This is a genomic window from Velocimicrobium porci (assembly GCF_009696045.1).
Taxonomy (GTDB): Bacteria; Bacillota; Clostridia; order Lachnospirales; family Lachnospiraceae; genus Velocimicrobium; species Velocimicrobium porci.
This window is the reverse complement of the sequence record NZ_VUMT01000009.1, coordinates 1-115,343: the sequence shown is the minus strand read 5'-3', so window position 1 is coordinate 115,343 and position 115,343 is coordinate 1. Positions and strand designations below refer to the sequence as shown.

Genomic DNA, 115,343 nt, shown 5'->3' with positions numbered 1-115,343 from the left:
TAACACAATACAAGTAAACCAATCGAAAGATCTTAGTTCTAAAAAAGCTATCATAAGATAATAAAAAATAGCAAGACTGCAACTCAGTTTTCCAAGTTGAAAACATACTTTCTTTTTCATTTTATAAGTAACAAACGAAGCAATCATCAAAAAAGCATATACAAGTGTAAAACAGCAATAAAAAATTTGCTTGTAATCCATCAAATTTTTTTTATAAATTTCTTCACAAATATTAAGCAACGTAGATATTCCAAAATATAGTAAAAATCCAAATTGAATATTCATACCAATCTCCATTCTATTAATTTTGACCATTGCAAACAAAATTTACCTCATGGTCCAAAAATATAAATTCACTCACCATTCCACCTTAATAACATATTACAATAAGTTCCTATTCTTATCATCCATCTCGCCAATATTAACATAAATACACAAAAATCAACATAACTATACAATAAAGTTTTATATTTTCCTACAATTTCTCCAAATATGCAAAAACTGACCTGGTGATTCATCACAAAAATAAAATGATAAATTCTCAGGTCAGAATTCAAATTCAATATAATTATCTCTTTATTACATATTCTTTATTCTAAAATATCCAATTTTTTAGAAAAGAATGTTATTTATTTTCCGTTTTCTTTTTATTATATAAGTGACAGGCCACACAATGTCCCGGCTCATATTCCTGTAATGTAGGAACTTCTGTCTTACAGATATCCATACATTTAGAACATCTTGTATGGAATTTGCAACCACTTGGTGGATTTGATGGAGATGGAATATCGCCCTGTAATAAAATCCGATTCATTTTTACATCCGGATCTGCAATTGGAACCGCACTAAAGAGAGCTTGTGTATATGGATGAAGAGGATTCTTAAAAATACTCTCTTTTGGTCCATTTTCCATCATTGTTCCAAGATACATAACTCCGACTACATCTGAAATATGTTCTACAACAGATAAGTCATGGGAAATAAAGAGATAAGTCAATTTTCTTTTTTCCTGCAAATCTTTCATTAAGTTAATAATCTGTGCCTGAATGGATACATCAAGTGCAGAAACCGGTTCATCAGCGATAATAACATCCGGATTTAACGCAAGTGCTCTCGCAATGCAAATACGCTGACGCTGACCACCGGAAAACTCATGTGGATAACGGTCAATATAATAAGGACGAAGTCCACAATCTTTCATAATACTTAAAACATAATCTCTATATTCTGACTTTGGAACTAAGTTATGTTCTTTCACTGCCTCACCAATAATTTCCCCAACCGGCATACGTGGGTCAAGAGAAGAAAATGGATCTTGGAAAATCATCTGCATTTTTGGACGCAGTGGTCTTAAATCCTTTTTCTTGACTTTCATAATATCAACACCATTAATATTGATTTCACCGGATGTTGGCTCTGTAAGACGTAAAATGGAACGTCCAATTGTTGTTTTACCACAACCAGATTCTCCTACCAGACCAAATGTCTGTCCTTTTTTTATACTAAAACTCACTCCATCTACTGCACGAACATAACCTGTCGTACGCTGAAGAACTCCTGATTTAATCGGGAAGTATTTTTTCAGATTCTTTACTTCTACGATATTCTTTTCTTCCATTACTTGTTCCCTCCTGTTTTTCCAGAATTCCCGTTTTCATAAAGATGACAGCTTACTTTATGAGTAGGTGTAACCTCTATCAACTCAGGATATGCTCCTTCGCATTTCTCAACGCAGGATTCACAACGATTTTTAAAATAACAATGAGGAGGTAAATTAATTGGATTTGGTACATTTCCTGGAATGGAATATAAACGTTCTACTCTCTCATTAATCATTGGTTTTGATTTCATAAGACCAATTGTATATGGATGTTTTGGATCATGGAAAATCTCATCTGCAGTTCCCTGTTCTACAACTCTTCCCGCATACATTACAACAACATAATCTGCCATTTCTGCAACTACACCTAAATCATGAGTAATTAACATAATAGAAGCATTAATTTTCTCTTTTAAATCCCTTAATAAATCAAGAATTTGTGCCTGAATTGTTACATCTAATGCAGTTGTAGGTTCATCGGCAATAATAAGCTGTGGGTCACAAGCAAGTGACATTGCAATAACAACCCTCTGACGCATACCACCGGATAATTCATGTGGATAGTTATCATAAATACCCTCACGAACAATACCTACTAATTTAAGTACTTCTAACGCCCTGTTTTTTACATCTTCCTCAGCCATATTAGGGTTATGTAATTTAATACATTCACTTAGCTGGGCACCAATTGTAAATACAGGATTCAGTGTTGTCATAGGTTCTTGGAAAATCATAGAAATTTCATTTCCACGGATATGTTCCATTTCTTTTACCGGAATCTTAGTTAAATCAATAGCACGATTTTTCGACTCTTGGTTATAGCGAATTGCTCCTCCTGCAATCTGTCCTTGTGGTCCTTGTAATAACCGCATTACGGAAAGACTTGTAACAGATTTACCACAACCGGATTCACCAACAACTCCTATTGTTTTTCCTCTTGGAATTTCAAATGTAACACCGTCTACTGATTTAACTGTACCGGTATCTGTATAAAAATAAGTTCTTAAATTATCAAATTCAAGAATGTTATCTGGGTTTTTCATCGTAGTAAGATACTCTGACTCAGGTACATTCTTTTGCTTCATCATTTTATTGTATTCTTTATACTTTTTATTATTAAATTTTTTAATTTCTCTTAATTTTGCACGTTGCTCTTTCTTTTCTTCTCTACTCATCTTTGCCAAAGTTCTCACCTACCGTTTCATTCTTGGGTCGAACGCATCTCTAAGACCGTCGCCAATAAAGTTAAATGCCAATACTGTAAGTAAAATACAGATTCCTGGTGGCATCCAGATATTTAAATAGTTTTTCATAATAACAGATTTGTTTACCGCATCTACCATATTACCCCAGGATGCATAAGGCCATGCAATACCTACACCCAAAAAGCTTAAAACGGATTCTGTTAAAATTACACTACCAATATCCATAGTAGCAATTAAAATAATCATTGGCATAACATTTGGTACTAAATGTTTAAAGATTTTTCTGCTTGTTCGAATACCGGTTGCCTCTGCAGCCTGCATATATTCCATTTCACGAAGAGATAGAATCTGACCACGAACAATTCGTGCAACGCCTGCCCAATATAAAACACCCATGACAACCATAATAAAGTAAATTTTATATTTTGGAGAAATTCCATAACCAAACATAATTGCAGAAGTAATTAGCATAAGTGGTATAAACGGAATACAGTAAAAGATTTCCACCAGTCGCATGATAATCATATCAACAATACCGCCATAGTAACCGGCAATACCACCTAATGTAATACCAACTAACAACTCAATAATAACTACAACAAAACCTACTGTAAGAGAAATTCTTCCTCCATACATAAGACGTGTAAACACATCACGTCCGTCTGCATCGGTTCCTAACCAATGCTTCGAAGAAATTGGCGCCTTTACGTTGACACCCATATAGCTGGCACCTACGTCCGCCTGCTGCATACGCACCTCTTCTTTTGTTTCGTTATTGATATAAAAGATTTCATATTCACCATAAGGACTAAAAAATGGACCGATTGCACAGAATAAAACCATAAAAACTATGATTCCAATTCCGACGCAGGCCAATTTATTACGGAAAAACCGTTTCATAACTAATTGTCCCGGTGTCATAATTACTTGATTTTGTTCAAATTCATCTTGTTCTTGTTGATTTCTTGCTTGTAAGTCTTCCATGCAGCTCACCTCCTAATTATATCGTACACGTGGGTCTACAACTGCATAAAGTATGTCTGAAACCAACGTACCAACTAAAGTCATTAAAGCTATAAACATATTAAATCCCATAAGATATGGAATATCACCTTGATATACAGCTTGTAATGCTACATTTCCTAAACCTTCTAAACCAAAAAGTCCTTCTGTAATAACTGCTCCGGAAAATAAATTTGGAATCATACCGCCAACCATTGTTACAACTGGAATCAATGTGTTGCGAAATGCATGTTTTCCAATTACTTTTCGTTCTGGAAGACCTTTTGCTCTCGCAGTACGAACATAATCTGCACTTAATACTTCTAACATATTTGTACGCACATAACGAAGAAGCCCACCAACACCAGTAACTACAAATACAATAATTGGAAGAACAAAATGTTTTCCTAAATCTAAAAAATGAGCAAATCCCACATAATCAGCACGGGCAGTTACCATACCTGAAACCGGAAGTACACCAAGACCAATAGCAAACACTCTCTTTAAAACTGCTGCAAAGAAGAATGATGGCAGTGAAATACCAATAATTGCAATTGCGACAATTGTATAATCTGTTCTTGAATATTGCTTTCTTGCAGCAATAATTCCAAGTGGAATCGCAAGTAAAATTTCAAGTAACATAGAAATACCTGCTAATGATACTGTTGGACCTATGTATTTTGCTATAACACTTACAACTGACTCCTGATAAATAAAAGAAGTACCAAAATCACCACGTAATGCATCTTTTAACCATGATACATAACCTTCTACAACTCCTTTATCAAGACCATAAACTTCTCTCATTCTCTGTTCCATCTCTGGCGTAATATTCTGATTTCCCGCCGTCATATTTGCTACATAATCCCCTGGAACCATACGGCAAATTCCATATAACAGCATTGATACACCTAAAAGAACCAAAACGCTAATACCTATACGTTTTAAAATATACTGTTTCATTTGTTCTCCTCTTCATTTTATTTCGTTAATAAATAGAACAGTATAAACCACCCATCATAAAAACTAAAATGGGTGGAATACACAAATCATATAATTTATACAATATAAAACTTAATTCATTTCAACTTTTTCAATATCTGTTGAATACTGAAGAATATTTGTATATGTAGTAATATTTTTTGGAAGCGTGTCAATATTTATATTCATTGCATTATAAACTTCCAAATTCTTACGTTGATATACCGGCATACAAATAGCTGCATCCATAATCATATCTAACTCTTTCGCAACTAATTTACTTCTTTCTTTTAAGTCCAATGTCTTCAAAATTTCAGCCTGGATATCATCAATCTTACTATCATAATATTTACTATAATTACTTCCACCCTTGCTTCCATAAATCTGAGTAAGGTCACAATCTGTTGAATTACCCCATGCCTGAACCCACATATCAAGTTCTCCACCTTGTACTTTGTTAAATAATACGTTAGGTTCTAAATCATTTACAGCAAGTTCTCCACCTAAAGATTTCAAATCATTTGCCATCTGAGTTAAAATTGGTGTGGATGGATGGCTGGAAGCTTCACCAATACCAACTGTAATTTTTAATTGTTTTCCATCTTTTACAAGTTTTCCGTCTACTTTTTTGTAACCAGCTTTTTCAAAATATTCTTTTGCTTTTTCTTTGTCATAGCCATAGTATTCTTTAGCATCTTTTGGATATTCAGCTAAAGTAGGAGTCATTGGTCGTTCAATTACCTCTGCCAATTCTCCATAATAAGACTGAACGGCAGGTGCTCTGTTCATTAAATGCATTAAACCTTTACGCACATTTTTATCTGGAATTCTTTCTGCACTAAGACCTATATATCCATAGCCAGGATTGTCTACTAAACTGTCAGTAAGATTATCATCATCTTTAATTTGTTCCACAATTTCTAAAGATGCCGATGGGTCTGTAATATCCACATCACCTGCTGCAAGTAAATCCAATTTATCTTCATCATTTACAACTTGGAATTTAAGATGTGCTATTTTAGGTTCACCTTCAAAATAATATGGATTTGCATCTAAAGACACTAAGTTATTATCATATTTTTTAAATGTAAAAGGACCAGATCCTAAAGGTTTTCCATTTAAAGCTTTTATACTGGATAAATCACCTTTTTTAAAGTCTTTTCCATAATAGTGAACAGGAGTAATCGGAATCCACGATACCTCACGGTCTCCCTTAATACTTACAGAATCAAATAACACTGTACAAGTATAATCATCTACTTTTTCTATACCTGCAATTTTTTCTACTTTTGTTCCCTTACCTAAGTTTTTCTTTATAACTTTTTGTTTATAATAAGATAATGGATCATAATTTTCTGCATATTTTTCATATTCACATTTTGCTAATAATTCAAGCATTTCTTCTGGTTTTTTAATCGAAGAAGCATCATACCCTTCATCTTTTAAATATTCTGCCCAAGATCTTCCATCTCCAACATCTCCCGGAAGAGTATCATCAAACCAATCTGCACATTTTGTATCAATTAAGTATTTGATGAAGTCTTCTTCAGAAATATTTTCAGGTGAATATTTATCTTCAATCTCTTTAACTAACTTTTTATAATCTTTTGTGTCATAATAATATTCTTTCATACCAACGATGTCTGCCTGTGAAAGAGTTGAATTACCATCATATGTAGGATCTGCACAAACATAGTAATAAAATATAACATCATCAATTGTCACAGGTTCACCATCAGAAAATTTCATATCTTTCTTAATTGAAACTGTATATTTTACCTGTTCATGTCCATCTTCCGCCTTGATTTCCTCTGTTTCAACATGTCCTGCATTATCAACTAATTTTCCATCTTTATCCAATTGACATACATTTGAAAAAATCTTATCACTAATTTGATCATCAAATGCAGAGGTCGAAAACATCTGGTTAAAAACTCCATTTAACTTGTTCACCCCTAATACCATCGTATCAATGGAGCTACCAGAACCTCCTCCATTTTCTGCCCCGCCTGAAGAGCCGCCACAACCGGTCATAGAACATACGACCATAGCAGTTGCCAGCAATAGCGCTAATCGTTTTCTCATATTACTTATATCCTCCTTTTTTCTTCCGACAAAAAACATTTGTCTTTCTCGTCTGTTGAAATTATATCCTAATTATTTCAAACTAGCAATGATTTTTTATATTTTTATTAAATTTTTTATAAAAAACTTTATATTTTCTATTTTTTCCCTTTTATTTACTTTCTTTTCATGTTTCAATATTTCTTCCAAGAAAAAGAAATTGCACCTGCAAATATCAACTGCTCTTGTCTGATACTTGAGGTGCATTCCATTTTTTATTGAAATAAATTACTCTATTATGATAATAAACGGTCATAAAGTTCTTCATACTTTCCTGCCGAATGATTCCATGAGAAATCTGCTGCCATTCCACGGTCAATTAGCTTATTCCATTCTCTCTTTCGTTCAAAGAAAATATGTTTCGCATATCGAACTGCATTTAACATTTCGTGTGCATTATAATTGCGAAATGAAAATCCGGTTCCTGTGCCTTCATACTCATTATATGGTACAACGGTATCCTTTAATCCGCCTGTTTCACGAACAATTGGAACAGTTCCATATCTAAGACTCATAAGCTGGCTTAAACCGCAAGGCTCAAATAAGGATGGCATAAGAAACGCATCACATGCTGCATAAATTTGATGTGACCTTTCATTCGAATAATAAATATTAGCAGATACTCTGTTGCTATACTTCCAATCGTAATGCCGAAAAAGATTTTCATATTTTTCTTCCCCGGTACCTAATACTACTAATTGAGTATCTTCTGCACAAAGCTCTTCTATTACATAATCTACCAAATCCAAACCTTTTTGATCGGTCAATCGTGAAACAATTCCAATCATAAATTTTTTATCATTCACATCTAACCCTAGTTCTTTTTGTAATGCCCGTTTATTTTTAATCTTCTCTTTTCTAAAGTTTCTAGCGTTATAATTTTTATAAATATAAGGGTCTGTTTCAGGATTAAATTCTTCATAATCAATTCCATTAACAATTCCTACCAAAGAACCCTCTCTTGCCCGAATCAATCCATCCAATCCTTCTCCATAAAATGCTGTCTTAATTTCCTCTGCATAAGTTTTGCTAACAGTTGTTATCATATCGGAATAAACGATTCCGCCTTTAAGATAGTTTGCATCCCCATAAGCCTCCAGTTTATCCGGTGCAAAATAATAAGCATTTAATCCGGTAATATCCTTTACTGTCTTCATATCCCAGATTCCCTGAAATTTTAAATTATGTATTGTCATTATTGTCTTAATTCCATGATAAAATGGATTTTCCATAAATGTATCTTTGATATAAACCGGCACTAATCCGGTCTGCCAATCATGGCAGTGTATAATATCAGGTCTGAAATCAATCAATGGGAGAGCTGACAATACCGCTTTTGAGAAAAAAGAAAATTTTTCAATATCCTGATAGATTTCTCCATAAGGTTTTGCTCCCGTAAAATAAAATTCATTATCGATGAAATAAAAAGTTACTCCATTATATACCATCTCAAGTACACCAACATATTGTTGACGCCATGCCAGATCCATATAAAAATGTGTTTTATATTTCATTTCATTACGATATTTCTCAGGTATTGCAAGATATTTGGGAAGTATCACTCGTACATCATATTCTTTTTTATTAAAATACTTTGGCAAAGTTCCTGCTACATCTGCCAAGCCTCCCGTTTTTATAAAAGGTACAGCCTCTGATGCGACAAACAGTATCTTCTTCATAAAATGCCTCCTTTTATTTTAATCACTAATGGTTTTATACTATAATAACCTATTCCTGTCCAAATGAAAATACTATTTTTTTTAAAAATTTTTTTGTCGCATTTTATTATTTTTTTTAAGCATGCATCTTATATTCTAGTCTGATTTTATCAGCAATAAGGGCAACAAACTCAGAATTTGTCGGCTTTCCTTTTCCATTATTTACTGTATAGCCAAATAATTCGTCAATCGTATCCATTTTCCCTCTACTCCATGCTACTTCAATGGCATGTCGAATTGCTCTTTCTACTCTGCTAGGAGTAGTTTTATGTCGTTTTGCAATCGACGGGTACAATAATTTTGTAATTGAATTTAACATTTCACCATCATTAACTGACATCATAATTGCATCTCTTAGATATTGATAGCCTTTTATATGAGCCGGCACACCTATTTCATGAATAATGTTTGTAACATCAGATTCTAAATTTCTTTCAATATAGCTCTCCTTATCCTCGCATACTGTTTGACGGGAACTTTCTACAAGCTTTACTTTTCTATCCGTTTTGAGTTGTTTTACCCTTGATAAAACCATATTATTGTCAAATGGTTTCATAATGTAATAATCTGCTCCTAATTCAAATGCGTTTTCCGTTACTCCTTCTTGCCCTATTGCAGTTATGACAATAAAAGATGGACATTTTTTTAACGATTTATTCTTTCTTACACGCTCCATTACACCTAAACCATCCAATTCCGGCATAATGATGTCTAATAATACTACGTCAGGTTCTGCTTCATTAATTAATGATAAAGCTTCAATACCATTTTTCGCTGTTCCTACAACTTCAATCTCCCCATCACTATTCATGATATCGGTAAGAAGATTTACCATTCTTTCATTATCGTCTACAACTGCTACACTAATTTTTGACATAATTTTTTCCTCCCATTTTCATCACTCATTTGCCTCTTTGTTCTCGCCTATTGTTTCTTTTTGGTTTCCACAAATTTCAACTTAAATTTTGAATTTACCTATCCCTCTTGACTAAATTTTCAAAATTATTGACTACCCTACACTTTTTTTATTCATTTTATTTCTCACCCCTTTTCGCTTTAACTCATTTTTACAACGTAATATGATATATTATGATTTGTAAATTATTGCCATGCTCGCATTATATCTAATTTTACTAACTTTTTCAATCGTTTTTTGTCGCAAGAAACGACAATTTTTCTAATGTGTTAACTTTTTGACGAGGTATTTAGCATATTTTCTATAAAAGTACCGTAGCCTTTTGTCGAGTCTTTTACAAAGACATGTGTCACCGCCCCAACCAATTTATTATTTTGAATGATTGGACTTCCACTCATTCCCTGAACGATTCCATTTGTTATTTTCAAAAGTTCAGGATCAGTAATCCGAATTACCATTCCCTTGTTCTGATTTCCTGAATTAACTTGTATTTTTTCAATTTCAATATCATATAATTTTGCTTTATCCTCAACTTGACACAAAATCTTCGCATTTCCTAATTGGATATCTTGTTTTAGCCCTACTTCAATCGGCTCTTTATAATATAAATTACTAGGCTTCTGCTCAATAATTCCAAATATGCCCTGTTTCGAATTTTTCTTTATGGTTCCAAGCTTTTCCTGTTTCGAGCCATGAATGAGTCCTACCAATTCCCCCGGCTCTCCTGTCTTTCCCTTTACAATATCCAAAACATCCGCTTTATAAATCTCTCCAGAAGCGATATTCATAATAACGCCAGTATCCGTATCTGTTATTCCATGCCCCAACGCTCCAAAGTTCAAATTATCGTCAATATAAGTTAACGTCCCAATTCCCTGCGTGTCATCTCTTGTCCAGATACCTAACCTTAAAACTCCATCCATCCCTCTCACCGGTGTCACAGAAATTTGCTGTTTTTCACCTTCCCGAATAATCTTTAAGACAATATGGTCTCCTTTCGCTCGTTGTACCTCTTGTGTTAATTCTTCTATCGTACTTACGTTTTTCCCGTCAACTTCTGTAATGTAATCTCCAGACTTAATCAAATTTAGTGCCGGTTCATAATTCAAACCATCCACCCCCTGAATTGCTCCGGTTCCTAAAACCATAACACCATCCGTAGCAATATAAATCCCGATAGGTCTTCCAACCGGCATCGCTTTCATTTTATCGACAACATGTAAATTCATTTCTTTTAGCTGAATAATGCCAAATAGTTTCAACGCTATTTTATAATTCCCCTGTTCTTTTACTTGAAAGGAACAAGGTTTGCTAAAATCAAAATGTATTTTATCTGCTTCTATCTTCGTATCAGTGTGAAATACACTAATATTTTCATCTTCCACCATGCCATCAACAGGCAAATTATAATCAAATTCACCCGTTTGATTTACAAAAAGTGTCAAATGATTTGGTATTTTATTTCCAATATCAATATAATAATATACCGCAATCGCAGCAATATCAAGTATCAAAAAACCAATTAACAATCTTCGATATATTTTTAAACGTTTCATTTCTTTTTTCCCATATTACAATTTTTCCCTCGTAATACGACCACACACAGGTATTTGCTAAAAGAAAAAGTATGTGGTTTCCTTTCCTTTCTTGTATTTTTTCCATTTTTCAACAGAATTTCAACTTAATCTTAACAGGTTCTTAGCTTTTGATTTTTTTCGATTTTAACAGTTTTTTAACATATAAACTTGTTTTATCTTAACAACATCTTAACACTTTAAGCTTATTTTATTTTAACGCTTTCTTAACCTTTTCCATTTATTTTATCTTAACGTTTTCTTAGCTTTTAGCTTTACTCTGCTTTTTTACTTGTTAAAATCTTGTTAAAATTGAAAAAAGAAGGTGCATCTGCACCTTCTTATTATACCTATTTCTTACTATTTTAATCATTTCACACAATATTCTCTTAACTCTATAAGATTGTCTGGCGAGCTAACTGTTTCATTTCTGTTGCACTTGCAATTACTGCATCTGTTATCTTTACACCGCCTAACATTCTAGCAAGTTCCAAAATAGAATCTTGTTCCGATAATGGTCTTATTTTTGTAGCGGTTCTCAACCCATCGCTACTTTTTTCAATAATAAAATGTTCATCTGCCATAGAAGCAATCTGAGGCAAATGCGTAATTGATATTACTTGATGAGTTTGTGCAATTTTAGCTAATTTTTCTGAAACCTTTTGAGCAGTCCGTCCACTGATTCCCGTATCTATTTCATCAAAAATCAATGTATCTACCGAATCCTTCTCAGCTAAAACAGACTTAATTGCCAGCATAATACGTGACAGTTCACCACCAGAAGCAACTTTTGATAATGGTTTTATTGCTTCGCCTGGATTCGTAGATATCATAAATTCAATATCATCAATTCCATTTATTGTATATTGCTCAAGCTTGCGATTTTTTATTTCAAATTGAACTTCTATAAAATTCAAATCTACCAATGCTGAAATAATATCCTGCTCAAGTTCCTTTGCTGCCTGTTCTCGATATAGAGATAATTGCTCCGAAGTTTTTTCTAAATTTTCTTCTGCTTTTGCTAAATTAGATTTCAATTTACTGATGTATTGTTCATAATCCTCATAACGGCACAACTTTTCTTCTAGCTCTTTATAATACTGTTCAATTTCTTCAATTGAATTTCCATATTTTGCTTTCAAATTTTGAATAAGGCTTAAACGTTCTTCAACCTGTTGATACTCTTCCGGATCAAATTGAAGTTCTTCAATATAATCACTGAGTTCCCGATTAAAATCGCTTAATAATCCTTCAATTTCCTCCAGCTGGGCGTTAACTCCTTCTAATTCTTCATCAAACTCACACAATCTGCTAAGCTGTCTTGTTGCCCTTCCAATTAAATCGACAGCTGAAACCTCTTCACTACTCGTCATTGTATAAATATTAGAAAGTCCTTCTGTAATAATATTCGCATTCGACAATTTTTTATGTCGCATTACCAATTCTTCCTCTTCGCCTCGCCTTAGTCTTGCTGCCTCAATTTCTTTCATCTCATATTCGATAAATGACAATTCTCTTAGGCGTTCCTCTTCAGGAATTACCGCACTATCGAGTTTCTTCCTATATAATGTATATTCTTTATAATTCATAGCAACTAATTCTTTCTGTCTTGCTATGTTTTCTTTTCCATAATGATCCACAATCTCTAAATGCTTCCGTTTATACAAAAGAGATTGATGTTCATGCTGACCATGAATATCTATAACAATCCCTGCAATCTCTCTCAATGTATTATGAGTAATTGATTCCCCATTCGCTTTGCATATACTTCTTCCATTCTTTATTTTTCTTGAAAGAATTAACTGACCATCTTCCATTGGAATGTCTAATGCTTTTAACTTTTCAATTGAACTTCCCTCTTCTAATTGAAATGTCAGTTCAACAAGGGCGTATTCAGCCCCCTTTCTTACAATGTCCGCTGAAACTTTCCCACCTAATGCTATATTAATCGAACCTATAATGATTGATTTTCCTGCACCAGTTTCTCCTGATAAAATATTAAGATGCTCCGAAAAATCTACATCTACTTCATCAATAATTGCCAAATTCTTCACATGTAAATTAACTAACATGTAAGCTGCCTCCTTACTACGCTCTAAACTTATAAAGATAATAAACATATGTTCGCATAATATTGTAACACACTTTTTTGAATAAGGCAAACATTTTTTCGATTTTATTCTTTTGAATGAAATTCTATTGTATAAGAATCTTCTTTGTTTTCTAATAAAAAGACTTCAAATATAGTTTTTAATGTTGTTTTTGCATTTTTTTCCGCTTCTTCTAAAATTCCGTTTTTTTCTGCTTTTTCTTCCATAATTTCATTCTGACTCTGCTCAAAGTCTGTAACATCGGAAATGCTAAGTCCATTAAAAATGCTATTTTTCTCATCATAAACAACAACACTATCTTTTATAACTTCGTGCGAAAGTATTTTCGCCTTTGGAAGTGTAATATTAATTTTCTTTTTTTCCAGTTTAATTGTTACATCCTGTAGGTCAACTCCAGCTTTTATAATTCCATCATAAGCAATAATAAATGACTTATTTGTAAATGGAATTGCAACTCCATTAATTGCTTTTGCATTTTCATACTTTCCCATATTCGTATAATAATATTTTGCAGTTCCCAGTTCTCCTACCCGTTCCATTTGTTGCCGCAATAATGTTTCTGTAATCTTATTGGATGATTTGACAATTCCAGCTTCACCATTGCTGCTTTTTCCGTAATTTTTTCCGACCAAAAATACTACAATCATTAAAATAACAACTAATATTCCGCCTAAAATAGCAAATTTAAATTTCAATCGTTCCCAAAATAATTCTTTTCCTATATTCTCATTATGACCCATTATATCCTCCATATTACTTTTTCTTTTTGTATAATACACGCAATAGTATACCATTCCATTTCCAACTATACAATGCCTTAATTTTGGTATCATAATCTCTTATAATTTTTTAATCATCAACCGTTCATTACTATAGGTTCCATCTTTGTATCTTAACGAATGGTCACGCAATCCATAACAGACAAAACCACATTTTTCATATAATTTTATCGCATGTTCATTTTCTTCTGCTACTTCTAATTCAAGCTGTTCATAATCTGAGCCTTTTGCATAAGCAATCGCTTCCAAAAGCAAATTTTTCCCAATTCCCAAATTCCAAAACTCTTTTTTTACTACAATTCCAAGTTCTCCCCGATGCCTTAATTTAAAACAATTCGCAACAGCTGTCACCTCTACTGTTCCAACCAGCTCATTTTCTATAAAGGCTGCAATCAAAATACGGTCTTTATCGTTTCTCTCTTCTTCGAGATAAATGGCTTCTTCTTCAACGGAGAAATTGATTTCCTCCGGATATTGCAATATATAAGAAGATTCTTCTAATGTTTGCTTTAGAAACTTTATCATATCTTCCGCATGTTTGCCTCGTAAATTTTTAAAAATACAGCACGTTCCATTTTTTAACAAAATTTTCTTTTCATTATATTTCATATAAATCTCCCGTTTTAGCAATGAAACAGAAACAGCATAGCCTGCTAAGACTATGCTATTTTCCATCCATTTTAAATTCGCACTATTTTATCTTCGTTACTGTTACACGGCAGGCAAGTGATATACCATTTATCTTTGCATAAATGTAAGCAGTTCCAGGTTTTCTTGCAACAACTGTTCCATTTACAACAGTTGCTACACTTGGTGCAGAAGAGAACCATGTAACTCCTGTTGTCGCACCATCTACATATAATGTTTCCGTATCATATTGCTCCATTGTCATGCTTGTCTTATTTAGACCAATTACTGTTATTTTTACAGTTGCCTGCTTTCCACTCGAAGTAATAATTGTAACGTTAGCAATGCCTGCTCTCTTTGCAGTTACTTTACCACTAGAAGATACAGTTGCAACTGCTTTATTGTCACTATCAAATTTTATTTTATCGGTATGATTGGAAGGAACAAGGCTATACGTTAATTTTTGAGTTTGTCCTTTCACCATAGTCAAATCAGATGCTGATAGAACAATTGAACTTATTGGTACTTCTTCAATTACTGTAACATAACATACTGCTGATTTTTTACTATTATCTTTTGCTTTTGCCCGAATAGTTGCTGTTCCTGCGTTCATTCCAGTTATTTTACCGCCAAATACAACTGCAACATTTTTATCACTTGAACTCCAAGATACTGATTTTGTTGTTGCATTACTTGGTTTTACAGTTGCTTTTACAGTTGTAGAATGACCCTTAACAATTGTTATAACTCTCTTATTTAAAGAAATTTTTGTTACAGGATGTATAACCTTAATTTTACAGGTTGCTGTCTTCTTACTTCCATCCGTTGTAGTAACTTTAATTGTACAACTTCCGACTTTCTTACCCTTTACAGTACCACTTGAACTAACAGTTGCAACCTTTTTATTGGATGTCGTCCATCTAAGTTTTGGATTGGTCGCAGACGTTGTTTTTAAGGTTGCCTTTAATTTTACCGTCTTACCAACACCAATTGTGGCACTCGTTTTATTTAGCTTTAATGATGTTATCGGCTCTACAACCTTAATTAAGCAGGTTGCTACGTAACCACCATCTTCACTCACACAAGTAATAATTGCAGCTCCGCCTTTGATTCCTTTTACCTTTCCCGTTTTACTAATAGTCGCTACCTTAGAATCCGATGATGTCCATGTTACATTTTTATTTGTTGCATTCGCTGGAGTAAATACCGGTTTCAATGTTATTGTATTACCTTTTGTTACTGTTCTTGTTGTATAATTCAATGTCATACCTTTTACCTGGTCTTGAACCGTCACATACAGATATTCGACCGAACCACCTTTTGTCTTTACTAAAATAATTGTTTGTCCCGCCGAAACACCGGTTACTACTCCATCATTTGTAACAGAAGCAATACTTGCATCTTTTGATGTCCATGTAAATTTTGTTTCTGTACTTGTTGTTGGGTTCGGTGTTGCTGTTACTGTAACAGACGACCCAACTGAAACAAGCAGGTTATATGTACTTAATTTAATTCCGCTGGCTTTTTGCGTTACAGTAACTGTACATTTTGCTATTAATCCCTCTTCTGTCGTTACAATAATATATGTCGTTCCAGCACCAACTCCAGTTACCACACCACTATTAGATACAGTTGCAACGGATGTATTCATAGAAGTCCATGTAACTTTGGACTGTGCAATTGTAGGATCCAGTTTTAACTCCAAAGTTTCTTTTGCACCTGCTTCTAATGTTAACGTAGACTTATTTAACGAGATGCTTGTAGCTGACGCAATCACAGTTAATTCACATTGAGCCTGTAGCAAATTAGGGTTATATTTAGGTTTTACTGAAATTAACGTAAAGCCTGCACTTTTTAAAGTTACTAACCCATTTTCATCTACAGTTGCCACAGATTCATTTGATGACTGCCATATTAAATCTGTACTTGTTGCATCGGAAGGCTCATAATTTGCTTTTAACCTCATTACCTCATTGTTAAGCTTTATCGTTGCACTTTCTTTTGACAAGGTAAGGGACGTAATTGGAGATACTACTGTAATCGTACAAGAGGCTGCTATGAAGTTATCCTTATTTACTGCCATCAATACGACTTTACCAGCCTTTTTACCTGTAATCGTCACACTCTTATTATCCGCTGTTGGGTTGATTTCAACAATATCCGAATCACTAATCAGCCATTCAACAGGTGCAGTACTAACGTTTGGAGTTATCTTTGCTTCTATTGTTTTCTTTTCATTTAAAGCAATTGTAACTTCTTTATCTTCTAACTCAATTTTTGAAATCGTTGCCTCTACTTTTACAATACAAGTAGCTTTTTTTACAGTACCATCCGACATAATTAAAGAAGCAGTAACGATTACATCTTGATCCGTTTTCTTTACACCTTTAATCAAACCATTTTCTGAAACCGTAACATAATTTTTATTATTACTTTCCCATTTTAAAGTTCCATCATAAGATGTGGTAGAAGCAATTAATTGGAGAGTAGCCCCTTCCGCAATCGTAACAGCTGTATAATTTAGAGATATTCCATCTAAAATTTCGAATTTAAATTTTAATTCTGGAGGATTGCCTAATGAATCAAAACTAAATCCATCTATTGCCAGCTCTTTTACTTCCGCCAAATAAGAACTCTTAGCTTTAACTGAAACATCCACTGTTCCTTTTTTCAAAGCATCAAGAACTCCATTAAGATAAGTTGCATAGTTCGTCGCAACACTTCCGGTAATCGAAATTGTTACATCAAAGTATTTCAAGAAATCTTCTGTTTTCATATTAAAAGCTTTTGCTATGTCGTAAGAATCTCCTACCTGTACAGTCTTAATAAAATCTGTTGCATAGTTCGCACAAATTATCATATTTGTTGCTTTTGAAACGAAATCAGAACCATTTCCAGTTACCTTTGTAATATTTTTTTCTTCGCTTTCATAAGTTCCTTTCGCATAAAATTCAACATAATAGTGTCCTGCTTTTCCTTCTACACGCAATGCATTCTTTTCTGTTGAAACTGGAACAAGTGAAACATCTTCTGACGTTTTTCCTAATGAATCCGCTAATACTTCTGTTTGGTTTTCATTTTTAATTACCCAAACTATCTTATTATTTATATTTTCCGTACTTTCAGAAAAATCTGCATCAATATAAATAAAATCATTGTTACTTACCATTTTCGCATCTTTTAATTGATGCGTAAAATCTGTATCAGTAGGATCGTCTGTAATAGAAGGCATTACATATACATTCAACGTATCTGAATAATCCATCGTATCAATTGTATAATGTGCTGTAATTACTGCATTACCAGCTCCAACAGCTTGTGCATAAACCTTTCCACCTTCTTTAACAATTTTCACAACTTCTGATTTACTTGACTTCCAATCTGCCTTTGAAGCATCACCAAGCGACAAGTTCAATCCACTTTTCACTTTTTGTATATCTGTGTCATGAGCAAATAAAATTAACGAACGAAGTTTATCCTCTTGTGATACCTTCATATAATTTGATGAAGTTGAACGATCAATAGAAAACTTAACTTTAATTTTACATGTAGCTGCTGCTATAACTGCTGTTTGGCTACTCACCGCATCTTTGATTGTAACTGTAATAACAGTTTCTCCAGGTGTTTTCGCCTTTAACATAACCTTAGAAGTTCCTTGCCCTTCATCAATATCAGCAATGTCTTTTTCTGAACTAGACCATTCGATTTTAAATTTATTAGGATCGTCATAAACTTCACCAGAAGAAATAAATCTAAGTTGCATTCTATTCGTAGTCATTTCATAATCACTACCTGTAATAGAAGTAGTCGATTCTTCTGGCAAAATATCAAGCGTTGCTGCTGCTTCAGAATCATTTCCCATCTTTGCAATAAATCCTACTGACATAAAAAGAACAAATACACCTAGCAGAATATATTTATAAGCACCTATTCCTTTCCACTTTTTCGTTTTCTTTTGTTTCATAAACTATCGTCCTCCTGACTTTCTATTCTCGCAGAATTCACATTCACCTATAATTTAGTCTAACACATAGTATATCGGATAAATTATAGATTATCTTACTTTTTGTTTCTTTTTCAATTATCAAAATTTTACCACTTTTTTTTGACAATTTTATGGCATTTTCTTTACACATATTCCTTTACAATTGTACTACAATATAATATTCAAAAAAAATAGGACAAGGTTACTATATATAACTCTGTTTCACACACTTGTCCCATTTATATCATACTTTAATAAAATTTCTGCATTGCAATAATTTCATCAATCAAATTTGCAAAACTTTATGAAACAACAACCTTCATTTTTTTACTTGTGTCAGATCCATCATTTGCACGCACTGTAATATAACATGTTCCCTTACCTTTTGCCTTTACTTTCCCTGTCCGACCAACCGTTGCAATTGAAGAATTGCTTGTAGAATAGGACAACAGTTTTTTGGAAAGAGTACTTGGTGAAATGGAAGGCTTTATCTGATAAGTAGCCCCTACCGTTAATTTTTTGCTGGACGGTATTGTAATCTTTGTCACATACTTTTTCGTACCCACTCCAACTTTGCAAGTTAATATCGTTCCATCTGGTGCTGTAACGTATATTTTTGCCTTTCCGTTTTTATTTCCTGTAATAATTCCTTTATCAGACACAGAAACAATCTTAGTATTACTGCTTCGATAAGAAACCTCTAAATATTGATCTAACGATGGAATATAAACAGCATTTGTTTCATTCACCTTTACATTAACAACTGGTGCATTTAATTTATAAGTAACTGTTGTAACTTCTTCTTCCTCTTTTTTCCATTTTGCATACACAACCATATTGCTATTAATCTTTGTTAATGAAGTAAATTCTGTTACATAAGCAGTTGACGTATACCATCCTTGAAATTCATATCCATCTCTAGTAGGTTCTGCCGGAAGTGCAATCATCCCGTCTGGTCTTATGTCAGTAACCGGTTTTATTGAATTTCCACCTTTGGAATCGAAATAGACGGTATACCTGGGTTCCGGCACCCCATAAACCGTAAACATTGCACTTGTCCCGCGATATGTAATATAAAAATAATTCGCCCCTTTATTCTTTACAAGAGAATCAGCCAGTTCATAATCGGTAACAACTTCTGATGTATTATCCCAATATTTCGCAACAACAACTAAATCTGATTTTTTAATATAAGAATCTACGATTGCTGTTTGATTTTTATAGGTGACCGTAAGCGAAACCACATATTTTTGCTCCCATTTTGCATATAATGTAATATTATTCGTTATCTTCGTAGAATTCGTAAATGGAATTGTAAAGGAAGAATCCTGATACCAACCTTTAAATGTATATCCATCTTTTGTTGGTGTCGGCAGACTAATCGTTGCATCATGCTGTACATTTGGAATATACTCAACACTACATTTTCCACCATTTAACTCAAATATTACAACATAGGTGTTCGCTGCTTCTGCGACCTTTCGTCCATTTATACCAATCAAAATAACGCCCAGTAAAATGCAAATAACCCACTTTAAAGCTTTTCTTTTGTCTTTCATTTTCTTACCGTTACTGAAAACTTATAAAAAGTGATAAACTCTTATGTTTCATTCCTACTTCAATGTGTATGCTTTTGTACTGAATAAATCCAGATACTACTCACAAGTTCTTGTACACTCCATAGGCGTAAATTCCTGACTAACGTACCAGTACATATCTGCATTAACTTGAAAATGTTATGCTACAGATTGTTTCAAACCATTTTCTCCATATCTTTTCAGATTTAAAGAAGCTTGGTAATCTCTATCTATCACGTTTCCACATTCACATTTGTAAATACGGTCTGATAACTTTAAATCTTTCTTGATATTTCCGCAACAACTACATAGTTTAGAACTTGGAAAGAATCTATCTGCAAGAATTATCGGAATATTCTTCCATGCAGATTTGTATTCCATCTGTCGTCTAAATTCTCCAAAACATTGTTGTTGAACTGCCTTCGATAAATGTCTATTCTTCATTATTCCTTTTACATTCAAATCTTCCATACATATAAAACTTGGTTTTCGTTTTATGATTTCAGAGGTTGTCTGATGTAAATAGTTCTGACGAAGATTCGTTAATCTATGATTTAATTTTAAAAGTTCTTGCTCGCTTTTTATAATGTTACTTGTTTTACCGTAACTTACTCCTTTCTTATTTTTCTCATATCTTCTTGAAATCGAACGCTGTAACCTGCGTTTTCTTTTCTCTAATTTCTTTACTTTTTGAGTTTTATTTATATTCTGATATTTATATCCATCCGAACAGATTGCTAGATCTTTCATTCCTAAATCAATTCCAATGCCTTCATTCGATGGAAGAGCAGTTGAATCTTCATATTCGATACCAACTGTGATATACCAGTTAAGTCCGTCATATTTTATACGAGGATTCATGTACTTTACGTTTGCAATAGGAATACGACCATGTTCTGCAAGCCTGATCCAATTTAATTTTTGTTTGTTTTTCTTTTTCGAAGCAGCAAATCCTTCTACCTTTACATGCGTATCCGTAAATTGAATTTTTACATTGTCCTGATAAAATTTAGGAACAGAACGTTTTCTGCTTTTAAATCGTGGGAACTTCGTATCTCCTTTAAAGAAAGCTTTATACGCTTCGCAAGCATCTTTTATTGCCTGCTTTGTAACATTATTTGAAATATTGTTCAACCAAGCAGATTCTTCTGTCTTCTTTAATTTCGTAAATTCTTTTCGTAAATCTCCATCCGATATAAACTTTCCACCATTCTTATAATTCTCTTGTTCTCTGCCTAATGCCCAGTTATAAGCAAAACGAGCAGTATTGGCATACTGGAATAATTTCGTCTTCTGTTTGTTGTTTGGGACTAACATCACTCGAATTGTTTTTATCACTATCTTCACCACCTTCTTCTATTAATTCCTTTACAAGTTTTCTTGCTTGGTTAGCACGTTTGCCGTTCCAAATCATCTTTTTGTTCATTACTTGATTTAATCGTTCATGTGAATAATATCTATATCCGTTGCTAGAAGTATGATGTGAATGAAGTTTTCATTATTATCCCAATTTCGTAATGTTTATATTTTATTCTATTAATAAAACTTATAAAAGCCAACACATGCTTATAACATTTTATAATTTATTTTTAACTGTTTTCTTACCTCCTAACAGCAGACACAATACCGTTCCTTAAGTGTGTTTACCATCCCCTTATATAACATAAAACAAGCTTCATAATCGCCTGTTTCAATTAGTCTAAGACAAGGCTGTAAATAATTGCTCCATATTAATGGATAAACTTCATCTTCATTTCTTATGAATTCAATCTGTTTTATAATCTGAGGAGCAAATTCATAGTATTCTTCAATCAGAGCCTCTCCGTTTTCCTGCTCTCTCAAATAGGTATCCCGAAATCTTCGAAACATAGTCAATTCATAGCAATCATCATCTTTATTTTGATATTCGCATACTGCGGTTGTAATATAACAAAATTGTTTCTTCCGAAAACCTTCTTTTAATTCACTATAAGTTCCAATCTGAAAAGGGAATTCAGGGTTGCTATCACCCCAAAACTCATGCACCTTTTTCACAAAATCTTCACTTATGTCAAGTCTCAATTCCTGAATCATTGGAACCGTATAAAGTGCCAAAATAATTTTATACTGCTCTAGCTTACCTTTCTTTCGTTTTCCTTTTGAATCCACTGAAAGTTGATAAACAAATTGTTTTGCCATTTCTTCTATATAGTCATCCCGATGTTTCGCGTCAAGAACAACTCTATGCTCTAAGCTCTCCAAAATTGGTCTGCATGCTTCCAGATATCTGCCAAACGCATCTTCATAGGTTTTCGCTTTAAAATATTTCATTAAGTCCATATGAGCCGTTATCATTTCTCCTACATGCTCCAATGAATCTTGATATTCTTCTATCCATTTCTTCTCTTTTTCATTATAATCCACAGTTTTCTACCTCACTCATATCCTTTGTATCAGTTTAGCACACTTATCTTTTTAATTCAATCGTTGACTTTATATATAGAACAGATATACTATAAATAGCTATTAAAATAGGAAAGGTGTTATTCATGCAAAAAGAAGACTATAAAAAGTTAAAACGGCTCGGTATTGTTGGTGTATTATTTACGATTTTATTTGCAGTAACACTCACCAACTATATAAGAGAACAACAAAAGGAAAAATTAGAAACAGAAATTAGAGAAGACACAAAACAGCTAAACGAAATAAAAAAACAGTTTCATGAATATCGAATTTTAAAAAATTCAAAAGAAAAAAAACGCTACAATACGCTACTTACAAACTACCAAACAGGTATCCTAAATCAGGATACTGCCTTAATTGATGCTTGTCAAAAAGAACTAAAGGAACTTAAGAAAGAAGTGATTCAAAAAAACACTTCCTATTATAAAGCACAAGTTGAAAAACTTGAAAAAGGTAACCTTGACAATGCTTATGATAATGAATTAGAGCGGATTGAAGAAATTAAAATGGACATCAAACACCATATAAATCAGAATACCTTTCGTCAAATAGACCCTTTGTTAAAAGAATGGAAAAAACTATTAAAGGATATGACCTCAATTGCAGACAATTTAACAATTCACGTACGTCAAACAGATACGAAAGCCTATCCAACAACGCAGATGTATCTTTCGGTCCATAACATTAGTACCGATCAAGTACCAGATAACTTAGAAAAGCGATATTTTTATTTAACAAAACAAATCGGCTCAAATCCCGTCGAAAAATTATCAATTGATTCAATCAAAAAAGTAAATGATTCCGGACAACATATGATTAATTTTGTTACTTCAATTAAAAATTCGACAAAACAACATACGCTGGAAGCCATTATAAAATCAGCAAACCAACTATTTGAAAAATCGAATTTTGAATCTGGAAGCCAAATCGAATTATTAAATTCTTATAATGGAATTCAGCTTTTACAGCCCTTTACCAGCGATAAAAAAAATCTTCGCTCTAAAATAAAGACTCTCCAAAGTTCGAAGGCCAATAACCTTTATGATTTGCTTTATACCGCAGTCAAACATACTGCAAATAAATCCGGTGCAAAGTATATTATTGCATTTACAGATGGAGAAGATAATTCCAGTAGGATTGATTACCCAAAAGTAGTAGAAACTGCAAATCATTATCAGATTCCAATTTATCTAATTGGAATTGGTGACCAAATCAGCACCTATACATTGGAACGAATTGCAACACAGACAGGCGGATTTTATCGAAACATCAACGATAATACTCTAATTAAAGATATTATAGATAACATTTTAGCCGAGCAAAACGATTTGTACCAGCTGACATATACGGAAAAGGATATAAAAAATGATATTTCAGATTTGGTTCATAGCTATAAAATGGTTATTGCATATCAAAACAGAGCAATTGGAGGAACAGAAGAAGCTATCGTTTCCCCTGTCATTCTTTTATCTAATTCATCTCACTCTTCCTCGTTCAAATCGTTTGAACAAATCAGTACAACGATCAGAGGAATACTAAAAAAACAAATAAAAACCGAAAAACTTGGAACCTTACTTTCCTTCGAATTTAAAACAATAAAAAAACTAAAACAAAATTTATATAAAGCAGAAGTTATATCTACAGCCCAAAAGATAAATTCGAATAAAAAATGCCAACTTACAACACAAGAATCCTCTTTTTTATTAAAGAAAAAGAAAAACAGCTATAAGTTCCAAAAACAACTAAATGACATGACTACTTCTGTTTCCTTATCTTAACAGATTAAAACCGCTGTCAAGATTAATGCAATCCCTGACAGCGGTTTCTCTTAGGAAAGCCAATGGAAAATTAGCAAAAAATAATTTTATTCGTCCCAGTTATGATATACTTGCTGTACGTCATCATCACCGTCTAGCAAATCAAGAATACGATTGATATTTTTAATATCCTGCTCATCACTTAATTCTACATAAGTCTGAGGAATCATTGTAACTTCAGCCTGAGCCATTTTAATGTTTTGTGCTTCTAATCCTTCTCTTACTTCACTAAAATTATCCGGATCCGTTAAAATTTCAAAGCTGTCATCCTCTTCCGCAAAGTCCTCGGCTCCTGCATCTAATGCGAGCATCATAAGATCATCTGCTTCCATATCGCACTCTTCTTTGTCAATAATAATCTGACCTTTTTTATCAAACATAAATGATACACAGCCCGGTGTTCCGATACTTCCACTTCCTTTTGTAAATGCACTTCTTACATTTGCTGCAGTACGGTTTTTATTATCAGTAAGAGCTACAACAATAATGGCGGTACCATTTGGTCCATATCCCTCGTATGTAACATTTTCATAATTAACAGAGTTCATATCGCCGGCAGCTTTTTTGATTCCTCTGTCAATTGTATCATTTGGCATATTATTTGCTTTTGCCTTTGCAATTACATCGCGAAGTCTGCTATTGTTAGCTGGATCTGGTCCTCCTTCTTTTACTGCAACAGCTAATTCTCTACCGATAATTGTAAAAATCTTTCCTTTTGCTGCATCATTTTTTTCTTTTTTATGTTTAATATTTGCAAACTTTGAATGTCCTGACATCTTTCATTCTCCTTTTTCTATAAATCTCAATCTTATTAATCATAACATTATTTCTATAATCAGACAAGTGCTATTTTTATGATGAATACACAAAACATCATACTTCTCGGCTTAATTTATCCCTAAGTCTACGATAAAAACTACATTCTGTTAATTTAAGAATCTTTGTTTCTCCTTCGGCTTCTTTTACAATTATCCTGTCTTTTGTTGTAAGTTCCATTGAAATTGTCCCATCCGTTATAAGAACAGCTTCATCATCTGAATTTTCTTTACTTTTTCCAATGACAATTTCTAAAACATCATGATGGGATACAACCAGACTTCTCTTGTTTAATGAGTGAGGACAAATTGGAGTAACAATCATTGCCTTTACCTCCGGTGCAAGAACCGGACCACCTGCTGACAAATTATAGCCGGTAGAACCAGTTGGAGTTGACACAATAATTCCATCTGCAATATATGTATCCAGCAGTTCACCATTTACATATACTTGCAGCGTTATAAGACGACACGCACCATCTTTGCTAATAACGAAATCATTTAATGCAAGCCCTCGATATTCTCCAACTTTTTGATTCTTTGCTTCACCAAACAGCATCATTCGTCTTTCAACCTTATATTTATCATCATATAAACGCTGTAACGCCTCTTCAATATTCTGTTTCTCGACTTCCGTCAAAAAACCTAAAGTTCCAAGATTTACTCCCAATAAAGGGATTCCAAGGTCAGACAAATCATTGGCGGCCTGAATCATCGTTCCATCCCCGCCTAAAATAATAATACACTCTGTATCTACCGGTATTTCCGTTACCTCATAAAACCCTTCCACATCATTATCTTCTACAAAACGATCTTTTACAATAATACAGTTTCGATGATTGGATTCAATCAAATCTCTTATGTATTTCGCCACTTCATACTCTTTATCTTTTTCTATATTTGCAAGTACACAAAAATTGTTCATCGTTTACACCCATTCCTCCCTCATTTTTTTATTTATTATTTGTCTAACTCTGAATGTGCCTTTTTTACCAGTTCTTTTATTTCTTTTGAGAGTTCGTCCGATAACCCGGAATTACCTTCCCCTTTTTTAATTTGCATTAAATATTCGATATTTCCTTCCGGTCCTTTTATTGGCGAATAATCTAAGTGAAGCACTGTAAACCCAATACTTTTTGCATAACTAACTACCGCTTCAATTACTTCCTCATGAACACTTGGTTCTCTTACAACACCTTTTTTTCCAACCTTTTCTCTTCCGGCTTCAAATTGGGGTTTAATAAGACAAACTACCTCCCCATGAGGTGTCAATAATTCTCTGACCGGCTCTAATACTTTTGTAAGGGAAATAAACGCCACATCAATCGAGGCAAATTCAATATCGTCTTCCATCTGTTCTCTTGTCAGATACCGGATATTCGTCTGCTCCATTGAAATAACACGTTCATCTTGACGAAGCCGCCATAAAAGCTGGTTCGTCCCAACATCAACTGCATATACTTTCCTTGCACCATTTTGCAACATACAGTCTGTAAATCCACCTGTAGAAGATCCGACATCCATACACACCTTATCATCTAATTGAATTCCAAATGACTCAATTGCCTTCTCTAACTTATATCCGCCCCGACTTGCATATTTTAGTGTATTTCCCTTTACAAGAATCTCTACTTTCTCATCAAACGTTGTACCCGCTTTATCTTCCCTTTGCTCATTTACAAAAACATTTCCTGCCATAATAATCGCTTTTGCTTTTTCTCTTGACTCTGCAAGTCCTCTTTTTACTAATAGTACATCTAATCTTTCTTTCATAAGTTTAAAAGAATCCTTTCTGTAATACTGTCTGCATCTAAGCCCAATGTTTTCTTTAATATTTCAACGTTTCCATGCTGGATAAACTGGTCACGAATGGAACAATTCACTAACGCAATGTCATTTCGTTTTATCGTTTGCAGATAGTCTGCTACTTTTTGACCAAAGCCACCCTGTTCTACATTCTCTTCCATTGTAACAAAAACAGAATGGGATTTTGTAAGTTCTTCTAACCTCTCTGTATCCATTGGCTTTACAAAACGCATATTAACAACCGTTGCATGGATTCCATGGCTCTTTAATTTTTCTCTCACATCACATGCCGTTTCCACCATTGAACCAACCGCAATTAATGCAATTTTTTCGCCAGAGTAGAGTGTTTCGCTTTTTCCATATTCAATCGGTTTCGCAAATGCTTCCAGCCGGTTGTTTATTTTTCCTCTTGGATAACGGATTGCAATTGGCATGTCCTGTTTTACACTAAATGAAAGCATCTCTTCTAATTCTGTACCATTCTTTGGAGCCATTACCGTCATATTCGGCATACTGCATAAATAGGATAAATCAAACACACCCTGATGGGTTTCCCCATCACTTCCTACAATTCCCGCACGGTCAATCGCAAATGTAACCGGTAAGCTTTCAATACAGACATCATGCAGAATCTGGTCATATGCTCTTTGTAAAAATGTAGAGTAAATTGCTACAACCGGGTGCATACCACCTGCTGCCATCCCGGCTGCAAACGTAACTGCATGTTCTTCCGCAATTCCAACATCATAATATCGTTCTGGAAATAGTTTCCGGTACTGCATTAAACCGGTTCCGGAAGGCATGGCTGCACAGACCGCTGCAATACTTTCCTGTTCCTTTGCCAACTCAATTAATTTTTTTCCAAACACCTGTGTGTAAGTAATTGCTTTTTCTTTCGTCTTATTTTCACCTGTTCGAACATAAAATGGTTCTACACCATGATAAACAGACGGTTTTTTCTCTGCAAAAGAATAGCCTTTTCCTTTTTTTGTCACAACATGGACAATCACAGCTTCATTTGCCCGAAACGCACTTAAAAATGCTCTTCTCATCTGTTCTATATTATGTCCATCAATTGGTCCGATATAAGTAAGTCCCATGTCCTCAAACAACATTCCGGGAATAAATAATCTTTTTAAGGAATCTTTGGATCGTTTTACTTTATCGGCCACACGGTTTCCAACACATGGTACACTTCGGATTACATTTTCAACTCCATCCTTTAAGTTTCGGTACTTACTTCCTGTTCGGATTTTTCCAAGATAATTCGCCATTCCACCGACATTTTCTGTAATCGACATATTGTTATCATTTAGCACAATAACCATATTAGAGTCCAGTCTTGCTGCATTATTTAATGCCTCATAGGCCATACCGCCAGACAAGGCTCCATCTCCAATCACAGCCACAACTTTATTGTCATTGCCTTTGATATCTCTAGCCCTTGCTAATCCTAAAGCAGCCGAAATAGAAGTAGAACTGTGTCCTACATCAAATGCATCACACTCACTTTCCTTCCTTTTAGGGAATCCGCTCATTCCCTGATATTGACGAAGCGTATCAAAACCTTTCTTTCGCCCTGTCAATATTTTGTGCGTATACGCCTGATGCCCGACATCCCATACCAACTTATCATCTGGAAAATCTAAAACCAGATGTAATGCAATCGTAAGCTCCACTGTTCCCAGATTAGACGCCAAATGTCCTCCTGTCTTACTCACTTTTTCAATTAGGAACTTTCGGATTTCAACTGCCAATTGTTCCAATTCTTTCGGTTTAATTTTTTTTATATCATTTGGACCTTGAATCTGGTCTAATATCTTTGGCACTTTTTACACCTTCCTTATTTTTTGCGACTAATTAACTCTATAATCAGTCTTTCCAAAAATTCATTTTTTCTTCCTGATTTTTTTATAATATCCATCGCCTGTTTTGTATAATCAGCAACTTGCTCTTTCGCTTTCGAAAGCCCTATCAATGTCACATAAGTTGTCTTATTGTTTTTTTCGTCACTGTGAATCGGCTTTCCCAGTACTTCCATTGTACTTGTAACGTCTAATATATCATCCTGAATCTGAAATGCCAGACCAATCTGTCTTGCTGCAAATTCGATTTCTTTTATTTCTTCTTCGGAAGCACCTGCCAAAATAGCTCCAATCATCATAGAAGCCTCAATCAATGCACTTGTCTTTAATTTATGAATTATCTCAAGCTTTTCCATTGTGATTTCCTGATTGACAGATTCTACATCAATTACCTGCCCGCCAAGCATTCCATAAATTCCCGGTTTTCTTGTAAGAACCTGAAGTGCCTCCACTGTCGTATCCCCATCGGTATTATGAGAAAAGCTCCGGCATGCTGTTTCAAACGCAAAATTTAACAAACCATCACCTGCTAAAATTCCCATTGCCTCTCCGTATACAACATGGGTTGTCTTTTTTCCTCTTCGATACTCATCGTTATCCATGGCAGGCAAGTCATCATGAACCAATGAATAGGTATGAATCATCTCAATTGCCGCCATAAATGGTTCAATCGTTTCCCGAACAGTTCCGCCAAATAATTGGTAAGTCTCCCACATTAAAATTGGACGAAGACGCTTTCCTCCCGCCTTTACACTATAATTCATCGCTTCGATTACTTTTTTCTGATAGCCTTCTTCTTTTGGAAGATAGGAATAAATAACCTTTTCTGCATAAGCAACCCGCTTTTCCAGCTCTTCTTTAAAATCCATTGTCCGCTCCCTCTTCTATTCTTCCTCTAACACAATCAATTTCTTTTCTACTTTGTCAATTGCATCATTGCAGCTTTTTAATACTTTCATTCCATTATGATAAAGCTTAAATGCTTCTTCTAGTGCAAGATCTTCCCGCTCTAAGTCGTTCATTATTTTTTCCAGCTCTTCCATATAATCTTCCAGACTTTTTGCTTTTGCCATATATTATCTTCTCCTTGCTCTTTTTTGTTCCACAATTGCTTTCATATCTCCATCCGAAAGAGAAATTGTGATTTCATCTCCTATACTTATCTCTTTTACCGAACGCACAACTCCCCCTTTTGAATCAGTCACAAAACCATAACCACTCTGTAACTTCTCTAGTGGTGATAGCCCTCGCATTCGTTCCATATATACTGCCAATTGATGCTTTTTCCTTTGCAATTTCAACTTCATAAGTTCTCGCATACGCTCTTCACAATCGACTAAATACTGCTTTTTTTGCCTTAACTGGTAAGCAGGTGACAATAATTCTAATTTCAGCTTATACCGTTCTATTTGTTCTCGATTCTGCGTAATTTTTCGTTTTAATAAATATGCCATCTGAACCCGACTGATTTCTAATCCGGACTGCACTTCACGAATTTCACAAACTGCCAGCTCAGCTGCTGCCGATGGTGTCGGTGCACGAAGATCGGCTACATAATCTGCAATTGTTGTATCTGTTTCATGTCCTACAGCCGATATAACAGGAACTTTGCAGGAATAAATGGCTCTTGCCACAATTTCTTCATTAAATGCCCACAAATCTTCAATCGAACCACCACCCCGTCCGACAATAATAACATCAACATTTTCCTTTTGAAGACGGCAAATTCCCTCGACAATTGTTTCTGCAGCATGTTCTCCCTGCACTTTTGCCGGATATAAAATTAATTGAGCATATGGATTTCTTCTGGCACTGATTGTCTGAATATCGTGAATTGCTGCTCCGGTACTTGCTGTAACAATTCCAATTCGATTATTATAAAACGGGATAGGCTTTTTATGAGAAGAATCAAATAGCCCTTCTTTCTGTAGCTCTCGTTTTAATTGTTCATATCTCTCATAAAGAGCACCCAAACCGTCCAAAAAAATCTGTCTTGCATAAAGCTGATATTTTCCGTCCCTTTCATATACACTAATACTTCCTAACACAATAATGCTCTGTCCTTCGGACATACGAAAAGAAAGGCCACTTCTTTGACCTGCAAACATAACGCAAGCCATCTGCCCTTTCCCATCCTTCAATGTAAAATAGATATGTCCCGAACTATGATACTTACAATTAGACACTTCGCCTTTTATATAAATATTGTTTAACACATGTTCTCTTGTAAACATATTTTTAATATATAGATTTACTTGAGACACCGAATAAACCTGTTCGTTTTCCATTGTTTACCTTTCATTATTCTGCAATCTTGGCTAAGATTCCATTGACAAAGCTTCTTGCAGAATCCTCTCCATATTTCTTTGCTAATTCAACTGCTTCATTGATTGCAACTTTTGTAGGTACTTCTTCATCAAATTTCATCTCATAAACTGCCAGACGCATAATTGTCAACTCTTCTTTTCCAATACGATTTAACTTCCATCCGGTTGAAGCAGTTTCAATCATGGAATCAATTTCTTCTAAATGACAAATCACATCAAGAAAACGACTTTTTAAATAAATCTTATCATCTTCTGAAATCGAACACCCTTCTTCTTCAAAAAGTCCCTCTTCTTTTCTAAGTTCAACGGAATTAAGGTAAAGCTCTGCCTGTTCTTTTAACTCCTCTGCTTCATAAAAATCATTACAAAATAACATTAAGAACAAGTGCTCTCTTATTTCTCTTCTTTTCATCATCTTTGTATCTCCTTGTATTTCTTATTAAAAAAGAATAAGCGGCTGCCGCAACCTCTTTCTTTGCGGCAGCCTCTCTGTCATATCCTTTTATCCTTCTAGTTTAACGCTTGCAATCCGAACATTGACCTCTGAAACATGAAGTCCTGTCATACTTTCAATTGCCTGCTTTACTTTTTCCTGTACTAACTCAGAAGTCTTTGGAATACTATAACCATATTCCATATTTAAAGCCATGTCAACAGAAACTGCCTCCGGTGTCACCTCTACTTTAACACCCTTGGATAATTTCTTCATTCCAAGCTTGCTGACTAATTCATTCGTCACATTACCAGCCATGGAAGCAACGCCTTCCACCTCTGTTGCAGCTAAGCCGGCAATAATTGCTACTACTTCATCAGCAATCTGAACTTCTCCAATCTGACCGCCGTTTAGTACATTATAAGCATTTTTATATTCAGTTTCTTTACTCAAAACTAATACCTCCTGTGTTAATCTGACACTCTATCTTCTCTACTAGTATTCCAATATCTATATTCATTATATCAAACTTCTTAACTTTTGCAATTAATTTTTCATTTTCTACTCTTTTTCTTGCACACCAACCGGAGAAATTACAATATTTTCTGCGGAAATTTCTGTTTTTCTCTTTACGATATCCTCGATTTGAGCAATCTGCTGTTCTGTTAAGTCTTTTGCATTTACAATTACATCTGCACTGTTATCTACAATGCTTACAACAGCATTTTTAAAGCCTTTTGCTTCCAGCAGAATTTCTGTTGCACTTTCCATCTCAGCAATGGAAGTTAATTTTACAATTCCCTTTACTGCATCCTTTTTCTGCTGTTCAGTTACGTTTTTATTATCAACAATCTCCATCAGCATTTCTTTATTTTTTGCTCTTGTCTGCTCTCTTGTTAATCTTGCCGAAGAGAAAAAGTCACTTCCGATTGTGTTATTTACTAACACTGCTTCGCCTGCATCCGCACTTTTCTCCGAAGCATCTGCGATTAACTCTCCCGTATCAGATACTTCTACTTTATCTCCATTTGTTTCTTTTGCATCCTTTTTTTCATCACTTTCCTTTGAAGCCGTATCAATATCCTCCTCTGACAAATCCAGCGTACTATCATCTAAATCTCCATATGTAATCTCATCTTCTTTGGCTGCTGTATTTACGGCAACATTGGATTTATCCTGAGTAAAATTCAGATAACCGGCTACCGCAATCATAATCGCTAACGCAGTTATAATAACTTGGTTTTTACGAAATATGTGTTTCATAGTTTCATCCTTTCTCTTTTTATTGGCTTTCATTTTTATTTCTTACCCCTCCTTATTCTGTAACCTGCATTTTCATTACTTTAATTTTATGAGATGGTACATCAAATAATACCTGTACCGCATCAATTATTTCTTTTGTTATCCTTACATTCTCTCCATGTTCTGCTAAAACAAGCACGCCTTCCAACTTCGGCTCCATCTCTTTTAAAACATAAGGGGAAGCATCTCCATCCCGCTGATCAAGCATAACTGTTTTTTCCTCTGAACGATAATTTTTACTGCTTCTTCTTCCTCCTGCACGGTCAGACTCTGTTATATTCTCATCTGTATATGGATTATCTTTTAATGGGACTTTTTCTTTTGAAGTTTTTAGTGTAATCATAACTTCAACCTGCCCGATTCCATCCACTTTCTTTAGTATATTCTTAAGTCTTGCTTCCATACTACTAATATATGAATTTGTATCCATTTCTTGATTCTTTTCCGAATAATCGGAAGAATCTGTTTCTGTTTTTCTTTCCTCCATCCCTCCTCCCATAAAACTTGGAACCGATAATATCAGTAAAAAAATTCCACATAAAAAAATAATAATCAGTTTTTCAATTCCAATTTCTTTTAAAGAAAGCTTCTTTTTTTCCATTTTCTATCTCCTCTAATTTTCATATACTTTCACTTGCTTTTCTTTTAACTGATAAGTTTTCATCAGACTATTTTTTATATTCTCTTCTATCTGATTTATTTTTTCTTTCTCACTTTCTTTCTTCCCCTTCTCATCTCCCAATATAATTACCGGTTCAATTTTAATATCCTCTTCCATTTTCTTTTTTTCTGGGGAAACCCATACAATTAATTTTTCGATTACACCTTGTGAATCCTCTTTGTATCGTATATCAAGCTTTGTCAAATACCGCCCTTCTTCTTCTACTAATATCTCAATCTGGTCTTTTAATTGATTTGTATATTCCTTTTGCATTTTTTCTTTTTGTTTTTTTTCTGCTATTAATAGCCTGCTTTTATCCATTGACTCTATCTTATAATTACTCAAATTCCAGTTATAAAAAAAAGTTTCATCCAAAGAAAGCAATTTTGTAACTGGATTTAACAATATAATAATAAGAATCATTCCACATACCAGTTCCACATACTTTTTATAAGAAGAATCACCAATCAAATTCATAATAACGGTAACTAATATCAAATAAATTGCAATATTCTCGATTACTTCATAAATTGCCCCAATTTCATCCCTTCTCTCTTTTTATTAGCGATTTTTTCTAAGATAAACCGACATTGGTAGATGACATCACAATCGCAATTGTCAAAAGTAGCATAACGCCTCCCACAAATACCGTATACAGCAACAATCTCGCACCTTTCGATGCACCATTTAAACATTCTAAAATACGCTTGTCCGAGATAGGCTGTACCATCGCACTTCCAAGCTTATATAACAACGCATAACCTGCAATTTTTATAATTGGTGCGGCAATCATACAAAGAATTAAAATCATACCAAGCGTACCAACCGCATTTTTCACTAAAATTCCTGCACCCAATACGGTTTCTGTAACTCCTCCAATCGCATTTCCAACACCGGGAATAACTGAAGCTGCCCGCATAAATGTTGATTTTTTAAACTGGTCTGCAACCGGAACAATCATTCCCTGAATAAAATTATAGCCAATTACAATTCCAAGCATCGTTTTTAACGTCCAGCTCACTACAAGTTCAATTAATTCAACCATTTTTGATAAATAGTCTTCTTTTGCTATATAATTTGTTAAGGAAGCTACAAAATAAATATTTATCATAGGCAATATCACTTTTACTAATATCGTTTCAATTATGGTAATTAAAACAAGTGACGCCTGATAAAATACAATTGACGTTGTTGCTCCCGTAGAAAATGTAACCGCAATAAAATAAGATGGAACCAGTGCCTTCATAAAATCCAAAAGATTTACCAGTGTCGTCGAAGCTAATTTTGCAATAATATAAAAGGAAGCCGTCATAACAGAAAATAGTAATAAATAAGTAACGAAAAAGCCGACATCAGCTACCTGATTTTGCTTGAATACATTCGAGAAATTCGTAAATACTGCTCCAATTACTGCAATTGCCAAAAGCCGTATGATAATACTTTTTTCACCTGAAAACGCATGTTCTAAACTTGTCTGAACCGATTGCTTTAGCAATTCAAACGAAACTTCGGAATCACCTGTTACAACTTTTTCCACATACTCTTTCACGTCAAAGTGGTCGGTTTCCAGTATCTCATCCACTGATTTTTGTATCGTATCGTAATCAATGTCATCCATGTAATCCGTAATTTCTTCTGCACATACCAGCTTTACAGGTATAAAAGAAAGGATCATACAAATCAACCAAAAGAAAATATACTGTTTCATAACCGTTCCTCTCTATCAGGTAAGAAATTCGTCAATTGTCCGGAGCAAAGCCATAAGAACTGGCATACTAATCGTCAATATCGTCAATTTTCCTACCACTTCAATTTGATTTGAAATTGCTCCATATCCTGCATCCTTGCAAAGGCTTGATGCAAACTCAGCCACATAAGTAATTCCTACAATTTTAATCAATAACGTAATATAAGTTTCTTTGATATGTATGTAACCTTGAATTTCTTTAATACCGGCAATAATCATATCCATTTTATTAATTCCAAAACAAAATATCAGAATTGCCGCTGCCAATGTTATATAGATTCCATATTCACTTTTCCCACCTTTAAATTGAATTGCAATCAGCACTGCTGTAAGTCCAATTAAAGCAATTTGAATCATAATTCCTCCCTAATGTTATAACGCAAATAAGGTTTCTATTGTATGAAACAATTCAGAAATATAAGGAATAATCCAAAGCAAAACAAGTATTAATCCCGCAAGACTTGTCAAAAATGCCTGTTCCTCTCTTCCCGAATGCTTCAAAACCTGACTTAACACAGAAACCAATATTCCAACTGCTGCAATTTTAAATATAAGATTTATACTCATAGTACCTCCTGCTTTTCTCTAAAGCATAACAATCGTTATAAAAATACCGCCCAATACTCCAAGCAAATGATATAGTCTAACTTTTTCTTTCATTTCCTTTGTTCCTTCTTCAATACACTCTTCCAGATTATGAATATAAAGATTTATTGTAGCTAGTTGTGTTTTCTGGTCTAAAAATCCAAGATTATCTCCAAGCTTTTCCAATAATTGTTTATCCTCTCTTCTAAGGCAAGTAGTTTTAAGGGTTTCCTCCATCGCATACTTCCATATTTCAGAAAAACGATGTCCTTCCAGCTCCTTCGCCTTCTTCGCTGTCAATAAAAAAAACGGGGCAATATCACCTTTATTCCGAATCGCTGTCGTTTCTAATGCCTCGGGAAGCTCTGCAGCACCATATCGAATCTCTCCATATAAAACATTCATATGCCTTCGAAGTTCTCTTAATTGAATAATCCGCATTTTATGTTGTTCACTTAAAAATAGTCCCATACCGGTGCACGACAGCAAAACCATAATGGCTCCTGCTAATTTCATCAATTTAATCTTACTCCTTTTTCATTATAAATACCTTGTATCGTTCCAACCTGTTCTTTCTTTTCCAAAATAATAAATCGTTTAAAAATTCTTTTTTTCAATAATTCTTTTAAAACCGGCTTTTCTTCTAAATCACGCACGCTGCTTCCATGAACCGTTCCAATCAGCTTACAGCCACAATACATTGCCTGTTCTAACGCTTTAACATCTTCTTTGGAACCAATCTCATCAACCGCAATCACTTCTGGCGACATCGAACGAATCAGCATCATCATTCCTTTCGCTTTTGGACAGCAATCTAGTAAATCTGTCCGGATTCCCAAATCATTTTGTGGAATTCCCATATAACAGGCACCTAATTCAGATCGTTCATCAACAACGCCTACTTTTAAGCCCTTTCTTTTCCTTGTTCCATTTGATAATTGTCGGATTGTATCCCGCAATAACGTTGTTTTCCCACAGCCTGGTGGAGATATAAAAAGAGTATGATAAATTTCATGTTCTTTCTCCATGTTCCAAATATATGGTATCACCATATCTGCACATCCTTTTTTTTCATGAGCAAATCGTATATTTAAAAAAGAAATATATTTCATTGCTTTAATCTTCTCATCTTCTAAAATAATTCTTCCTGCAATTCCAACTCTATGCCCACCTTTCACCGTAATAAAACCCTGCCTTAATTCTTCTTCGAAAGCATACAAGGAATAATTACTAATGTATTCCATTGTTTCCCGAATCTCATTTTGCGTCATACAATAAGCTTCTTCCCCATCATTTAATAGCTGACCTTTTTCATTTATAAAATATTCACGATTTTGATATAAAAGAAGAAGTGGTTTTCCAACACGCAATCGAATCTCCTGTAATTTTTCATAATCGAGTTTTGCTTCTTTTAAAATTGTCCGAATCTTTATAGAAAATAACCGAAGAATTTCTTCCTTTCTTTCCATCTTATTTCCTCCCTGACCTGTCCTAACATAAATATATTGCTCCCTTGTACAAATTATTCTATTTTAAGAAACTTTTTTCATTAAAGTGAAATTTTGCTTTTTCAAAACAGGTATTATATAATAACAAAAACAGAAATTGGTTTGGAGGAAGATTTTTATGAACGGAATCGAGAAAGAATACCAGATTACAGGACACACGAAATTAACCGGACTGCTTGGCAGCCCCGTTTCTCACAGTATTTCACCACTTATGCACAATAAAGCCTTTCAAATGTTAGGTCTTAATTATGTCTATTTGTGCTTCGATATAAAAGAAAACCAGTTAAAAGAAACTTTAAACGGACTTTCTCATCTTCAAATTAGAGGATTTAATTGTACCATGCCTTTAAAAACAAAAATGTTTGAATTAGCAGACGAAGTGTCCAAATCCGCTTCTTTTATCGGTGCAGTAAATACAGTTGTTTTTGAAAATGGGAAATTTATCGGATATAATACCGATGGCATTGGCTATATGATGGCTGTAAAAGAGGCAGGACATTCAATTATAGGGAAAAAAATGACTTTACTTGGTGCCGGAGGTGCGGCAACTGCAATCTGTGCCCAGGCTGCTATTGATGGTGTAAAAGAAATTGATGTATTTAATCGAAAAGGACCTCGTTTTCACCAGACAGCACAATTCATTCAAAAATTAAATCGTGGTACTGATTGTACGGTTTCTCTTTATGATATAAATGATACAACACAATTAAAAAAGAGTATTCAATCCAGTGCCATTCTCACCAATGGAACAAGTGTAGGAATGGCTCCAAATACAGAAGCTTGTCCAATCCCAGACAGTTCCTTTTTACATCCCGAATTAATTATTTCCGATGCCATTTACAATCCAAAAGAAACCAGGCTGATGAAAATGGGAAAAAAAGTTGGCTGTCCCGTAATGAATGGTTTATATATGCTGCTTTTCCAAGGTTCAGAAGCATTTCGTCTTTGGACAGGCATGGATATGCCGGTAGAAATAATAAAACACGATGTAATTGATCAATAGAAATGGTTTTATCTGCATAAAAAGGACTGTCACAAAATGAATTATTAATCATTTTGTGGCAATCCCTTTACATTTTACTAACACAAAAGTGCTTCTGCATAATTAAGTGCTTCCACAATATCCGGTTGAAATTGTTCATTTCCAATTCGATCATAAAATCCATCTTTTTTCATAACAGATAACGGCTGCTCATTCACATGTGAAAATACAAGGCGAATTCCTTTTTTCTCAGCCCGGCTTGCCAAACTATGAAACGAATGCATTGCACTGGCATCAATAGCCGGAACGCTGCGCATACGAATAATAATGACTTTTGTATATTTTTTTGAATCAATAAAAGTCAGCCGGTCTGCAGCAGCAAAAAACATTGGTCCATTGATTTCAAACACTCGAATTTCTTTTGGAATTGATAAAAGTCTTTCCGATTCTCCATCCGTAACATCCGGATCTTCAATATACTTCCACGAAGTAACACCACTCACTTCTGCCATTCGTTTCATAAATAGAAGTGCTGAAATGACAACTCCTACTTCAATGGCTATTACCAGGTCAAAGAAAACCGTTAAGAAAAAAGTGCCAACTAATACAATTGTATCACTTTTTGGTGCTGTTTTAACAAGTCGAAAGAACGTTGACCAATCGCACATATTCCATGCTACCATAATTAACACTGCCGCTAAGGTCGACATTGGAATTAAAGCGGCCATTGGCATGAATATCAACAAAATTAACAACAATGTAATGCTATGTACAATGCCGGCAATAGGAGTCCGTCCTCCATTTTTCACATTAGCAGCTGTTCGGGCAATCGCTCCAGTCGCTGGAATTCCCCCAAATAGACCAGAAAATATATTTCCTATTCCCTGACCAATCAATTCAGCATTTGAATTATGTCTGTCACCAATCATCCCATCGGAAACTACGCAAGAAAGTAATGATTCAATACCTGCAAGCAATGCAATCGTAAATGCCGGTGAAATCAATTTTTGTATCATCTCAAAATCAACATATGGAAGATGAGGCAAAGGCAACTGAGAAGACAATTGTCCATAAACACTGCCAATCGTATTCACTGGCAAATCAGCTATTTTCACTATTAGCGTTGTAATAATGATAGCTATAAGAGAAGCCGGCAATTTATCTGTTAATTTAGGAAAAATAATTAAAATAGCAAGTGCAAATATTCCAATCAACACGGCTGCCATATTCATGGTACCGATATTATGTGCATAAGAACTGATTTTTTCAACAAATTCAGATGGAACCGCGCCCATAGATAATCCCAGAAAATCTTTAAGTTGTCCTACAAAAAGACTAACACCAATTCCACAGGTAAAACCAGTCGTAATTGTGTAGGGAATATATTTAATTAGAGAACCGAGCCTGCAAAGTCCCATAATGATCAAAAAGAAGCCTGACATAATAGTGGCAACAATAAGACCATCTAATCCGTATTCTTCTACTATACCATAAATGATAACAACAAATGCTGCAGTCGGTCCGCCAATCTGTACACGGCTGCCTCCAAAGCAGGAAATAAAAAATCCTGCAATAATCGCGGTATAAAGACCGCACTCCGGTTTAACACCCGAAGCAATTGCAAGGGCAATCGACAATGGAAGTGCAATAATTGCAACAATAATTCCTGATACAATGTCCCTTGCTAACTGTTTTCGAGAATAGTTGTGCATTACTTTAAACAACTTTGGTTTTAATGATTTCATGAATAGATTCTCCTCTTTCTCAAAATTACTCACGAAATAAAATTCTACCATTCATGGAACCAAGGGTCAAGTTGTTTTTTCCGGCACATGGTAAACTTCTTTCTATTTTTTTAAATTTTTATCGGCAATCTTATAAATTAAGTATGAATTTTTTCCTCATTAAAATAATTTAAACTTACTTACAAGTTCATGCAGATGCTCCGATTTGTCTGATAGACTAATACTAATCGCTGTATTTTCTTCAGAAGCTGCCGCTGTATTCTGTATTGTACCAGAAAGCTGTTCAATTCCCTGTCCGATCTGAGCCAGAGCATCTGCCTGTGTATTAGCATTTTCTGTTGTCCTTTGTGCCACTTGTGCAAAATTCTGCATATTTGTAATAATCTGATTAAACGATTCTGAAGTAGATACCGCAATCGTATTTCCTTTTTCAATTTCTGTCAAAGTCTTATTAATTAAATTTCTTGTATTTACTGCAGATTGTGCACTGTCCGATGCCAGCTTTCCAATCTGACCTGCAACTACAGCAAATCCCTTTCCAGCTTCTCCTGCACGTGCAGCTTCAATTGATGCATTTAAGGACAGTAAATTTGTCTGGGATGCAATATCTTCAATGTCTGTAATGATATTCTCAATTTCTTTGGAAATTTCTGTAATATGTTCCATTTCTGTAATCAGCTCTGCCATTTTTTTCTTCTCTACGTTTGCCATATCTGCTGCATTCCTAATCTCTTCATAAGCATTCTGTGTTGCTTTTGCGCTGTCCGATGCCAGACTAACTACAGTATCCACCGTTGCCGTCAGCTCTTCAATCACACCTGCCTGTTCAGTTGTTCCTTCTGCCAATGACTGCGAAGCCTTTGAAATTTCAACTGCATTCGATGCTACATGTTCGGAAGCATCCTGAATTTCTGTCAAAGTACTGTTAAAGTCTTTTAAAATATAGATAAGAGATTCTTTAATCTCCGAAAAATCACCCAAGAAATCTGTAATTTCATCACCACTTTTTGTCAAGTCACCTGCCGCCATTTTTCTTACTTCATCGCAAATCTCCGCAACATAAGCATAGAGAATATTCATTGATTCTTTTAACTTTCTTGTCACCGTCCCCAACTCATCTTCTGATTCATAGACAAGCACATCGGTTTTCGAAAGTTCTCCAATTCTCATGCTACCAACTGCTTTTTGAATCTGTACAACCGGTTCTATAATCATATCGCTGATTGTTTTTCCTAAAATACTTGAAATAATAACAGAAATACCTACAACAACTATTATCATAGCAAAAATAAAAATAAATACTATTTTCGCAATCTTTGTATTTTTTTCTAGTTGGTTACCCTCATGCTCTTCTAATTTTTTCAAGTTGTTCTCAAATTCTTTATAGTCGTCATACATCTCTCCAAGCATTAATTTTGCATCTTTCTCATCTTCATTGGAACGTCCCAGTGCAATTATTTCTTCTGATTCTTCCTCATAAAATGCCCATTTTTCTTTTGCATTATCAAATTCTTTCTGTTGAGTTTCTGTAGTTATCAGTTCAGAATAAGCGTTACTTATATCTGCAATTTTCTCCCCCAATGCTTCCATTTCCTCTTCACAGGTATCTAATGTTTTTTTATCTGAAGCTACCAGATATTGATATTGTTTTAAACGATAATCTGATGTAAGTGTATTTAATTTTTGCACATAGCTTAATGAAGGCGAGTTTTGTTCTGTCATTTCCCGAACTTTTGAATCAATCAACATAGTTAATGCAACAGAAACAACGCCCATAAAGGCAATTAGTACAATCATACATATACGATAAATTCTCAATTTTTCTGGTACTTTCAAATTTTTCATTCTTTTTTTTATAAACGCCATAATATAATACCTCTCTTTTTCTTTTGTATTTTTCGTAGATGCAACTTTATTGTGACCTATAAAAACATTAAGTTGCTTTATATTATACCAAAATTATTTATTTCTTTTTTCTCAAAAAAAAGAAATAAATAATATAAAAATTGATAATTTAAAAATTCTAATGTTATCATTGACTAATGTATTTTCATATTTTAAAATGTACTTCTACATTTTAATGTTTTATATAAGGAGATACTTTTTATGCTACACGATTTCTTAGAAAAAAATATTCAAAATAAATTAAATATTCTCTATGTTATACATGCCCGCAAATTCACTACTAGGAAAGAATTAAATGAGTTACTCCATTTAAGTGTTTCAGGAATCAACTCACTAATCTCCGAAATAAATATCGAAATAAAAGAACTGGCAACAATATCAAAAAATTCATCTTATTTGTATATTACATTTCATAAGGATACTGATATATCAAGTTTAATTCATTTAATATGTCAAAATTCAGATATCTTACATTGTCTGAAATTTTTTATTACAAACGATGATAAACAGCCTTTCGTTTCTTTTTACGAACAGAATTTTCTTACACAGTCAAGTGCTTATCGTATCAGAAATGCCTGTCATAAGTACCTTCTCTCTGTTGGGCTGGATCTTAGTCAAAATAAAGTTTGTGGAGAAGAATACAGAATACGTTTCTTAATTTCTCTGTTATATTATAAATATGGAATTGATTGCTGTGGCTTCGATACAGATTCCATTTATATAACACGAAATTTTATTTTAAAGACAAACCAGACAATTAGTATAGAGTATCTTAACCGCGTATCTACAGAACTCGGCTATTTTGAATGCCTATTCATGTTATCATGGAAAAGGAAACAATATCCTGTAAAAATTCCCTACTTTAATTATTTTGATAAATTAAAAGAACTGTTTATTTATAAGGAAATGAAGACTATGTTAAAGTCATCTCTTGAACCTATATTAAATATCAACTTTTCAGAAGATGATTATGACTATTTATATCTTGTTTATTGCTGCACAAACAATTGCCTATTTGCCGACAAATGGACACAACAAGATATTGTTCAGACACATTCCACTGTATTTTCTGATAATATATTCAATGATTTAGTCCGAAAATTTCAAAACGTATTTTCAAAAGATATACATATTTCACACCCTTTTAAGGCTACTTTAATTTATTTTTACAAAAAATGTTTATTAGAACTCTCCTGCCTGATTCCAGATGAACATTTTTATGTATATTCGAAGCGAAATGAAACTACACAAGTTATATACAAGCTTTTGTCAAATGTTTTACAAGATTGGAGGAAATCGAATCACTTAAAATTTGAAATAGATAAAAGCCATATTTTCTATTTATCTTTACAATTCGAATTTATTTTATATCAAAGAACCATGCCCGTACCTATTTATATCTTGTCGGACTTAAATGCAGAACTTGAGGTAATGACACTATATCTTAATAACCACTTTTCTTCCAGAAGTGCGTTAGTTACTCCTCTTTTGATCAATGTACAAAATATAGAGTTTTTATATTTTCAAAAAAATTGCATTATAATTACTCCAAAAAAATTTGAATATTTTTTAGCATCAAAAATATCAACGGAACACAATACTTTTATACCAATCTCGATTGAAATAAATTCGCACGAATTAAATGACATCAACAATGCCTTTGAGCATTACAAAAAGATTTACTTTCTTGATTATATTAATTCTCTCTTATAAATAATAGAAAATATACAATTAGCTTTGAGAATCTCCAAAGCATCTACATTTTATTTATTGTTTCCGTCACAGAAATATTTCTAATACGTTTTGACGGAGCATAGCTCGCAAGGGCTACCGTACACAAAATAAATATTATAATCCCTAGTAACGGAATAAAAGGAACCGTCCATGTAGCATAGCTAAAATGAGAAGATATTAACGTAGTATAAAGCCATCTACTAATTAAAAGTCCTATAGTACACCCTACAATAGCGCCTATAATAGCATAGGTAAAAGCTTCGGCAACTATCATTTTAGTAATCTGGTGTTCGTTCATTCCAACAGCACGCATCGCTCCATATTGCTTAATTTTTGCTGATACACTCATAGAAATACTATTGATAATATTTAATACCGTAACTAAAATAATAATTGCTAAAAAACCATATACGCAGAAAATAAATGCAGTATAAATTCCTGTAGTCTGTTGATCACGTTTATCTTCAAAAGTACAATTTGTGCCTACCAAACCACTAATTAAACTTATTTCTTCGTCTGTTATATCATCTGCTACTTGCGCCATAATAATAGAATAATCCTCAATGTCTGTCAAACTGACAAATGTATCACTAGTGGTAATAAGCGTTATTTTACCATTTACAAGCCCATTTTCACTAAACGGATCATATTTTAACAAGCCAGCAATTTCAAATTCTTTATTATTAAGCAATATTTTTCTACTCTTAACGCTGTGTCATTCATGTTTTTTCCTCCTAATAGCTTTAACTTTTTGGGTTCTTTTAAGGATTCCAGTAATTTATGCAAGCTTCCTATGAATTAAAAAAAGCCCTGAAAACCTTATAAACACTCGGAAATAATGTGTTTACAAGGCTCTCAGAGCCTATGAAACTCTAATTAAATTTTAGATTGCAAACTTCGCTTACATACCCATCTGTTTTGCAACTTCAGCTGCGAAGTCTTCTTCTTTCTTTTCGATACCTTCGCCAGTTTCGAAACGAACGAATTTTTTAACTGTTAAGTTTGCACCATTTTCTTTTGCAACTTGCTCTAAATATTTACCTACAGACTGTTTTCCATCTTCTGCTTTAACATAAGCCTGCTCTAAAAGACAGATTTCTTTTAATTCTTTGTTAAGACGTCCGATAATCATCTTTTCAATGATTCCTTCTGGTTTGTCTGGATTTTCATTCTTCGCTTGTTCTAAAAGAATTGATTTTTCATGTTCTTTATATTCTTCACTGACATCTGCTTGAGACACATATTTTGGTGCAAGTGCAGCTACCTGCATTGCTACATTTGTTAATGCCTCTTTGATTGCATCATTTACAACGTCTGTATCAGCTTCAACAATAACACCAATTCTTCCGCCACCATGTGTATAAGATACAACACATCCGTTTTCAGCTACTACTTTTTCAAATCTTCTGATTGTTAAGTTTTCACCGATTACTGCAATTTTTTCAACTAATGCTTCTTTTACTGTCTTGCTTGCATCTGCATTCCAGTTTTCAGCTAAAAATGCATCCATATCTTTTGCTTCAGAATTAATTGCCTGTTCTGCTACTGCTGTAACAAAGTTCTGGAATTCTTCATTCTTTGCAACAAAGTCTGTTTCGGAATTAACTTCTACAACTGCTGCTGTCTTATCCTCTTTTACGATTACTTTACAAAGACCTTCTGCTGCAATTCTTCCAGCTTTCTTTTCAGCCTTTGCCTGACCATTTTTTCTTAAAAATTCAACTGCTGCTTCCATATCCCCATTTGTTTCATTTAGGGCTTTTTTACAATCCATCATTCCTGCACCAGTCATTTCTCTTAACTCTTTTACCATTGCTGCTGTAATAGCCATTCTTTCTACCTCCAAATTAGATATGTGTTTTTAATTAAGCTTCTTCTGTAGCTTCTGCTACTTCTTCTGCTTCGCTCATTTCCATTCCCTGATTTGCTTCAATAACAGCATCTGCCATTTTAGCTACGATTAATTTTACAGCTCTGATAGCATCATCGTTACCAGGAATTACATAATCTAATTCTTCTGGATCACAGTTTGTATCAGCAATACCGATAAGTGGAATTCCTAATGTATGTGCTTCTTGGATACAGATTCTTTCTTTCTTAGGGTCAACTACGAAGATAGCATCTGGAATCTTCTTCATGTTCTTGATTCCGCCAAGGTTTTTCTCTAATTTATCCCATTCTTTCTTTAATGCAATTACTTCTTTTTTAGGAAGAACGTCAAATGTTCCGTCTTCTGCCATTGTTTCAATCGCTTTTAATCTTGCAATACGGCTTTGGATAGTTTTGAAGTTTGTTAACATACCACCTAGCCATCTTTCATTTACATAGTACATTCCGCAACGTTCTGCTTCAGATTTGATAGAATCCTGTGCTTGTTTCTTTGTACCAACAAAAAGAATTGTACCACCATCAGCTACAACATCTTTGATTGCATTGTATGCTTCATCTACTTTTCCTACTGATTTCTGTAAGTCGATGATGTAGATACCATTTCTTTCTGTGTAGATGTACTCAGCCATCTTAGGATTCCATCTTCTTGTCTGGTGTCCAAAATGTACACCTGCTTCTAATAATTGTTTCATTGAAATAACGCTCATAATTTACCTCCATTTGGTTAGTATGAATCTTTGATTGAGATTCACTGCTTCCATATGCTTCATTTTCTTATAAGACTGTCCAAACTGATTTTATATAAAATCTAAAATCTATTTCAGCCTTAAGCCGATTATTCATCCGATTCTTTTTGACAGCACCATTATAAGAATCGACATATGTGTGTTTTTAACGTACTGATATAGTCTATCATAATTATTACTAAATTGCAAGTTCTTTTTGTAAATAAAAACAGACACGAATGTATTATTAATACACCATGCCTGTTATAAAAATTTTTTATGTTTTTATTTTATTTCATTTCAATGAAATGATAGCTATCTAATATTTGAAAAAATTTTGCCAACCGCTCATATAACGGAGATGCCTCATCGCCAAAATGAGCTTCAACTTTTTTCCCAAGCTCAATAATTGTTGTTTTGCCATCTAACAGCGGCCAGATGAAGCTTCCAAAAGCATCTAAATGAATATAACTCACTTTTGGCTTTCGAAATAATTTTTGAGCCAAACGGTTAAAAAATCCTTTATTTTCTATGTTAAGAGTTACAATTCCTTCTTCATCCACTGACCAATCAAGCCCTTCTTTCCAGCAAGGACATAATGCCAAATAATTTTTGGAAGATTCCTTCTTTTTTTTCATCATAGACTTTTATCCTTTCTTTTTTGCTTTTCCAAAAGAAAACTTAACAAGGCTTAATATAACCAAAGCAAATGCAACTAAACTTCCTATATTTGCCACGATCGGCGGAAGATTGATACGCGTTGACAAGTCAATGACTGTGTTCCATTTTAAAATTGCAAATACTGCAAGCAAAATGCCTACAAGTCCTTCTCCCGCAATCATTCCGGAACAATACAAGATACCATTGTTTATAATTGTTTCTTTTTCTTTTTTCTCTATTTTTTTCATTTTATCAAATGCAAGACGAACTAATCCTCCGACCATAATACAAGCATTTAATTGAACCGGAAGATAAACACCAATTGCAAATGGTAATACAGGAATCCCCAAAAGTTCAATTGCAACGGCTAAAAATACTCCAATGAATACAAGAGCCCATGGAAGATTATTTTCCATTACACCTTCTACAATCATTTTCATCAACATAGCCTGAGGTGCCCCAAGTTGTTCGGAGCCAAATCCCCATGCAGCATTTAGCAGATAGAGCACACCTCCAATTGCCAACGCAGCTGTTGTAACACCGATAAATTCTCCAATCTGTTGTTTCTTTGGTGTTGCTCCTAATAAATAACCGGTTTTTAAATCTTGAGAAGTGTCCCCCGCAATTGCAGCCACAATGCAAATAATCGAACCGATTGCAATTGCACCCTGCATTCCATGAATTCCATTATCTCCTGTTACTTTTAAGATAATTGTAGCAAATAATAAAGTTGCAATCGCCATACCGGATACTGGATTATTACTACTTCCAACTAATCCAACCATACGGGAAGAAACTGTTGCAAAGAAAAATCCAAAAACTACTATAATGATTGCGCCCGGTAACGTTACCGGAATCGCCGGAACAAGCCAAATTAAAATTGTAATAATTGCAATTCCGCCTAAAATAATATTGAAATTTATATCATTTCCGGTACGTGTATTATTTGTATTTGTTGTATGTCTTAATCCTTTCATTGCATCCTTAAACGTTCTTACAATCAAAGGAAGAGATTTTGCAAGACTAATCATACCACCGGCTGCCAATGCCCCTGCACCAATATAACGGATATAACTGCCCCAGATTGCATTTGCACCACCCTCTGCAAACATCTGACCAATTGGCACACTGCCCGGGTATAATACTAAATCAGCACCAAATAGTACAATAAGTGGTATAAGAACCATCCAGCTTACAATTCCACCCGCAAACATATATGCAGAAATTTTAGGACCACAAATATATCCCACGCTCATAACAGCCGGGTAAATTTGTGTTCCAATTTCACCTGCATAACCTTTTACTCTCAGGGAAACTTCGCTTGGAACTACTTTTAAACCATCAATAATAAATTTAAAAACCGCTGCAATTCCCATTCCTGCAAATACAGTTGAAGCACTAGAGCCACCCTCTTCTCCTGCTAAAAGTACTTCCGCACAAGCTGTTCCTTCCGGATAAGGAAGTACTCCATGTTCTTTTACAATTAAGGCATTACGCAAAGGTACCATAAATAATACACCTAACAATCCACCCAAAAGAGCAATCAGCGTAATTTCTAAAATTCCAGGTGTTTCCATCTTCCCCTCTTTTGCCCATAAAAATAAGGCAGGTAAAGTAAAAATTGTTCCTGCCGCCAACGATTCTCCCGCTGACCCAGTTGTTTGAACAATATTACTCTCTAAAATTGAATTTTTTTTCATGATAACACGGATAACTCCCATTGCAAGCACGGCAGCAGGGATTGACGCTGAGATTGTCATACCTACTCTCAATCCCAGGTAAGCATTTGCAGCTCCAAAAACAACAGCTAAAATAATCCCCATCAAAATAGATGTAATCGTTATTTCAGGGGTAATTCTGTCTGCCGGAATATACGGTTGAAATTCCTTATTCTCGTTCATGTCTAGTTCATTCTCCTTTGTCTTTTATTGAAAAATAAAATTACATTTTTCTTGACTATTATATACAAGTTGGCGAAAGATTTCAACACTTTAAATCAGAATAGTGCAAGTAAAGATTTGGAAACTTTACAGATGTTAATTTTTCTCTCAACATGATATACTAAATCAATAAAGAAAGGGCGGAATGTTACTATGGTTCAAAGTCCACCTCAACTCCCTGTATCCCTCACTCATGAGGGACTTGCTCCACTTTGCGTGCCAGATGCGTGTTGCATGCTTTTTGCAACAATACTCCTTTCGCATCTGTGCACATCCCCGCGGAGCGTTTTTGCTTTATAGGAGACGAAGTTTCCTATAAAGTAAAAAAGTTAAGTGGTATAACTTATAATAATCGCTATACCACTTAACTTTTTATATAAATTAATTATTTTTTAATCTTTAGCTGATTTCTTAAATTATGCTTCTGTTTTTCTTTCAACAGATGGAAGAATTGTTTCTACTTCTACATGTGGACGAGGAATTACATGTACGGAAACTAATTCCCCTACGCGCTCTGCTGCAGCTGCACCGGCATCTGTAGCTGCTTTTACTGCTCCTACATCTCCACGAACCATAACAGTAACAAGTCCGCCTCCAACATGTTCTTTACCGATTAAAAATACGTTTGCTGCTTTTACCATCGCATCTGCAGCTTCAATTGATCCTACTAATCCTTTTGTTTCAATCATTCCTAATGCATCATATTTCATTGTTTTTTCCTCCTAAACGATTCTATTTTATAATTTTTATTTTTGTATCTTTTTTTATTCCCATGGCATTTGCCTCTTCCATATCCAAATGACATTCTAATGAAGAATTCTGATCGGCACGTATTGCAACATTCTTGTATATTCCGCCACGCTCTCCATCTATTTCAATTGAAACAATCTGCCCATTGGATACTTTAAAATGCTCTGCATCTTGCAGGCTCATATGTATATGTCTTTTGGCTACCATTAGTCCCTCTTTAGCTACTACAGTCCCTGCAGGACCGATAATTGTAATACCCATTGTTCCGTCAAGCTCTCCTGATAAGCAAAGTTTTCCATTTACTCCTAATTTAAAACAATCCCCTGCCAATATCTCGACCTGAGTTTTATTTCTAACCGGACCAAGAACACGAACTTTTTCAATTGCTCCTTTTGCTCCACAGATCGTAACCATCTCTTTACAAGCATACTGACCTGGCTGAGATAATTCTTTCACAGGATTCAATTCGTATCCCGTTCCAAACAGGGCTTCCAAATCTTCCTTTGATAAATGGATATGACGATTCGAAATACCGACCGGAATACAATCATCGGATACCAGATTTTCTTTATCAGAAGCACTTCGGACAGCTTCCATAAAAAGATTTAAAACTTCCTCATAGGTTCCGTCCATTATGCTTCTCCTTTCATTGCTGTCACTAAAGATCGAATCAATTCTTCCAACTGGTCTTTGTCCAAGTTCTCAATTTCTTTTTTCATACAGCTGTCTGCTAATTGCACAAATTCAGAAGGACTTTTCTTTGTATCGCAAACAAAATCACTATCATTTGTTAAAGTTTCACAATTTTTCAATCCATATGCAACGCGTTTTAAATTAATTAAGTGCATTGGTGTAACATTTTCAGAGGTAGCACTTCCACCCCATGTTCCACAACCAAGCGTAAATGCTGGGAACAAGCCTGTTGAAGCACCGGTTCCTCCCTGGCTTCCACCTGTATTTACCAAAATACGAGAAGCTTTCTTTCTGGCAAATTTCATAACCATATCATAATCATTCGTGTGGATATTCATTGTATGACCAATTCCGTGATTTAAAAGACGAATACTTAATTCGCAAGCTTCTTCCCAATTTTGTACTGTATAAAAACCAAGTACCGTTGTTAATTTTTCATAGGAGAGTGGATATTCTTCTCCAACTCCATTCTGTTCTCCAATCAGTACCTTTGTTCCAGCTGGTATTTGAAAACCTGCCGCCGCTGCAATTACTTCTGCGGATCTTCCAACAAATTTGGCATTCATATTATGAGTACCTTTGCGGAAAAGGATTTGGCAGACTTTATTTGTTTCTTCTTCTGTCATAAAGTATCCACCCTGACGTCTAAATTCCTCAATCACTTCATTTCGATTACATTCTTCTACAATAATTGACTGCTCAGAAGCACAAATTGTTCCATTATCGAATGTTTTACTTGCAATCACATCTTTAACAGACTGTCTGATATCGGCTGTCCGCTCAATATAACATGGGGAATTACCTGCCCCTACTCCCAGTGCGGGTTTTCCTGCACTATAAGCAGCTTTTACCATGCCTGGTCCACCCGTAGCAATAATTAATGCCACTTCATCACACTTCATCAACTCATCTGTTGCTTTCATAGAAGGCTTTGACAGACATCCGATTACATGTTCTGGTGCACCTGCTTTCACTGCTGCTTCACACATTAATTCTGCTGCCTTTAATGTACATTGAAGTGCAGCCGGATGTGGAGAAAATACAATTGCATTTCTTGCCTTAATTGCAATCATTGCTTTGTAAATTACAGTTGACGTAGGATTTGTTGATGGAACAATTCCCATAACTAATCCAACCGGATCTGCAATCTCTATTATTTTATTTTCTTTATCTTCTCGAACCACACCTATTGTTTTCATCGACTTAATTGCGTCATAAACAATCGAAGAAGCCATATGATTTTTATAAGTTTTATCCTCTATTTTTCCAAATCCGGTTTCTTCCACTGCCATCTTAGCAAGGCATCCTGCATGCTCATTTGCTGCCTCTACCATACTTCTAAGTATACAGTCAATTTGTTCTTCCGTATAATCTGCTAATTTTTCTGACGCAACTTTTCCAAGTCTTGCAATATTTCTTGCCTCTTGAACCGATTGTAAATCAAAATCGATTGTTTCCATGTTGTGATTCCTCCTCTCTTCCTTTATTCTTTTTTATCCTTATAATATTCTTTAAATCTATAAATCAATTGTTTCTTATCTGCTTTCGAGATTTCTCTACCTGAAATGCCAAATTTCTCATATTCTCTAGCTAATTTTCTTAATTTGGCAACTGCGGCTTCTTTCAGTAATTCTATTGTCTTATCAAAACCTTCTGTTTCTATCCACGCATCCACATCTGCTTTTTGAATAACAGAAAGTTTTATTTCTGAATCATCTTCTTCTGAAGTTATATCTAAAATCTCATTTGTATTGTCGTTTTCTTCTATTTTTTCAAAAAGATCCTTTTCCGATTTTCTTTCCTCTATCTCTTTTCTTACGTGAAACAACGAATCCGTTTCTTCATGAGGTCGTGGAATTACATGTACCGACAACACAGATGTTTCGTCTAATAGCCTAGCAGATGCTTCTCCGGCTTCCACGGCTGCTTTTACTGCCCCGACATCTCCTGTAACAGAAATGGTAACTAAGCCTCCGCCTACATACGTTTTTTCAATCAGTTCTACGTCGGCCGCTTTTAACATAGCATCTGCACATTCGATTGCGGGAATTAAACCTTTTGTTTCGATTAAGCCAAGTGCCTGCATTTATGACACCTCCTTTTACTATGCAATTAAATCAGCCCAGTTTGCTGGATAAGTAGCATAAAATATTTTTGCTTTGTCCGGAGATTCCCATACTACTTTAGAACCGGCAGGAACAAATAAAACATCACCTTTATGTGCTGTATATTTTTTACCATTGATTGTAATACAAAGAGTTCCCTCGATTACATAATCAATTTCCTCATAAGTAAGTTCCCAATCAAAACTTGATTCTTCAATCATTAAAAACCCTGCACTCATCTTGGAATCTTCTTTGCTGACTAATTCTTGAAAATAAGCTTTCACACCGGAATCACCTGTATCAAAGTAATCGTACTTAACAGATTCTCCTCGGATTAATTTAAGACCACTTTCATCTTTTTCAACCTCATAAGGAGTACTAATTGTATCAAAAATTCCTTTTAACATTCCTTGCTCTGACAATGTTTTTAGCACTTGATAAATCATGTCAGCACTAATTGACTTTTCTTTTTCCTCTATAACTTTGGTATCCTTTGTTACAAATTCCATTCTATTAGAGGCTGCCATATCCTTTGCTGAAGGAGTAATAATTGCTCCTGCCTCGACAATGATTTCCTTCTTTCCTTCTTCAATCAGATGCTCCACATCTTTTGCACAAATCAGTTTTTTCATACTGCTCACCTCCCTTCTTCTATTCAATTTGACAAGTTTCATCGATAATTCCAACAACAACTGCATCAACCGGAACCGAATCATCACCAAGCATTCTTCTTGCTCCCGAGCCTGTGCTTATAATAACACGGTCTCCAATTCCTGCACTAATAATATCTACCACAACAAGACGTTCACCATCACTTCTTCCCCCTATGATTTCTGCAAGCATAAGCTTGAAGCCACTTAATGATTCTGCTTTTCTTGTTGCCCAAATGTTGTCTACTAATCTTGCAGTTAGCATATCCGGCTCCTTTCTTCTAACCTTTCTTTTATTTCACTGATTGCAGATTCCACAGAAGAGGTATCACCATAAATTGCAAGCAAAATCATGTTTTGAGGACAACTTCCCTTTATATCTTCTACCAATACTCCAACCGCCTTTTCCGCAATATCCGCAGCAAAAATCATATCAATCATTTTTCCCTGCAAAAGACCTACTGCATCAAATACCATATCTTGTTCCATTTTTCCGCCACTTCGACGTTTTAAAATGTCAATTGTACCATTGGAAGGTGATTTTATAATCCGATACTCCATCATTTTGCTCCTCTCCATTTTTATACTTACATGGCAGTTATTCCTCATTCGAAGTACAATTAAGTGCAATTCCAAGTGGTGTTACAAACATGGGATTTTGAGGTTTATAAGTAGGAATTTTTGTCTGTTTCTCGATGATTTTTTCTATTCCGTCCAGACAGCAGGTTCCTCCCGCCAGATAAATCGTTTCTACTAAATGCCCTTCAATATGTTTATTTATAATAGATGCAACTTTTTCAATAACCGGCTTCAAAACAGGTAACAATTCTTTATGTTTTCCCGGATTTCTTTTTAAGAGTTCCGCCTCTTCAAATGGCACCTTATAGGCTCCCGATACAACAAGTGAAAAATGAGTTCCACCGGTTGGCTCATCTGCCACATAAATTTCTTTTCCATCTTTCATAATTGTAATTCCTGTTGTACCGCCTCCAATATCCACAACCGCACCATTTTCTATTTTTAATAAAGAGTTGGCAGCTGTTGGTTCATCCAACAAACCTGTTAATTCAAATCCTGCACTTTCTACAACATTTTTGATTGCACCAGAATCTAACTCATTTGTTCCCGGCGGAATTGCAGCTGATGCATAAATAAGCTCACTCCCTATGGATGCTTCTAACTGCTCTTTTAATTTACGAACAATATGGATTGCTCCTATATAATCTACAACCATACCATCTCTGACTACATCCGCATATTCGTAAGCCCCTGCAACCGGTTTATAATTTTCATCAACAACAGCTAATACAACACATGCCGTTCCGAGGTCAACTCCTGTATAATAAATCGAAGATTTATTGTTTATCGGATGGCAGATTGCGTTCTCAAAATCCGCAACCATTTTATCGCAATATTCAAACATTACTCTGATACCCTTTCTTCTCTAACTGATTCGAAACCTTTTCTTTGGCATTTTGTTCCATCAACTGCCATGCAAAGCATCTGAGAAATCGCATGAATCAACCCATTCATTCTCTCTTTCATTTTTTTATATGGTAAATCAACGCTCGATTCCAGTTCCAATCTTAAAACAGCAATATATACTTCTTTAACTGCACATCTTAATTTATGTAACTGTACAATTTGTTTTCCATTCTTTAGTTGTACATGAAACTCTTCTATTGGAAAACAATCTTCATACAAAATTACTTGTTCGATTTGCTGTTTACTCATACCACTACATTTTTCAAAGCAAAAATTCCCTTCTATTTGTCTTGTTTTCAAACAATTTTTAATAACAGCAAACTGTTTCCTTAGTTCTACTACTTTCTGTGCCGTCAAAATATATTCATCAAGCAATTCCTGCTCTGTTATAAAAAATATACTTTCTACAAAATCCATTTTTGCTTTTAATTCTTCTATCTGAATGGTTTCTAGTTTTTTTTTCTTCTCGTTCAAACCACAATCCGATGTTTCCACCTGTTTTTCTACTTGTTTTCCTTCTATCGAACTGTACGCCTTAGAAATAATTTTAATTTTTTTATCTACTAAATACTGTCTTCCTCCTGGTGTAAGACGCATTCCATCAGGAATACAATAATCGGTAAAAGCTTCTTTTCGATATAAGGCACGCAGATTTTCTTCTGTAATAAATCTCATCCTTACCTCCTAAATTTACTTAAATGTTGTATTAAAGCTTCTAAACCACTTCCATCGGGAACACATACCTTAAAATAAGGTTCAGATACTCCTGCCATTTTAAGCTGACTGATACAAAATGTTTCATTTTCCGGTGCTTTATCAGACTTTGTAATAACTCCGGTTACCGGACACAAAAATACATTTGCAAATCCAGGCGAATACATTTCTCTTTTTGATGACTGATCAACAAGAAATAACACTTCACTTGCATCTTGCGCCGCAGCAATAATATGCTTATACATCCATGGACTTTCCAAATAAGAACCTGGAATATCAATTGTCCTTTTTCCATATATGATATCCTGTGTTCTTTTCACCGGACTTGTATCTTCATTCAGAGCATGTGCCAAAGTCGTTTTTCCAGACCGGTTTGCTCCGACTATCATAATTTTTTTCTTTCTCATGTTCTTGTAATAGGCGATACGATAAAATCCAATTTTTCTTTTAACACAGACACCACATTATTGAGCGCCGTTTCCACACTCTGCACATCTCCACCGATTACAACAGAACCTGTAAACCGGTCTAAAAACCCGATTTCTACATCAGCTGTCTTTGTTGCAATATCAGCTGCAATAATTGCCGTTTCAAATGGCGATAAAGTTAATATTCCAATTGCACCTTTTTCTTCCAGTCCAAGCCTTTCATACACTGCTTCTGTCGGAGAAGCAATCACATGTGCAATCGTAACCTGCTTACCTGGTACCGACTCCTCAATTACGCGTTCAATCTGCCGTTCCATCGCCTGCCTATTACCTTCCTTTCTGTTTATTTAAAAACAAATGGACTTTAGTTATCATCATAATTTTTTTATATTTTAGTGTCTTATAATTTTAACCGGGAAATCATATTTCTTAATGAATTGTTCCAATCGGTTTAAGTCTTCTTCACTTAAACTTGGATCACCATTTACAGGATATTCCTTATCCAATTGGTTATATTTGTTTACTCCAAGTTTATGATACGGAAGTAAGTCAATTCCTTCAAAATTTTTCAAATTCCGGTAAGGCATTAAAAATTCTAATGTTTTTTCTAATTCCTGTTCCCCGTCATTCACTCCCTTTAACAGAGGCATTCGAACCTTCACATGATATCTTCTTCTTAAAAGCTCACTCAGATTTTCAAGAATTCTTTCATTATGTACACCTGTAAGCTCAAAATGTTTTTCTGAATCAATGTGCTTTAAATCAAATAAGAATAAATCGGTAAATTCCGCAACTTTTAAAACATTTTCTAGTGACGCATATCCACAAGTTTCAATTGCTGTATGGATTCCTTCCATTTTACATGCCATTAAAAGACTTGCTGCCGCTTCCGGCTGCATTAATACCTCACCGCCGCCCAATGTAACTCCACCACCGGAAGTTTGATAAAACATTTTATCTTCTTTTATGATACTTAATAACTGGGAGATTGTTTTTTCTTCACCTACGATGGAGAGAGCGGACATCATACAGGCTTCTTCACAGGAATGACATCCAATACAATTTAATGTCCGGTTAATTTTATGTTTAAAATCAATATCTGATATACTGTGAATCCCTTCCGGGCAAACCAACGTACATTTGCCACAACTGGTACAAAGATTCTTTTTTAACATAACACGATATTTTTGTTCCATTCCCTCTGGATTGGCACACCATTTACACCGAAGCGGACACCCTTGGAAAAATACCAAAGTACGAATTCCAGGTCCATCATACACATTATATTTTTGTACATTAAAGATTCTTGCCTTCCGTTCTATCGCATCTGTATGATTCATATCCATTCCATACTCTCCAACTTTCTTTTTATTTTAATTGCCACATTTTTATTTACATTCTTATACTTCATCGTATCAGAACATTATTTTGCCCTTCGTCGGACTGTCTCCATAATGTTTCTAGAAATGTGTCAACATTGTTCTGCTTATAATTTCATCTTGAACATCTTTACACAATTCAACAAAGAATGCACTATAGCCGGCTACACGGACAATTAAATCTCTATATTGTTCCGGATGTTTTTGTGCTTCAATCAATGTCTTATTATCCAAATAGTTAAACTGCATTTCTCCATTTCCCATTATGCTTGCTGTACGAAGCAATGTAATAATTCCCTGTTCACCTTCCGGTGTATCTAAAAGACCTGCCATAATCTTAAAGTTCTGAACCATACCAATGTTCATATTGTCATTTGCAAGCTTGGATACTGATTTAATAATAGCAGTCGGTCCTTTTACATCGGAACCTTGTGTAGGACTAATTCCGTCTGATAATGGAAGCCACGCTTTACGACCATTTGCAGAAGCTCCTGTCATTTGTCCAAATGGTGTATTATTCGAAATGGATAAGGTACCATGACTTAATACAGAATATAATGTTTTATATTTGCGATGTTCCATTTCTGTAAAATTGATTAAATCAGCTGCAATTAAATCGGCGTAATCATCGTCATTACCATATTTAGGAGCAGAAACACAATCTTTATAAATCTGGTCATAGCCTTCAAAGTCTGCTTTTAATGCCTCATTTAACTCTTGTAATGTATATTTCTTTTCATCAAATACTAATTTCTTAATAGCTGCCATAGAATCTGTGTAAGTAGCTAAACCTGACCATACAACTCCAGGACCAAAGTTATACATTGCACCACCTGAAGAGACATCTTTTCCTTTTTCCATACAGCCTTCGTACATAATAGACATTAATGGCTTTGGTGCTAACTCTCTATGGACACGTTGAGAAATTACAGTTGCAACATTCGTCCATTTTGTAATATATTTGATTTCCTCTTTTACTGCATGTTCAAATTCCTCGTATGTATTAAATTTACTTAAATCTCCCATATCCGGGCATACTTGTTTTCCATACCATAATGGAACACCATGATTTAATACTAATTCAATACAAATTGGCCATTGGGTATAAGCAGTTGAAGTCCACTGGTACAAACGACCTGCTTTTTGTGGTTCTACACAACCCATAAGGCAGTAATCCCTTGCATCTTCGATTGATACACCTTTCGCCAACATCATTTTGATATGAGTATCATCAAAGTGACACGCCGGGAAGCCCATTCCTGCACGGACAACATCAACAATCTTCTTTAAATACTTTTCCGGTGATTTATTATGAATTCGGCAGGCAAGCGAAGGCTGATATATTTTCACATGACGTACGGCATCCATCAAAAGATAGGTAAGCTCATTTGTTGCATCTCTACCATCTCTTGTAACTCCGCCGACACACATATTAACAAATGGCTGGTAACCGGCAAAGAATTTGGAACCGCCTTCACTTGTAATCCACATCATTTCGGACATTTTGATTAACATACAGCCAGCTAATTCAAATGCTTCGTAATCGTTTAATCTTCCCGCTTCCATATCTGCTTTATAATATGGGTACATATATTGGTCAACACGTCCAATCGACATACCTGTCTGGTTTTCTTCCACTACAAGCAGCGATTCAATTGTCCATACTGCCTGAATTGCTTCCCAAAATGTTCTTGGCTTATGTGCCGGAACCCATGCATTAATTTCAGCAATTTTTTCTAGTTCTTTTTTACGCTTTGGATTCGTTTCTTTCTCGGCCAATTCTTTTGCGTAATTAGATAAACGTTTTGCGTAAATCATAACGCCTTCTGTTGTTTCAATTACACCTTTATAAAAATAAATTTTATCAATATCTTCCGGGTTTTCGTAATCCAATTGTGCCAGATGTTCTTTTGCTTCGTTCTGAATATCTAGCATACCTTTTTTCATAAGAATAACATCATATCCCGGATTGGAATCTCCACCACCGTTTAAAGCATGATAAGAGCAGTCTGATACAAAAGATTCTCCCGACAATTCCCACACGCCGGCTTCTCTGTATTGGTCTTCACAATATTCATCTACCGATTTGCCTTTCCAAAATGGGAATAATTCTTCCCTCATAATCTTTTTATCTTCTTCGGAAATGTAAAATGGGTCTTGAGGACGAGTACCGATTGTATCAATTTCGTCTTCCATCCATCTCCATGCAATATCCGGTGAAAAAGCACCCGCCCTTGGTGCTCCACATGGAGAACCAACAATTAATTCATCGTCCTGAATCACAAGTGGCGCTGTTTCACAGCAATAACGAAAGCTTTTTGCACGAAGTTCTATCTTAGGCATACCCGGATTTTCCTTTGCAATTTTTGTGATTGCTCTTGCACGGTATGTTGTAATAGAAGGAACCTGTTTCATATAGTTTTCTTTTAACCGTTTTAAACGCTCTGTCATACCATTTGGTATTTCCGTTTCACAACAGATGCTTTTTACTCCATTTGTTGATTCATTTCCTGTTCCATTTGTAATATGTTTCGAAACACCCTCAAACATTTTCATCAGAGATTCTCTTTCTTCCGGTGACATGTTTTTTGCCGCTTCTGCAAATTTACATGAAAATTCACGAATATCCAATTTTTTTACCTCACAATCCTTTTTATTTTTATCGCTTATCTTACTCCATAGGAAACTTTCCTAATATAAATTAAGTTTAAAGGCGATATATTATCTGTATTCATTCCGTAAGCATATACACCTCCAAGCAATGTCATTGATGGAAACAAATTCGTTGTTGCTCCCATGCCTCCAAGTGTGGCAGGTGTATTTACAAGAATTCGGTCAACTGGTTTTTTCAGTGAAAACTGTTCGATTACTTCTTCATCTTTTGAATGAATGGTAAGTGTATGACCTCTTTTTTCACCTAATAATAGTTCGATACATTTTTCACAAGCTTCTCTCCAATTTTTCTCCACATAAAAAGAAATAATCGGGCAAAGCAGTGTTTGATTAAATACTTTTTCCTGACTTACATAACCATTTCTCACAATCAATAGCTTCGTATACTCCGGCACAAAAAATCCTGCCATTTTAGCAAGTACTTTTGCTGTTTTCCCTACAATTTCCGGATTTTTTAATCCATTTTCCAATGTAAGTATTTTTAAAAGTTTTGTTCTTTCTTCATCATTCATAAAGTAAGCACCTTGCCGCTCTAACTCCTTTACAGTTAAAGATTCGATACAGCCATCAACAACAATCGCCTGTTCTGCTGCCATTACTACTCCATTATCAAACGTCTTACTCGTAATAATATCTCTTACTGCTTTTTCAATATCGGCAGTCCGTTCAATAAATACCGGACCATTCCCGGCACCACTATATAATACTGGCTTTCCACAGCGATAAGCTGCTTCTTTTAAATCAGGAACACCGGTTATCATAATTAAGTCAACCAATTTATGTTCCATCAATGCCTTTGCGCCCTCAAAAGAAGTCGTATGCAGATAAGAAATACTTCCCTCTGGAATTCCATGCTTTCTTGCCGTAGACCTTATAAGTTCGGCTACCCGCATCGTTACATTTTTTGCCCTTGGATGAGGAGAAATGATGATTGCATTTCCCGATTTTATTGCTAAAAGTACTTTATAAATTGTAGTTGATACAGGACTTGTTGCAGGCGGAAATGCAGCAATTACACCTAACGGAACACCAATATCCTTTGTCTTCTTTTGCAAATCTTCACTTATCACACCAACGCATTTCATGTCCTTTAACTTCTTTGGAAGATATTCACATACAAAACGATTTTTCAAATATTTGTCTTCGACATTTCCATATTCTGTTTCCTCACATGATGTAACCGCCAACTCTCTTGCATATTTACCAAGCTCTTCTGACACGCGGTCTACAATAACATCAAGCTGTTTCTGTGAAAATTTTGCAAGTTCTTTTTGTGCCCTAACTGCCTCCTCAACTAAAATCCTAGACTCCTGGATAGACAAAAGATCATTGTCAATTATATTCATCTCTATCCCCCTGTCCTCCTAAACTAAAATTTTGCAACTTGAGTATTCTTGATTTATATTTTTATTTTAAAAATATTTCCTAAAACAGCTTCCGTTTTTACACTGTTTCATTCTCGCCCAGTAAGGCATCTAAAGAATAAAGTGCTGTAATTTTCGACAAATCACGATGTGGACTAGGAATTACAACATGACTGTAAAGTCCATCTTCACCTAACTTCTTTACTGCTGCTACACCCGCTTCTACTGCTGCCTTGCAGGCACCAACATCGCCTCGAACAAGAACTGATATATAACCAGAAGCGGTATTCTCATAGCCAACTAAATCAACATCTGCTGCCTTAATCATCGCATCCGCTGCCTCAAGTACATATACCAGACCAAATGTTTCTATTAAGCCTAATGCTTCACTCATTCCCATTTGTTCTATCCCTTTCTCATTTCATTCTACTTATCAATATCATGCACCGACACAATATCACCTACACCTTTTATTGGTCGTGGCATTACATTATGTGCAGTTAATTTTCCAATCTGAGCTGCTGCTTTGGCTCCCGCCTCTACTGCTGCTTCTACTGCTGCCACATCTCCTTTTACCATAAGAGTTACAAGTGTAGAACCGATATTTTCGTATGAAACCAAAGTCACATCTGCTGCCTTTAACATATGATCAAGTGCATAGAGTGCCGGAACCATTCCTAATGTTTCTACCAGTCCCAATGCCTCTTCTCCATAATATCTCACTGTATATCCTCCTTTCCCTCCGATTTTTATTATTTATGTATTTATTTCTTTACTTTCTTGATAGATTAATCTTAACATTTTCTTGTACATATACATTGAATATTCGTTATAAAAAAATAGCATTATTGTGCTTAACAAAATTTTGTTCTTGCACAAAAATGCTATTGTTGTAAAATATTGTGGTAAAATTTAGAGATATTAATATTATATAAAGATTTCACCTTTTTCTTTTAAATAGTTTAAAAATGCTTTACAACCAATTGTAATATCTTGGTAAGTTGCGTTAAAATCACGTGTATACCATGGGTCCGCAACTTCTGCTCCTATACCGGCATACTCAAGCATCATCTTAATTTTATCTCCTCTTTTATGTCCTGTCATACGCTCTATATTTTTAATATTCATTCTGTCCATACCGATAAGATAGTCATAATAATCATAATCTGATGCTTGCAGCTGGACAGCTCTTTTGCCCCCGCAGCTTATTCCATGCTTTTCTAATTCCGCTTTCGCAGGTGGATAAACCGGATTACCCACGCCATTCCATATTTCTTCTGTACTGGTGGCAGCAGATGCAATTTCAAACTGATCTGCAATGCCATATTTTTTTACCATATCTTTTAAAACAAATTCTGCCATCGGGGATCTACAGATGTTGCCGTGGCAGATAAATAATATTTTTATCATATATATTAAACCTCCTGAAATGCTTGATTTTACTATATTTTCGGCACTTTCAACAGTTTTGTTGTATTTCTGTGATAGTGTGTTTGTACACCTTTTTTAGCATAATTTGGAATAACTTTGCATAACTTTTTCATCAAATGGGCTAAATTCTGTCCTAAATTCAAATATTTTAGCCCACTACCCATTACATACCTTTTTCGCTTCTTTTAATGACAATTCTTTTATTTCTTCTAAGGCATCATCAAACTGTAAATGTGTGTATGTATTGAGCGTGACACCTATATCACTATGCCCCATGATATACTGTAATGTTTTAGGATTCATACCAGCTTTAGCCATTTTACTACAGAAAGTGTGACGGCATACATGAGGTGTAATACAAGGCATCTGTATCTTATAGATACTGTTGTACTTCTCTCTGATATGCTGAAAGTATTTCTCCCAATGTAAAGCCACCATAGGCATTTCATTTTTGTCTAAACATAAAAATCCAACATAACCATCAATCATAGGCTCTACTTTAGGTTTCTTCCTATTTTCGATGATTCTTTTGAAACATTCTGCTACATCATCTTTCATCGGAACATATCTCGCACCCTTTTCTGTCTTAGGTGTTTCAATGACATATTCCATGTTGCGTTTTCTCTGTAATTGATGATCGACTTTGATTCTATGATTTTCAAACTCTATATCTGATATTGTCAATCCTACAAATTCAGAAATACGCAGTCCAGTATTAAACAGAATATAAATAGCATCGTAATATTGACAAAAATGCTTGTCCTCTTTGATAAACTTCAAGAAATCTCTTTCCTGTTTCCTTGTAATAGCTTCTCTGGTAACACTATCATTCACTACTACTGTTGCTAATTGGAACTCAAACGGATTTTTATGTATCAAATCATCATCTACTGCTAATTGGAATGCCGGTCTTACTACACCTCTGATAGAATGAATAGAGCTATATCCTCTCCCATCATCTTGCAATTTTATCAACCACGCTTTTGCATCTGACAATTTAATTGTATCAATTCGTTTTGCTCCAAATTCTTCCTTTTTGATGACATTGATAACAAAATTGTAGTTGGCTTTTGTGTTATGTTTTACACCTCTTTTTTGATTGATGTATTTTTGTACCAACTCCAATACTGTCATGTTTCCACCATTCGGAGAAACACTGTCATCTAATGATTTTTGAATGTTTTTTTCTTTTTCTCTTAGGGAAATATCTCTACGCTTGCCTTTTGGATATGGGTCTGATTCTGTCAATCTCCAACTGTAAACAGACTTTCTATTTCCAAATGCATCATTATACTTATAACGGTATCTCCCCTCTTTGTCTTGGCTCTCACCAGTTAATAACTTACGGTTTTTATTGTCTCTTCTTATTTCTGACAATAGTTATCTCTCCTTTCATCATAGAGAGCCTCAGTATGATAAGTAATAATATACCATACTTCACCCTCAAAATCCATTGAAATTCCTTGTATATTCAACAAATCAGCTACTATATAGCTGTTAGTTTTTCATTTACAAACTGTTCAAATAATGTGCGTTTAATGCGTGGTCTTGAACCATTCCACAGTATAAAGTCAGCATCCTCATTCTCATCTATGAGTTTTCTAATCTTCTTATCACTAAATCCAAAATATTCAGATGCCTCTTGTACTGAAAAAGTAAACTTATTCCACCATGGCATCTGTAAATGTTCATGCTTTGTTTCTGTAATCTCTTTCAGTTCTGTATTTTCTATATAAATCACGCTCCATCTCATAAAAATTTTTTCTAAAATAAAAAGGTACTACCAGATAACCAAGTAGCACCTAAACTTTCATATCCATTATTCAATTAAATTATTAGATGAAAGATGTATTATTTCCCCAAATCCTTCTTGACTAATATCTAAATCAAAATCAGATTTTCTTATGCTGCTGATTCTTCCAATGTTAGTTTTTATAACGTTACCATTTTTAGTAAACCATTTGTAAGTTATTTCAATAATATCATCGTTACAATAATCTTTACCCATATAATTCAAAATATCTTTATATTTTAAGTCAAAATAATAAATATCTTTCTTTAATTCTTCGTTGTATTTATGCAGTTTTGTAAAAATAGTACCATCTTGTAAAATAATTTTTTTTATATGTAAAGTACTTATATATTCAATGTTTTTGCTATATTGTTTAGAATTATCTTTAATAAAACTTACACTATACCCATTACCTACTTCCATCTTAACATTATTTACGATAGTACCATCGTTTTTTTCAATTGTAATATTTTGGTCAATATTTTCTATAATTTTGTTATTAATAACTGCTACTCGTCTTATATATGCCATTTTATTTATCTCCTTTGCTTCTCTTAAAATACTGTATGCCAATGTAGTACCCATTTACTTTGTAAATAGTCCATGCACCATCTTTAATCTTTGGTGTGTTCTTATCTTTTAATATATCAATCAATTCCGCAAATGCTTTTACGACCATAGCTGAACATTCTTTTGCTTTCTCCATAAGAATGTATGTTGTCTTTTCTACTTCATCAATATCAATACCGCACATTTCCTTTAAAGGGATTATAATACTGCGCTGATTATTGATTGTATAGATAGCACAAGCCATAAGCTTTTGAAGATTTACCGTTGTAGAAAAAATGACTTGCATAAACCCTCATGAGATAAATTCCTTTCAATCACAAAAAATGTTTTATAATTTGTTTTTATATTTTCGCATATGTTTAAGTTCTCCCAATAATTGTTTATACTCTTTCTTATATTGATTTAATTCTTTTATGACTTCGCGATATTGATAAATCGTCTCTTTTAATATTTTACATAAATCTGCATTTTTAGAAGAAGAGTATAATTCTATTTTTTCATATAATTGCTCGTTTTCTTCTCGTAGTTGTTTATTTTCATATTCCAATAATTCAATTTTTCGTTTTAATCTCATTTAAAAACCCCTTTTTTAAAAACGGAGACGAATAATAGCCTCCGTTTTTTTAATGAATTTTATTGACCGAGTAAATGTTTCCATCAGACAATTCTGATAAAGCGACTTTTTGAATTGCTTTTTGAACCTTATTGTTATTTTGCAATTCTGAAATAAAGCTCTTTGTATCTATCACATTAGGCATATTGCCAATATTGATTTCTACGGTATTAGATATATTCCCTTGCTTTGATATAGGAGTGAGAGATGGAAGTGGGAGATGAATAAATTTATCCATCATTTGTACCGCTTGTGGCAATTCTTTTGTGAATGCTTCAGTTAGAATGGTTTCTCCTGGCTTAATGGTAACGATACCATCATCGCCATTCCCTTTTATTACCTTATTTATTTCCGCAATTCCACCATTTGCAAATCCAGCTCCTTTTAAAGCCTTTAATATTTGGTCTTTTTGTTTATAATTACCAACAATAGATTTTTCGGTGATTCCCTTTAACCCTAAAAGTTTTGCCAAATCTAGCATGTTCTGTTTCGATAAATAAGTACCATATTTTTTATGTACGTACTTGTTTAATTCAGACATATTTTCTGTTTTTTTACCGTTAGCAGTGCTTAATAATTGGTCAATTTTTGTAGCATTCTTAGAAGGTTTTATATTTTCTACTTTTTTCTCTTCTTTTGTCACATTAGAAACTGTTGATTGGGCAAGTTCTTCTTGCTTTTTAATTAATTCTTCTAATGCTTGTTTTTGCAACTTAATTTGCTCTAAAACAGAAGAAGTAGCAGAAGTAAAAGTATTAGAATAAGTAGAAACTGCATTTCCAGCAGTCTTCCATGAATTTGAAATAGTAGTGGAAACAGTATAACCAACATTTTTTGCTGTTTGAGAAACTGTTTTGCTGACAATAGATGTTTCTTTGTTGACCATTGTAATTGTATCATTAAACACCTTTTCGGAATCTTCTAAATATTTATTGCGAGAATCCGTAAAATCTTCAAGAGATTTATCTAAAGCCTTTTTTTGTTCATCAATCGAATGATTGTATTCCGCTTCATTTAAATCGTCTTGTGCCTTTGCCAATTCTGCCTTCAGTTCACGCAATTTCTTTTTATTTTCATCAGAATCATCACCAGAAAGAGCATTGATTTGTTTTTGAATTTTTGCGATATTTTTATTCTTTTCCGCAATAGATTTTTGATAATTATGTAAATCTTTTTCAGCATCTAAAGCTTCTTTTTTCTTTGAAATTAAATCTGACATAGACTTAATTTCTGCTTGAATTCCTTGGTCAACTAAATCTATAATTGCTTTCTTTTCTGATTCAGCGGATAAAATACTATCTTGTTGAAGTTTAATAAGTTCGTTTCTACGTTCTAAATCATCTTTATTTGTTGTATCTGTCGGTATCTTTGCAATTTCAGATGCCAATTCATCAGCCTTTTTCATGTATATATTATAATTCATTACATGTTGGGCTTGTGCTGTGATACCTTCATTCGTAAACGAACCATTTTTATCGACCAATTTCTTATTAGACATCAAATTAATCAGAAAATTAGATTCATTTGTGATATCATCTAACTTAGAAATCATCATGTCGAAGTTAGACCAATCCAATTGTTTAACGCTCTTGTTAAATTCTTCTTGAGCTTTTCTTGATTCATTAATACCTTTTTCGCATTCATTAATTACATCAAGTGCTTCATACCATTCATCGGAATTTACTTTAATGCGTCCTATTTTCACATCATTTTTTAATTGATTTTCTAACTCTTTTTTCTTCTTTTTCAAGGCATTTGTTTCATTTTTTTGTAATTCTTTGGAACGCTCGTAAAATGCTTTTCCAATTCCTTGTCCTTTTGCTTCAGCAAGATCAATATAACTTTGAAGTTTATCTATTTTCCCTTGAGAATGATTTATCCTTTTTTCATAATAATTTTGGATGCTGTTATATTTCTCTTGAGTTTTTTGAGTAATCGCACTCAAACTCTCTTGTTTTTGGTCTTGATAAGCTTGTCTGCCTTCTTTAATCTTATCCGTTGCAGCATTATATTTTATAATATTTTTATATAACTTACTGCTAGGATCAATAGCACTAGACAAATCTTTTAAATTGATTGTTTTGCCAGCTTTAATTGACTTACCAATTATTTTTTTATCTTTTGATGATAATTTTTTGTAAGCATTTTTAATATTCTTTTTATAGAGCTTTTGTTTCTTTTTTTCATCTTGAACACTCTGTTTAGACGCTTCTATCATTTTGTAACTTAATTGTATTTGTTGTTCAAGAAGTTTGTTCCGTTCTTTTAACCCATCCGTATTCTCTAAAACTTTGTTTAGCGATTCCATCTTATTTGATAACGATTCAACCTTATCCATTGCGTTATCCCAAACGTTATCAACAATGGATTGTGCTTTTTCATTAATAGAAGAAATTGTTTCTTGTTTATCCGCTGCTAAATTATCAGTTTCTTCTTTGATTTTATCTACGAAGGCATTATATTCAATCATATATTGATACAAAGAAGAAGTGGGTTTGACTCCCAGAGATTCAATATCAAATTTCTTTTTAGAATTTAATTTTTTTTGGATTTTTTCTTTTTTTGAAGAAGATAATTTTTTAGACCCTTTTTTGATTTTATTTCCAAGACTTTTTAGTTCTTTTGATTCAGTAGATAAAGCTTTTTCTTTCGTGGAAAGGATTTTCTGTTCTAAATCTAGTTGTTTAGCTAATAAATCATTTTTGGTTTTATAAGATTTTGCATTAGAAAGTTTCTTTTCTAATAGTTCCATTTTGTTATTAAAACGTTCTAAATCTTTTGTTGCTTTTTCCCATGTTTTATCAGCTAAATCAGATGCAAGTTTTTTTAATTCCGATTTAGACTTTACCAAATCTTGTTTTGCTTTTGCAAGAGCGTCACGTGCTTCTAAAGCTTCATTTATATTTTGATAGCGTTTTTCATTTTCAGCCATCTTTTTAGAATCAGAAGATTTCGTCCATTTGAAATTTTCAACTGTATAAGCTCCAGACTCAACCTTTTTACGGTCTGATTTACTGAGCTTTTTAAGAGCAGAATTATATGCTTTACTTCTAGCGGACTGAGCCTTGTCGTAAACTTGTATCAACTTTTCTTGAGCATCTGCAAGTTTTTTAATATATTTTATCTGATTTTTATAACTTGTCGTGTTATCAAGTTTTGCGTTCAATAAAGCAATTTTATCAGTTAAGAGAGAAATTGTTTTTTCTACCCAGTCAACAGTCTCTTTGTACTCTTGTTTAGAACCAGAACCTTTATTACCGCCTTTCCCACCTTTTTTGTTATTTGGATTATTTGGTTTAAAATTTACAGAAAGATTAGCATACTTTTGGGCTATTTGGCTGCGATACCAATCTGAATTTTCTTCGTACATTTCTTCTTTTGTTTTTTCTGCGGCTTCTTTCCCGCCCGCCATTCCAGCGAATCTAATTGCGTCCATTGCTCTTGCCGAAGAATGTGCAGCATCGGCGGTAACTCCAAATGCCAACCCCAATTGTTCTAATTGCACAATTTTGTCAGTTATTCCTAAATCGGTGTTGGAAAATATTTGTTCCTCGAACACCAAATCAAATAGAGATGCTTTTGCATTATCAGAGGCACTACTATGTTCTAACAACCCTGATATTTGTTCATAAATAGACTCTGTTGAATCTTCCGTATTTAACTTTAAATATAATTGCTGTGCTGTTAAAGCCGCAGTAACAATTTCATCCGCATTTATAACACCCATCTGTTTCAACATGGCTATAGTTGCATTTTTGGTTTCATTTGTCACATTTTTTAAAACAGACTGCATTTTTTCACTTGAATTACAGTATTCAGTAGCCAAGTCATTGAATGCTTTCTGTAATTCTTCCGTACTAGCCTTTGAATCTGTAACTTTTGCTACCCACTCATCGAATACATCCAAATCACCAAATACATTTTGAACCTTATCTAAATCACCAATAGAAAGTGCTTCCTTCTTGTTCATCAAGGTATTATAATCGTCCCCTAATGATTCAAAATCATCTGATACCTTTTTCAAGTTATCAATCATGTTATCGTCTGCTACTGCTTGAATCTGTTCTACCAGTTTTTTAATATCGCTACTAGAACTATCAGCATTAAGACCTACTTTTGCTAATAAATCTGCGTATTGTTCTGTTGATGTTAATACATCCTCGTCCAGTTCGCCAACTGTTGCCATTTTAACTAATTCTGGATATTGCTTAATAATATCTTCCAATGAATCTTTTGCATTTGACACTTTATCGGTCATAGCTTTTGTAGATTCTGTTACATCATCAATTCCATTTTCAATATTGTTAATAGAATTTGAGAATGTCGAAAAATCCTCTGCCAAATATCCTTTTAATACTTCCTGAAACTCCTGACCTGCTCCGCTTGCATCAAGAATTGATTCTTCCATCTTATGAAATTCTTCTTCTGTGCTAGGAACTCCATTTTGCCATTCGTAATTCAGTTTTAATGCGTTATACTGCTGTTCTGTGTACTTCTCTACGCTCTCTGATAAATCATTGATTGTATTGTTAATATCTTCGTAAATGTCGGAACTCATAAGAAAATCTGCGTTATCGGCAGTTGCTAATTTGTTCCTTGCTTCGATAAGTGTATTGTAGTATTCAACTACTGCATTCATATCATCTTTGTTGCTATCCCAATTAACAGGCTCCCATTCTATACCATATGTACCCATGTCCTCATATTCAGCTAAAATATCTTTAACTGCTTCTAAGGCTGCCATATGTTCTTTAACACCTGTCATTTGTTCGTTCTGCTGAATAGTAATCTGACTTCCAGACCAAGAATCATATGTTTTATCTTTTAATTCTTCCTCTGCTGCCTTTGCCCCAATCTTTGCGGTTGCATATTGGCTTTCCAATTCAGCTTTTGTTGCTTCCTTTAAAGCCTCGGTGTAATCATTTTGTCCCGCTGTCAAACCTTCTAATGCGGATGCCTTATCACCTAATGCTTTTGTAATATCAATTACTACTTGTTTAAATTGTTCTTCCTGAGAAGATGTTTTGTTTGTGATATCACTAAGATTTTCATACTTTACATATAATTCTCTTAATGAATCTGCTTTTTCTTTTGCTGATGTAGCCGCATCCATATTAGCTTGTCTAGTCTCTCTAAGTTTCTCATTGTATTCAGATACTTTAGAAGATACTGCACCAATAATCGTACTCAATGCCATAATTGAGATACCTACTGGATTGCTCATAAATGCCGTTTTTAAACTAACACCAAATCCTTTTACCGCTGCCGTAAGCGAAAAAGTGCTTGCCGTAGCTGAAACATTTGCTGTTGTCTGTGCTTTTGTGGATTGTGTTAATCCCATCTGTGCAAGTTTAGCTTGTGCCTGTGCTTTCGTTAATCCAGTTGTACGCAAAATTGCAATACGGTCTGAATCACTTAATGCCTTGCTTGCTAATACCTGTTTTAACTGTGTGTCTGATAAGCCTGCTGATACTGTTTTTAATGCCTTTAATGCGTTTGTGTACTCTGTTGTACCTCTTGCCATTGTAGACATATTCTTTACAGTATTTAATGCTGTACCAAAATTAGATGCCTGAATTGCTGATGCTTCAAATGCTGTTGACAATGTAGTGATTGCTTTTACAATACCAATCACAACAAGTCCTTTTAAAGTAGATTCCACCAAACCAAGACTATTTACGAACTGCAATGTAGCATTGCCACAATTCAATAACCCTTTGACTGTTTCTCCATCAATTACTGATTGGTATGTTTCTGTCATGCTTGACTTGAAACGATTAAGAGAAGCCTCACTTGATTCAAGATACTTGTCATACTCTCTTTGAGCCGATCCGCTTGCTTCAAGACTATGCTGATAAATTTCTTGTGCTTCACTCATATTATTAAGCGTTGCTGAAATTGCACTGGCTCTATGCTTGCCCGAAATTAGTTCAAGAAGTGCGCTTTGGTCAGTATCACTCATATCCTTATATACCTTTGAAATATCAAGGAAAATATCATAGATACTTCTAAAAGTTTCTCCATCTGCTTCAAGAATTTTTACACCACCATTACCATTGATGTTTGTTAATCCCTCAATCTTTTCGGCTAATTTTGAAGCTGATGTGTAAACACCATCTGTTTCTTCGCCCATCTGTTCAAGTTCAACTTTACATCCCCTAATACGAAGGGCTGCTGTACGAAGTCCTAATGCTAAAGCATCTGCATCCTGATACTGTCTGTTACCGGCTGCCAATAAAGCTATGAACTCATCTACACTTGTGTTTGCATCTGCAAATACTGAACCTACTGACTGTACACCTTGAGCAATTTCTGCTGTTGTGATGGAAGCTGTGTTACCAATTTCATTATATTTTGATATTAATGCATCCGCTTTATCAACAACATCTGTATATCCATCTACTGTATCATAAGCCTGAACTCCACTGATAATAGCCTTTGCAGAATCCGAAGCTGACATCTCTCCTACGTTTGCAAGAATTGTAGATTTTTCAGTAAGTTTATTACTTGTGTCCAAGTCATACCCAGACTTAGAGAACTCAGTAGCACCTTCAATCAATGATTTTTGCGTAGTTGCTAACTCTTGTGCTTTCTTATTACAACGTTCTAAGTATTCTGGATAGTCACCTCTTGATAAATCATTTTGCACTTTAATTAAATCTGTATATGCCTTATCAAGATTTAATGCTTCCGTCCAAGCCTGTCTCATTTGCCGAGTGAGTAACATCAATCCACCCGTACTTGTAAATAATTCCGTAGCACGTTTGAATGTTTTCTTGAAAGTATCTCCAAGCGTTAATCCACTCAAATTAGTTGCTTTGATTTCTGAACGCATTGCTGATAACTGCAATCTTAAATTCTGGATTTCTCTACTAGATGTTGCTAATTTTGCATTATCAAGTAATGAATTATACTTTGCCGCCATGTTAGCATCTTTGAATAACTTTGTATTCTGCTGACCAAATACCTTAATATCATTGATAAGTTTATCCTTTTTCAAGTTCATACTTACCTGAATCGGTGCTTTGTTAGCTTGTGTCTGTGCCTGCTGTGTTGCTTGCTGTACCGATGTGACGATACCTTTCTTATTAACTTTTCCTGTTAGATTTACCGTACCATTCAATGACGCTAAATCTTGTTTTAACTGTGCTCTTGTCTTAGATTTATTAAGTTTTCCAATTAGCGGAACATAAATATCTCCAAGATTTTTAGCATCTGATTTAATTTGCTTTTTACTCTGTGCTTTCTTTAGAGTAGCAACCAAATCAATCCAAAAATTGTTTTCTGCCATAACGACATTCCTCCCTATATAGTCAAGTCTCCTTTATAGTATTTTGTGTAATCAAAAAAGACAGTTCATACACTTTTGAACTATCTCTTTATTTTTCTTCATTCAATTTATAATCCTTCAACCATATGTTCGGTATTTACAAACAATCCAAACTATGATATAGTTGTTGACATATTAGTAAAATGGTGAATTGTACACTTTTTGAGTTAAAAAAACAAAACTTATACCTTATCCAATCAAATATACTCAATTTTTCTTGGAATTGTTTTTGCAGAACTGCAAAGAAATTAATGATTATCAAGATAGTTGTTGAGAGCTTCTAATGAAGAATCCCATAATTCACGCTTTCCAGTCTTAAAATTGCTCAAGATTTGTTTGGGTATACCAATTTGTTTGGCAATGTATTGCTGTTTTCCTTCTTCTAATTTTCGAATCAATTTCTGTCTCACTTCTTCCTGACTAAGTTTATTCGTAACCATTACGTTCCTCCTTCCATTCTATATTTATTTATTCATATATGAAATATTATTCAAAAAAAATCATAATCGTGCTAACATCCAGCAACAAGCTGTGGAAACCTGCTACTGGATGACCTATTTGCATTGTGGAGATGCTCATAGGATTTCTTGTTAATTGTTTTGAATATCAAACTTCATGTGTCATTAGTGGAGTCAGACACAAATGCTCCGCTGTGGAGACGGAGCGAATGACCGATATAGCTGTGACACCATATCAGCCTAAATCGAATCCGATAAATCGGAGATATATTAAACTGCAATATTGCAGATTTTTTCACGACACAGAAGTTTTTATGCAACAACCTTTTCCACAACGCTGATGCCCTTCTGTGCCTTAAATAGTACGATATCAAAACAACAGTTTTGATATTTATAATAATCTGCCGAAGCAGTTATTACCATTACATTGGTATTACGACCTGGTCTAAATATGCTTTCAATTTATCAGCATCATTTGGACACAAACATACATGTCCATTCTTGAATCTCGAAAGTACATCTGTTGTAATATTCGTATGCTTTGATATTGCTTTGGCAACAAGACCTGAAGCAATAACATCATTTAATCTTTCTCTAAGTAATTCCTGATCCATGTTACCTCCTTCAATATTTGTTTAAGAATAATTGAAAAATAATTCTCTCTTTCTAAGTATGATTTGTCAGCTTTTATTATATTTGTATCTTTTTTCCTTATTTTCCTTGCATTTTTAGAGATTATGCACAATTTTTATCTACGATTTTTGTAACTTTTTCTCTAAACTTATCATTTGCCAAAGAGTATAAATGCTGATACTCAATGTTCTTCTTAAGTATTTTTTCTCCCTCATTTGGAAATTTCAACAGTTCAATGCACAAATGTTTTTGTTTATCCAAGCTTAATTCAACAATTTGATACTCTTGTAAAACATTAAGTATCGAATCAAGATGTCTTCTATCTATTTTTACAAGCTTGCAAATGCTTGTCCTATTTAACCTGTTATTGTGACTTTGATATAATTGAATCAAATTTGTATGGCATTTTCGATATATATATAATAATACCAATAATAGCTTTCTTGACTCATTACTATATTCTACATTTGTAGGAATTTCTTTTTTTATCCAGGTAATGTCTTCTGAATAAATATCTACGGAAATTTCTTTAATTCCATCAGCTTCAAATTCAGCAATAAAGAAATTTTTCTCCCTATATTTTTTTAATTTTTCAATACTCTTCAATGCTTTTTCTCTACGCTTTTTTAATTTTTCTAGTTCTTCATCATCTATTGTATTGTTAAAATCGCCTTTACATCGTTCAATAAGCTGCTCTCCAAAGCACCCCCACAAAATAGATTTATCTTGATACTTTTTCATAAAACCTTTATCTGTATAATATATCAGAAGAAGGGTATCTATCAATTTAGGAATATCATTCTCAATTTCTATCAAATCAGCCTTTACATAATCATATAGTGCTACATATCTTTGTTCTTTTTCCATATTACCAGACATACAAAAGTCATCATCGTGATAATTTGCATTGGAAATATCCGCAAAATCCTCTTGTGCCTTATATAAACAATCCTTTATTTTCTTATATTTTTTTGTAGTTACATCAGGAGCACTTGTCAGCAAAGTGTTTACATCAAATGACTCTTGTACCTTAATTGAAGAATTTCTCTTTGCTATCTGTTCTTCCATGTGATGACAAATTTTATTCATGGTGCAATCAGAATCATCAAACAACCCTTCTTCTTCATTTCCAAGCAAAGACGAATTTGTTTTTATCTCTTTTTCAATACTACGCTTCTTCCTTTGTGACCTAAGATATTTCATAAAATATGGCTTGTTATGCTCTTTTAATAACTTTCTTATTTCTTTTGGCATTTCTGCTTCTTCACCATGTTTTGCATAATCAATAGTTATCGAACCAACAATACTCATAATTTTTATATAGTTTTGAATATCATTCGTCTATTGCATCGACCAAAGCACCGATATAGGATTGATAACATTTCCTATATTATTTTTATATCCCTTGTAATCACATTCAATAACAGTATTTATATCTCCAACATCAACTTTTTTCATATCTTTAACAGATTCACGATTATCAATTTTAATATGGTGAATTGTATTTGCAATATTTCTTTTAGCAGATTCACAAATAATTCTATTATCTGTTGTCAAAACGTGATCTCCATCATAATCAGCGGAATTGAGTTTTAGTGCTATTGTATTTCCAAATACACTAAGGATAATTCCAGTCTGCTGATATTTAAACCACTTTTCCATTATTCCACTTGTAACAACTTGTACAGGACAATGTTCATTAGCAATATGCGGAGAACGAATAATATCAATCCAAGGTGTTTCAAATAAATTATGATTCCAATAGTTTGAATACACCTCATTCCCCTTTAATAATCCTGTTACTTCTAATCCAAAGGCATGTTGCATCAAAGCATATAAATCAGGAGTCAATGTCTGATAGTTTCCACTAACAATTATCTTTCCTACATAAGCACGTTCTTTACCAGATTTAATATCTTGTTTTATTTTCTTCTGAATAAATTCATCGTTAATTAGTGAATGATTATAATATAAAGCTTGGTAATATGAAGGAAATCTACTCCAATCAATATCATCATCTTTATCTTGTTCGCTTATGATTCCACGATATTTTAAAAAGCCTTCCACACTACTACAAGCTTCCATATAACCATTAACAGTAGGCTTACATAATTCTTCAATTTCATCATCCGTATATTCTGAAGTCTGTAATGGCTGATATGCCATAACTGTTGTCTTTTTCAATTCAGAAAACTTTTCATCATAAGAAGAAATATTAAATGTTCTTCTATATCCATGTATTTCTTCTTCAAAACAATGCTTCCATGTTTCAATTGAATCATATAAATCATAAAATTTAAACTGACTTTTTGTTAAAATGCAATCTATCTTGTCATTAAATAAATCCCACTTCTTACCTTTTATATCAGTAATCGTACTTACTCCTATTTCTTTTGCAAATTCTGTTACTGGCATTGTATAAAGTTTTCCTTTTAAGCATGGAATACATCTAAATTGGAATGAAGCTGGTATATAGTCAAGATTTAATTCTTCACTCCATTGCTTTGCTTTTTCAACAGTTACAAGACCCGCTCCATCAAAGAGATTTGTATGTATTTCTTCTTCTCTATCTGTTAAAACCATAAAATCTCTTTTTATATTTCCATCTTCATCATCTGTATCGGTTTCTTGTACAATATCAACTATTGCCTTCTGATTAATTTCCTTATCATCAATTACAACAATATTTGGCATTGATACTGGAATACTGTCTGTTGCAGCTAATCCAATGTATGAGTTCCATTTTGACATATATTTATACTTTGTATTTCTATCAAGTCCACAAAGTAAAATATCCATTGCCTTATCCCATACATCAACAGATACAAGCATTGCTTTCTGTGTTCTACTGTGACTAGAAGAAACAATAATTCTTTTGTACTTAACTCCATTATATGTAACAATCATTTTTGTTTCTGTCATTTTATCTTTATAAGCAGTATATGATTTTCCCACTTTTAATGATAAAACATCAGGAATATAATCTCTCCCCTTTACAGTTTCATTCCTTTCAGAAAGATGTTTTATAATGCGAATTAGTTCTGATTCTGCTGTTAAAATCATATGTTTTCTTTCATCACGTATGATTTTATTTACTACAATCTTATCATATTTTTTCTGTCCTTCTTTATCTAATTTGCACCGATAAATCTTTTTATTGTTGTCATCTTCAACAACAGGTATAAATGTATACTTACCATTCTCATTTAACTCTGTCATTTTGACTCTGTTAATATAAACTAATGGTGCTGTCTTAGGTTTTTTATTTGTCTTCTTACTCAATAACAATTACCTCCACATATTAAATATTCAAAACAATAACTACCACACTTATATAATTCTCCATTTATATCACTATCAAGCATCATATTTTGCCCATATTCTTATTTAAATACATTCAACCGACAAAACATCATATATATTTTTCAAGTCCGTTATAAGCCCATTTACGCTGTTTTATGCACATACATAGACGATTTACCAATGATATGAAATGGTGATTTTATTGCCATTTTTACATGGAATATCCACCTTTTCACCTTAATAAATAGGACAAATGTTGTGAATATTCCACAATCACAAAATTATTTCACTACTTGTAAATTACTTCTTCTTTTTAATTTGGTTGTCTGCCCTGTTTGATTGTCTCGGATGATTCCAGTTTCTTTATTGATGGTATATGTAGGGATTCCAATATCATCACACCACTCCTCCGCTATGCTTTTACCAGTTTTGGAACGATAAATAGCACTCATAGCACAAGTAAACTCCACATAAGCCTCTCGCAAATCATCATTCTGGTAATCCCATAGCAATTCTGATATATTATCTCTACCTATCGGCTTGTCCCAATCCATCTTAGACAGAACATCCATTGTGTAGAAATAATCTTTACATTCCCATTTATGACCATCAAAGTCCTTTGTGATAGGGAATGTGATAACCAGATTTTTCAACTTGATATATCCCATTATTGTAAAAATCGCATCTATCAGATTGAAGGTTGCTTGCGATTCCTCTAATGACTGTCTATAATCTGTACCAACTCTTTCATTTTCTCTTCTTATCTCACGCACCAAATTTATATACTTGATACCGGATAAAGCAATCCTCATTAAATCTTCTTGCGGATAATCTGCAATCTCTTTTCCTTTATTTTCTGACAATGCTTTATAGATTGCATTGTGATACTGTCTTTGCCAGCAATCGTGAAGTGCAATAGTACGCATTATTCTGTTTGAGTTATCTATATCGGCATTGCCTTGAATTACTGTAAATTTATTATCCATATATACTTATTTCTCCTTTTTTACTATGCAATCTCACTTTTTATCTTAAAAAGCTTCAATAACTCCATCCCATTTTCATATGCTTCTCCATCTTCAGGACATCCTACAGCTATTAATATAGCGATATAATTGGATGTATATTTTTCTTCTGAAATATTTTTTTCTTGAAATATTTTCTCCATCATAGATAGTGCATTTGTTAATTGGTCATATAAATCTTGTTCATCACTTTTCAAATCTTTATACGCATGAGCATCAAATTCTCCGCAAAAATAATGAAATATAGCATCATCATCTTTATACTTCATTCCTGCAATATATAACATATAATGCAATACCTCATGTCGAATTGTACGCTTTGTCTCTTCAACATTATCCATACAGCAATATACATTTATAAGATTCTGTTTATCTATAATCTGCAAATTTCCTTGTGTTGTATAATCAATTTCTCCATTACGATAGTTGTAATCTGTATGAAAAATAATAGGTAGAATATCCGTTTGTACCAATCCGAAAAGAAGGAAATACTTTTCTTTTACTTCTTTTGCAAATTCTTTGGCATACTTTAAATATTCTTCGTAATATTCCCTAAACTCTGCACACCAGTTTTTATATTCTTCCAATTCACTTTTTAATTTAAGCATTTCAGACATAAGTTGTTTGCGATTTTTAATGCTACAAATTCCCTTACCTAATACTTGATTATTCCCAAATATATAATTACGCTGACAATCTGCACCATCCCAAAAAGAAACGTCTACTCGTATCGTCTTTTTATAAGGACAGTCTTTACCATAATTCTCACAACCTTGACAGTCAGAATAAGTTATATCTTCACCTGTTTTTTCGCAGAAATCTCTTATAGAATCCGTTTCCAAATCATAAAAATCGTAATCATTCTTTTTCAACGGTTCTATTATCAGATTAATCATATCAATACATTCTTGTTTTAGTGACATATAATCTCTACACCTCACGCAATCTTCTTATTTCTTGCACCATAAATAACAGCATCCGATTTCCCATCAACAACATCAGCAGTAATTACAACTTTCTTTGCATCCGTCATATCAGGAATTTCATACATAATCTTCTTCATACATTTTTCAATGATACTTCGCAATCCTCTTGCTCCGATTTCCTTTTTAATGGCTAATTCTGCAATCCTATGTAAAGCGGATTCCTCAAATTCCAACTTCACATTATTCATAGCCAATAATTCTTGATACTGCTTTATGAGTGCATTCTTTGGCTCTACAAGGATTTTAACTAAATCACCTTCAGATAATGGTTGCAACGCTGTTACAATAGGTAAACGTCCTATAAGTTCTGGCATCAGACCATATTTAACCAAATCATGTTGCTGCACATCTGATAAACCAAAACTCTTATTATCATTTATTGTCTGAATATCTGCATTGAAACCTATAGGTTTACTATCAGTCCCTTTATTTATAATCTTCTCTAATCCGTCAAATGCACCACCGCAAATAAAGAGAATATTACTTGTATCAATATTCACACACTCAGCTTGTGGATGCTTACGACCACCAGATAAAGGAACTCTTGATACTGTACCCTCAATAATCTTTAAGAGTGCCTGTTGTACTCCTTCACCGCCTACGTCACGAGTAGTAGATACGTTCTCACTTCTTCTTGAAATCTTGTCAATTTCATCAATGTAGATAATTCCTTTCTCTGCTAACTCACTATCAAATTCAGCATTTTCCAATAATCTAAGTAAAATGTTTTCTACATCTTCACCAACATAACCCGCTTCTGTCAATGCTGTCGCATCTGCAATAGCAAACGGAACACCTAAAAATTTTGCAAGGCTCTGTGCGAGATATGTCTTACCACTACCAGTAGATCCAATCATAAGAATATTTGATTTCTGAATTTCCACATCTGATTTCTTACTCTGATTGATTCGTTTATAGTGATTATAGACACTAACTGCCAAGGTCATTTTTGCATCATCCTGACCGATAACATATTGATCCAAATGTTCTTTAATCTGTCTTGGAGTTGCCAATTGAATATTATGTGTAATATGTTCCTCTTCTTCCTCATTCAATACCTCATATGCTTCATGGATACATTCATCACATACATATCCGAATCTACCTTTTACAAGCTGATTCACTTCATCTTTTACTCTTCCGCATAAGAAACATCTTTCTATCTGCTTATTTGCCATATAATATAATTTCTCCTTCTGTTTAATACTAATGGCAGAGATAAGAATAATCTTGTAATCCTCTTTACCAGTAAAACTAACTGACCATATAATATTTATTCTCTTTATCTTGCTATCTCAATCTTCATTTCTGGAACATCGTTTCTGTTTAGTAATTCATTTTCAGGAATTTCGCTAATATCACCTTTGAAACTCTTACAACGAATTTTGAATTTGGTAAAAATAAAATTCAGGTTTTGATAATAAGTTATTTTCCCATCTTTCCCCTCAATTTTCAGATATTTATATCCTTTTGAACGGATTTCATCTCTACGAGCTTCTAACTTTATAAGTTCATCATCTGCCCATTTATCCAACTCTTCCAATGTATCAAATCGTGGTTGTGGTACACCTTTATATCCGACAACCATATATTTATTTTGCTCAATAGTTGCAAAAGTCGAATGTCCTAACTTTTTTATCTTGTCCTGAACTCCCTTATCAACAAGATTTTCTCTATCCTTTTGCTTTTTTACATTCATTTCATGTCTTACACGCTCTTGTGCTTTTCGACCTCTAACCGCTTTATCAGGTGATTTATGCAATTTATTTGTATTACAACTGAATCTATTCCCTTTTTTATTTTCAAGGATCACCTTATTTTTACTTACAATTTCAACTAATACTCCACTTGTATAACTTGTAGGACATCCTCTTTGTGGTAAATAATATGTTTTTCCTATTCTCAATTTTTCTATCTTCATATAATCTTTTCTCCTTCCATCGTGAAAAATTGCAGATTTATTTTTCCTCAAAATAGGGAGTGCTTATCATCGGATGCCCGATTAGGGCAGACGATTATACTCTCTTTTTTGAGATAAGAAAAATCAATGTGATTCATATTTTGAACTAATTAGTTTACGCACGAATATAACAACTAATCTGCTCCAATTCCAAATTAATCACTAAATCAATCCAATAAAGTATTTGTGTAGGCAGAGCCGGAACAAATACTGTTGTGCAAAGCACCCATTATATTATTCAATCCAATAAGAATTTGAAACAATAATCTCTCTTATCTGATTACATACCTTCTTAGTTGGTATATTCTTCTCTTTTACATTTGCAACCGATTCTTTGATATCATCAAGTGACATATTACAATCTCTCATTAGAAAATCTACGAATGGTTTTCTATAGGCAATCAATTCATCCAGTTCTAACTTGAAATTGTTATATCCAACATTTCTGTACTGCTTTTCTTTATATGCTAATTGATTTATTTTATCCTCAAACTTAGCAATACAATTAATTACATATTCAACTGCCAATGTATTGTTATGAAGTTTCTCTTCCATCTTTAATCTGTAACTTTTGTCCATAATCTTTTACCTCTTTGTTTTAGTGAGTGCATACGCAAATATTTTTGTTCCACCCCACAAGGGGGGTTACACAAAAATAATATATGAATCTATTTTTAGTAGTTTTACCAAAAACATCTTGACTACCCTTTTTAAGCGATTTCTCTATTATAAGCTTTACGCCCAAATAGGGTAGTCAAAATAAATATATCAGTCCCATCAATAGGATTAACCGCCCTCAAAAAAGTTTAAAACGGAACAATTTTCCATGCACTTTTATATACTTTTTTCTTCTTATTTCCATTTTCATCTTGAATATATCTAGTTGTAGAAAACTCTTTTATCCGATATTCAATTTCTCTTTCTTCAAGCACCTTATTCAAAGTCCCTGCTTTCTTTAATAATTTGCCGTCTTGTTTTGCATTAATTTTTTTAATCAGTTCACTTCTATCTCTCAATTGCAATAAAACCACTTCATCATGAACCATTTTTCTCAAATAATCTTCTAATTCGTATTCTTCATTAATCATTCTATATGTATAACTCCCTGTTTCTTCATCAATAAATCCAAATGTTGCTGCTAAATACTTGCAATAACCAAATTTCCCATATTTTTCAAGCATAAGTGAATAATCTGCAATGTCTTCTTTCTTTTTAAAATACATAGGCTCATTAATAACTTTTGTATATGAATTAGGAATAATATTTCCATTTTCATCTTTCATCAGATCATCATACAGAATATTATTTATGTCGTTTTGCATAGGATATTTTTCTATTAGCTTTTCCACTGAATATCCATTTTGCATATAGAAGTCAGCCATTTCGATTTTTTGTTCCATGCTTCTTTTTAATCCTGCTAACTTCTGATTGTTGATAATTTTGATATATATGCTAACCTTATCTTCTTCATTTTGTATTCTTTTTCTTCCCATGCATTGAATCAAAGAACCTATGTCAACAATATCTATCACAATATGCTTAACATCTGTATCAATAATATTTATTCCAGCATCAAAACACGACGTAGTAATCAAAAACTGTTCCTCAAATCGTTGGTTCATTAAAATTTGCTTGATTTTATCTTTGTCCACATATTCATAATACTTGCTGTTATTTGAGCTACAATTAAAGACACAATACTTTTTATATTTTGAATAAAGCTTATAAGCTTTTTCTGCTGATTGAATAAAAAATATTCCTTTATCTCCTTTTTTAATTCCCTCTTTCAAGAACTCTTCCATAGTTACATCTTTGTGGAAGAAAGTAAGTTCTCTTATAAAAGAAAAGTCAAAAGGTATCTCATATTCTATTGCATCTTCTAATTTATTGTCCTTAATATATTTTTTCATATATCTTGCCATGTGTTCACCTGTTGCTGACATAAAAACATGAATAGAATCTGTATTACTCATGATCATCTTGAACGATACAGCAGTTTTGTTATTAAAACTACTGTCATTGAAAAAATAATGAAATTCATCACATACCACAAACATATAATCCGACAAATTAAATTTATTTGTATTATGTAACTTGCTGTATTCCAGTGATTGATATGTAATTACTTCAATTACATCAGCTTTTCCATCTGTATCAATCTCATATTTAAATTGCTCTACACAATTTGATCTGTGTATCAGCATTAAAATTTTCCCATGTGTTTTCTTCGCAATATCATATAAAGTATTTTTACAGAAATAGCTCTTACCTGCTCCCATTGGGGAAGAAATCAGAACATTATTGTTAGGCTTCCATTTTGAAATATCTTCAGGTTTAATTATGTCTGTAACTCGTGTTTTTTCTCGCTTGCTATTTGCCATACAATCACGCTTTCTTATGGAACTTCGCCATCGTATTGTGCAAATCAGCAGTATCTTCAAAGAAAAATACTTTAAATCTGGAATCCTTCTCGCTATCCTCAACTTTTAAAATCTTATGTCCGTTATTGCATAACCAATTGGTCATTGAAAGTGAACGTACTATGTACATTTGTGTTTTGTTATTATTACTCGTAATAAATCACTCCTCCTTCGCTAATCTACAATCACGCAAGGGTATATAATCCCTTGTATATACTTCTCCATCTGCTTCTTTGACATATTGTTTAATAACTGCTTGCTTACTTTTGTAGGCTTCCGTTCCCAAATAATTTGCGGTTTCTGTTCCGAAAATATCTTTTCAATATTTAACTCGAATGGATACCTCAAACTAACAGACTCATACACCTTTGAAATACTTTCGGGCTTATGTATTTTATTTACCAGTTCATCAGTGAAATCATCAAGAGAGTATCCATTTAGTTCGTCATCTACAACCTTTCCTGCCATAACGATAAGTTTCTCATTATCATAGCCAGTTTCGACTATCATAAAATCTTTTAGATCACTCTTTTTCAATCTCATTCCTCCAATCTAATACTCTTTATAGGCACACCACCATAAAGCAATGTGCCTGTTATTCCGTTCATATGTAGTAATCAGTATCTTCACTGACAGATAAAGGAACATAACAATATGAACTGTAACCAATCTCTTCACTGGTAGGTTGCGTAACTCTCACCATTGCAACAATATTCTCTGTCATAAATGGAAAATTCCATCTATTGCCCTTATAAATCTACCTTCCTTATTACATTCTCCAAATCATTCTTATCCACACCATCATTTACAACCATCTCAACAGTAATGCAATCATTACAATAGCTACTCATATTACCGATATAGACTTTCAAATCATTTCCTATCAATTCATACTTGAAATCAATCGAATCTGCGAAAACACCAGATTCCATATAAAAATCCAAGTCGTTCTTGAATTGTTCGGGTGTAATTGTCTTAGTTTCGTGGTCATCCTTCGATTCCACCTTTGCATTTATAACTGTGAGTAAATTCTGATCGAGTGCCTTCTGAAGATTTGTTGCTGTTGTGTTTTTAGTACCAATTCCCATATATATGTATTCTCCTAAATTCCATCTTTGAATCCAAAAATTCTTTAATGGTGCAAAGATTTTTACTTTATCTATCACATTTATCCTTTCCAACTGATTTTTGTGCTTAACAAGTCAATAACTGGCTTTTAGTGTCCAAATAGGTATAATCTTCGCCTTCAATCATAGCAATTACCTTATTAACAAAGTGAGTAGACAATAGCACATCAATATTCTTTCCATATGTCATAAGACTTCCAATATTCTTAACTTCAAGTTCTGGATAGTTTTTTACTAAACTATGATCTATAGGAGTATGAAAAGAGCATTTTCCAAAATCATAAAACAAGTAATAATGCGTATATGGCAACATTACATCATCAAAACATACATATTCATTCGTTTCTCGGTTGAAAAAGTGTCCCGAATATACAACATCATCAATTGTATAATTTGTTTCATATCCTACTTCATAGTCATATATTCTTACACGTTTTGTCTGTGTTTCTGCATGAATACAATCGGGTGTAAATAATGAAAGGATTTTTTCTTTTTGAGAATAATATTCTTCCTTTTTCTTACGATACTTTTCTTCTGTATCGTACTTGTCGGTATAGTAATGGTTTCTGTTTTTATCCCTATATTCCCTTTCCTTATCCCGACAATTCTTTGCTCTCTTATTAACACTAAACAAGCAATCCACAAGCATTTCCGTTGTTAAAATTTTATTTTTAAGATTTTTCGAATACTCTTTTGGTGTTTCCATTTGATTTCATCTCCTATTCTACTGGCAGTGTATCTGAGAATACACCGCCATATGTTCTATTGTCCTACCAACTCAGCTACCCGATTTTTCATAGCTTTCTGCAATTCATAAATCTGCTCATGTGATATTGTCTCTTCTGACAAGATATTTGTAAGTAACTGCTTATCAACATTACCAGTGTTAATGATATCCTCAAATATCTTCCAATAACTGCGACACAAATTTTCCCAATGATATGAAGTCATATCAAGATTATCCAGAAATTCTTTTGTCGTTAGCTTGACATCATCTACACCTTCCATAGAGTAATACTTGATATTTCCGTCAGATGTCTCTGTAAATGTATCTAAAATCTCTTGTTCTGCTTTCCAATCTTCACAGAACTGTTCTGCATTACTTTCTGTATCTGCAAGATTATTACTTTTCAGATAATCAAGATATTCCAGCTCTATCACCTGGAAATCTGATTCTGAAACAAATACACCTGTTACCTCTTTTAGTCTGTCTAAACTTAAATTTGTCATAACTACTTGTACTCCTCATTATTCAATAAATCCTACGCTTACAACGTTTCTGCAACCGCTTAAACTCGCATCTTCTGGCAGCATATAAATATTGATTATCTTCTCTGATGGAAATTCAAACCAATCATCAGGATTATCGACTTTCTCAATCGCTTCAATCCTTTTAATATCAATCATCAGGCTACTGTTCATCTCTTGCGGAAATAATTTCGTTCCATCCTCTTTTTCGCCTATCGGCTTGCGAGTTGAATTATCAAAACATAACAATGTACTGTTTCTTAATGCTCTGCATTGCGTAAAATACAAGTCACAAAATTCAATGCCTGTGTTTTTGTGGCTACTATCGTCCAGATTTCCACTGTTGAGATGAATCTGATAGCCCCTTTCTGTTTTGTTGTGTTCATTTAATTCTGACATTAAATCTAAAAGTTCCATGTATAAATCCTCCTGTATTTCTTATGTTTTATTTGGTAGGCAGTTTCCAAAAAAGAAACCGCCTATATGTTGTTGATTATTTATTGCTATTCAAGCGACAATAGCAGACCATTAATCATTTCAGCGAATCCTTTTCCACACTCAACTGTTTTAGCTTTTGTATATACAAGCATTTCTTCCAACACTGTATCTACAAATTCTACGATTTCATCAAAATCAACATTCAGCTTATCTTTTATAGTCTGAGTGACTGTTAACCGATTATTTGCGGCATATTCTGCCATTTCATATGCTTTGATTTTTGTTACATCAAACCAGTGATAGATTACATCTATGACCTTTACAATCGTTTCGCAATCAGATATTGTATATCCCATATTGCTAAATGCCTGAATATATCCTGCCTTTTCCATTTCTGATAAATGGAATTCTGAATCCGCTTTCTTTTCGTCCAAAAGCATATTTGCAGTTACTCTGACACTATTCTTCTTTAGGAATTTGATAGCATTTAAAACCTTCTCAATAGCTTCATCAAAGGTGTAATCCTTTCTTTCCTCAAATAAATACTGTTTCCAATCTTCTCTTACTTCTCTGTTCATTTTAAAAATCCTCCATTTCTTGTGTACTTTTATTTACAAGGCAGTATCTGGATGATACCGCCTATGGTTACTATTCTCTCTTTAGAATCTCAGACAAACCATTTCTCCATTTGTAAATGTGATATTATAATCACGCAATCCCATCTGTGGTACTAAATCAGCATTGCTCATCCAAATTCTTTCGATAGATTCATTTGAAATGTTCATCCTTGACTTGTCTACATAATGAGTAGCAAACCACGCACTTATAGCATTAGCGACTTCTTCCTTTCCATCATCTGATAACTGAGACCATCTGTCCCCAATCTGCGAAATAATTTCATTGCGGTTATCATCTGCATCAAAGTCTATATTGAAGCCGTATTTTTCAAATGTATCATATGCATTATCACTTTCTGTATCCTCATAATAATAGTGATTGAATGTAACAATTGCCTTCCCATTTTCACAATCCTTAATGTCGAAATGGTCAAAAAATACTTCCCAATATGTTTCTTTGCTGAATCTCTGAACTCTGATACCAAATTCAGAATCTTCTAAATACAGCTTGTCCAACTGTTTTAAGAAATCATCCCATGTAATTTTCCCTGAACCACTTCTATCCTTTACAAAGCGTACATAGTTCCTAATAATATTTTCACCCACTTCATCATCACCAGATTTCAATAGTTCCATGATTTCAGGTATGTATTTTTCATCCATTGTCAGATTATCAAAATCCAACACATCCTCTAACTGCTTTCTATCCATACCCTTTTTGTCAAAATACCCTGTAATTGTCATAATCTGTTTGCTTGTCATAATCAAATCCTCCATTTTTCTTTGTAATAATTTATTTTTTTCATATCAGTGAGCAGTCATTGACCACCCACTGTATAATTCTCTTTTTAAACAACATCTGTTCTAACTAATGCACCACTTCTCATAAAGCTATCAATAGTGATGTATCCAAATTCGGATGAATCAGGATTATCTAAATTAAATACATACGACATGATGTTATTGTTACTTTCAAGTCTTTCACTTTCCCAATCTTCTTTATCACTACTTACATAAAGCAACGATAGAAGTTTTCCATGTGCCGTAATTGATTCAATAGCATGATATACAATGCAATCTGAATGTTTCGCCTCGAAATCTTTTACAGCCTTCTCATAATTTTTGTCATAGGATATAGTATCAATGCTTCCCATGAATCCACCTGCTGTAAGATAACTGTAATACACCTTACCTTCATTGAAATACTTCAAAACGTTTGGATTAAGATTACACTTTTCAATAAGTGTCTTGATTCTGTTAATTGCTTCCTCTTTGATTTCTACCTTTGTTGCTACCATAATTGTTCTCTCCTTTGCGTTTATTTTTTTTGATATATCAGTGAGCAACCTATCAGTTACCCACTGTATCATTCTCTATTCATTGATTTTCTTTGACATACTTTTATAAAAACTCACTCAAAATATCCAAACTTGATACTTTTTCTTCCTTTACAGGTTTACTATTCGTTTCAAAAGTTCCGAGAAAATCCATATCATCATCATCGAAAAGACTGTCATTTGCTGCGTCTATTCCCTTTTTAATGATTTCTGCATTTGTCTGTGCCATTGATTTAATCTCATTTAATCTCGTTTTTGGTAATGTCAAGCCAGCAAGCATACAGACATTAGATGGTGCATTAGTTCCTATATAGGTATCAATAGGTGTACCGACTTGTGAATAAATTTCATCAAGTTCTACATTAGTATTGCAACTCATGATTCCCATATAACGAATGACTTTATTCTGTTCCATTGGTGCATAAATGTTATTACCTACCAGTGAAACAAGTAACTTATCTGAATTGTCTTTACCCAGCTTAGATAAGATAGCCATTCCAGGTGTTGCAAGAAGATTATCAATCTCGCTCCTATCTAAGCATCCATAATCACCACCGTTTTCATTAGCTAATAATGCGTCTAAATGCGTGAAGAAAATTTCGTTAATCTTCATTTTGTCTTTATTCTTTGAATTATCCAAAATAAATGTTGCCCCTATACAATCTAACTTCTCTAATTCCTGAAAAAGTTCTACTGTATTTGCATATGATTGGAAATTCTCTGATTTATCTGGAAGCACTGTAACAATACAGATATTGATTCCAAGCTGTTTACTAAGAATCTTTGCGACAGCCGCAAGCATTCCAGATCCTGTTCCACCGGCAGAAGAAGCACAGATGAACAATGTTGTAATCGCTGGCATTTTTGAACGTACTTCATCAATCAACTCTTCCAGATTCTCTTTTAATAATGCCTTTGACTTCTTTCTGTTTTTATGGCATCCATGTCCATTCCGAAAATGCAATTTATTTTTAGCATCTCTTGTTGCTAAATCCTCTATTGAACTATTTGCTACAACACACGGATAGTTTGCTTCCTCAAATTTTCTGGTTACATTTCCTCCAAATTGTCCAATTCCCAAAAATCCATAAAAATTTATGTACTCTTTTCTATACATTCTCGTTTCCCTCCTTCTTTACTGGTAAAATTTCAAGTGCTTTAGTAGTAGCAAAGTATGTTTTCGCTCTACCTGCTTTCACACCTTCTTCGATAAGACCTTTTACCTGCATTTCTTTTACCTTCTTGTGAATCGTATTGTGCTTACTGACCTTTTCAAATGATGATATCTCACTGATTGTAAGTGCATGAACTTTATCAGTAGCATTTCTCTTCTTCAAGATTCCAAGAATTGTGTATGAACATCTACTTAGTTCCACAAAATCACTCCTTCCTTATTCTATTGTTTTAAATAATTATCATTAGTTTCATAAACTTTGATATGAAAAGTAAAAATATATAGGCTTCATTCAGCCCTATACTTGTACTTCTCTTTATTTAATATGACTTTTTCTAAAAATGGGTGCAAACAACAAACACCTTGCCTACATTCCTGGCAAAATGACTTGCATCCATTACAACATTTACGTTGCCATTGCTTTTTGTGAATTATTTGTTATTCCTCCTTTGAATCCGATTGCTTGGTTAATAATTACTTCTATTTTTGATTGGAATTTTACACGGTGACTACCGTAAGAATTTTGTGATTGCAAGAAACAATCAAATTTGCTATAATATGAATTGCATTATTACATATGTACAGCTTATCTTTTGGTATGTTGTGCAAAATTTTTTTTACATATTGTAAGAAGTACGCCAATACTTACTTACACTTGAAAGTCCAGTGTCGCCAAACATTGGGCTTTCTTTTTTATTACAAAAATAATTATATATCGAACGCCCGTTCGTGTCAAGATATAATTCCTTTGATATGCTCTATCTTATCACTATATGTACATATTGTCAACATCTATTTTGTATATGTACATATTTTATTCACCAACATCGAATAGACGTTCAGACTTTACATATTTGCATTTGCTATATATAATTTGTACATATAAGATTGCATATAAAGAAGGTGTAAAAGTGTTTCCTGATAAGATTAAGATTACAGATGATTTAATAAAACTGATTGTTGATACTAGAAAAGAATATAATCTGACTGCATATCAGTTATCGGAGAAAATCGGAAAAAATAAATCATGGCTGCCTAATATAGAAAATAAGCGTACCAAGAATATATCAAGAGAAGATCTTATAATACTGTTCAAAGATTTTGCAAAAGATAAAGGTATGGATGCAGAAGAATTTGTTATCAAATACTTATCTCCTACTGCTACTGTTGAATTGGACAATAATGTTACTGTTCCTAATCATTATTTGCAATCTTCTATGGGTATATTTTCACCAAACCATGATAATTTGCATATATCCGATGAAGAACGCATAAAAAGAGTTTCATATTATATTGAAGATAAACCATATGAAATTGATTTAATGCGTCTGAAAAAAGATTTGAAAGATTTATCTGACACAATTATAGATGAATTTAGTTATTGTAAAACATCAAATGATAGAAGCAATATTATTAGTTTGGTAAAAACAATGAGAGTAAACTTTCAAGGCGAATTTGCGTATGCTCAAAAATTATATCAAATTCCTTTATTTCATGGTGACGCTGAAATGTGTTTTGGTAAAACTGTTGGAGAGGATTATTTAAAGCATACCAATAGCAATATTGAAAGATTTTCTTCTAAACAAAAATTGTTATATGCATATGCTGATGTATGTAGTGATATAAATTTTGAAGAAGGCAATTACAATTTATTTCTTGATTTGATGCTCGTAGATGAAAAAACAGATAGTGATAAATTAGATGATATTCTATTTGGATTTGAGAGCTTTATATATAAACTGCATGAATATCTATTATCCGCAAAAAATGAAGCAATAACTAATAATCATTCATGTAGCATAGATTTTATTCCATTATTTGAGCATATTATTAAATCCATGAGAGATTTTATCAATAATATAAAATTGGATTATTGTTTTGAATATTCAATACCAGAACAGAATACCGATATTGATGAATTGATTAAAAAATGTTTGGAAATAAATAATATCACATATGGTATAAAGCAAGCTATTCGCAATAAAAAACAGTAATTTACAGATAAAATTCTTGTTTTAAGTGGTATGAAAATAAGTGTGATTTTTTACCCATTTGGGAGGAAATATGTGCATATATGAGCGTGTTTCTTCTATTATGAAATGCGAGACTGATAGGACGGACTATTTTATAAGCCGTCCTATTTTATTTAAACTTCATAAAAATCAGATTTTCATCGGATTAAAACATATCATTCAAAATCATATATATTAATTTGTCTGTCCCAATGAGTGTGTCGTGTTTTTTCTATATACTGAATTATCCGCTTATTATTAGAAAACATATTTAATATAGTTACAATGATTTTAGGTAACTTTGACCATATCTTTACCATTTTCATATCTGCCTTAATTTCGTCAGATAATTTGTTGATATATTCATAACAATTTTCGTCTATTCTTCTAGGGAATCCATTTACAGCATATCCTCCTTCATCATCTGTAAAGACAATTTCTGCTCCCATATAAGAATAACTAATTTGAGTGATGCCAAAATCTTCATAGAATTTATCTACTGCAAGACACTTCTCCCTCTTCTCAAAATCACAATACATAGGTGTGACATTGGCATTTATATATTCTGCTCCTACAAGCATAGCTGTTAATGTTCTGTGGTTTCCGTCACTTGTCAGATAATATTCATCTTCTTCTGTGTAATATTCCATTTCCACAGGAAAGACATTCTTATAGGATTCTCGCAATTCTTCTAATGACATTTTGTTTATGAAATTTAAGCATGAATGAAATCGTGTTGGTTCACGTTTTCCATCTTCCATAGTCCTTACATTATCAAATACACTTTCTCCAACTGTTCCTCGGCTCGTTCCAATAACTCTTGATAATGGCACAAGTCTTTTCTCTCGCTCCCATTTACCAGATTTAATATATTCTGAATTATAGTATCTTCCCTTATCATATTGTAATTTCTTTTGTTTCATTCTCTCAATGTGTTCAGCTTCTACCCCTTTATCCAAAAGAAATCCTTCTAAATCGCCATCGAAAGTATAAACTCTATTTCCGTTATCTATGTACATATATAATGCTCCTTTGTTGGATGAGAATATTATAACTATCCGTAGTATATGAGAATAACTGTTGTTACTAATATAATGGCAGCTGGAATTAAGCCTATCAAAATACCATTACGGAAGGAATGCTTATTATTCTCTGTTAATGTGTTATTTATCTTTTGAAGATTAGTATTGATATTTCTCTGATCCTCCAATTCCAATAATTGCTTATCAATAACCTTATTCTGCGTGGTAATTTGAGCATTTAATTTTTTATTTTCATATTCCAGACGTTCCAATTCGTTTGTTGATTTTTTAATTCGTCCTGCATTGAATCCAATCTATCTGTGATAAATTTAAAACGTTCTTCTGGTGTCTGTATCTTGGGAAATTCAGTTTTCACAACATTAAACATTTGTGCTTGATGTTGAATAGCAGAATTGAATTGTTTTAATTGTTCTGGCGATATTTGTTTGTCTTGTATTGGTGTAAATTTATCCATTAGTATTACCTACTTCCATGTATGATATGAATATTGTACCATTTTTTATGTTCATGTGAAATAATGGAATAATATTTTTTCTACATAATTATAATTATGTGGCGTTTTCACATGATACTTTTCCATATATCATCGAACGACAATTTTAAAAATTCAAATTTTTAAATCAAACCGACAAAACACTTGTAAAATAAGGCTTTTCGACACTTTACACCAGTAATCACACAGAAACACGCTGAGTAGGCTTGCACAGAGTTCTATAGAAACCTACTAAACCACTATGAAATACAGAGAACACGAACCAATAATCGAATACCCTAAATATAGGGTATTTTTAATCATTTAACGCAAATCCTTATAAATCAATACTTTCCACAGATGTATGGAAAACCCTTATAAATTAGGCATTTCCAGACATTGTAATCATTATTGAATACTCTTTGAATGGTCTTGTACCGAACTTGATACTAAAATCACATTTTAATACCATCTCGGCAGCAGTCTAATTTGATATAATCCTTGAAAAGCCTTGTAAAATCAATATTTTTAGGACTTTTAACATCTCCACACCAAACCCCTATCGAAGTCAATAAATTATCCTATTCCTGAATATTTTTCCATGTTTTCATATCGTTTTACTAGAAAACAAGCATAAAAATAGAAGAAGCCATAGCCGAAACTATGACTTCCCCATCAATCAATCAAATATATCTTAGGTAGCTTTCACTACTAGATACCAAAATTAACAAATCTATTATATCACTTAACTTGTTATCTTTCCATATGTAAATGTTAAAAAATTATACTGCTACTTCTACGTATGTATCATCTGCGACTTTCTCACAAGACATAACTATCTGTCTTTCCGAAAAACAATTCGTTACAACATTCTGGACTATCTTCATCCTACACTCTAATACCTCCATCCGCATCCTGAATAATCCATGCGTCAGGTGTTGTATTGTGATAATCAAGAATAAAGAAATCATATTGCTCTGTCTCATTTGATTTCAACGCAAACTTTCCTTCAAAGTAATTTTGAAATCCGACTTTATTATCTGGATTAGTTTCCTTTCTATGTAATACCGGCACAGGTGGGGCATATTCAACAGGAACTTCCACAAGTATACCATTTTCTTCTGCGTACTGCTTATTATCTGCATTGATATAATCCCATGCTTCTTGTTCTGTATCAAAAAACTTAAATCCTTCATGTCGTGCTACACTTAATCCATTTACAATCTGATTAGTCATATAGACTGCAAAACCTGTTTCCATTCCAGGCTGATACTTTGTCGCTCTTACTGGCTTAGACTGGTAAACCTTTGCATTTCTTTTAAATAAGTCATTCAATATGAATCTTTGTGAATCCATTTACTCAATGCCCCTTCCTCTTAAATAAATATCCTTCGGCAGCAGAATAAAAAACATCCTCAAACTTTTCTAATTGTTTTGGTGTCAGATTATCTTTTAAAGTGTCTTTACAGTTATTACACGCTTCTTTTTTAATTCTGTTACTCTCAATAATATCTTCCATTGTAATTGCCATGTTTATTACCTCTTTATATAAGTAATGCCCTTTTTATGTTCTGTTTTCCCCATCTGTAGGAAAATTTTTCAAAAAAAGTTTACTCATACTTTTCATTCCTCCGAATCTTTTCTAAGCGTTCTTTTTTCTGATTCTTATATCTCATTCTACAGCGTGGCTTATATTTATCACAATGCTGACAATAATGTGCGTGATCCGCTTTTCTTCCTTTTTTGCACAATCCGGCACATACATAATATAAGCATGGTGTTTGTCTGTCTGCTGCCATCTACTATTCCTCCTTACATACTTTATCTTCCTTTATTGTGTTGTACTTCGATTGAATAATCTTAATTTCATTTTCTACAGATTCTTTAATTTCCATATTTAGAATATCGCAACATTCTTGTGCTTCTTCTATTGTAGAAAAACAATAACGCTCTGGACGTTTTCTCTTATGCTTTTTTGCATTATTAAGAGTATAGGCAATAGATTGTTTTTTATCTGTACCGATAGAAATTTTCATAGAACCAACTGTCATAGGTTCTTCATCTACTTGCCACATCTTGCCATGTGTAAATACATTCCCAGAACCATGACAATAAGTACATTTGACTTTATATCCTTTATGTAAAAATGCTCCGTCTCCATTACAAATAGGGCAGGTAAATCCGATTGACCTATTCCAGATTGTATATACCTTTTCACCGATTCCAAATTTTGAATTTACATTTATTTCTTGCATATATTTATTCCTCCAATCAATTTAATTTTCCACCAACTACAGTTAATAGCAAATCAGGGCTATTGCCTTCAAAAGCAATTCTATAACTCTTGTTATTTCCATAAGAATATATTCCAAAAACAATTCTTTCCGATAAATTTATAAAAATATGAGAATCCCACTCAAATATACTGATTCTGTTTTCACCATCCTCATTTTTTACAAGAATATCTGCGTTCATAGCAGAAATATAAATATCTCCATGTACATAAAGAATATTCTTATTAGTAAATGGATGGATATTTACTCGCTTTCCATCAATTATTTTTGCAAATTCTTCTATAGTCAATTCCTTTAATTCATCTGTAGGTACTTTCATCAATTCAAAAATGCACATATCTGAATAGTCTTTCAAATCACTTTATCCCTCACTTTCCTAAATACACTAATAACAGATTCAATAGTCCAGTTATCCCAACCGCACAACCAAACCAGCACATCATTTTCCTTTTTAGTCAGTTCTACATCATGGGAAAATTCACGATTGAGCATATCAATCCGCTTTCTCTCCGATTCATAAAACAAATCATTGACATTGCGTGTTTCCTTATCAGGCTGAATAATCATATAATCACCCAACTTTCACAAAATCATATCCTACAAGGCTGATTGCTCTTGTTTTATTAGCTTTCATATGTATTTTTCCCATTCGTTCTAATACCATAAGATGATTGTAAACACTAGAAGTCGATTTTAAATCTGTTCCATCACAGATTTCTCTAACGCTTGGTGCATAACCATTCTTTGTAATAAAATCAACGAGAAAATCATATACTCTTTGTCTTGACTTGATTCCTTGCTTTTCTAATCCTTTATCCATGTTCCTCCTATTCCAACTGCTTATAATGCTTATAGTCCTTATCAACAATCCATCCATTATGTTCAAAATCTCCAATAGCAATAAGCATAGCAGTTTCCGGTTTATTTGTTTTAATTATTACTTCCCTTTCAACTTTTCCATTATTGTGTGCCATGCTGATAGGAACTATATATTTATTCTCTCTTTCAATTCCATATTCAGCGTCAATATCATCCATAATATCAATTAGATTCTGTCTGGCAGTCTTGAAAAAGAACAACTCACCATTCGCCATTACTGGTTTTCCAAGTTCACAATGTTTCTGAATTTTATCCATCATCTGTTTAATACCAGCTTCAAGTCCATTTTGAAAACCTAAATCAAATATATCTTGTAACCTCTTGTCGTTTTCGGTTCTCTCTACTTCCCCACAAGGCTCAAGTTTAACAAATCCTTCATTATTCATTGCTTTCTGTAATTTCTCCATATACTTATCCATGTTTAACCCTCTTCTTTCCTTATAATTATGTGCAAATAATCAATACTGCTGCCACAATGCAACCTATAATCATTTGTGCTATTGTGGATTTAGTAATTGGCTTTGGTTCTTCGTGCATTGGTTGTTACCTCCTGACTTCTATATAATCCGATGGTCTTATTCCAAACTTCTTGTACTGTAGGTCTGTGTCTTAATTCACCAAAATACAAAACTGTCTTTCCATCCGATAATTCATAGAATTTGTCCGTGATTACAATTTTATATCCTTCTCTGTAATGTACTGTTCTTTTCATTCTCACCATCCTTTTCTTATGTGTCTCTGTATATTAAATACCCTTTTTTAAATTGATTTTTCCCACCTACAGATATAAATTTTATAATAATTCCGCACGTTCTTTTATCTTCTTCATAGATGGATTGGTGTACTTCATTGTTGTATGAATATTTGAATGCCCGGCTAACATTGCAACTTCTGAAATGGTATATCCAGCTTCTAAAGCTGAACTACAGAAATAATGTCTAAGGCTATGAGGTGAGATTGGTTTATCCTTATCTCTAAATTCCCAAAATACCTTATTTATGGCTGTACGGTCTAATGGTTTTCCATTTGCATTATAGAAAAGTAACTCTGTTTCTTCCTTATTATAATGTCGTTTGTATTCATTGATTGCATCAATCACTTTACTATTCATAATGACAATGCGTTGTTTCTCTCCTTTTCCATCAGTAACACGGATTTCACCAGTAATAGTTGACACATCTGTTTTCTTTAATCTAAGCACTTCACTGATCCGCAAGCCTGTGTACATCATAACTGTAACAATGGCATAATTCCGTAAAGCATGAGTACCTTCAGATTGAAGAATCCTTTGTCTGAATGCTTCTATATCTTCCTTTGTTATTTCCGCAGGATTGATTGCGTTCTCTTGAATCTTTATATAATCCGATTTGGATATAACAATATTGTCTGGTTGCATTAACTCATTGTATTTTGCCAAAGCTGATAATTTAGCATTGATTGTCTTTCCATCCAGATTATGATTGTCTTTTCCTATACGCTTGATGTTCTTCAAGTAGTTTTTGTATTCTTGAATGTTTGAGCGATACAGACCTTTAAACTCTGTATTCCCGAAACTATCAGCGAACCATTGAAAATATTCTTGCATATGTGCTTTATAGGATTTGATTGTATTTGTAGATTTTCCTTCCAGTTTCAATTTTTCTATGAACTCATTCAGATATTTTTCCATTCAGCCAACCTCCAAAATAAATTATGTGGCGATATTTTCCGCTAGAATAAATATAAATTATGTGGCGAAATAATATTCCTTCTACAATATAAATGCCCTTTTTGGCTACATAATTGCCCTTATGTGGCGAAAATAATTTGATGATTTTTCACTCTGAATATTGTATATTTTCCATTTGCAAGGTATCATATATATGTAAATTGAATGATTGGAGGTATCTCATTGAAAATATTAGAAAAGATTTTAGATTACATGATTTCACAAAAGAAAAAGAAACTGCGACAATTAGAAATGCAATGCATTCAGGACAACTACAAATTAGTAATGCTCCAACATGAAAATTCCAAACGGCAGCAGTCATAAATGAGGTATTTCTTCTATATATAATATATAGTGGATTTACCTCTTTTTGATTGAACATCTGTTCTGTATATGTTATAATGTGATTGTGTAATTGAAAAGAAAGTAGGATGTGATTTTCCGATGTTAGATGCCCTCTAGTACAAAAGGAGGGTGATGCCCTATGATAAGTTTAGGTGATGTACTTACGCTTTTACTGGTAATCTTTGCGGCTCTGTCTTACATAGACAATCATAATAACAAAAAGAAATAGCATCCCTACCGCCTAAAGTTTGGATGCTATTCTTGTAATCGTATTTAATACTGAGGGCAATCGGAAACTTCAATTCCGAATACCTTTCTAAGTAGATTATACAATGGGGTGCTTGATTTTTCAAGTACCCTTTTTAATTAGTCTGAAATTTGTTTCTTGCTCTTTGTTACTTCTAAAACCTCTGGTGTATCTTCCACATACTCCATAATATCATCAGGCTGTATCAATATAGAAGGATTTCCCTCTTTCTCTCGAATTAGATTAGTTAGCCATCTGCATATTTCATCAAAAGTCCTGCTGTCAATCGTTCTGTTTACATATGGATGATTGACTTCTTTCCCTTTAGAGTTTATGATCTTCGGTGTTTCTGCTGATTCCAATAACTGTTTATTGATTTCCTCTAAAGTGATTCCATAACAGAATGATGAATCTCTACCCTTACGATATGTGTTGAATAACTTTAATTTTCTTAATGTTTCATTTCCGATATATGGTTTTAAATCGACCTGTTTTATATTGTATTTATCGAATAATGCGAACAACTTTGAATATAAAAGCATCTGATTCGCTCCCTCCGTTTTTGTATATAATTATATCATCTGATTTGCACTAAGGCAAGGTTATTTTGATTGCGTGAATGATGATAATAATTTATGTACTATCTTCCATTTTAGATTATGGCTGTTTTGTCGTTCCATCTGGTACATAAAAATGTCTGTGATTCTCTCATAGAAATCTGTAGGTAAAATATTTCCCTTGAATAAATTGCATGGGTAGCAGGTGCAAGATAAATTTTCCACATCATCATCACCGCCCATACTCAACGGATTTACATGGTCAAGGGTCATATCATCAAGTAAAATTTTTCTACCGCATAACTCACAACGTCCACCAGCTTTAATGTATATTAGTTTCCTTACATCGTCAGAATAGGATTTACGCTTTATTTTTCCGTTTTTGTCTCTCTTTACCATAGACATAGATATTTTATTTTTTCGTATCTCGTCCAGTTCTTCATGCGTCATCCACTTCCATAATATCTTTTGTGTTAGAGTATCAAAGACATAATAGTTTTTAGTCTGTCCTTCTGCCTTTTTCATTCCCTTTATTGCATCTGCTACAGTAGGGAATTGATAAGCAAGGTTTATATCAGATACTTTTTTTGTTGCTCCTGTGCTTGTGTACCATATATAATAATTTCCATTTGTTATAACGATTGCCATAATATACCTTCTTTCCATTTGAGGACTGCTATATTTCAAGCAGTCCAAACTATTACTATCTTTCATCAGGGAAGCATACTGTTGTTGCATTATCTCCGGCATTCTCTGAAATTCTATTTGTAATAATCCAAATCTTTCCTTTACAAGTCTTATAAGCTGCAAGCAAGTACAAATCATCAGGATATTGTAAAGCGTCCTCGTTTGCTTGTTTATCTTCTGCATCCAGATTTCCCCAATCTTTGACAGCATATCTCTGTAAACACAAATTCACTTCCATAGCAAATTTTTTATTTTCCATCATGGTTTGATTGATTCCATTTGTAACAACTAACTTTCCCATATTGAAAAATTTTGAAGTAATCATTATTCATTCCATCCTTTCCTATTAAAACAATCCACACATACAAGCCAATCTGTAAAACGGATTTCTTGCAACTCTACATCTGCGGTCAGCTTCTTCCCTGGCTTTCTTTTCCAATCTATCCATATATGCAAGCTGATTATCCATTTCTGTATATTCCACCATTTGAGAAGGTGTTAATGCGTTGTATGGTGTTTTCAAGTTTCTATCTATTATCTGGTTTCCATCTGCGGTATCAATGATTCTAAAGTTAAACATAATATTTTCCACCTTTCCAATTATCCTAATAGCCTTTGTTCATCCATTACATCAGCTACAACACTTTTGATTTTTCCAAACTGCTTATATACTCGCTTTGGCTTGATTCCGTTGTTGTCTGCTATCTCTTTGAGTGAGTAGCCTTCCAACTTGTCAAAGAAAATCCGTTGTTGTTCCATTGTTAAAATGCTTTCTATCTGCTTTATAGTTTCCTCATACTCCAATGATGAAGAATTTTCCATACTGTTTATTGACTTTCCAATATAAGCATCCACTTCATCAAAACTAATATCAGCACCAGCTTCAGAACTTCTTTTTAATGCTTTTTGTTCTCTGAAATGTCTGTATATAGCACGTTTCATATACATATAGGAAAATGCTTCAAAGTTGCATTTATTCTGTAAATCTTCACTATTCAAGTAAATTTCCACAGATAACAGAAAATCAAAAACTACAATATCAAAAAATTCTTCTGCATCCAGTTTTGACCGCTTCAAAAAGTCAGTGATTAGATGATATTTTTCCTCTGCAAATTTCCGTTCTGTTGGTGTTAGCGGTCTTATTCGTTGCTTATTTTTCATGTGACCACCTCCCTACATTGAGAGGTAGTCAGTAACAACGCTCTGCAATTTTTCCAACTGTACCTTTAATGTTGTGTAGCTGATGCAAAGTTCTTTTCCGATTTCCTTCTTGTTGTAACCTTCAAGAAGCATTTCAAAAATTCTACCTTGCACATCATCCAAACCAACTAAAATTTCCGCTAACATATATTTATCAAGTACAACTTTTTCCGTCTGCTGATTGCGGTCAATCCATAAATCATCAAGTGTATGCTCCGAAAATGGATTATCACCCTCTACCATAAAATCCAGACTAAGGATTCCACCATCAGGCATCCGCTTTTGTCTTGTCATGGCTCTATTGTGGTTATAAACTGCCTTTGACAACATAAGATTGCAAACATGCCAAAATTTATAGTTGGCTCTCAAATCTTCCCTAACGTGATATTTTTTTACTGCCTGTAAATATGGAATGATTAGAATGTCGTACCATTCCTCTTGATTCATATGATAAAAATTCATAAACTCAAATAATTTCTTGTAATTTTCCCAATCTGCTGCGAACTCTCTTTCTTCGTCCGTGAGTGGTCTATCTGTATAGGTCTGCTTTTGACCTCTTTTCCATGTTCTTTCTTCCATGATTAGCACCTCCGTATATTTTTCAATGGGTAGGGATTCCGAAGAACCCCCAACCCAAAAATCCAACTGATTAAAAGAAACTGTCTACCAACTTTTTCAGTACCAACTTTTTCAAGTAGCTGTTATCCTCGTCATTGATTTCCACCTCAAACGGATCATAAAACTCAACGTGGATTTCCTCGCCCTGCTCATTCTCAATCCAAAGGATGATTGCAACCGAATATTTAACCTTGCCATTATCCAAATCCATGTGAAGTGCTACATCTCTGTAAAGTGTGTACTGTGACAAGTCAATTTCTGGATGTTCTTTATTGACTGTTTCTGTGAAGTGCTTTTCGCTCTTTTCGTACTCTCTGCGGATGTTCTCTGACATCTTCTCAATCGGAATATATAAACCGATAGTTGTATCGCATAATGCGATTTCGCTGATTGCTACGTTACCAATGTTCTTAAAATTTTTGTTTCTCATAGGGATTACCTACCTTTCTATAAAATATATTTGATTGATTATTCCGGCTATTGATTAGCCGAGTGAGCGTGTAGGGAATCGAACCCTACAAAAACCATTCGCCCAGCCTTTGATTAGTTGCTTTTCTTCTTCGGCTTGTCCTCATACCATTTGATTTGACCGCCTTTAAAGTTGGTTTTCGGCTGGTATATGGTGGACTTGCCGACCTTTTCAATTACTCCGTTTTTGCTCTGTACTGCAAATTGAACTGTTTGTGTCTGCATCAGTTTTTTACCTCCTTGATTAGTTGCTATCCTCTGCCTTTTTCATACACGACTTGGAACGGTCAACGGTTGCATTATAGCTTTTAGGCTTTGGGTGGATTGCTCCACCCTCTGCCCTTTTGCCTAGTCTTTAATTAGTCCGAATAAAAATCTTGTGCCAGGCTTTCCCTCTTTTGTGAATTGTTTGAAAAGTTTAGGATGCTTTTCAGCAAATGCCTTTGTATCAAAAAGCGTTCTGCCCTTTGTGGCTTTGTTGCTAAAGTGGTAAATATCAACATCCATTTCATTAACTTTCTTTCGCTCAAGTTCCTTTTTAAGTTCTGCCTGAATTTGCTTTTGCTTCAATTCTCTTTCTTCAATTTCTGCTGTGATTTTCTGGTACTCTTTGCATTTTGCAATTAGTTCTTTGTTAGTCATAACAACCGACCTCCTATATATATTTGATTGATTTTTCAATTGTTGGAACTTCACCGCTTCGGCATTGCTCTGTTCAACTGTTGAGATTATTATAACCTAGCTTTAGGGTATTTTCAATATATAAAATAACCAAACATTAGGGTTTTCTTTTGTGCAATCTTACCCTAGTATTAGGTTATTATGCACAGCAAATATACCCTATCTTTAGGATATTTGTACATTGAAATTACCCTAGAGTTTGGTTATAATATACTTAACAAATCAATCAAATATAAAAATTTTTAAGGAGGTTTTCACTGTGAGAACAACAAGAAAAGTATTAGAAGCAAAGGTAAACAATTACAACAATATTTCAAATGTAAAGTTAAAACTTAATGATGATGTAGTCGGAGCAATCAACCTTTACACAGAGGACAACAACAGAATCGCAACCGCTACAAATAAAGAAATGTTTTTAATATTGGATGCTTTAATCAATATAAAAGCATTGGAGAATTGCAACAGATAACAACATTATAAAGGCGGTAACTTGAACGGCTACCGCCTACAATAGAAAAGAGGTTTTGACTTATGACATACTTTAGAAATGTAAATACATTGGAAGAATTAAGAAAGCAATACAAAGAACTTTTAAAACAGTTTCACCCAGACAACCCAAATGGATCAACCGAAGCAACGCAAGCAATCAATGCAGAATATGACAGACTTTTCAAGGTTTTAAAGGATAAACACGAAAGCAAGCAGACAAACACAGACAGCGAAAACGGGAAAACTGATTTTAATAAGAAATATTATGACTTTGCAGAAGATAAAGCACTTAGAGAGATGCTCAACAAGATAATCGGCTTTAATGGTGTAAAGATTGAAATTATAGGCAACTGGATTTGGTGCTTTGATAGTTACGGATATAGAAAAGAATTAAAAGAACTTGGTTTTAAGTACGCAGGACAGAAAAAAGCGTGGTACTACCACACAGAAGCATTCAGGAAAAAAGGACGTAAAGCATTATCAATGGACGATATACGGAACTACTACGGAAGCACAGAAGTTAAGACAGAAGAAAAGAAACTTTTGAAACAAGCGTAAATATAAAAGGGTGTAGGCTCACCGCTTGCACCCTACCACAAAGAAAAGGAGATAAACTATGTCTAATAAAAGTTTATATGAAAGTATATTTGATGATACGGAAGATATACAACTTATTAAATGTTTTGATAGTTGTGTACTTGAATATTGGATTGACGATTGCCGTGTACAAGTCGAAAAAATGAAAGATGAAAATAATCACATTAATATTGAAATATGCATAAGTGGTTATGATAAAGACGGAAATAATGTGTTTGGTAATGCTGACTTTAGTAAAGAATGGAAAGAAAAGAATATTTACAACCAAGCGATTTATAAAAAATTTTTGAAATGGTGGTAAAAAATAAGGCTAAGAGTTCAACGCTCATAGCCTTTCTTTTATGGTCTTATTTATGGACTTTTTGCACGTTCTACGGCTCAAAATCGGCTTGTAATGGCTCGTTTGGTAGTTGGTTAGGGTATCGGCTAAAAGTCGCAAAACAACGGGCAGAACGTGGCTATTTTATAGCAATATGGTAGCAGTCGGCAAGGATGGAGCAACACAACGACCGAGGGTAGTTTACATTTTAATCAAAACGCTTTATTCTGGTAAAGCCCCCATCTGATGTACTTCCACGCCACGAAAAAATCTGAATCGACCCGAACCATAGGGGGGTATGTTCCCATTTCTAGCATTTTAAGTACCTAATATATACACCTATACCCCAAAAAATTTGAGTAAAAAATAGGGACTCGCCAATTTTGACGAATCCCCTCACCTTATCAATTATACATATCAATTACTACTAGATAATCAATAGATTTTTATTCAATTTGGCTCTTAAATTACATCACTGATACTTTTATCATTAAGTATAAAATAAAGCCGATTTGGCATGAAATTCTCTTATAAATATAATAGATATGAACATAATTCACTCAATTATATATCTTTACTCAATAATCTTAATAGTTGAATATGAATCATTTTTTATGATTGTTTTTATTCTGCTCAAATCAACATTTCCAACTTGCTCAAGATTATCTTTATATAAATTTATTAATCCGCAAATAGCAAGTTCTTCTTTGTCATCTTCATCAATGTCATCTTCATTTAATGAGTCGCAACTTCCCATATATTTATAAACTCCATCAGAATATAAAAATAAGGAATATCCAGTTGTATTGCCTCCGAATCCGTTCTGCCCACCTCTATGCATTACACATATTGGTTCATCTCCTGCTAATTTGACAAGGTCTTCCATTGCTGTCTTTTTTGTCTCATCTACATCAGCTTTATATCCATCATAAAATACAACTTCATAAACCTGTAATGAATCTGGATTTTTCAAATACTGTCTAATATTAGTAATACATTCATAAACTCTTGATTCCCATTTAATTTGTTCTAATATGGTATCGACATCTTCATATCCTGAAATATCATGTAATAGTTTATTAGCATCTTCATATTTGCCCTTTTCCAGAAGTTCAACGGCTTCATTATATGTGTTTTTAGGTTTCACTATTTTTACATTATAGACAATGAAACCAATTACAATAACAACGACTGTTGCTACAATAGGAATAATAATCTTTTTCTGATTCTTTTTCGTATTTTTTTCTTTTACTGTAACAGATTCCTCAATTATTTTATTTGGTTCTTTTTCTTCTTCAAAAGGACATCCACAATGCACACATTCAGTTACATCAATCGGATTTTCTTTTCCACATTCATTACAAATCTTTATATCTGCTTTTTCCTCAATTATTACATTCCCACAATGTACACACTTCTTTGCTTTGTTACTTATCTCTTGTCCACACTCGGGACACTTAATCATAGCCATAATAATTCCCCCAATCTCTAATAAGTCTTTAGTACTATACAAATCCATTATAGTCATTTTTCTGACCATAGTCAAGTATAAGACTACAACATAACATTAATACTATAGAAATAGGAGGAGGCATGGTGGAATGATTGATTATAAACCATTTTGGAATACACTTAAAAATTCCAAAGAAACAACATACACATTAATAAACATTCATCATGTTTCAAGTGCAACTATTGATAAATTGCGTAAAAACAGACCTATGAACACAACTACACTTAATGACCTATGTCGCATACTTAACTGTGAACTTCAAGACATTGCTCAATATATCCCCATCTGATACAGACCAGCCTTTATAGGGGGTGGGGAAAACATCGAAAACCTAAAGTCCCTGTTCAGCAGCAGGGGTACTTGTAAAAAATCGTAAAAAAAATAGGCATACCAGATAAATTAATATCCGATATGCCTATAATCCAATTAATCAAAATAACTCTTATTCCGTTCTCTGCTGATAGTTTCCTTTGCCTTGTCTAAATACTTTCTATTTCTATCAACAAAAGCATTTGCCTCTCTACGTTCCCTATTCTCTACATCTGAAACAATACGTTGTAAATTTCTTGCGTTCTCTGTATTCTCTTTTTCACGTTTCAGGCGGTTATTTTTAGCGGTATTAAGCACCTGTGAAACATTACCATAATATTTATCAGTTTCTTCCTGTGCGATATCTCTTCCTTTAACTGAATCAAGAAGATTTCCGTATCTGTCCTGTTCTGTAACTCCACCATTAGACGCTAATTTCTTTGCTTCTCTTTCCATGCTATTCTTCAATAATTCATTTAATAAATCTGACATAATAACTCCCCCCTATCTGTAAAAGTCTCTTTCAACATCTGCCTGTGCCATTCTATGCGCATTTCTAATCTGTGTATCACTGATATTCTCATTAGTGATATGTGCAATCGCTTCATCAATAGCACACTGTTTATAAATCTTGTCATGTTTTTCTTCAGCAGCTACATCATTTAATGCCTGCTGTACCCACATTTCATAATCTGTCATTGTGTTTGATTCCCTCCAATCTATTATTTAATATGGTTCAACTTCATAATCAATCAAAGCATCATATATTTCTACAGGCAGATAATCCATATATTTATCAGCCATCATTATGATGTATGCTTCCTTATGTTTCTTATAATCTGCAAATGCCTCTTCTGGTGTATTCCTATATCTCAATTTTTTCGGTCTTACTTTTTCAATATCGCCTCTTAATGCTTTGTCCATTGTTATTTCGGCATAATATTTATCTCTTCCCTCATCATATCTGACACCATATGGCAATTCCTCATTGTGTAAACGATTATATTTTGCATTGTAATGTTTCTTGCTATTGGATAACATGACATTCAATGTCAACGGCAACCAACATATTTTACCAGGTGCATATTCCTTATTGCCTTTACAGAGTAAATCTTTGTCAATAACCATCTGTTCACCATCGCACTCATACAGAATTGATTCCAAATATTCCATACAAAGCTCTGGGTCATCTTCCCACGGCTTATACATTGTTGCATCTGCATATTGTGGATAATATTTCTTAGTTTCCTCGTCATGCGTCCTCTTATACATCATGTTATATGCTATTCTTACTTTTTGATTACCTTTATATAAATAGTCAATGTATTCCTGTCTATCTAAATATTTCTCAATGTTCTCTACTCCATTTTTAACGGCATACAGTTCTTTAGAATCAAGATATACGAGATTCTTATAATAATTATTCTCTTTGTTACCATCAACAAAGTATATGTGATCTTTTCCCTTTGGCTTAACAAGAAAATGTTCTGCAACTAAATCTTTAATATATGTATCTTTTGGGATTCTTTCACCACCCACATAATAACTTGTCAATGTGAGATGTACATTGCCTGTCTTATACATATAGAAATTGTCTTTACCTTTAAGGTTATTTACTGTTCTTCCATGATTTGAAATCCAATAATTGTGCGTATTATGCACTTTTACAAATATTTCATCTTTTGCTACTGGTTCAAATCCAGCCTTAGCTATATTCAAAAACTCATTTTTATTTGTCATTCTTTAAAATCTCCTTATTTTCAAGCATAATAAAAGAGACAGCGTGAATAACTCATACTGTCTCAATCGTGTTAATTGGTAACATTTGGGGTAGGCATATAACAGTTTAAAAATCCTCGCTTTCAATAATAATGCAAGGATAACCATTACCCTCAATACCATATTTTTCTTTCAACTCTTTATTAAGTTTTACCTTCTTCAATCCGTAAGAATCCAATATTTCTTGAATTGATTTCTTCCATTGTGTACCGATAGCACCATTAATATTTACGTCTCGTTCAAATATGTAACCCTGTTCTTTAATGGTATTAAGCACTACAGAAGCAATTTCACCAGTAAGATAATCTGATTTTGCAGATGTTCCCTGCCTATTCTCATATTTATACTGTGGAAATACTCTGTCTGCTGTTTCTATGCCAAAAGTACGCAAAATATATTCTCTGCTAAGACCTTTAAGGGATATGTTATTTTCAATCAGAGTACCGGCTATCTTTTCACTATTCTCTAACGTAGTAAATCCATACTCTTCTATCTGATAGAAATTAACTATCTTCTTAAAACCATATTTCGCACTAATATGTTTTGCTTTATTTAATTCATCCTCTGGAATGCAATTCAATTCAACTTTATTCAACATATTCAGAAGTGCAAATAATGTAACGGACTGTGATATTTTTGTCTTGTCTTTTTTCTCACAAATTTTCATAAGACTATTTAAACTTGCAAAGAAAAGAGGTTTCCCGTCATATTGCAATCCATCATTAATATGCTTTGTCATGTGCATAAGAATTTTCTGAATATCAGTTTTTCTTGTACGAATTAATCTATTAATCTGTGGGAATGTTTCTTTGAACTCTTCACTATCCAGATATAAGGCAGAATCAATCATAAGCTGTCTTTGTTGTTCTACCCATTCAGAAGGTTTATAGTCGATTTTATATACCTTTTTTATGAAATTGATTGCTTCACTTCTTCGACAATGAGCTAATTGCTCCGTAATAGAAATGATTGTTCTTGCTTGATTACATCCAAAACACTTATATATTTGTGTTCCATCATCTGTAATATAAATATGTGCAGATGGTTTGTTATCTTCATGTGTTGGTAATATACAACAGAATGTACCATTAGGTACACCTAAATATTCTTGCAAATCTAAAGAATTGATATACTGGTACATCTCTGCTTCAGATTGGAATTGATAAACTCCATCTACAATCCTTTCGTCTACCTCATCATCAAGGGATTGAGTGAATACTAATAAAGAATATCTTCTTCTATCAGTATTCAGTAAGTCCTCATTTATGCCTAAACGCTCTTGTAACAAGGCAACATTTAGTGTACTGATTGCGTCTGTATTATCAGTAAATGCAAGATATTCTTTATGTTTACCATTAGATTTTGAGGATGCAGCAGGCTTATTTTTCTTCTTAGATTTTGGATTTGCATTAGAAATATACTGTTCAAAATTATCATTCCAGTATTTTTCAATAATGGATTCAGCGTTAATTCTTGCTTCATAATCAGGATGTAACACAACTTGTCCTTTACCGCCAAAGAACATCCTATCACGATTAAAACATCTTTCATCAATTCCACCGATAACACCCATAAGAGTTGCTTGTAGTTTGTCTCTGATATTCCCATCTGCAATGATACTGTTATTGCAGAAAATCATACGAAATTTGTGATGTTCTTCTTTATGTGAGAATGTCGTGTACATAAAACAAGGTGTAATCCCAAGCGAAATAACCTTGTTATACGCTTCTTCTATTCTGATTCCATCGTCAAAATCTAAACCAAAAAACTGTTGCTGATACCAATTTTCAGCCTTATTGCCACCTACTAAAACTCCCGGCTTAAATGATGCTCCGTGGCATAAAGCATCTGCCAAATTCTCAATCGTAATATCCGTTTGAGTTAAACTTTTCTGTACCCAGCCACATTGTTTTCCTTGTGGTTTTTCTGTGAATCTATGGTCAAAGTACATACATTTAATTTTATTGTCATTCATTGAACCTCCTTTTTATTAACCAGAGATTCAAGAAAATTGTCATACATAACAAAATTCTTCAAAATACCATTACTAATCTTGTTAAGTGGCAGATTGAAAATGTTAAGTTTTTTGCATGACAAATAGCCAAGAGAATTTTTCCCTCGGCTTATAAATCTATTAACTTATAGGGATTTTTTCACGTAATTCTACGGAAAGCATCGTGCAGAATTGCACTATAAAAATCTCACTCGCCAAAAATGGACAGTGAGATAATTAGATTTATTCTTGAATCCTGATGTCGGCTTTCTTTTACTTCCTGCCGACTAGGAAATATCCTACACTTTAACGGACTTATTTTTAAGTCGGTTGGGTAGTAGTCTTGCCAAATGTTACTTCAAATTTAACTGTGTCTTTTTCTTTATCTTCTAATTTAATTCCTAATGCTTCTCTCAATTCTTTTGGCATATCACGATAATACATTTCGTCTAATTCTTCCATCGAATATATAACATGACTGTTAGGGCATACAATCATTTTATATTTTTCTCCTTATATTCTTCAACAGCACTTTTGTTAATTTTATATCTTCTGATCTTCATAGTCTTACACTCTTTAATTGAAACCATTTCTCCAAATTTATCATAGAAATTATTATTATCTGCTCCATCTTTACATTCAGCATAAGCATCAAGGTCTAAAACAGATGTAATCAGAACAATATGTTGCAAAAGTGATATTGCTAAACCTCTATTTCTATACTCTTCATCCACGCATAATTTTGTGATTCTAATTTCTGGATGCCGTTTCATAATCTTATATCCACACATTGCAATTAATCGACCATTATTGCGTATACAAAAGAATGTTCCATCATCAATCAACTTATTTATTGTATTACGGAATGGAATACCAAGTACATCTCCTTGTTTCTTCCATAATGCTAAAATATCTGGCATATCTTCTTGTGCTAATCTGCAAATAGTCACTATTTTACCTTCTTTCTCTTAGGACACCATTTAGGACTTGTTTTCGATGGATGATCTACACCTAAATAACCAATGAATGTTCCCCATTCAGAAGAATTAGCATCCTCATAGCATTTATATTCTTTAGTATTAGACCACGGCAATTGTGTATATTTGCATTTATCATAATCACTACAATGTGGTACTCTGTATCTCTTAGTATTCTCCGTCAAAATCTGTTTCCTTTCTATACGGACATTCTCTATCAAGTTTTGCTATCACCATTGCATTTCTCTGTCGTCTGGAATCTTCTTCGATTTCATCAATGGCAACTTCTAAATGTCTATTGACGATTTTTGATAATTCATCAATATCTTTAATTCCTCCGTACAAATTCAATAATCTGCTGATATTCTTTTCATCAAGGATAACAACTTTATCTTTTAATTCCACTTATATATTCCTCCAATCAAAAAAAGAGTGTTTACATTTCTGCATCACACTCTTACTGAAAATCCTTTACTTTTCAAATATGCAATCGCTGATTTTAGCAGACTGCCATTGTTAATAGTGTTATCCATTGTGTCATCCCACACATGGGGTTTATGACTTACTGACAAGCCTCCATGATAGCCGGTGTTCGCCCAGGTAGCCACTTGAAATCCCGTAGCGTTTACATAATCATCCATGCTCTCATAATCAATATACACGGATGCTACACACCTATTTCCTTTCATTTTTGCTTCTGTCTTTACTGCTGAACGCAGGAAATCTTCTGTTCTTTGATAGCTTTGAGGTGTCCAACCTGTGTAATATTCATTTAAAAAATAATTCAATGTTTTATAAACTTCATCTGCTAATTGATTTACTAATCCCATCATTGTAGGTTGTAATGCCTTTGCTAATTCATCCATATTGCTAATATGTATTGCCATATACTTATTTCCTCCCTGTCATATGTTCTGGTGCTTCTATTACATTTATAATCGCTGCATTATTCTTTCTTCTTCTTGTTTTGAAATTCACGAAATAAACATAACATCCAGTTTCAACATATTCACCGTTTAAGTCTTTCTTATGCAAAAAATATTGTTCTCCATCCGTTATACATTGAATAAATCCATATCCTCTTTCGTTAAAATATTTTGTAACCACTCCATACATTTTACACTAATCATTCCTCCTCATAATTTTCATTACATTCTTTAAATTCTGCATCTTCAGGTATGAACCCTCCATTTTTAAGATATGTCATTTGTTGTTTTGAAAAAGGTAATTTTTCTAATCCATAAATGCCGTTCTCGATATTTTCTAATAATTTTTCATTCATTTTGTCATGTAGCGTATTAGTGCGTGACATTCTCATTGCTGTGTATGGTGGGTTGCCATCTGCTTTATTACAACATGGCAAAGAATAATTCTCACGGGTTTTTACTTCTGGAATAATTGTACCTACTCCTGAAATCTGAACTCTCTCACCTCTCAACAATGCACTTTGAATTTCTTCCATATACATTTTCAGAATATCGTACACGTACTCTCTTTTATAGATTTTATTGTCTGCTTTTTTTGCAATGCGACCAGCCATCTTATATGGTGATATTCCAATCTTTTTTAATTCATCCAATTTTCTGTTTTCCTCCTTAATTTTGCCAATGAAATACACATTTTAATCAATCACTAATTGTAGCCTATAAAAGGCTATTCTGACGCTCTGTGTGGCTCATACAGCCACTTTAATGTTATTGGTGTAAATTTCACATACACAAATTTGAACATAAAAATAAGCACACATACCCGTATTTCTACAAGCATATATGCTTATGCAAACATTCAAATATTCTTTTATTCATACCGATTCTCTCTATTTTGTTTGGGCTAAATAAGGGCTAAATTCTTATGCTATGTCGCTGAAACCCTTGTAAATACAACATTTTTCACACTATGTTAGTGTAGTACCGTGGCACACAAATAATATTTTAATCATGCCTTAAAAACTCCTTGAAAATGCTGATTTTCCTTGATTTTACGCCACTTTATACGGTTTGCTGTGATAGATTGTTTTCTTCGTTTTCGTCGCATATCGTGGCATAAATTCGTATATTTTGTCATCCAAATTTAGTAAAAATCTTAGTAAAACAGTTCGATTTTCTCATTTTACTAAAGACTTTTTCCACTTAGGTTATCATTTAGTTGTATCAATATTTTTAAATTTTAAGCCATTTTAGCATATTTGCCAAGTTCTTCCTTGGCATCCTCTGCTCCCAGATGCGTATATGTATTCAGGGTAACTCCTATATCAGAATGCCCCATTAAATATTGAAGTGTCTTGGGATTCATTCCACTTTTTGCCATGTTGCTGCAATAGGTATGTCTGCAAACATGAGGTGTGATCTTAGGTAATTGTTCCTTATAGATTCGATTATGTTTTGCCAATGCCCACTCAAAATGTTTTTCCCAATGCAAGGCAACTTCCGGCATATCCTTCTTATCCAAAAACAAAAATCCCTTATATCCATCAATCACAGGTTCCTTCTTGGGTTTTTTCCGATTTTCAACAATACGCTTAAAACATTCATACACTTCTTCGGTCATAGGAATGATTCTGGTTCCACTTGATGTTTTCGTATCCTCAATAACATACTTCATATCTCTGGTTCTTTGAAGCTGATGATTTACACTGATTTGCTTTTCTTCAAAATCAATATCGGAAAGTGTCAACCCACAGAACTCTGAAATACGAAGTCCGGTTTTAAAGAGGATAAACATACCATCATAGTATCGTTTGTAATGCTCATCATTCTTAATGAATTCCAAGAACTTTCTCTCTTGTTTTCTGGTTATGGCTTCTCTTGTTACACTATCGTTTACAACTACTGTACATAGTTGAAACTCGAACGGATTTTTACGAATCAAATCATCGTCTACAGCCATTTGAAAAGCAGGTCTTACCACTCCACGAACTGAATGAATGGTGCTGTATCCCCTACCATCTGCCTGAAGCTTAATCAACCATGCTTTTGCATCTGATAGTTTTACCTTATCAATCCTTAATGCTCCAAATTCCTCTTTCTTAATAATGTTAATAACAAAATTATAATTCGCAGCTGTATTATGGCGAACCCCAGTCTTCTGAGCAATATACTTTTTTACCAACTCAAGAACTGTCAAATTATCACCATAAGGAGTAATGCCATCATTTATATTCCTTAATATGACTTTTTCCTTTTCTCTAAGTGACTGGCAAGGTCTTCTTCCTACCGGAAGAGGATCTGTCGATTCCAACTTCCAACTGTAAAGAAATTTCTGTTTTCCAAAGCAGTCTGTATAAACAAATGCATATCTTCCATCCGCTCGCTGGCTTTCTCCGTTTCGTAAAACACGTCCTTTTTTATCACGTCTTTTCTGATTGCGATTTCTTTCACTCAAACGTCTTTGCTCCTTTCTACGAAGAAGCCCTAGCACGACAACCATATTATATCATACCAGGGCAACATTTACCACTTTAAAGTGATAAAGTTTCGTATTTTTCATTTCTACAAGGAAGTGGTGTGATTAAGAAATTCTTCAAATTTATGCCGATTAATCAACGATTTATTCCCAACCTGCACCGTAAAACAATAATCAGTATCAGTATTTTCAGAAATCAGCATCCTTATCTTCTTTTCACCAATTCCAAAATATTGAACAGCCTCATCAACTGTTAGCATATATTTCTCCCATATTGGAACCATCTTTCCTTTCACTTTTGCCTCTGTATTATCTATTTTCAACACCTCCATCTTTCTCATAATAGGCAGCACTTTATCCGCCCATGACAAACAGGAATCTATGCTCCTATTTCTCATCAGCAGATAACAAAAAATCCATACAGGTGGCAGGTCATTACTCTGCCCACATCGGTATCGCACCGTCATCCAAATTGACCGGATCTCAAATTTCTCTGAAATTCGGAAGTATCATTATCACAGATATGCTTCATCGCCCTGTGCAACTGCTACACATTTTGCCAAATTCTTCTCGCTCCATACCTTTGCTTCAATGTAGTGTTTCAACATTTCCTCACGTTCACTCAAAAAGAGCAGGTATCTCTTGGCGAACCTGCCTAGTGGCTCCGCATATCCTCACGTCCTGTATGCAATCAGTATTCAGTTGTCAAGGTACAGGGGGCATACGTACCGATCAGCGAATGGAAAGGGACACCGCTGACCGCCTGCTATGCAACTTCAAAAGCCAATATTTTCGTAATCAGCTTTGTTTCTAATCTGCGACGTAAAGTTTCATCAATATAAATGGTACAATATATATGTACAAAAAATCCAAAATAAAAATGTACAGATGCTATACTGTTACCATGGAGGTAAACAGTATGATTTTAAAAAGCAGCATCATTGTAGATTTAAAAATTAATTC

At 33.7% G+C, this 115,343-nt stretch carries 128 protein-coding genes and 1 pseudogene (1 of these 129 running past the window's edge); 9 read left to right on the top strand and 120 right to left on the bottom strand.

Features of this window, described 5'->3' with window-relative positions:
- From FYJ58_RS07810 to FYJ58_RS07735, 16 genes are all read right to left on the bottom strand, one after another.
- A protein-coding gene (locus tag FYJ58_RS07810) for a hypothetical protein (protein ID WP_154519177.1) crosses the window boundary here: on the bottom strand, nucleotides 1-285 show its 5' portion. 69 nt of this gene lie to the left of the window's left edge; 285 of the gene's 354 nt are visible here — the first part of the coding sequence; its start codon is at nucleotides 283-285; its stop codon lies beyond the left edge, outside the window.
- A gap of 340 nt (nucleotides 286-625) precedes the next feature.
- Nucleotides 626-1,618, bottom strand: coding sequence for an ABC transporter ATP-binding protein (locus FYJ58_RS07805; RefSeq protein WP_154519176.1), 993 nt, complete (start codon nucleotides 1,616-1,618; stop codon nucleotides 626-628).
- Entirely contained in the window at nucleotides 1,618-2,775 is a 1,158-nt protein-coding gene (locus tag FYJ58_RS07800; protein ID WP_154519204.1) for an ABC transporter ATP-binding protein, read from the bottom strand. The genes FYJ58_RS07805 and FYJ58_RS07800 overlap by 1 nt, the downstream gene beginning before the upstream one ends.
- 18 nt (nucleotides 2,776-2,793) lie before the next feature.
- Entirely contained in the window at nucleotides 2,794-3,789 is a 996-nt protein-coding gene (locus tag FYJ58_RS07795) for an ABC transporter permease (protein ID WP_154519175.1), read from the bottom strand.
- Between the two features lie 12 nt (nucleotides 3,790-3,801).
- On the bottom strand, nucleotides 3,802-4,770 hold the full coding sequence (locus tag FYJ58_RS07790; RefSeq protein WP_154519174.1) for an ABC transporter permease: 969 nt from the start codon (nucleotides 4,768-4,770) through the stop codon (nucleotides 3,802-3,804).
- Between the two features lie 111 nt (nucleotides 4,771-4,881).
- Nucleotides 4,882-6,873 (bottom strand): ABC transporter substrate-binding protein, encoded by a 1,992-nt coding sequence (locus FYJ58_RS07785; RefSeq protein WP_205839198.1) that lies wholly within the window; start codon nucleotides 6,871-6,873, stop codon nucleotides 4,882-4,884.
- Between the two features lie 275 nt (nucleotides 6,874-7,148).
- A complete protein-coding gene (gene glgA / locus FYJ58_RS07780) occupies nucleotides 7,149-8,591 on the bottom strand; it encodes a glycogen synthase GlgA (RefSeq protein WP_154519172.1) in 1,443 nt (480 codons plus the stop codon).
- A gap of 115 nt (nucleotides 8,592-8,706) precedes the next feature.
- Nucleotides 8,707-9,507, bottom strand: coding sequence for a sporulation transcription factor Spo0A (gene spo0A, locus FYJ58_RS07775; RefSeq protein WP_154519171.1), 801 nt, complete (start codon nucleotides 9,505-9,507; stop codon nucleotides 8,707-8,709).
- Nucleotides 9,508-9,815: 308 nt separating this feature from the next.
- A complete protein-coding gene (gene spoIVB, locus FYJ58_RS07770) occupies nucleotides 9,816-11,102 on the bottom strand; it encodes a SpoIVB peptidase (RefSeq protein ID WP_154519170.1) in 1,287 nt (428 codons plus the stop codon).
- 413 nt (nucleotides 11,103-11,515) lie between these two features.
- Nucleotides 11,516-13,192: a DNA repair protein RecN gene (recN, locus tag FYJ58_RS07765; RefSeq protein WP_154519169.1), complete on the bottom strand. Its 1,677-nt coding sequence runs from the start codon at nucleotides 13,190-13,192 to the stop codon at nucleotides 11,516-11,518.
- Nucleotides 13,193-13,296: 104 nt separating this feature from the next.
- Nucleotides 13,297-13,971 carry a DUF4230 domain-containing protein gene (locus tag FYJ58_RS07760; RefSeq protein WP_205839197.1) on the bottom strand — a complete coding sequence of 225 codons (675 nt, stop codon included), beginning with the start codon at nucleotides 13,969-13,971 and terminating at the stop codon, nucleotides 13,297-13,299.
- A 99-nt stretch (nucleotides 13,972-14,070) separates the two neighbouring features.
- Nucleotides 14,071-14,619 (bottom strand): GNAT family N-acetyltransferase, encoded by a 549-nt coding sequence (locus FYJ58_RS07755; protein ID WP_205839196.1) that lies wholly within the window; start codon nucleotides 14,617-14,619, stop codon nucleotides 14,071-14,073.
- 82 nt (nucleotides 14,620-14,701) lie between these two features.
- Nucleotides 14,702-18,601: an Ig-like domain-containing protein gene (locus FYJ58_RS07750; RefSeq protein ID WP_154519166.1), complete on the bottom strand. Its 3,900-nt coding sequence runs from the start codon at nucleotides 18,599-18,601 to the stop codon at nucleotides 14,702-14,704.
- A 323-nt stretch (nucleotides 18,602-18,924) separates the two neighbouring features.
- Nucleotides 18,925-20,181 carry an InlB B-repeat-containing protein gene (locus FYJ58_RS07745; protein ID WP_154519165.1) on the bottom strand — a complete coding sequence of 419 codons (1,257 nt, stop codon included), beginning with the start codon at nucleotides 20,179-20,181 and terminating at the stop codon, nucleotides 18,925-18,927.
- Nucleotides 20,182-20,358: 177 nt separating this feature from the next.
- Nucleotides 20,359-21,537: an RNA-guided endonuclease InsQ/TnpB family protein gene (locus tag FYJ58_RS07740; RefSeq protein ID WP_328597817.1), complete on the bottom strand. Its 1,179-nt coding sequence runs from the start codon at nucleotides 21,535-21,537 to the stop codon at nucleotides 20,359-20,361.
- A gap of 270 nt (nucleotides 21,538-21,807) precedes the next feature.
- Nucleotides 21,808-22,602, bottom strand: coding sequence for a CFI-box-CTERM domain-containing protein (locus FYJ58_RS07735; RefSeq protein ID WP_154519164.1), 795 nt, complete (start codon nucleotides 22,600-22,602; stop codon nucleotides 21,808-21,810).
- 125 nt (nucleotides 22,603-22,727) lie between these two features.
- Here FYJ58_RS07735 and FYJ58_RS07730 point away from each other — a divergent pair, with 125 nt between their 5' ends.
- Nucleotides 22,728-24,419, top strand: a complete 1,692-nt coding sequence (locus tag FYJ58_RS07730; protein ID WP_154519163.1) for a vWA domain-containing protein — start codon at nucleotides 22,728-22,730, stop codon at nucleotides 24,417-24,419.
- Between the two features lie 86 nt (nucleotides 24,420-24,505).
- Here the strand turns inward: FYJ58_RS07730 and FYJ58_RS07725 are convergent, their stop codons facing one another.
- The 17 genes from FYJ58_RS07725 to spoIIIAA form a co-directional block, all read right to left on the bottom strand.
- Nucleotides 24,506-25,234, bottom strand: a complete 729-nt coding sequence (locus FYJ58_RS07725; protein WP_154519162.1) for a YebC/PmpR family DNA-binding transcriptional regulator — start codon at nucleotides 25,232-25,234, stop codon at nucleotides 24,506-24,508.
- Between the two features lie 97 nt (nucleotides 25,235-25,331).
- Nucleotides 25,332-26,198 carry an NAD(+)/NADH kinase gene (locus FYJ58_RS07720; RefSeq protein WP_154519161.1) on the bottom strand — a complete coding sequence of 289 codons (867 nt, stop codon included), beginning with the start codon at nucleotides 26,196-26,198 and terminating at the stop codon, nucleotides 25,332-25,334.
- 35 nt (nucleotides 26,199-26,233) lie between these two features.
- Entirely contained in the window at nucleotides 26,234-27,046 is an 813-nt protein-coding gene (locus FYJ58_RS07715) for a TlyA family RNA methyltransferase (protein ID WP_154519160.1), read from the bottom strand.
- A complete protein-coding gene (dxs, locus tag FYJ58_RS07710; RefSeq protein WP_328597816.1) occupies nucleotides 27,043-28,908 on the bottom strand; it encodes a 1-deoxy-D-xylulose-5-phosphate synthase in 1,866 nt (621 codons plus the stop codon). Before dxs ends, FYJ58_RS07715 begins: the two co-directional genes overlap by 4 nt.
- A gap of 14 nt (nucleotides 28,909-28,922) precedes the next feature.
- A complete protein-coding gene (locus FYJ58_RS07705; RefSeq protein ID WP_154519159.1) occupies nucleotides 28,923-29,813 on the bottom strand; it encodes a polyprenyl synthetase family protein in 891 nt (296 codons plus the stop codon).
- A 15-nt stretch (nucleotides 29,814-29,828) separates the two neighbouring features.
- Nucleotides 29,829-30,017 (bottom strand): exodeoxyribonuclease VII small subunit, encoded by a 189-nt coding sequence (gene xseB, locus FYJ58_RS07700; protein WP_154519158.1) that lies wholly within the window; start codon nucleotides 30,015-30,017, stop codon nucleotides 29,829-29,831.
- Nucleotides 30,018-30,020: 3 nt separating this feature from the next.
- On the bottom strand, nucleotides 30,021-31,232 hold the full coding sequence (gene xseA / locus FYJ58_RS07695) for an exodeoxyribonuclease VII large subunit (RefSeq protein WP_154519157.1): 1,212 nt from the start codon (nucleotides 31,230-31,232) through the stop codon (nucleotides 30,021-30,023).
- Between the two features lie 13 nt (nucleotides 31,233-31,245).
- Nucleotides 31,246-31,686: a transcription antitermination factor NusB gene (gene nusB, locus FYJ58_RS07690; protein WP_328597815.1), complete on the bottom strand. Its 441-nt coding sequence runs from the start codon at nucleotides 31,684-31,686 to the stop codon at nucleotides 31,246-31,248.
- A gap of 87 nt (nucleotides 31,687-31,773) precedes the next feature.
- On the bottom strand, nucleotides 31,774-32,157 hold the full coding sequence (locus tag FYJ58_RS07685) for an Asp23/Gls24 family envelope stress response protein (RefSeq protein ID WP_154519156.1): 384 nt from the start codon (nucleotides 32,155-32,157) through the stop codon (nucleotides 31,774-31,776).
- Nucleotides 32,158-32,265: 108 nt separating this feature from the next.
- The gene (locus tag FYJ58_RS07680; protein ID WP_235912584.1) at nucleotides 32,266-33,000 is read right to left on the bottom strand and encodes a SpoIIIAH-like family protein; all 735 of its coding nucleotides are present in this window, start codon (nucleotides 32,998-33,000) and stop codon (nucleotides 32,266-32,268) included.
- A gap of 19 nt (nucleotides 33,001-33,019) precedes the next feature.
- Nucleotides 33,020-33,607 (bottom strand): stage III sporulation protein AG, encoded by a 588-nt coding sequence (locus FYJ58_RS07675; protein ID WP_154519155.1) that lies wholly within the window; start codon nucleotides 33,605-33,607, stop codon nucleotides 33,020-33,022.
- A gap of 12 nt (nucleotides 33,608-33,619) precedes the next feature.
- On the bottom strand, nucleotides 33,620-34,165 hold the full coding sequence (locus FYJ58_RS07670) for a stage III sporulation protein AF (protein WP_154519154.1): 546 nt from the start codon (nucleotides 34,163-34,165) through the stop codon (nucleotides 33,620-33,622).
- A gap of 76 nt (nucleotides 34,166-34,241) precedes the next feature.
- Nucleotides 34,242-35,375, bottom strand: a complete 1,134-nt coding sequence (locus tag FYJ58_RS07665) for a stage III sporulation protein AE (RefSeq protein WP_154519153.1) — start codon at nucleotides 35,373-35,375, stop codon at nucleotides 34,242-34,244.
- Between the two features lie 15 nt (nucleotides 35,376-35,390).
- Nucleotides 35,391-35,771: a SpoIIIAC/SpoIIIAD family protein gene (locus FYJ58_RS07660; RefSeq protein WP_154519152.1), complete on the bottom strand. Its 381-nt coding sequence runs from the start codon at nucleotides 35,769-35,771 to the stop codon at nucleotides 35,391-35,393.
- Nucleotides 35,772-35,786: 15 nt separating this feature from the next.
- Nucleotides 35,787-35,981, bottom strand: a complete 195-nt coding sequence (gene spoIIIAC / locus FYJ58_RS07655; protein WP_154519151.1) for a stage III sporulation protein AC — start codon at nucleotides 35,979-35,981, stop codon at nucleotides 35,787-35,789.
- Between the two features lie 18 nt (nucleotides 35,982-35,999).
- Nucleotides 36,000-36,515, bottom strand: a complete 516-nt coding sequence (locus tag FYJ58_RS07650) for a stage III sporulation protein AB (RefSeq protein ID WP_154519150.1) — start codon at nucleotides 36,513-36,515, stop codon at nucleotides 36,000-36,002.
- The gene (spoIIIAA, locus tag FYJ58_RS07645) at nucleotides 36,515-37,468 is read right to left on the bottom strand and encodes a stage III sporulation protein AA (RefSeq protein WP_154519149.1); all 954 of its coding nucleotides are present in this window, start codon (nucleotides 37,466-37,468) and stop codon (nucleotides 36,515-36,517) included. The genes FYJ58_RS07650 and spoIIIAA overlap by 1 nt, the downstream gene beginning before the upstream one ends.
- A 157-nt stretch (nucleotides 37,469-37,625) precedes the next feature.
- Between spoIIIAA and aroE the strand changes: the two genes are divergently transcribed.
- Nucleotides 37,626-38,510, top strand: coding sequence for a shikimate dehydrogenase (gene aroE, locus FYJ58_RS07640; RefSeq protein ID WP_154519148.1), 885 nt, complete (start codon nucleotides 37,626-37,628; stop codon nucleotides 38,508-38,510).
- Nucleotides 38,511-38,587: 77 nt separating this feature from the next.
- Here the strand turns inward: aroE and FYJ58_RS07635 are convergent, their stop codons facing one another.
- Nucleotides 38,588-40,234, bottom strand: a complete 1,647-nt coding sequence (locus tag FYJ58_RS07635) for a SulP family inorganic anion transporter (RefSeq protein ID WP_154519147.1) — start codon at nucleotides 40,232-40,234, stop codon at nucleotides 38,588-38,590.
- Between the two features lie 159 nt (nucleotides 40,235-40,393).
- Nucleotides 40,394-42,100 carry a HAMP domain-containing methyl-accepting chemotaxis protein gene (locus tag FYJ58_RS07630; RefSeq protein ID WP_154519146.1) on the bottom strand — a complete coding sequence of 569 codons (1,707 nt, stop codon included), beginning with the start codon at nucleotides 42,098-42,100 and terminating at the stop codon, nucleotides 40,394-40,396.
- A 240-nt stretch (nucleotides 42,101-42,340) separates the two neighbouring features.
- Between FYJ58_RS07630 and FYJ58_RS15035 the strand changes: the two genes are divergently transcribed.
- Nucleotides 42,341-43,852 (top strand): helix-turn-helix domain-containing protein, encoded by a 1,512-nt coding sequence (locus FYJ58_RS15035; protein ID WP_154519145.1) that lies wholly within the window; start codon nucleotides 42,341-42,343, stop codon nucleotides 43,850-43,852.
- Nucleotides 43,853-43,895: 43 nt separating this feature from the next.
- On the opposite strand, the pseudogene FYJ58_RS07620 reads toward FYJ58_RS15035, so the two are convergent.
- From FYJ58_RS07620 to FYJ58_RS07385, 49 genes and pseudogenes are all read right to left on the bottom strand, one after another.
- A pseudogene (locus FYJ58_RS07620) lies at nucleotides 43,896-44,570 on the bottom strand (ABC transporter permease); the annotation flags it as partial.
- Nucleotides 44,571-44,774: 204 nt separating this feature from the next.
- A complete protein-coding gene (gene tsf, locus FYJ58_RS07615) occupies nucleotides 44,775-45,704 on the bottom strand; it encodes a translation elongation factor Ts (RefSeq protein ID WP_154519143.1) in 930 nt (309 codons plus the stop codon).
- Between the two features lie 34 nt (nucleotides 45,705-45,738).
- Nucleotides 45,739-46,470, bottom strand: a complete 732-nt coding sequence (gene rpsB / locus FYJ58_RS07610) for a 30S ribosomal protein S2 (RefSeq protein WP_154519142.1) — start codon at nucleotides 46,468-46,470, stop codon at nucleotides 45,739-45,741.
- A gap of 308 nt (nucleotides 46,471-46,778) precedes the next feature.
- Nucleotides 46,779-47,129, bottom strand: coding sequence for a PqqD family protein (locus FYJ58_RS07605; protein WP_205839195.1), 351 nt, complete (start codon nucleotides 47,127-47,129; stop codon nucleotides 46,779-46,781).
- A 6-nt stretch (nucleotides 47,130-47,135) separates the two neighbouring features.
- Entirely contained in the window at nucleotides 47,136-49,049 is a 1,914-nt protein-coding gene (locus FYJ58_RS07600) for an OPT family oligopeptide transporter (RefSeq protein WP_154519141.1), read from the bottom strand.
- Between the two features lie 455 nt (nucleotides 49,050-49,504).
- On the bottom strand, nucleotides 49,505-49,798 hold the full coding sequence (eutM, locus tag FYJ58_RS07595) for an ethanolamine utilization microcompartment protein EutM (RefSeq protein WP_154519140.1): 294 nt from the start codon (nucleotides 49,796-49,798) through the stop codon (nucleotides 49,505-49,507).
- 22 nt (nucleotides 49,799-49,820) lie between these two features.
- A complete protein-coding gene (locus tag FYJ58_RS07590) occupies nucleotides 49,821-50,471 on the bottom strand; it encodes a phosphate propanoyltransferase (protein WP_154519139.1) in 651 nt (216 codons plus the stop codon).
- Nucleotides 50,471-51,991: an acetaldehyde dehydrogenase (acetylating) gene (locus tag FYJ58_RS07585; RefSeq protein WP_154519138.1), complete on the bottom strand. Its 1,521-nt coding sequence runs from the start codon at nucleotides 51,989-51,991 to the stop codon at nucleotides 50,471-50,473. The genes FYJ58_RS07590 and FYJ58_RS07585 overlap by 1 nt, the downstream gene beginning before the upstream one ends.
- A 23-nt stretch (nucleotides 51,992-52,014) precedes the next feature.
- Nucleotides 52,015-52,617, bottom strand: a complete 603-nt coding sequence (locus FYJ58_RS07580; RefSeq protein WP_154519137.1) for a BMC domain-containing protein — start codon at nucleotides 52,615-52,617, stop codon at nucleotides 52,015-52,017.
- An 18-nt stretch (nucleotides 52,618-52,635) separates the two neighbouring features.
- On the bottom strand, nucleotides 52,636-53,268 hold the full coding sequence (locus FYJ58_RS07575) for a cupin domain-containing protein (RefSeq protein WP_154519136.1): 633 nt from the start codon (nucleotides 53,266-53,268) through the stop codon (nucleotides 52,636-52,638).
- Nucleotides 53,269-53,287: 19 nt separating this feature from the next.
- Nucleotides 53,288-53,551 carry a EutN/CcmL family microcompartment protein gene (locus FYJ58_RS07570; protein ID WP_154519135.1) on the bottom strand — a complete coding sequence of 88 codons (264 nt, stop codon included), beginning with the start codon at nucleotides 53,549-53,551 and terminating at the stop codon, nucleotides 53,288-53,290.
- Nucleotides 53,545-53,850 carry a BMC domain-containing protein gene (locus tag FYJ58_RS07565; protein ID WP_331464171.1) on the bottom strand — a complete coding sequence of 102 codons (306 nt, stop codon included), beginning with the start codon at nucleotides 53,848-53,850 and terminating at the stop codon, nucleotides 53,545-53,547. The genes FYJ58_RS07570 and FYJ58_RS07565 overlap by 7 nt, the downstream gene beginning before the upstream one ends.
- A gap of 34 nt (nucleotides 53,851-53,884) precedes the next feature.
- The gene (gene eutJ / locus FYJ58_RS07560; RefSeq protein ID WP_154519134.1) at nucleotides 53,885-54,709 is read right to left on the bottom strand and encodes an ethanolamine utilization protein EutJ; all 825 of its coding nucleotides are present in this window, start codon (nucleotides 54,707-54,709) and stop codon (nucleotides 53,885-53,887) included.
- Nucleotides 54,709-55,446, bottom strand: coding sequence for a hypothetical protein (locus FYJ58_RS07555; protein WP_154519133.1), 738 nt, complete (start codon nucleotides 55,444-55,446; stop codon nucleotides 54,709-54,711). The genes eutJ and FYJ58_RS07555 overlap by 1 nt, the downstream gene beginning before the upstream one ends.
- Before the next feature lie 2 nt (nucleotides 55,447-55,448).
- Complete coding sequence (locus FYJ58_RS07550; protein WP_331464170.1) at nucleotides 55,449-55,874, bottom strand: EutP/PduV family microcompartment system protein; 426 nt, start codon at nucleotides 55,872-55,874, stop codon at nucleotides 55,449-55,451.
- Nucleotides 55,875-55,888: 14 nt separating this feature from the next.
- Nucleotides 55,889-56,230, bottom strand: a complete 342-nt coding sequence (locus tag FYJ58_RS07545; RefSeq protein WP_154519131.1) for a BMC domain-containing protein — start codon at nucleotides 56,228-56,230, stop codon at nucleotides 55,889-55,891.
- 75 nt (nucleotides 56,231-56,305) lie between these two features.
- Nucleotides 56,306-57,259: a choline TMA-lyase-activating enzyme gene (gene cutD / locus FYJ58_RS07540; protein ID WP_331464169.1), complete on the bottom strand. Its 954-nt coding sequence runs from the start codon at nucleotides 57,257-57,259 to the stop codon at nucleotides 56,306-56,308.
- A gap of 114 nt (nucleotides 57,260-57,373) precedes the next feature.
- Complete coding sequence (cutC, locus tag FYJ58_RS07535; RefSeq protein WP_154519130.1) at nucleotides 57,374-59,923, bottom strand: choline trimethylamine-lyase; 2,550 nt, start codon at nucleotides 59,921-59,923, stop codon at nucleotides 57,374-57,376.
- 35 nt (nucleotides 59,924-59,958) lie between these two features.
- Nucleotides 59,959-61,311, bottom strand: coding sequence for an aldehyde dehydrogenase family protein (locus FYJ58_RS07530; protein ID WP_154519129.1), 1,353 nt, complete (start codon nucleotides 61,309-61,311; stop codon nucleotides 59,959-59,961).
- Nucleotides 61,312-61,408: 97 nt separating this feature from the next.
- The gene (locus tag FYJ58_RS07525) at nucleotides 61,409-61,723 is read right to left on the bottom strand and encodes a BMC domain-containing protein (protein ID WP_205839199.1); all 315 of its coding nucleotides are present in this window, start codon (nucleotides 61,721-61,723) and stop codon (nucleotides 61,409-61,411) included.
- A gap of 32 nt (nucleotides 61,724-61,755) precedes the next feature.
- Nucleotides 61,756-62,052 carry a BMC domain-containing protein gene (locus FYJ58_RS07520; protein WP_328597814.1) on the bottom strand — a complete coding sequence of 99 codons (297 nt, stop codon included), beginning with the start codon at nucleotides 62,050-62,052 and terminating at the stop codon, nucleotides 61,756-61,758.
- Nucleotides 62,053-62,256: 204 nt separating this feature from the next.
- The gene (locus FYJ58_RS07515; RefSeq protein WP_154519127.1) at nucleotides 62,257-62,739 is read right to left on the bottom strand and encodes a low molecular weight protein-tyrosine-phosphatase; all 483 of its coding nucleotides are present in this window, start codon (nucleotides 62,737-62,739) and stop codon (nucleotides 62,257-62,259) included.
- Between the two features lie 177 nt (nucleotides 62,740-62,916).
- Nucleotides 62,917-64,137 (bottom strand): site-specific integrase, encoded by a 1,221-nt coding sequence (locus FYJ58_RS07510; RefSeq protein ID WP_154519126.1) that lies wholly within the window; start codon nucleotides 64,135-64,137, stop codon nucleotides 62,917-62,919.
- Between the two features lie 109 nt (nucleotides 64,138-64,246).
- The gene (locus tag FYJ58_RS07505; protein ID WP_154519125.1) at nucleotides 64,247-64,513 is read right to left on the bottom strand and encodes an excisionase; all 267 of its coding nucleotides are present in this window, start codon (nucleotides 64,511-64,513) and stop codon (nucleotides 64,247-64,249) included.
- Between the two features lie 66 nt (nucleotides 64,514-64,579).
- Nucleotides 64,580-65,083: a hypothetical protein gene (locus tag FYJ58_RS07500; protein ID WP_154519124.1), complete on the bottom strand. Its 504-nt coding sequence runs from the start codon at nucleotides 65,081-65,083 to the stop codon at nucleotides 64,580-64,582.
- A 1-nt stretch (nucleotide 65,084) separates the two neighbouring features.
- Nucleotides 65,085-65,408, bottom strand: coding sequence for a hypothetical protein (locus FYJ58_RS07495; RefSeq protein ID WP_154519123.1), 324 nt, complete (start codon nucleotides 65,406-65,408; stop codon nucleotides 65,085-65,087).
- Between the two features lie 42 nt (nucleotides 65,409-65,450).
- Nucleotides 65,451-65,696 carry a hypothetical protein gene (locus tag FYJ58_RS07490; RefSeq protein ID WP_154519122.1) on the bottom strand — a complete coding sequence of 82 codons (246 nt, stop codon included), beginning with the start codon at nucleotides 65,694-65,696 and terminating at the stop codon, nucleotides 65,451-65,453.
- A gap of 49 nt (nucleotides 65,697-65,745) precedes the next feature.
- Complete coding sequence (locus tag FYJ58_RS07485) at nucleotides 65,746-73,026, bottom strand: phage tail tape measure protein (RefSeq protein ID WP_154519121.1); 7,281 nt, start codon at nucleotides 73,024-73,026, stop codon at nucleotides 65,746-65,748.
- 287 nt (nucleotides 73,027-73,313) lie between these two features.
- Complete coding sequence (locus FYJ58_RS07480) at nucleotides 73,314-73,505, bottom strand: hypothetical protein (RefSeq protein ID WP_154519120.1); 192 nt, start codon at nucleotides 73,503-73,505, stop codon at nucleotides 73,314-73,316.
- Nucleotides 73,506-73,945: 440 nt separating this feature from the next.
- Nucleotides 73,946-74,137, bottom strand: a complete 192-nt coding sequence (locus FYJ58_RS07475; RefSeq protein ID WP_154519119.1) for a hypothetical protein — start codon at nucleotides 74,135-74,137, stop codon at nucleotides 73,946-73,948.
- 121 nt (nucleotides 74,138-74,258) lie between these two features.
- Complete coding sequence (locus tag FYJ58_RS07470) at nucleotides 74,259-75,467, bottom strand: hypothetical protein (protein ID WP_154519118.1); 1,209 nt, start codon at nucleotides 75,465-75,467, stop codon at nucleotides 74,259-74,261.
- A gap of 30 nt (nucleotides 75,468-75,497) precedes the next feature.
- Nucleotides 75,498-77,438 carry a hypothetical protein gene (locus FYJ58_RS07465; protein ID WP_154519117.1) on the bottom strand — a complete coding sequence of 647 codons (1,941 nt, stop codon included), beginning with the start codon at nucleotides 77,436-77,438 and terminating at the stop codon, nucleotides 75,498-75,500.
- A 302-nt stretch (nucleotides 77,439-77,740) separates the two neighbouring features.
- Nucleotides 77,741-78,445 carry a hypothetical protein gene (locus FYJ58_RS07460; RefSeq protein ID WP_154519116.1) on the bottom strand — a complete coding sequence of 235 codons (705 nt, stop codon included), beginning with the start codon at nucleotides 78,443-78,445 and terminating at the stop codon, nucleotides 77,741-77,743.
- Between the two features lie 23 nt (nucleotides 78,446-78,468).
- A complete protein-coding gene (locus FYJ58_RS07455; protein ID WP_154519115.1) occupies nucleotides 78,469-79,407 on the bottom strand; it encodes a hypothetical protein in 939 nt (312 codons plus the stop codon).
- A gap of 14 nt (nucleotides 79,408-79,421) precedes the next feature.
- Complete coding sequence (gene clpX, locus FYJ58_RS07450; RefSeq protein WP_154519114.1) at nucleotides 79,422-80,648, bottom strand: ATP-dependent Clp protease ATP-binding subunit ClpX; 1,227 nt, start codon at nucleotides 80,646-80,648, stop codon at nucleotides 79,422-79,424.
- 104 nt (nucleotides 80,649-80,752) lie between these two features.
- Nucleotides 80,753-81,391, bottom strand: a complete 639-nt coding sequence (locus FYJ58_RS07445; protein ID WP_154519113.1) for a hypothetical protein — start codon at nucleotides 81,389-81,391, stop codon at nucleotides 80,753-80,755.
- A 273-nt stretch (nucleotides 81,392-81,664) separates the two neighbouring features.
- Nucleotides 81,665-82,009, bottom strand: a complete 345-nt coding sequence (locus tag FYJ58_RS07440) for a hypothetical protein (protein ID WP_154519112.1) — start codon at nucleotides 82,007-82,009, stop codon at nucleotides 81,665-81,667.
- Between the two features lie 227 nt (nucleotides 82,010-82,236).
- Nucleotides 82,237-83,811: a DNA helicase gene (locus FYJ58_RS07435; RefSeq protein WP_154519111.1), complete on the bottom strand. Its 1,575-nt coding sequence runs from the start codon at nucleotides 83,809-83,811 to the stop codon at nucleotides 82,237-82,239.
- Between the two features lie 4 nt (nucleotides 83,812-83,815).
- Nucleotides 83,816-83,980: a DUF5659 domain-containing protein gene (locus FYJ58_RS15355; RefSeq protein ID WP_408647375.1), complete on the bottom strand. Its 165-nt coding sequence runs from the start codon at nucleotides 83,978-83,980 to the stop codon at nucleotides 83,816-83,818.
- Between the two features lie 44 nt (nucleotides 83,981-84,024).
- Nucleotides 84,025-84,387, bottom strand: a complete 363-nt coding sequence (locus FYJ58_RS07430) for a hypothetical protein (protein WP_154519110.1) — start codon at nucleotides 84,385-84,387, stop codon at nucleotides 84,025-84,027.
- Between the two features lie 212 nt (nucleotides 84,388-84,599).
- Complete coding sequence (locus FYJ58_RS07425) at nucleotides 84,600-85,016, bottom strand: hypothetical protein (RefSeq protein WP_154519109.1); 417 nt, start codon at nucleotides 85,014-85,016, stop codon at nucleotides 84,600-84,602.
- A gap of 28 nt (nucleotides 85,017-85,044) precedes the next feature.
- A complete protein-coding gene (locus FYJ58_RS07420; protein WP_154519108.1) occupies nucleotides 85,045-85,683 on the bottom strand; it encodes a hypothetical protein in 639 nt (212 codons plus the stop codon).
- Between the two features lie 56 nt (nucleotides 85,684-85,739).
- A complete protein-coding gene (locus tag FYJ58_RS07415) occupies nucleotides 85,740-86,207 on the bottom strand; it encodes a hypothetical protein (protein WP_154519107.1) in 468 nt (155 codons plus the stop codon).
- A gap of 18 nt (nucleotides 86,208-86,225) precedes the next feature.
- Entirely contained in the window at nucleotides 86,226-86,642 is a 417-nt protein-coding gene (locus FYJ58_RS07410; protein WP_154519106.1) for a hypothetical protein, read from the bottom strand.
- An 86-nt stretch (nucleotides 86,643-86,728) separates the two neighbouring features.
- Nucleotides 86,729-87,241 (bottom strand): hypothetical protein, encoded by a 513-nt coding sequence (locus FYJ58_RS07405; protein WP_154519105.1) that lies wholly within the window; start codon nucleotides 87,239-87,241, stop codon nucleotides 86,729-86,731.
- Between the two features lie 81 nt (nucleotides 87,242-87,322).
- Nucleotides 87,323-88,042, bottom strand: a complete 720-nt coding sequence (locus FYJ58_RS07400; protein ID WP_154519104.1) for a hypothetical protein — start codon at nucleotides 88,040-88,042, stop codon at nucleotides 87,323-87,325.
- An 86-nt stretch (nucleotides 88,043-88,128) separates the two neighbouring features.
- Nucleotides 88,129-88,578, bottom strand: coding sequence for a hypothetical protein (locus FYJ58_RS07395; protein WP_154519103.1), 450 nt, complete (start codon nucleotides 88,576-88,578; stop codon nucleotides 88,129-88,131).
- A gap of 103 nt (nucleotides 88,579-88,681) precedes the next feature.
- The gene (locus tag FYJ58_RS07390; protein WP_154519102.1) at nucleotides 88,682-89,734 is read right to left on the bottom strand and encodes a tubulin-like doman-containing protein; all 1,053 of its coding nucleotides are present in this window, start codon (nucleotides 89,732-89,734) and stop codon (nucleotides 88,682-88,684) included.
- Nucleotides 89,727-89,993 carry a hypothetical protein gene (locus FYJ58_RS07385; protein WP_154519101.1) on the bottom strand — a complete coding sequence of 89 codons (267 nt, stop codon included), beginning with the start codon at nucleotides 89,991-89,993 and terminating at the stop codon, nucleotides 89,727-89,729. Before FYJ58_RS07385 ends, FYJ58_RS07390 begins: the two co-directional genes overlap by 8 nt.
- 709 nt (nucleotides 89,994-90,702) lie before the next feature.
- Between FYJ58_RS07385 and FYJ58_RS07380 the strand changes: the two genes are divergently transcribed.
- A complete protein-coding gene (locus FYJ58_RS07380) occupies nucleotides 90,703-91,785 on the top strand; it encodes a helix-turn-helix domain-containing protein (protein ID WP_154519100.1) in 1,083 nt (360 codons plus the stop codon).
- Between the two features lie 194 nt (nucleotides 91,786-91,979).
- On the opposite strand, the gene FYJ58_RS07375 is transcribed toward FYJ58_RS07380, so the two are convergent.
- The 12 genes from FYJ58_RS07375 to FYJ58_RS07320 form a co-directional block, all read right to left on the bottom strand.
- Nucleotides 91,980-92,822: a hypothetical protein gene (locus tag FYJ58_RS07375; protein WP_154519099.1), complete on the bottom strand. Its 843-nt coding sequence runs from the start codon at nucleotides 92,820-92,822 to the stop codon at nucleotides 91,980-91,982.
- A 241-nt stretch (nucleotides 92,823-93,063) separates the two neighbouring features.
- A complete protein-coding gene (locus FYJ58_RS07370) occupies nucleotides 93,064-93,300 on the bottom strand; it encodes a hypothetical protein (protein ID WP_154519098.1) in 237 nt (78 codons plus the stop codon).
- 906 nt (nucleotides 93,301-94,206) lie between these two features.
- Complete coding sequence (locus tag FYJ58_RS07365) at nucleotides 94,207-94,674, bottom strand: hypothetical protein (RefSeq protein WP_154519097.1); 468 nt, start codon at nucleotides 94,672-94,674, stop codon at nucleotides 94,207-94,209.
- Between the two features lie 4 nt (nucleotides 94,675-94,678).
- Complete coding sequence (locus FYJ58_RS07360; RefSeq protein WP_154519096.1) at nucleotides 94,679-94,849, bottom strand: hypothetical protein; 171 nt, start codon at nucleotides 94,847-94,849, stop codon at nucleotides 94,679-94,681.
- 79 nt (nucleotides 94,850-94,928) lie between these two features.
- Entirely contained in the window at nucleotides 94,929-95,117 is a 189-nt protein-coding gene (locus FYJ58_RS07355; RefSeq protein WP_154519095.1) for a hypothetical protein, read from the bottom strand.
- Between the two features lie 3 nt (nucleotides 95,118-95,120).
- Complete coding sequence (locus tag FYJ58_RS07350; RefSeq protein WP_154519094.1) at nucleotides 95,121-95,573, bottom strand: hypothetical protein; 453 nt, start codon at nucleotides 95,571-95,573, stop codon at nucleotides 95,121-95,123.
- Nucleotides 95,574-95,589: 16 nt separating this feature from the next.
- The gene (locus FYJ58_RS07345) at nucleotides 95,590-95,967 is read right to left on the bottom strand and encodes a hypothetical protein (RefSeq protein WP_154519093.1); all 378 of its coding nucleotides are present in this window, start codon (nucleotides 95,965-95,967) and stop codon (nucleotides 95,590-95,592) included.
- Nucleotides 95,964-96,179, bottom strand: a complete 216-nt coding sequence (locus FYJ58_RS07340; protein WP_154519092.1) for a hypothetical protein — start codon at nucleotides 96,177-96,179, stop codon at nucleotides 95,964-95,966. The genes FYJ58_RS07345 and FYJ58_RS07340 overlap by 4 nt, the downstream gene beginning before the upstream one ends.
- A 4-nt stretch (nucleotides 96,180-96,183) precedes the next feature.
- Nucleotides 96,184-96,432, bottom strand: a complete 249-nt coding sequence (locus FYJ58_RS07335) for a LexA family protein (protein ID WP_205839194.1) — start codon at nucleotides 96,430-96,432, stop codon at nucleotides 96,184-96,186.
- 7 nt (nucleotides 96,433-96,439) lie between these two features.
- Nucleotides 96,440-96,910 (bottom strand): hypothetical protein, encoded by a 471-nt coding sequence (locus tag FYJ58_RS07330; protein ID WP_154519090.1) that lies wholly within the window; start codon nucleotides 96,908-96,910, stop codon nucleotides 96,440-96,442.
- Nucleotides 96,911-96,999: 89 nt separating this feature from the next.
- Nucleotides 97,000-97,203 (bottom strand): hypothetical protein, encoded by a 204-nt coding sequence (locus FYJ58_RS07325; RefSeq protein ID WP_154519089.1) that lies wholly within the window; start codon nucleotides 97,201-97,203, stop codon nucleotides 97,000-97,002.
- 81 nt (nucleotides 97,204-97,284) lie between these two features.
- Nucleotides 97,285-98,160, bottom strand: a complete 876-nt coding sequence (locus tag FYJ58_RS07320) for a tyrosine-type recombinase/integrase (RefSeq protein WP_154519088.1) — start codon at nucleotides 98,158-98,160, stop codon at nucleotides 97,285-97,287.
- A gap of 222 nt (nucleotides 98,161-98,382) precedes the next feature.
- On the opposite strand from FYJ58_RS07320, the gene FYJ58_RS07315 reads away from it, so the two are divergent.
- Entirely contained in the window at nucleotides 98,383-98,523 is a 141-nt protein-coding gene (locus FYJ58_RS07315; RefSeq protein WP_154519087.1) for a hypothetical protein, read from the top strand.
- Between the two features lie 387 nt (nucleotides 98,524-98,910).
- Here FYJ58_RS07315 and FYJ58_RS07310 read toward each other — a convergent pair whose 3' ends face one another.
- The 9 genes from FYJ58_RS07310 to FYJ58_RS07275 form a co-directional block, all read right to left on the bottom strand.
- Nucleotides 98,911-99,333 carry a hypothetical protein gene (locus tag FYJ58_RS07310; protein WP_154519086.1) on the bottom strand — a complete coding sequence of 141 codons (423 nt, stop codon included), beginning with the start codon at nucleotides 99,331-99,333 and terminating at the stop codon, nucleotides 98,911-98,913.
- Between the two features lie 60 nt (nucleotides 99,334-99,393).
- Nucleotides 99,394-99,996 (bottom strand): HNH endonuclease, encoded by a 603-nt coding sequence (locus FYJ58_RS07305; RefSeq protein WP_205839193.1) that lies wholly within the window; start codon nucleotides 99,994-99,996, stop codon nucleotides 99,394-99,396.
- A gap of 55 nt (nucleotides 99,997-100,051) precedes the next feature.
- Nucleotides 100,052-100,360 carry a hypothetical protein gene (locus FYJ58_RS14730; RefSeq protein ID WP_205839192.1) on the bottom strand — a complete coding sequence of 103 codons (309 nt, stop codon included), beginning with the start codon at nucleotides 100,358-100,360 and terminating at the stop codon, nucleotides 100,052-100,054.
- Nucleotides 100,361-100,381: 21 nt separating this feature from the next.
- Nucleotides 100,382-100,615 (bottom strand): hypothetical protein, encoded by a 234-nt coding sequence (locus FYJ58_RS07300; protein ID WP_154519084.1) that lies wholly within the window; start codon nucleotides 100,613-100,615, stop codon nucleotides 100,382-100,384.
- A 20-nt stretch (nucleotides 100,616-100,635) separates the two neighbouring features.
- Nucleotides 100,636-101,196, bottom strand: coding sequence for an ECF-type sigma factor (locus FYJ58_RS07295; protein ID WP_154519083.1), 561 nt, complete (start codon nucleotides 101,194-101,196; stop codon nucleotides 100,636-100,638).
- Nucleotides 101,197-101,208: 12 nt separating this feature from the next.
- The gene (locus tag FYJ58_RS07290; protein WP_154519082.1) at nucleotides 101,209-101,814 is read right to left on the bottom strand and encodes an ECF-type sigma factor; all 606 of its coding nucleotides are present in this window, start codon (nucleotides 101,812-101,814) and stop codon (nucleotides 101,209-101,211) included.
- Between the two features lie 70 nt (nucleotides 101,815-101,884).
- Nucleotides 101,885-102,283, bottom strand: coding sequence for a hypothetical protein (locus tag FYJ58_RS07285; protein WP_154519081.1), 399 nt, complete (start codon nucleotides 102,281-102,283; stop codon nucleotides 101,885-101,887).
- Between the two features lie 113 nt (nucleotides 102,284-102,396).
- Nucleotides 102,397-102,546: a hypothetical protein gene (locus FYJ58_RS07280; RefSeq protein WP_154519080.1), complete on the bottom strand. Its 150-nt coding sequence runs from the start codon at nucleotides 102,544-102,546 to the stop codon at nucleotides 102,397-102,399.
- 123 nt (nucleotides 102,547-102,669) lie between these two features.
- Nucleotides 102,670-102,963: a hypothetical protein gene (locus FYJ58_RS07275; protein WP_154519079.1), complete on the bottom strand. Its 294-nt coding sequence runs from the start codon at nucleotides 102,961-102,963 to the stop codon at nucleotides 102,670-102,672.
- 298 nt (nucleotides 102,964-103,261) lie between these two features.
- Between FYJ58_RS07275 and FYJ58_RS07270 the strand changes: the two genes are divergently transcribed.
- From FYJ58_RS07270 to FYJ58_RS07260, 3 genes are all read left to right on the top strand, one after another.
- Nucleotides 103,262-103,471, top strand: coding sequence for a hypothetical protein (locus FYJ58_RS07270; RefSeq protein ID WP_154519078.1), 210 nt, complete (start codon nucleotides 103,262-103,264; stop codon nucleotides 103,469-103,471).
- Between the two features lie 62 nt (nucleotides 103,472-103,533).
- Entirely contained in the window at nucleotides 103,534-104,049 is a 516-nt protein-coding gene (locus FYJ58_RS07265) for a J domain-containing protein (protein ID WP_154519077.1), read from the top strand.
- A 58-nt stretch (nucleotides 104,050-104,107) separates the two neighbouring features.
- The gene (locus tag FYJ58_RS07260) at nucleotides 104,108-104,389 is read left to right on the top strand and encodes a hypothetical protein (RefSeq protein WP_154519076.1); all 282 of its coding nucleotides are present in this window, start codon (nucleotides 104,108-104,110) and stop codon (nucleotides 104,387-104,389) included.
- Between the two features lie 592 nt (nucleotides 104,390-104,981).
- Here the strand turns inward: FYJ58_RS07260 and FYJ58_RS07255 are convergent.
- On the bottom strand, nucleotides 104,982-105,878 hold the full coding sequence (locus FYJ58_RS07255; RefSeq protein WP_205839191.1) for a double zinc ribbon domain-containing protein: 897 nt from the start codon (nucleotides 105,876-105,878) through the stop codon (nucleotides 104,982-104,984).
- Between the two features lie 130 nt (nucleotides 105,879-106,008).
- On the opposite strand from FYJ58_RS07255, the gene FYJ58_RS07250 reads away from it, so the two are divergent.
- The gene (locus FYJ58_RS07250) at nucleotides 106,009-106,209 is read left to right on the top strand and encodes a helix-turn-helix domain-containing protein (protein WP_154519074.1); all 201 of its coding nucleotides are present in this window, start codon (nucleotides 106,009-106,011) and stop codon (nucleotides 106,207-106,209) included.
- 137 nt (nucleotides 106,210-106,346) lie between these two features.
- Here FYJ58_RS07250 and FYJ58_RS07245 read toward each other — a convergent pair whose 3' ends face one another.
- The 14 genes from FYJ58_RS07245 to FYJ58_RS15435 all read right to left on the bottom strand — a co-directional run bounded on the left by FYJ58_RS07245 (nucleotide 106,347) and on the right by FYJ58_RS15435 (nucleotide 115,224).
- Nucleotides 106,347-106,721: a hypothetical protein gene (locus FYJ58_RS07245; RefSeq protein ID WP_154519073.1), complete on the bottom strand. Its 375-nt coding sequence runs from the start codon at nucleotides 106,719-106,721 to the stop codon at nucleotides 106,347-106,349.
- 12 nt (nucleotides 106,722-106,733) lie between these two features.
- Nucleotides 106,734-106,928: a hypothetical protein gene (locus FYJ58_RS07240; protein WP_154519072.1), complete on the bottom strand. Its 195-nt coding sequence runs from the start codon at nucleotides 106,926-106,928 to the stop codon at nucleotides 106,734-106,736.
- A 27-nt stretch (nucleotides 106,929-106,955) separates the two neighbouring features.
- A complete protein-coding gene (locus FYJ58_RS07235; RefSeq protein WP_154519071.1) occupies nucleotides 106,956-107,969 on the bottom strand; it encodes a hypothetical protein in 1,014 nt (337 codons plus the stop codon).
- Between the two features lie 106 nt (nucleotides 107,970-108,075).
- The gene (locus FYJ58_RS07230; protein ID WP_154519070.1) at nucleotides 108,076-109,983 is read right to left on the bottom strand and encodes a hypothetical protein; all 1,908 of its coding nucleotides are present in this window, start codon (nucleotides 109,981-109,983) and stop codon (nucleotides 108,076-108,078) included.
- A 339-nt stretch (nucleotides 109,984-110,322) separates the two neighbouring features.
- Nucleotides 110,323-110,499: a hypothetical protein gene (locus FYJ58_RS07225; RefSeq protein WP_154519069.1), complete on the bottom strand. Its 177-nt coding sequence runs from the start codon at nucleotides 110,497-110,499 to the stop codon at nucleotides 110,323-110,325.
- Nucleotides 110,496-110,951, bottom strand: coding sequence for a GNAT family N-acetyltransferase (locus FYJ58_RS07220; RefSeq protein ID WP_154519068.1), 456 nt, complete (start codon nucleotides 110,949-110,951; stop codon nucleotides 110,496-110,498). The genes FYJ58_RS07225 and FYJ58_RS07220 overlap by 4 nt, the downstream gene beginning before the upstream one ends.
- Nucleotides 110,951-111,163, bottom strand: a complete 213-nt coding sequence (locus FYJ58_RS07215; RefSeq protein ID WP_154519067.1) for a hypothetical protein — start codon at nucleotides 111,161-111,163, stop codon at nucleotides 110,951-110,953. The genes FYJ58_RS07220 and FYJ58_RS07215 overlap by 1 nt, the downstream gene beginning before the upstream one ends.
- On the bottom strand, nucleotides 111,147-111,383 hold the full coding sequence (locus tag FYJ58_RS07210; RefSeq protein ID WP_154519066.1) for a hypothetical protein: 237 nt from the start codon (nucleotides 111,381-111,383) through the stop codon (nucleotides 111,147-111,149). Before FYJ58_RS07210 ends, FYJ58_RS07215 begins: the two co-directional genes overlap by 17 nt.
- A gap of 44 nt (nucleotides 111,384-111,427) precedes the next feature.
- Nucleotides 111,428-111,865 carry a hypothetical protein gene (locus FYJ58_RS07205; RefSeq protein ID WP_154519065.1) on the bottom strand — a complete coding sequence of 146 codons (438 nt, stop codon included), beginning with the start codon at nucleotides 111,863-111,865 and terminating at the stop codon, nucleotides 111,428-111,430.
- A gap of 4 nt (nucleotides 111,866-111,869) precedes the next feature.
- Entirely contained in the window at nucleotides 111,870-112,094 is a 225-nt protein-coding gene (locus tag FYJ58_RS07200) for a cold-shock protein (protein WP_154519064.1), read from the bottom strand.
- A gap of 10 nt (nucleotides 112,095-112,104) precedes the next feature.
- Complete coding sequence (locus FYJ58_RS07195) at nucleotides 112,105-112,557, bottom strand: HU family DNA-binding protein (RefSeq protein ID WP_154519063.1); 453 nt, start codon at nucleotides 112,555-112,557, stop codon at nucleotides 112,105-112,107.
- Nucleotides 112,558-113,144: 587 nt separating this feature from the next.
- Nucleotides 113,145-114,359 (bottom strand): site-specific integrase, encoded by a 1,215-nt coding sequence (locus FYJ58_RS07190; protein WP_154519062.1) that lies wholly within the window; start codon nucleotides 114,357-114,359, stop codon nucleotides 113,145-113,147.
- A 107-nt stretch (nucleotides 114,360-114,466) separates the two neighbouring features.
- Nucleotides 114,467-114,721: an excisionase gene (locus tag FYJ58_RS07185; RefSeq protein ID WP_235912582.1), complete on the bottom strand. Its 255-nt coding sequence runs from the start codon at nucleotides 114,719-114,721 to the stop codon at nucleotides 114,467-114,469.
- A 425-nt stretch (nucleotides 114,722-115,146) separates the two neighbouring features.
- Complete coding sequence (locus FYJ58_RS15435; RefSeq protein ID WP_331464175.1) at nucleotides 115,147-115,224, bottom strand: helix-turn-helix domain-containing protein; 78 nt, start codon at nucleotides 115,222-115,224, stop codon at nucleotides 115,147-115,149.
- Nucleotides 115,225-115,343: the final 119 nt, after the last annotated feature.

Excerpts from the sequence above, each read along its gene's own strand:
- FYJ58_RS07445 (WP_154519113.1), bottom strand. The coding sequence starts at position 81,391 with ATGAAGATAGAAAAATTGAGAATAGGAAAAACATATTATTTACCACAA.
- FYJ58_RS07290 (WP_154519082.1), bottom strand. The coding sequence starts at position 101,814 with ATGGAAGAAAGAACATGGAAAAGAGGTCAAAAGCAGACCTATACAGAT.
- xseA (WP_154519157.1), bottom strand. The coding sequence starts at position 31,232 with ATGGAAAACGAACAGGTTTATTCGGTGTCTCAAGTAAATCTATATATT.
- glgA (WP_154519172.1), bottom strand. The coding sequence starts at position 8,591 with ATGAAGAAGATACTGTTTGTCGCATCAGAGGCTGTACCTTTTATAAAA.
- FYJ58_RS07230 (WP_154519070.1), bottom strand. The coding sequence starts at position 109,983 with ATGAATGACAATAAAATTAAATGTATGTACTTTGACCATAGATTCACA.
- FYJ58_RS07470 (WP_154519118.1), bottom strand. The coding sequence starts at position 75,467 with ATGAGTATTGTTGGTTCGATAACTATTGATTATGCAAAACATGGTGAA.
- FYJ58_RS07435 (WP_154519111.1), bottom strand. The coding sequence starts at position 83,811 with ATGGCAAATAGCAAGCGAGAAAAAACACGAGTTACAGACATAATTAAA.
- FYJ58_RS07515 (WP_154519127.1), bottom strand. The coding sequence starts at position 62,739 with ATGATAAAAATATTATTTATCTGCCACGGCAACATCTGTAGATCCCCG.
- FYJ58_RS07530 (WP_154519129.1), bottom strand. The coding sequence starts at position 61,311 with ATGAATATAATTGACAATGATCTTTTGTCTATCCAGGAGTCTAGGATT.
- FYJ58_RS07505 (WP_154519125.1), bottom strand. The coding sequence starts at position 64,513 with ATGAGATGGAGCGTGATTTATATAGAAAATACAGAACTGAAAGAGATT.
- FYJ58_RS07570 (WP_154519135.1), bottom strand. The coding sequence starts at position 53,551 with ATGCTAACTGCAAGATTAGTAGACAACATTTGGGCAACAAGAAAAGCA.
- FYJ58_RS07340 (WP_154519092.1), bottom strand. The coding sequence starts at position 96,179 with ATGATTATTCAGCCTGATAAGGAAACACGCAATGTCAATGATTTGTTT.
- FYJ58_RS07720 (WP_154519161.1), bottom strand. The coding sequence starts at position 26,198 with ATGAACAATTTTTGTGTACTTGCAAATATAGAAAAAGATAAAGAGTAT.
- spo0A (WP_154519171.1), bottom strand. The coding sequence starts at position 9,507 with ATGTCAAAAATTAGTGTAGCAGTTGTAGACGATAATGAAAGAATGGTA.
- FYJ58_RS07675 (WP_154519155.1), bottom strand. The coding sequence starts at position 33,607 with ATGGAAAAAAAGAAGCTTTCTTTAAAAGAAATTGGAATTGAAAAACTG.
- FYJ58_RS07365 (WP_154519097.1), bottom strand. The coding sequence starts at position 94,674 with ATGGATTCACAAAGATTCATATTGAATGACTTATTTAAAAGAAATGCA.
- FYJ58_RS07660 (WP_154519152.1), bottom strand. The coding sequence starts at position 35,771 with ATGATTCAAATTGCTTTAATTGGACTTACAGCAGTGCTGATTGCAATT.
- FYJ58_RS07630 (WP_154519146.1), bottom strand. The coding sequence starts at position 42,100 with ATGGCGTTTATAAAAAAAAGAATGAAAAATTTGAAAGTACCAGAAAAA.
- FYJ58_RS07320 (WP_154519088.1), bottom strand. The coding sequence starts at position 98,160 with ATGGAAAAATATCTGAATGAGTTCATAGAAAAATTGAAACTGGAAGGA.
- FYJ58_RS15035 (WP_154519145.1), top strand. The coding sequence starts at position 42,341 with ATGCTACACGATTTCTTAGAAAAAAATATTCAAAATAAATTAAATATT.
- FYJ58_RS07730 (WP_154519163.1), top strand. The coding sequence starts at position 22,728 with ATGCAAAAAGAAGACTATAAAAAGTTAAAACGGCTCGGTATTGTTGGT.
- FYJ58_RS07335 (WP_205839194.1), bottom strand. The coding sequence starts at position 96,432 with ATGGATAAAGGATTAGAAAAGCAAGGAATCAAGTCAAGACAAAGAGTA.
- eutJ (WP_154519134.1), bottom strand. The coding sequence starts at position 54,709 with ATGTTTGAATATTGCGATAAAATGGTTGCGGATTTTGAGAACGCAATC.
- FYJ58_RS07500 (WP_154519124.1), bottom strand. The coding sequence starts at position 65,083 with ATGGCATATATAAGACGAGTAGCAGTTATTAATAACAAAATTATAGAA.
- FYJ58_RS07350 (WP_154519094.1), bottom strand. The coding sequence starts at position 95,573 with ATGCAAGAAATAAATGTAAATTCAAAATTTGGAATCGGTGAAAAGGTA.
- FYJ58_RS07800 (WP_154519204.1), bottom strand. The coding sequence starts at position 2,775 with ATGAGTAGAGAAGAAAAGAAAGAGCAACGTGCAAAATTAAGAGAAATT.
- FYJ58_RS07715 (WP_154519160.1), bottom strand. The coding sequence starts at position 27,046 with ATGAAAGAAAGATTAGATGTACTATTAGTAAAAAGAGGACTTGCAGAG.
- FYJ58_RS07360 (WP_154519096.1), bottom strand. The coding sequence starts at position 94,849 with ATGGCAATTACAATGGAAGATATTATTGAGAGTAACAGAATTAAAAAA.
- FYJ58_RS07295 (WP_154519083.1), bottom strand. The coding sequence starts at position 101,196 with ATGAAAAATAAGCAACGAATAAGACCGCTAACACCAACAGAACGGAAA.
- FYJ58_RS07785 (WP_205839198.1), bottom strand. The coding sequence starts at position 6,873 with ATGAGAAAACGATTAGCGCTATTGCTGGCAACTGCTATGGTCGTATGT.
- FYJ58_RS07490 (WP_154519122.1), bottom strand. The coding sequence starts at position 65,696 with ATGAGATTAAAACGAAAAATTGAATTATTGGAATATGAAAATAAACAA.
- FYJ58_RS07250 (WP_154519074.1), top strand. The coding sequence starts at position 106,009 with ATGATTGATTATAAACCATTTTGGAATACACTTAAAAATTCCAAAGAA.
- spoIIIAC (WP_154519151.1), bottom strand. The coding sequence starts at position 35,981 with ATGAGTATAAATCTTATATTTAAAATTGCAGCAGTTGGAATATTGGTT.
- FYJ58_RS07580 (WP_154519137.1), bottom strand. The coding sequence starts at position 52,617 with ATGCAGGCACTTGGCTTAATCGAAACAAAAGGTTTAATTCCCGCAATC.
- FYJ58_RS07635 (WP_154519147.1), bottom strand. The coding sequence starts at position 40,234 with ATGAAATCATTAAAACCAAAGTTGTTTAAAGTAATGCACAACTATTCT.
- clpX (WP_154519114.1), bottom strand. The coding sequence starts at position 80,648 with ATGGCAAATAAGCAGATAGAAAGATGTTTCTTATGCGGAAGAGTAAAA.
- FYJ58_RS07330 (WP_154519090.1), bottom strand. The coding sequence starts at position 96,910 with ATGGATAAGTATATGGAGAAATTACAGAAAGCAATGAATAATGAAGGA.
- rpsB (WP_154519142.1), bottom strand. The coding sequence starts at position 46,470 with ATGAGCGTTATTTCAATGAAACAATTATTAGAAGCAGGTGTACATTTT.
- recN (WP_154519169.1), bottom strand. The coding sequence starts at position 13,192 with ATGTTAGTTAATTTACATGTGAAGAATTTGGCAATTATTGATGAAGTA.
- FYJ58_RS07225 (WP_154519069.1), bottom strand. The coding sequence starts at position 110,499 with ATGATTGTATGCCCTAACAGTCATGTTATATATTCGATGGAAGAATTA.
- FYJ58_RS07480 (WP_154519120.1), bottom strand. The coding sequence starts at position 73,505 with ATGGTTACGAATAAACTTAGTCAGGAAGAAGTGAGACAGAAATTGATT.
- FYJ58_RS07305 (WP_205839193.1), bottom strand. The coding sequence starts at position 99,996 with ATGGCAATCGTTATAACAAATGGAAATTATTATATATGGTACACAAGC.
- FYJ58_RS07550 (WP_331464170.1), bottom strand. The coding sequence starts at position 55,874 with ATGATAGTCGGAGCAAACCGGTCTGGAAAAACGACTTTGGCACATGCT.
- FYJ58_RS07275 (WP_154519079.1), bottom strand. The coding sequence starts at position 102,963 with ATGACTAACAAAGAACTAATTGCAAAATGCAAAGAGTACCAGAAAATC.
- FYJ58_RS07415 (WP_154519107.1), bottom strand. The coding sequence starts at position 86,207 with ATGACAAATTTAAGTTTAGACAGACTAAAAGAGGTAACAGGTGTATTT.
- FYJ58_RS07790 (WP_154519174.1), bottom strand. The coding sequence starts at position 4,770 with ATGAAACAGTATATTTTAAAACGTATAGGTATTAGCGTTTTGGTTCTT.
- nusB (WP_328597815.1), bottom strand. The coding sequence starts at position 31,686 with ATGATGAAAAGAAGAGAAATAAGAGAGCACTTGTTCTTAATGTTATTT.
- FYJ58_RS07400 (WP_154519104.1), bottom strand. The coding sequence starts at position 88,042 with ATGACAAGCAAACAGATTATGACAATTACAGGGTATTTTGACAAAAAG.
- eutM (WP_154519140.1), bottom strand. The coding sequence starts at position 49,798 with ATGAAATATGATGCATTAGGAATGATTGAAACAAAAGGATTAGTAGGA.
- xseB (WP_154519158.1), bottom strand. The coding sequence starts at position 30,017 with ATGGCAAAAGCAAAAAGTCTGGAAGATTATATGGAAGAGCTGGAAAAA.
- FYJ58_RS07325 (WP_154519089.1), bottom strand. The coding sequence starts at position 97,203 with ATGAAAAGAACAGTACATTACAGAGAAGGATATAAAATTGTAATCACG.
- FYJ58_RS07650 (WP_154519150.1), bottom strand. The coding sequence starts at position 36,515 with ATGAAATTAGCAGGAGCCATTATGGTTTTGCTGTCGTGCACCGGTATG.
- FYJ58_RS07545 (WP_154519131.1), bottom strand. The coding sequence starts at position 56,230 with ATGGAACGGCAGATTGAACGCGTAATTGAGGAGTCGGTACCAGGTAAG.
- FYJ58_RS07705 (WP_154519159.1), bottom strand. The coding sequence starts at position 29,813 with ATGGATTTTAAAGAAGAGCTGGAAAAGCGGGTTGCTTATGCAGAAAAG.
- FYJ58_RS07255 (WP_205839191.1), bottom strand. The coding sequence starts at position 105,878 with ATGGCTATGATTAAGTGTCCCGAGTGTGGACAAGAGATAAGTAACAAA.
- FYJ58_RS07495 (WP_154519123.1), bottom strand. The coding sequence starts at position 65,408 with ATGCAAGTCATTTTTTCTACAACGGTAAATCTTCAAAAGCTTATGGCT.
- FYJ58_RS07605 (WP_205839195.1), bottom strand. The coding sequence starts at position 47,129 with ATGATGAAAAAAAAGAAGGAATCTTCCAAAAATTATTTGGCATTATGT.
- FYJ58_RS07185 (WP_235912582.1), bottom strand. The coding sequence starts at position 114,721 with ATGAGAAAGATGGAGGTGTTGAAAATAGATAATACAGAGGCAAAAGTG.
- FYJ58_RS14730 (WP_205839192.1), bottom strand. The coding sequence starts at position 100,360 with ATGATTACTTCAAAATTTTTCAATATGGGAAAGTTAGTTGTTACAAAT.
- aroE (WP_154519148.1), top strand. The coding sequence starts at position 37,626 with ATGAACGGAATCGAGAAAGAATACCAGATTACAGGACACACGAAATTA.
- FYJ58_RS07260 (WP_154519076.1), top strand. The coding sequence starts at position 104,108 with ATGTCTAATAAAAGTTTATATGAAAGTATATTTGATGATACGGAAGAT.
- FYJ58_RS07755 (WP_205839196.1), bottom strand. The coding sequence starts at position 14,619 with ATGAAATATAATGAAAAGAAAATTTTGTTAAAAAATGGAACGTGCTGT.
- FYJ58_RS07300 (WP_154519084.1), bottom strand. The coding sequence starts at position 100,615 with ATGTTTAACTTTAGAATCATTGATACCGCAGATGGAAACCAGATAATA.
- FYJ58_RS07805 (WP_154519176.1), bottom strand. The coding sequence starts at position 1,618 with ATGGAAGAAAAGAATATCGTAGAAGTAAAGAATCTGAAAAAATACTTC.
- cutD (WP_331464169.1), bottom strand. The coding sequence starts at position 57,259 with ATGGATATGAATCATACAGATGCGATAGAACGGAAGGCAAGAATCTTT.
- FYJ58_RS07200 (WP_154519064.1), bottom strand. The coding sequence starts at position 112,094 with ATGTATGGAGTGGTTACAAAATATTTTAACGAAAGAGGATATGGATTT.
- FYJ58_RS07310 (WP_154519086.1), bottom strand. The coding sequence starts at position 99,333 with ATGCTTTTATATTCAAAGTTGTTCGCATTATTCGATAAATACAATATA.
- FYJ58_RS07795 (WP_154519175.1), bottom strand. The coding sequence starts at position 3,789 with ATGGAAGACTTACAAGCAAGAAATCAACAAGAACAAGATGAATTTGAA.
- FYJ58_RS07600 (WP_154519141.1), bottom strand. The coding sequence starts at position 49,049 with ATGAACGAGAATAAGGAATTTCAACCGTATATTCCGGCAGACAGAATT.
- FYJ58_RS07565 (WP_331464171.1), bottom strand. The coding sequence starts at position 53,850 with ATGATGGAGTATCGGATTATAAAATCACCTTCCAATGGTACAATTGAC.
- FYJ58_RS07390 (WP_154519102.1), bottom strand. The coding sequence starts at position 89,734 with ATGTATAGAAAAGAGTACATAAATTTTTATGGATTTTTGGGAATTGGA.
- FYJ58_RS07475 (WP_154519119.1), bottom strand. The coding sequence starts at position 74,137 with ATGGATCAGGAATTACTTAGAGAAAGATTAAATGATGTTATTGCTTCA.
- spoIVB (WP_154519170.1), bottom strand. The coding sequence starts at position 11,102 with ATGAAACGTTTAAAAATATATCGAAGATTGTTAATTGGTTTTTTGATA.
- FYJ58_RS07245 (WP_154519073.1), bottom strand. The coding sequence starts at position 106,721 with ATGTCAGATTTATTAAATGAATTATTGAAGAATAGCATGGAAAGAGAA.
- FYJ58_RS07750 (WP_154519166.1), bottom strand. The coding sequence starts at position 18,601 with ATGAAACAAAAGAAAACGAAAAAGTGGAAAGGAATAGGTGCTTATAAA.
- FYJ58_RS07665 (WP_154519153.1), bottom strand. The coding sequence starts at position 35,375 with ATGAAACAGTATATTTTCTTTTGGTTGATTTGTATGATCCTTTCTTTT.
- FYJ58_RS07760 (WP_205839197.1), bottom strand. The coding sequence starts at position 13,971 with ATGGGTCATAATGAGAATATAGGAAAAGAATTATTTTGGGAACGATTG.
- FYJ58_RS07265 (WP_154519077.1), top strand. The coding sequence starts at position 103,534 with ATGACATACTTTAGAAATGTAAATACATTGGAAGAATTAAGAAAGCAA.
- FYJ58_RS07375 (WP_154519099.1), bottom strand. The coding sequence starts at position 92,822 with ATGTACATAGATAACGGAAATAGAGTTTATACTTTCGATGGCGATTTA.
- FYJ58_RS07420 (WP_154519108.1), bottom strand. The coding sequence starts at position 85,683 with ATGGAAACACCAAAAGAGTATTCGAAAAATCTTAAAAATAAAATTTTA.
- FYJ58_RS07280 (WP_154519080.1), bottom strand. The coding sequence starts at position 102,546 with ATGCAGACACAAACAGTTCAATTTGCAGTACAGAGCAAAAACGGAGTA.
- FYJ58_RS07370 (WP_154519098.1), bottom strand. The coding sequence starts at position 93,300 with ATGGATAAATTTACACCAATACAAGACAAACAAATATCGCCAGAACAA.
- FYJ58_RS15355 (WP_408647375.1), bottom strand. The coding sequence starts at position 83,980 with ATGTACATAGTACGTTCACTTTCAATGACCAATTGGTTATGCAATAAC.
- FYJ58_RS07395 (WP_154519103.1), bottom strand. The coding sequence starts at position 88,578 with ATGGTAGCAACAAAGGTAGAAATCAAAGAGGAAGCAATTAACAGAATC.
- FYJ58_RS07680 (WP_235912584.1), bottom strand. The coding sequence starts at position 33,000 with ATGAAAGCCAATAAAAAGAGAAAGGATGAAACTATGAAACACATATTT.
- FYJ58_RS07355 (WP_154519095.1), bottom strand. The coding sequence starts at position 95,117 with ATGGCAGCAGACAGACAAACACCATGCTTATATTATGTATGTGCCGGA.
- FYJ58_RS07590 (WP_154519139.1), bottom strand. The coding sequence starts at position 50,471 with ATGGACGGAACCTATGAGGAAGTTTTAAATCTTTTTATGGAAGCTGTC.
- FYJ58_RS07460 (WP_154519116.1), bottom strand. The coding sequence starts at position 78,445 with ATGGATAATAAATTTACAGTAATTCAAGGCAATGCCGATATAGATAAC.
- FYJ58_RS07585 (WP_154519138.1), bottom strand. The coding sequence starts at position 51,991 with ATGGAAACAATCGATTTTGATTTACAATCGGTTCAAGAGGCAAGAAAT.
- FYJ58_RS07555 (WP_154519133.1), bottom strand. The coding sequence starts at position 55,446 with ATGAGATTTATTACAGAAGAAAATCTGCGTGCCTTATATCGAAAAGAA.
- FYJ58_RS07240 (WP_154519072.1), bottom strand. The coding sequence starts at position 106,928 with ATGACAGATTATGAAATGTGGGTACAGCAGGCATTAAATGATGTAGCT.
- FYJ58_RS07410 (WP_154519106.1), bottom strand. The coding sequence starts at position 86,642 with ATGGAACTTTTAGATTTAATGTCAGAATTAAATGAACACAACAAAACA.
- FYJ58_RS07745 (WP_154519165.1), bottom strand. The coding sequence starts at position 20,181 with ATGAAAGACAAAAGAAAAGCTTTAAAGTGGGTTATTTGCATTTTACTG.
- FYJ58_RS07440 (WP_154519112.1), bottom strand. The coding sequence starts at position 82,009 with ATGGACAAAAGTTACAGATTAAAGATGGAAGAGAAACTTCATAACAAT.
- FYJ58_RS07455 (WP_154519115.1), bottom strand. The coding sequence starts at position 79,407 with ATGTCACTAAAACAAGAATGTATTGATATGATTAATCTGATAATAGAA.
- FYJ58_RS07575 (WP_154519136.1), bottom strand. The coding sequence starts at position 53,268 with ATGAAAAAACTGATTTGTGCAAAAGATGTGGAGCATCTGATTGAAGAA.
- FYJ58_RS07525 (WP_205839199.1), bottom strand. The coding sequence starts at position 61,723 with ATGAGTGAAGCATTAGGCTTAATAGAAACATTTGGTCTGGTATATGTA.
- FYJ58_RS07205 (WP_154519065.1), bottom strand. The coding sequence starts at position 111,865 with ATGGCAATACATATTAGCAATATGGATGAATTAGCAAAGGCATTACAA.
- tsf (WP_154519143.1), bottom strand. The coding sequence starts at position 45,704 with ATGGCTATTACAGCAGCAATGGTAAAAGAGTTAAGAGAAATGACTGGT.
- spoIIIAA (WP_154519149.1), bottom strand. The coding sequence starts at position 37,468 with ATGGAAAGAAAGGAAGAAATTCTTCGGTTATTTTCTATAAAGATTCGG.
- FYJ58_RS07725 (WP_154519162.1), bottom strand. The coding sequence starts at position 25,234 with ATGTCAGGACATTCAAAGTTTGCAAATATTAAACATAAAAAAGAAAAA.
- FYJ58_RS07235 (WP_154519071.1), bottom strand. The coding sequence starts at position 107,969 with ATGACAAATAAAAATGAGTTTTTGAATATAGCTAAGGCTGGATTTGAA.
- FYJ58_RS07405 (WP_154519105.1), bottom strand. The coding sequence starts at position 87,241 with ATGAACAGAGAAGTAAGAGAAGATTGGAAACAGTATTTATTTGAGGAA.
- FYJ58_RS07285 (WP_154519081.1), bottom strand. The coding sequence starts at position 102,283 with ATGAGAAACAAAAATTTTAAGAACATTGGTAACGTAGCAATCAGCGAA.
- FYJ58_RS07485 (WP_154519121.1), bottom strand. The coding sequence starts at position 73,026 with ATGGCAGAAAACAATTTTTGGATTGATTTGGTTGCTACTCTAAAGAAA.